This window comes from Curtobacterium sp. MMLR14_002, from assembly GCF_001864975.1.
Classification (GTDB): Bacteria; Actinomycetota; Actinomycetes; order Actinomycetales; family Microbacteriaceae; genus Curtobacterium; species Curtobacterium flaccumfaciens.
This window is the reverse complement of the sequence record NZ_MJGT01000094.1, coordinates 1-112,672: the sequence shown is the minus strand read 5'-3', so window position 1 is coordinate 112,672 and position 112,672 is coordinate 1. Positions and strand designations below refer to the sequence as shown.

The window sequence follows — 112,672 nt, the reverse complement described above, 5'->3', positions numbered from 1 at the left end:
GGTGGGCGCGTCCACGGCGCCTCGGCGGCCGGTCAGGACACCCCGGCCGGCCTGCGCCGAGTGGTCAGGAACCGTCGGCTGCGCCGCCGCCAGGCGACACTTCGTGACCGCCCGGCGGACGTGAGCGGGGTGTTGCGACCGCCCGAGTGGACCCCCGAGCCGCCCCTGGAGGCCTGCCCAGCCGACCCCGACGACCCTCGGGTGTGCGGCCGGAACGACCGGGCCGCGGAAGGAGCGATCATGGCAACCCTCGACGGCAAGAAGGTCCTCGTCATCACGACGAACTACGGCGTGGAGCAGGACGAGATCGTCGTCCCCACCGAGCAGCTGCGTGAGCGCGGTGCCTCGGTGACCGTGGCGGCGAAGGAGACCGGCACGATCCAGACCCTGGTCGGCGACAAGGACCCGGGGCAGACGCTCGAGCCGGACACCACCATCGCCGGTGTCGACGCGAAGGACTTCGACGCCCTCGTGATCCCCGGCGGCACGATCAACGCCGACACGCTGCGCCAGGAGTCCCGCGCGGCGACGCTCGTGCAGGCCTTCGCCGAGGCGAGCAAGCCGGTCGCGGCGATCTGCCACGGCCCGTGGACCCTCGTCGAGGCGGGCGTGCTGTCCGGCAAGACCGTCACCTCGTTCCCGTCGCTGCAGACCGACCTGCGCAACGCCGGTGCCGAGTGGGTCGACCAGGAGGTCCAGGTCGACGGCGGCTTCATCACCTCCCGCACCCCGGACGACCTGCCGGCGTTCGTCGACGCGATCGAGAGCGCCCTCACCGCCTGAGCACTCTGCCGACGAGCGTCGCCCGGCGACCGCGTCAGCCGAGCGCCACGGGGCGGGCCGTGCGGAGCACCGCGGGTCCGAGGGTGAGCACACCGTCGGACTCCGGGTCGCACCGCACGCCGCCCCGGCCGCGCATCGCCCGGAACGCCCCGGGGGCCACCTCGTGGTCCATCCAGGCGCAGGGGTTCGCCGCCCGGTAGCCACGGAACCGGACAGCACGGCCGAGGGTGCCGCCGCCGTCGTCACCGGAAAGCACGCTCTCCAGCGAGAACGGCTCGCCCCGCAGTGCCTCGACGTCGGCGCCCCGCAGGAACACGTTCCGCCGGGTCGCAGCGGGGTCAACGGTCGCCCCGATCGCCGTGCCGACGGCTTCGAGCCCCTCCAGGCCGATCACCGTGACCGAGGCGTGCACGTGCGCCCGGGCCGCGAAGTACCGGTCACCGACGATGCCCAGCCCGGACCGGAGCTCGATCCGGTCGCGTGACTCGTCCGGATCGTCCGCGCCCACCGGCAGCGCGCCGTCGGCCGGGCGCCCCTCGTACCGGTGCCGCGGCGAGACGAGCAGCAGCGCGACCTCGACCTCGGTCCGGAACGGCAGGTCGTCGAGACCGGCCACGTCGTCTGCGGAAGTCACCCGGCCAACGCTAGCCGGGCCTCCCGGCCGTGCGCTGCTCCGTCCGATTCCCGCCAGTCGACGTCGGCGGCGCATGTCAGGCTAAGTCCATGACCACCCCGGACACCGACGTGCAGCCGGACGCGCTGCACGCCGAACGGCACCGCGCCGTCGCCTCGCGCGACGCGCGCTTCGACGGCCAGTTCGTCACCGCCGTGCACTCCACCGGCATCTACTGCCGGCCCAGCTGTCCGGCCCGCACGCCGAGGGTCTCGGGCGTCACCTTCTACCGCACGAGCGCCGCAGCGCACCTGGCCGGCTTCCGCGCCTGCAAGCGCTGCCTGCCCGAGGCGACCCCCGGCAGCCCCGAGTGGGACCTGCGCGAGGACGTCGCCGGCCGGGCGATGCGACTCGTCCTCGACGGTGTCGTCGAGCGCGACGGCGTCCCCGGGCTCGCCGCGCGCGTGGGCTACTCGGAGCGGCAGCTCAACCGCATCATGACGGCCGAGCTGGGCGCCGGGCCGAAGGCGCTCAGCCGGGCGCACCGGGCGCAGACCGCGCGGACCCTGCTCACCTCGTCCGACCTGCCCATCGCCGACGTCGCGTTCGCCGCGGGGTTCGCCAGCGTCCGACAGTTCAACGACACCGTGCGCGAGGTCTTCGCCGTCACTCCAACGGAGCTCCGCGCACGCCGGTCCGGGCGAGGCGACGGTGCCACGGACGGCGGCGACGGGGCACTGCACGTGCACCTGCCGGCCCGGGCACCCTTCGACGCGCAGGGCCTGCTCGACTGGCACGCGCTGCACGCCCTGCCGGGCACGGAGCAGGTGGACACCGACCCCACCGGTCGGGTCACGTCGTACGGGCGGCTGGTCGCCCTGCCTGGAGGCCCGGGCTGGTTCAGCGCGTCGGCCGCCGTCCCCGACGTGGCCGGTCGGGGCACCGGGATCGACCTGCGCGTGCGGGTCACCGACCTCTCCGACCTGCCCGCGCTCGTGGCGCGGGTGCGTGCACTGTTCGACCTCGACGCCGACCCGGTCGCCGTCGACGCCGTCCTCGGAGCCGTGCCCGAGCTCGCCGGCCCCGTCGCGCGGGTGCCCGGTCTCCGGCTCCCCGGTGCGGTGGACGCGCACGAGATCGTGTTCCGCACCCTGATCGGGCAGCAGGTCTCGGTGGCCGCGGCGCGCACGGCGCAGACCCGGCTCGTGGCCGCACTCGGCGCGACGGCGCCGGACGCCATCCGGCGCGGCGGGCTGCTGTTCCCGTCCGCGGTGGCGATCGCCGAACGCGGGCACGAGGTGCTGCGCGGCCCCGCCGCCCGCGTCGACACGATCCTGCGGGTGGCTGCGGCGCTCGCCGACGGGTCCCTGGTGGTGGACGGTGGGCAGTCCCTCGGTGACCTGCGCGACGGACTCCTCGCGGTGAAGGGCATCGGGCCGTGGACCGCCGACTACGTCGCGCTCCGGGTCCGGCACCACCCCGACATCTTCCTCCACAGCGACCTCGCCGTGCGGAACGGTGCACAGGAACTCGGGCTGCCCGGAACGGCGCGCGAGCTCTCCCTATGGTCGGAGCAGGTGGCCCCCTGGCGGAGCTACCTCACGATGCACTGCTGGCGACCGATCATCGACCGCGCGATGACCGCGACCGCCGGCGCCCGTGCAGCCCGTGCCCCCGAGGACCCCCGGAAGGACGACCGATGACCGACGCAACCATCCAGACCCTGGACACCCCCGACGGGGCGTTCACCGTGCTCGAAGACGCCGAGGGCAGGGTCCTCGCGTCCGGGTGGACCGACTCCGTCGAGCGGATCCTGGCCCGTCTGGCCGACCGCCACCGCCCCGACCGGGTGCTCGACGGCGCGGTCGCCTCGGCCGACGCGGTCGACGCCTTCTACTCGGGCGAGGTCGAGCACGCCATGCAGGTACCGGTCCGGCAGTTCGGCACCGAGCTCTTCACCGAGGGGTGGCGCCAGCTCCGCCGGATCCCGGCCGGCGGCACCCTGACCTACACCGGGTTCGCGGCGGCGATGGGCCGGCCCGACGCGGTGCGGGCGGCAGCGAGCGTGTGTGCCCGGAACGCCCCGGCGCTCTTCGTCCCGTGCCACCGGGTGCTGCGCTCGGACGGAACGCTCGGCGGCTTCGCGTGGGGGCTCGACGTCAAACGGTCTCTGCTCGAACGGGAGTCGGTCGGCACCACGGCACTGGTCTGACTTGTACGAAACGCTCTAGAATGTACAGGTGAGTGAAGTGTCGATCTCCGAAGCCCGTGGCCGTCTGGCGTCGATCATCGACGACGCCCGACACGAACCCGTCTACCTGACCCGGCGCAACAAGCGCGTCGCCGCCGTGGTCGACGCGGCCGTCCTCGACCGGTTGCTCGAGGCGGCCGAGGACCTGGACGACCTGGTCGCCTACGACGAAGCCGTCGCCGAGAGTGCCCGCATCGGTGGCGAGAACGTCAAGTGGGACGACCTCAAGCGCGAACTCGGTCTCGGGTGACGTACTCGGTCGAGGTCATCCCGGCCGCGCAACGCGTCATCCGCAAGCTCCCGCTCGACGGGCGGCGGCGGATCGAGGGGCTCCTCGCGATCCTCGCCGAGCACCCCCGGCCGCCCGCCGCACGCAAGCTCGTGAACCGGCCCGGGTGGCGGGTCCGCTCGGGGGACTACCGGCTGATCTACCGGATCGACGACGGCAAGCTCGTCGTGGTGGTCGTCGACGCCGGGCACCGGCGCGAGGTCTACCGGGACCGCTGACGGTCCGGCGCCCGAGCGGCGGGGTTCTGCCCCTGGAAGCGGGGGGAGACACGGACTCCCACGCCTGCGACACTCGGAGGACCGGTAATCCGCACGGTCCCCTCCGAGGCCCGACGCATCGCCGTCGACAGCTCGCAAAGGACCCCATGCTCCCTCCAGTCGACCGAACGGTCGTCTCCTCCGACGGCACCACCATCGCCGTCTCCGAGGCAGGGGACGGGCCGGCGGTCGTCGTCGTGGGCGGTGCCTTCGACCACCGCGGGACCCCGTACCTCGACCGCGTGGTCGCCGAGCTCGGCTCGACCCACCGCGTGGTGACCTACGACCGCCGTGGCCGTGGTGCCAGCGGTGACTCCGCGTCGTGGGCGATCGAGCGCGAGGTCGACGACCTGCGTGCCGTCGTCGAGAGCATCGGCGCACCGACCACCGCCGTCGGCATCTGCGTCGGCGCCGGTGTCGTCCTGCACGGGCTCGCCACCGGACTGCCGGTCGACGGCGCCGTCCTGTGGGAACCGCCGTACCGCGCCTCGGTCGACCCGCACGCCGACGACGTCGTGTTCGCCGACCTGCTCGACGAACACGTCGGTGCCGGCCGCCGCGCCCAGGCCGTCCGTGGGTTCCTGACCCAGGTGCTCGGGGTCCCGATGGGCCAGGTCACGGCACTGCGGCTCAAGGGGTCGCTCTGGCGCTCCCTGGTGGTCGACGCCCACGTGCTCAGCCGCGAGGTCCGGGTGCTGAACGGCCTCGCCGTGCCGGAGCGCGTTGCCGCCGCGGTCGGTGTGCCGGTGCTCGTCGGCGCCGGTGGCGACGGACTCGAGTGGATGCGACGTGCGGCCCGCGCCGTCGTCGACGCCGTCCCGGGCTCGGAGTACACCGAGGTCCCCGGGCAGGGACACGTCCCCGCCCCGGCGGCCCTCGGAGCCCTGATCGACCGCGTCCGGAGCCGGATCGTCTCGCCCAGCAGCTGACTGCGAGAGGATGGGCGGGTGAACGCACCCCGCCTCGGTCTCCTGCTCGACGTCGACGGGCCCATCGCCAGCCCGGTCTCCCGCACCATCGCGATCCCGAGCATCGTCGCGGACCTCGTCGCGCTCGCCGCCGAGGGCATCCCGATCGTCTTCAACACCGGCCGCAGCGATGCGTTCATCCGCTCCGAGGTCGTCGGTCCGCTGCTCGCCGGGGGTCTCGCCGAGGGTGGCCGCGTCCACGCCGTCTGCGAGAAGGGCGCCGTGTGGTGCTCGATCGGCCCGCAGTACGACGGCGGCATGGGTGAGCTGACGGTCGCCGAGGACCTCGCGCTGCCGCGGGACTACGCCGACGAGATGCGCGATCTGGTCCGCGACGAGTACGCCGACCTGGTGTTCTTCGACGAGACGAAGCGCGCCATGGTGTCGATCGAGCAGCGCGTCGAGGTGCCGAACGCCACCTACCTGGCCCGCCAGCCGGAGTTCGACGCGAAGGCCATGGCCGCGCTCGAGCGTCGCGGGCTCGGTGTCCGCCGCCTCGACGACGTCCGACCCGACGCCGACGGCGCCGTGCAGTGGCGCATCGACCCGACGATCATCTCGACCGACGTCGAGTCCGACCGCAGCGGCAAGGACCTGGGGGCCGAGCGCTCGCTCGAGCTCCTCGGGCAGGACGGCGAGCTCCCGGTCACCTGGCGCACCGTGGGGGACTCCCGCAGCGACTACGCAATGGCGGACTGGCTGCACGCCCACGGCCACGAGGTCGCCCACGTCGACGTCCGTCCCGCCGACGGGGTGCCGGCCACGCCGTACCCGGTGCTCACCGCGCCCGACGGCGTGATCCACGACGAGGCCGGAGCCCGGTTCCTGGCGGACTGGCGCGCGGGCCGCTGACGCGACCGCGGCCCTGGACGCACCCATCGGCCGGCCGAGCGGTACGCGCCGGACTGCCGCCGCGCCTCCCGGCCGTCGCGGACCGAGCCACCGTCCGGGCGGACGCTTTGCGTGACACAGTGGTACACCAGTACCCTTCCGAGGTCCGCCGCCAGCCGATGACGGGATCCACCCCATGGCAACGAAGCTCCGCATCAAGTCGATCGAGGCCTCCCTGGCCGACTCCGAGGAGCAGGGCAGGTCCCTGAAACGCTCCCTGAAGACGTTCGACATCGCCGCGATGGGGATCGCGGTCGCCGTCGGCGCCGGCATCTTCTCGGTCGGCGCGAACGCCGCCGCGAACTTCGCCGGGCCCGGCGTCATCATCTCCTTCCTGCTCGCCGCCGTCACCTGCGGCCTGGCGATCATGTGCTATGCCGAGTTCGCCTCGACGATCCCCGTCGCCGGCTCCGCGTACACGTTCACCTACGCCACGATGGGTGAGCTGCTCGCCTGGATCGTGGGCTGGGACCTCATCCTCGAGACCCTCACGGCCAGCGCCGTGATCGCGAAGTACTGGGGCATCTACCTCAGCACCGCGTTCGACGTCTTCGGCGTCACCCTGCCGAGCACGATCCAGCTCGGCCCGATCCCCTTCACCTGGGGGCCGGTGCTCATCGTCGGGATCTTCACGGTGCTCCTCGCCTTCGGCACCCGCCTGTCGTCGCGGGTGTCGGCGGTCATCACCGTCATCAAGGTCGCGATCGTCGTGTTCGTCATCGTCGCCGGTGCGTTCTTCGTCAAGGCCGCCAACTTCACCCCGTTCATCCCGCCGGCCGAGCCCGCCAAGGGTGCCGAGGGCAGCGTCTGGACGCAGTCGCTCGTGTCGTGGTTCACCGGTGCCGAGCCCGCCCAGTACGGCGTCTTCGGCCTGCTCGCCGCGGCGTCCCTGGTGTTCTTCGCCTTCATCGGCTTCGACGTCGTCGCCACCAGCGCGGAGGAGACCGAGAACCCGCAGAAGACCCTGCCGCGCGGCATCTTCATCGGCCTCGGCATCGTGACCCTGCTCTACGTCGGCGTCAGCATCGTCATCACCGGCATGGTCTCGTACCAGCGCCTGGCGGAGGAGAAGGCGCCGTCCCTGGCGTCGGCGTTCGACATCGTCGGGCTGCCGTGGGCCGCCGGCATCATCGCCATCGGCTCCCTGATCGGCCTGACCACCGTCGTCATGGTGCTGCTGCTCGGCCTGTCCCGCATCGTCTTCTCGATGAGCCGCGACGGCCTGCTGCCCCGCTGGTTCTCGAAGACCAACCCGAAGACGCAGACGCCGGTGCGCGTGCAGATCGTCGCCGGTGTCGTCGTGGCGCTGCTGGCCGGGTTCACCGCGGTCGACAAGCTCGAGGGCATGATCAACATCGGCACGCTGTCCGCGTTCGTCCTGGTGTCGATCGGCATCGTCGTGCTGCGTCGTTCGCGCCCCGACGCCCCGCGGGCCTTCCGGGTGCCGTGGTCGCCGGTACTGCCGATCATCTCGGCGGTGCTGTGCTTCTGGCTGATGCTGAACCTCGAGGTCGAGACCTGGCTCCGGTTCGTCATCTGGCTGGTCATCGGCTTCGTCATCTACTTCGGCTACAGCCGTCGCCACAGCCGCGTCGGCCAGCGCATGCAGTAGGGCGCTCCGCGGGTCGGCCTGGCCCGCAAAACACCGGTGTTCGCACGTTGCACACCCGCAGACCGCGGCGCGACGTGTGGACACCGGTGTCTTGCATCCACCGCCCGCCCGCCCGGAGCCCGCCGCCGCTACGCGCCGACGAGCAGCAGCACACCGAACGCGAGCATCACGACGGCGACCAGGCCGTCGAACACCCGCCAGGTCAGCGGCTTCTCGAACAGCGGCCGCAGCAGGCGTCCGCCGAACCCGAGCGCACCGAACCACAGGCAGCTCGCTGCGACGGCACCGATCGTCCAGAGCCACCGGTCGTCCGCACCCTGCTGGTTCGCCACCGACCCGAGGAACACCAGCGTGTCCAGGTAGACGTGCGGGTTCGCCCACGTGAAGACGAGCATGGTCAGCACGGCCGTCCGCATGGTCACCACCTGGCCGGGAGGCGCGGTGCGCGTCCGCCGCGCCGCCACCGTCGTGCCGGTGGTCGCGTCCACCCCCGCGCCCGCGTCCGCGCTGGCGCCCACCACACCGTCGTCGGCCGCCTCGTCAGCGACCCGCATCGCGTCCCCCGAGGGCCGCAGCGCACGCCGCGCCGCGAGCACCCCGTACGTGAGCAGGAACGCGGCACCGACGAACCGGACCACCAGGAGCGCCACGGGGAACCGTTCGACCACGGCGCCGACCCCGAGCACCCCGGCGACGATGAGCAGCGCATCCGAGACCGCGCACACCACGACCGCCGAGGCCACCACCCGGAGCCCGGCGCTGACCGCGAGCCGGAGCAGGTACGTGTTCTGCACACCGATCGCGACGATCAGTGCGAGGCCGGTGCCGAGGCCGGAGAGCAGGGGCAGGAGCGAGGTCACGATCTGACGCTAGGGCCGGGTGCTGGTGTAGTACAGCTCACGTTCCTGCACCCACGTAAGCTCAGCTGCATGGCCCGGTTCCAGCGCGAGCACCTCGAGACGCTGCTCGCCGCCGTCGACCACGGCACCCTCGACGCGGCGGCCCGTGCGCTGGCGATCACCCCGTCGGCGGTCTCACAGCGGATCAAGTCGATGGAGCAGCAGGTCGGCCGGGTCCTGCTCCAGCGCACCACCCCGGTGCGCCCGACCGCGGACGGCGCAGTCGTGCTCCGGCACGCACGGCAGGTCCGGCTGCTCGACGAGGAGACCTCCCGAGCCCTCGGCGGTGGATCGTCGGTGGTGCCGTCGATCCCGCTGGCCGTGAACGCCGACTCGCTCGGCACCTGGTTCCTCGACGCCCTCGCCCTCGTGCGGGCCGACACCGAGGTGGTCTTCGACCTGCACCGCGAGGACCAGGACCGCACCGCCGAACTGCTCCGCGCCGGCACGGTGATGGGCGCCGTGACGGCCGAGGCGGATCCGGTGCAGGGCTGCTCGTCGGTGCCACTCGGCATCGACCGGTACCGGGCCGTGGCGTCCCCGGCGTTCGTCGCCCGCTACCTCGGCGACACCGGCACCGAGCGGCGGATGCTCCGGCGGCTCGACGAGGTCCCGCTCGTCGACTACGACCGCGACGACGACCTGCAGCAGGGGTACCTGCGACAGGTCCTCGGCCACGCTCCCGGCGGCCCGCGCCACTTCGTCCCGACCTCCGCCGACTTCGCCCGTGCGGTCACGCTCGGGTTCGGGTGGGGACTGCTGCCCGAGGCGCAGTGCCTCGAGGCGATCGACCGCGGTGTCCTGGTCGAGCTGGCCCCGGGTCGGCACGCCGACGTGGCGCTGTGGTGGCAGCGCTGGAACCTGGCGTCACCCCTGCTCGAACGGGTCACCGACGCCGTCCGTGCGACCGCGTCGTCGCGACTGCACCCCGCGCGTCAGGTCTGACAGCGCGGACACCAGTAGGTGTCGCGCAGGGTGAGTTCCGAGTCACCGAGTTCGCCGTGCCGGATCGGGGTCCCGCACCGCAGACACGGCTTGCCGGCACGGCCGTAGACCCAGAACCGTCGCCCGGGGCGGTCGACGCCGGTGGTGACGCGGGCGCTGCGGTCGCGGTTCGCCAGGATCAGCCGGCTGGCGAGCGTGATCGTCCGCGCCGGGTCCGGCACCTGGCCGACCGGACGCGTCGGCAGCACGCCGCGCAGGAAGCAGAGTTCGTTCCTGTACACGTTGCCGAGCCCGGCGAGCACCCGCTGGTCGAGCAGTGCCAGCCCGACCGGGCGTTCGGGGTCCTCGGTCAGGTTGGCGAGCGCGAGGTCGGCGTCCCAGTTGGGGCCGAGCAGGTCCGGCCCCAGGTGTCCGACGACCTCGGACTCCTGGTCGCGCGGCACGACCTCGAGCACCCCGAGGGCGAAGCCGACGGTGGAGACCCCCTCGGCGTCCAGGATCGCCCGGGCCTGGTGCGCCGGACGTCGCCAGCGGTCACCGGGCGCGTAGACGTCCCACCGGCCCTCCATCTTCAGGTGCGAGTGCACGGTCAGGTCGCCGATGCGGTGCAGCAGGTGCTTGCCGCGGGGGACGACCTCGTCGACGGTGCGGCCGACCAGGTCGAGCGTCGCGAACGCGGGGACGCGGAAGTCGCTCTTCGTCAGGACCTTGCCCGCCAGCGCGGTGTGCAGGCGGCGGGCAGCCCGGTAGACGGTGTCGCCTTCAGGCACGGGTCACCTCCGGCACGTGGTCGCTGCACTGCCGGGAGGCGCGGCTCGCCTCACACACGGAGCCGCAGCCCCTGCGGGGTCGCCGTGAACCCCGCGGCCCGGAGCGCGCCGCCGAGCGGCGTCTCCAGCACGAAGTCCCCGTCGACCCGCTCGACCGAGAGCTTCCGCAGCCCGGTCCGGACGATGCCGGCGATCGAGGCCGCCGCGGCAGCGAGGTCGGCGGCGTCGTCGGTGAAGGTCAGCACCGACTTGCCACCGCGCTCCACGTACACGGTGAGCTTGCCGTCGACGGTCGTGACGAGGGCACCCGCCTTGCGCCCGGGCCGGTGGCCCCGAGCGGTCTTCGCGCCGCTGCCGACCGCGGTCTCAGGCGGGGCGGCTCCGCCGTCGTCGGCTACGAGACCGGCGTCGGCGTCGCCCGTCGGCCACGGCAAAGAGGCCCCGAACGGGTTCGCCGGGTCGGTCGCGGCGAGTGTGAGCGCCTCGCGCTTGCGGTCCGGGTCGTCCCGCTCGTCGTCGCCGAGTTCGCGGGCGTAGGTGCGCAGCCGGTCGACGGTCGGGCCGGTGGCGAACTGAGCCGCGCCGAGCCCCTCGACGAAGTACCCGCGACGAGCCCGGCCGGACTCCTCGAAGCGCGAGAGCACCCGGTACACCCCGGCGAAACCACCCCGGACGCCCTCGACCTGGACTGCACCGCGGGTGACGACGCCGTAGCGTTCGAGCAGCTGTTCGGCGGTCGCGGCGGCCCGCACGGTCGAGTCGGACTCGGCCAGCGGCAGGAGCGACCAGCGACCCCCGACGGACGGCGGCCCGGACTGCGTCGGCATCGTCGGCCGCCGACGGCCGCGGTAGGCCCGAGCCCGCGGAGCACTCGAGCTCTTCGCCTTGCCGCCGAGCATCGAGCGCAGCGGGGCGAACGTGTCGTTCGTGATCTGCCCGGCCCAGACCAGGTCCCACAGCGCGGTGGTGAGCGCCTGGTCGTCGCTGCTGCCCACGGCCTGGCCGAGCTGCCGGAAGAAGTACGCGCCACCGCCGGCCAGGGCGCCGAGCACGTCCCGCTGCAGCTCGGTCGTCTCGTCCCCGGAGGGCTCGGCGAGCGTCGTCGCCGCGGTGTCGGCCAGGTGCAGGCGCACCCAGCCGTCGTTGCCCGGCAGGGTGCCCCCGCCGGACCACAGGACCTCGCCGGTGGCGGTGAGTTCGTCGAGCATGCTCGTCGAGTAGTCGGTGACACGGGACGGCAGCACCAGGGTCTCCCAGGCGCTGGCGGGCAGGGCGACCCCGGCGAGCTGGTCGATCACCTGCAGGACGCCGTCGACGCCACGGAGCCCGCCGCGGGTCCCGGGGGCCTGCACGTGCTGCCACGCGGGCAGGAAGCGGGCGAGGGTGTCCGGCGAGACCGGTTCGACCTCGTGCCGCAGCGCTGCGAGTGACTTCGTGCGGATCCGTCGCAGGACCTCGGCGTCGCACCACTCGGCACCCTGGCGGTCGGGTCGGAACTCGCCCTCCACCACCCGGCGGTCGGCGACGAGTCGGCGCAGGGTGTCCTGCACGACGGCGATGCCCAGCCCGAGGCGACCGGCGGCCTCCTGCGCGGAGAACGGCCCGTGCGACCGGGCGTAGCGGCCGATCAGGTCGCCGAGGGGGTCGGCCACGGGCTCGACGAACGCCGTCGGCACACCGATCGGCAGCGGGACCCCGAGGGCGTCGCGCAGGCGGGCGGCGTCCTCGATCACGGCCCAGCGCGTCGCCCCGGCGTGCGAGAACGACAGCACTCGGCGGTCGCGCTCCAACACCTGGAGCGTGCTCCGCAGTTCGGCGGTGGCCGCTGGACGGTCGGCGGCGTCGGCGAGCCAGCTCCGGTCGACCGCTTCGTCGAGGTCGAGCGCGCCGACGAGCCGCAGCACGTCCACGAGTCCCTCGGCGTCACGGGCACGGCGGTCCGGCGACAGCCGCTGCAGGTCGCGCTCCACCGAGGTGATGACCGCCGGGTCGAGCAGCTCCCGCAGCTCCGCACGGCCGAGCAGTTCGCCGAGCAGGGTCGAGTCGAGCGACAGGGCCGCTGCCCGGCGTTCGGCGAGCGGGGTGTCGCCCTCGTACATGAAGGCCGCGACGTACCCGAACAGGATCGAGCGGGCGAACGGCGACGGCTGCTCGGTCTCCGTCTCGACCAGGCGGATCCGACGTCCGGCGATGTCGTCGGCGATCCCGAGCAGCGCGGGCACGTCGTAGACGTCCTGCAGCACCTCGCGCACGGTCTCGAGCACGATCGGGAACGTCGGGTACTTCTGCGCGACCTCGAGCAGCTGCGAGGCCCGCTGCCGCTGCTGCCAGAGCGGCGAACGCTGCCCGGGGTTCCGTCGGGGCAGCAGCAGGGCGCGCGCCGCACACTCGCGGAACCGCGCGGCGAACAGCGCCGAGCCCCCGACCTCGTCGGTGACCAGGGCCTCGAGGTCGTCGCGCTCGAACACGAACAGGTCGGCACCCGGCGGCTCGGCGTCGGTCTCCGGGATGCGGACGACGATGCCGTCGTCGGCCGCCATCGCGTCACCGTCGATGCCGTGCCGCTCGCGCAGCCGTGCGGCGACGGCCAGGGCCCACGGCGCGTGCACCTGCATGCCGTAGGGCGAGTGCAGGATGAGCCGCCAATCCCCGAGCTCGTCGCGGAACCGCTCGATGACGAGCGTGGTGTCGTTCGGCACGTGACCGGTGGCCGCGCGCTGGTCGCGCAGGAAGGTCAGCAGGTTGGTGATCGCACGTTCGTCCAGTCCACCGGCGGCGACGCGGGCGCGGGCGTCGTCGTCCGAGGCGCCCTCGACCTCGCGCACGAACGCACCGGTCGCACGGCCGAGCTCGGCGGGCCGGCCGATGCCGTCGCCCTTCCAGAACGGCACGCGTCCGGGCTGCCCGAACGCCGGGCTCACGACGACGCGGTCGTGGGTGATCTCCTCGATCCGCCAGCTCGTCGCACCGAGGGCGAAGACGTCGCCCACGCGCGACTCGTAGACCATCTCCTCGTCGAGCTCGCCGACGCGGGACGCCTTCTCGCCGACCATGAAGACGCCGAACATGCCGCGGTCGGGGATCGTCCCGCCGCTCGTCACCGCGAGTCGCTGCGCACCGGGGCGCCCGGTCAGGGTGCCGTGCACGCGGTCCCAGACCAGCCGTGGCCGGAGTTCGGCGAACTCGTCGCTCGGGTACCGGCCCGTGACCAGGTCGAGGGTCGCCTCGAACGCCGACCGGGGCAGGCCGCTGAACGGGGCGCTCCGCCGCACGAGCTCGAACCAGTGCTCGACGTCGAGGGTGTCGATCGCCCCGGCCGCCACGGTGTGCTGCGCCAGGACGTCGAGCGGGTTCGCCGGCACCGAGATCGACTCGATCTGACCCGTGACCATCCGCTCGACCGTGACCGCGCTGTTGACCAGGTCAGCCCGGTGCTTCGGGAACAGCACGCCTCGGGAGATCTCGCCCACCTGGTGTCCGGCACGACCGACGCGCTGCAGGCCGCTCGCGACGGAGGGCGGCGCTTCGACCTGGACGACCAGGTCGACCTCGCCCATGTCGATGCCGAGCTCGAGTGAACTCGTCGCGACGACGCACCGCAGCCGACCGGACTTCAGGTCGTCCTCGATGATCGCGCGCTGGTCCTTCGACACCGAGCCGTGGTGTGCGCGGGCGAGCACCGGGACGGAGGCGTCCGAGCCCCCGCCGCCCGTCTGCCCGGACCCGCCGATCAGCTGCGCCGGCGGGCGCTTGGCCCCCTGGGGTGCGACGGCGTGCGCCGAGGTGCGGGCCGGTGACTGCGGGCGGCCCCGCGCCACCGGGAGGCCGTCGTCGTCCGGTGACGCCCCCGCCGGCACCAGCACGCCGTCACCGGCGGCGGCGAGCACGCGTTCCTCGTGGATCTCGTTGAGCCGCGCCGTGAGCCGTTCGGCCAGCCGTCGCGAGTTCGCGAACACGATGGTCGAGCGGTGTTCCTCGATCAGGTCGACGACACGTTCTTCGACGTGCGGCCAGATCGACCCGTTCGTCGGCGACTCGGACGCGTCCGCACCGACCGGCGGCGCCCCGAGCTCGGTCATGTCGTCGACGGGCACGACGACCCGCAGGTCGAAGGTCTTCTGCGCGGGCGGCGCGATGATCGTCACCGGGGCGCGGCCGCCGAGGAACCGCGCGACCTCTTCCGGCGGGCGGACGGTCGCGGACAACCCGATGCGCTGCACGGGCTTGTCGAGCAGGTCGTCGAGGCGCTCGAGCGACACGGCCAGGTGTGCGCCGCGCTTGGTCGAGGCGACCGCGTGGACCTCGTCCACGATGACGGTGTCGACGTTCACCAGGGTCTCGCGCGCCTGCGAGGTGAGCATCAGGTAGAGCGACTCGGGCGTGGTGATGAGGATGTCCGGCGGCTGGCGCAGGAGCTTCTGGCGGTCGGACGACGGGGTGTCACCGCTGCGCACCCCGACCGTGACGTCGGGCGGTTCGGTGCCGAGGCGGCGTGCGGTCTGGGTGATCCCGACGAGCGGGCTCCGCAGATTGCGCTCGACGTCGACGCCGAGGGCCTTGAGCGGCGAGACGTAGAGCACCCGCGTGCGCTGCTTCGCCGGTGGGCGGTCGGTCGCGCTGATGAGCCGGTCGATCGACCACAGGAACGACGCCAGGGTCTTGCCGGAGCCGGTCGGGGCGATCACGAGTGCGTGCTGCCCGGTCGAGATGGCGTCCCACGCCCCGGCCTGCGCCGGAGTCGGTGCGTCGAAGGCGCCGCGGAACCACTCGGTGGTCGCGGGGGAGAAGCGCTCGAAGACGTCCGTCATGGTCCGTCCCATCCTGCCCGCGACCACCGACAGCAGGCCGAGCGTACGTCCCCCTTGACAGAGCGATAGTTACCGATCTATCGTAAACACATCGCGATACGACGAAGACGATCAGGTCAGACCGGTCGCGAGCCGACTCAGCACGACGAAAGGACTCCTCATGCGCCCCTCGTATGACGACAACAGCAACACGTCCCCCCGCGACCAGCGCGGGTTCGGCCCGCGCGGCCCCCGCTTCGGCGGCGCGCGGCAGCACCACGGCGCCGGCTTCCCCGGCCGTGACCGCGGTGACCACGACCACGGCGGCCGCGGCTTCGGTGGCCGCGGGTTCGGCCCCGGCTTCGGCCCGGGCATGGGCTTCGGCCCCGGTTTCGGCGGACCCGGCTTCGGCCGGGAACGCCGTCGCCGCGGTGACGTCCGTCTCGCGATCCTCGGTCTGCTGGCCGAGGGCCCGCAGAACGGGTACGCCGTGATCAAGACCATCGCCGAGCGCACCGGCGGTGCCTGGAAGCCGAGCCCCGGCTCGGTCTACCCGACGCTCCAGCAGCTCGTCGACGAAGACCTCGTGGTCTCGTCGGGCGACGGTCGCAAGACGCTCTTCGAGCTCACCGACGCCGGCAAAGCCGAGACCGAGGACAAGGCCGACGAGATCGCTGCGGCACTCGACGGGGCCCCGGGCATCCCGGACGCCCAGCGCGAGTTCTTCGAGGCGCTCCGGAAGACCATGGGCGTCCTGCAGATGTACCGCAGCACCGCGACCGAGGAACAGGCCAAGGCCGCCACGGCCAAGGTGGACCAGCTCCGCAAGGACCTGCTCCAGATCCTCGCCGACTGACGGACGTCACCCGTGACGGACAGGAGGCCCGGTGCCAGCTGGCACCGGGCCTCCTGTCCGTCCGCACATCGTGAGCAGCTGTGGTCGGGTCCGCACGTCGGACCCGACCATTCGTGCTCACGAAGCGCGCTCCGCAGCGCTACCCCGCGCCGACGAAGGCGGCCACGTCCGCCAGTTCCGCCGTCGACACGGCGTGCGGCAGGCCCGCGTAGGTGCGGTCGGTCACGTCGGTGTGCGCTGCGGCCCACACCTGCGTCCGGGCGGTGGCCTCGGGCGGGATCACCGGGTCGAGGTCACCGTGCCCGAGGAACACCCGCGGCCGCACGGCCGACACGGCCTCGTCGCGGGAGTCCGTGACGCCCGGCACGACGAAGCCCGACAGCGACACCGCGAACGCGAACGCCGCGGGCCGGGCGCGAAGCAGCTGGAGCGCCATCGAGCCGCCCTGCGAGAACCCGAGCAGCCCGATCCGCGGGTGGTCGGCCGCGACGGAGTCGATCCAGTCGAGCACCTCGACGGTCACGGCGTCCACCGCCTCGGGCGCGGGGGAGCCGGGCGTGCCGAGCGGGTACCAGCTGAAGCCGGGCCCCCACGGCATCGGCGCCCGGAGCGACGCGACCGTCCACGCGGGCGGCAGTGCGGGGGCGAGGCCGAGCAGGTCGTGCTCGTTCGACCCGACCCCGTGCATCGCCACGAGCAGGGGTGTGCTCCGCCGGTCCGAGGTACTCCGGGTCCACTGCACCAGGTCCGCATCGATCATGTGGACAACGCTAACCATCCCCAACTCCCGCGCCTTCCGCCGAACTCGCCGCCGTCCCTGGTAGACACGGTGCATGTCCTCGCTGCGCACCCCCGATCCCGACTCCGGCTGGCTGTCCGACGAGGAGCTCGCGAACGTCCGCCGTCGTCTGCCGATCTGCTACGTCGAGGCGGTCCCCGTCCGCACCGACGGCCTCGGCGTCGTGACCGAGGTCGGCGTGCTGCTGCGTGTCTCCCCGAGCGGTTCGATCGCCCGCACCCTGGTGTCCGGTCGTGTGATGTTCGGCGAGTCGATCCGCACCGCGCTGTTCCGCCACCTCGAGAAGGACCTCGGGCCGATGGCGTTCCCGCAGCTGCCCTCGAGTCCGACGCCGTTCACCGTGGCCGAGTACTTCCCGCTGCCCGGCGCCTCGGTGTACACCGACGAGCGGCAGCACGCGATCTCGCTGGCGTACGTCGTCCCCGTCACGGGGACGTGCGAGCCCCGGCAGGACGCCCTCGAGCTCACGTGGATGACCCCGATGGAAGCCGCGTCCGACGCCGTCGCCGACGAGATGGAAGGCGGACGCGGGGCACTGCTCCGCGCCGGTCTGGCATCGGTCGGCGCCCTCCACTAGCCCGACCGGGGCGTCCGCGCCCCGCACACGACGAAGCCCCCGGATCCGATCGGATCCGGGGGCTTCGCAGCGCGGTTGCGAACCGGCTTCAGTGCTTGTCGTCCTTGAAGCTGTCGGCGACGCCGTGCGCGGCGTCCTTGACGTCGGTGACGCCCTGCTTCGCCGAGGCCTTGCCCTGGTCGGTCTGGCCTTCGGCCTTCAAGCGGTCGTTACCGGTCGCGTTGCCGGCGGCTTCCTTGACCTTGCCTGCCGCCTTCTCAGCGGCGTTCTTGATGTCATCGATGCCAGCCATAGGCACTCCTTCCAGAAGCGGACGTGTTCCCCGTCAGCCGCTTGCGCGGCATCCGGTGAAGCAGACCGTACGCCCGGTGGAGTACCCCACCCCCAGCCCCCGCCAAGGTTCGCCAGCGCAGTCACGCAAAACACCGGTGTTCACGGATCACACCCCGGGATGCGGGGGTTCGAAACGTGAACACCGGTGTCGTGCGGGCATCGACGCGCTCAGGCCGACGGGGTCAGGCCGAGCGGGTAGACCGCGTGGGTCAAGCGCGCAGGTCAGTGGCGGTCGGCAGCGCCGGCCGGACGGGAGGCGCGGCGCGAGCCACCACGACGGTTGCCGCCCGACTCGTTGCCGGACCGACCCGCGGCGTAGCCGCCCTCGGACGACCAGACGGCCGACGAGCCGCCGCGCACGACGTCGCTGCTGCCCGAGCGGCGGTTGCCGCCGCTGCGGCGGCCACCGGTCGAACCGGCGGCCGCGGCACCGGAGCGCCCGGCGCCCTCGGAACGTGCGCCACGGGCCGGACGGCCCTGACGGCCCCCGGCCGAACCGGCGGACTCGCCAGCCGAGCCGGAGCGCGCGGGCTGCGCCGCGCCTCCCGACCGACCGCCGCGACCACGGCGACGACCGCCGCCGTCACCGGCGGACTCGGCCGAGCGCTGCTTGGGCTGACGCTGCTGGGTGGGCTGCTCCTCGGCCACGTGGCGGATCGGAGCGACCTCGCCGACGAGCGCGGTGACGGCCGGGGAGGTCGCCGAGACGTGCTGCGGCGTGACCTTGATCGCGGCTGCACGCATCATCTGCGCGACGTCGCGACGCTCGGCGGGCATCGTCACCGTGACGACGTCACCGGACGAACCGGCACGCGCCGTGCGGCCCGAGCGGTGCAGGTACGCCTTGTGCTCGGTGGGCGGGTCGACGTGCACGACGAGCTCGACGTTGTCGACGTGCACACCGCGGGCGGCGACGTCGGTGGCGACGAGCACGAGGGCCTCACCGGAGGAGAACTTCGCGAGGTTGCGCTCACGGGCGCCCTGCGACAGGTTGCCCTGCAGGTCGACGGCCGGGATCCCCTGGCTGCTGAGCTGCTTGGCGAGGCGCTTGGCGTGGTGCTTCGTGCGCATGAAGAGGATGCGGCGACCGTTGCCCGAGGCGAGGGTGCTCACGAGGTGCTTCTTCGCGTCGGCGTCGGCGACCTCGAACAGGTGGTGGGTCATCGCCTCGACGGGGCTGTTCGCCTCGTCGACGGAGTGCATCACCGGGTTGTGCAGGAACTTCTTGACGAGCTTGTCCACGCCGTTGTCGAGCGTGGCGGAGAACAGCAGTCGCTGCCCGTTCTCGGGCGTCGCCTGCATGATCTTGGTCACGCCGGGCAGGAAGCCCATGTCGGCCATGTGGTCGGCCTCGTCGAGGACGGTGACCTCGATGTCGCCCAGGTTCACGTGGCCCTGCTGCATGAGGTCGGCGAGGCGACCCGGGCAGGCGACCACGACGTCGACGCCGCCGCGGAGGGCGTCGACCTGACGACCCTGACCGACGCCACCGAAGATGGTCGTGGTGTTGAGGCCCATGGCCTTGGCGAGCGGGGCGAGGGCGACGTCGATCTGCGTCGCGAGCTCACGCGTCGGTGCGAGCACCAGGGCGCGAGGGCGGCCGGCGCGGCGCTTGCGGCCGCTGGCGGCGAGGCGGGCGACGAGCGGGATCGCGAAGGCGATGGTCTTGCCGGAGCCGGTGCGGCCGCGGCCGAGGACGTCCTTGCCCTGCAGGGAGTCCGGGAGGGTGTCCGCCTGGATGGGGAACGCCATGTCCTTGCCCTGGTCGGCGAGGACGGAGACCATCGGCGCGGGGACGCTGAGGTCGGAGAAACGGATGTCTTCGGTGGTCATGGTGACCTTTCGAGCCGGAGCAGTCCGGCTGTGGGCGCGCTCTGAGGCAGCGCGCGGGCGGGATGCGCGCCAACGGATGTGGCTGGCGCAGTCGCCGCAGCAGAGAAGCCTGGGCACCTTCGTGAGGTGCTCGATCATCGACCAGAGTCCGGGGACAGGTGGTCGGGAGTTCGGGGCGTCCGTACGACGCACGAGGCGATCGGCGCCTCGAGTACGACCAGCATAGCGTGCACATCCCCGGAACAGCGAGGGCGGGGTCGTTCGCCCTGCGCGTGCGAGGATTCCGGGGTGCGCATGCGATCCGTCCTGTTGACCACCGCGATGGCCCTGGTGGCCGTCCTCGGCACGGCCGGCTGCGCCGAGGCCGCCACGACCAGCGCGGCCGCGAGCTACCGCAACCTGCCGACCTCGGGCCGGGTGGACTACCAGCTCGGCGGCGGGTACACCCCGCCCTCCGGCGTGACGATCGTCGAGCGCGACAGCACTGACCGCCCGGCGAAGGGCAAGTACAACATCTGCTACGTCAACGGGTTCCAGACGCAGCCCGAGGCCGCCCGCACGTGGAAGAAGTCGTACCCGTCGGCGATCCTCCGCGACCGCGCGGGCAAGCCGGTCTCGGACCCGGGGTGGCCGGACGAGATGCTCCTCGACACCCGGACCGCGGCCAAGCGTGCCCTGATCACGAAGGTGCTCGCGAAGACCGTCGCCCGCTGCGGTGACCGCGGGTTCGACGCGGTGGAGTTCGACAACCTCGACTCGTGGACCCGGAGCGGCAAGCGGCTCACCCGTGCCGGCAACCTGGCGCTCGCGAAGTCGCTCGTCGCCAAGGGGCACCGGCACGGCTTGGCCGTCGGGCAGAAGAACACGCCGCAGCTCGGGGCATCCGGCCGGAAGCAGACCGGGTTCGACTTCGTCGTCGCCGAGGAGTGCGTGCAGTACCGGGAGTGCGCTGCGTACACGAAGGCCTACGGCAAGCGGGTCATCGACGTGGAGTACTCGGACACCCTCGAGCGCTCGTGGGGTTCGGTGTGCGGGCTGAAGAGCCGTCCGGCCATGACGATCCTGCGCGACCGCGACCTGGTGACCCCGAAGGACGACGCGTACGTGTACGAGCACTGCTGAGCGCTCGGGACGTTCCTTCCCAGAACGCCTGCGATGCCTGGTCGGATCGGGCGTACCGGGTCAGAACTTCCGACCGGGTACGCCCGGAACGACCAGGTACGCCCGGAAGCGCCAGCCCCGCCAGCGCAGCCACCCGCGCCCGCTACGCCGGCCAGGCCTCGCGCAACGCGGTGGCCGCCTGGTCCGCCGACAGCCCCGCCGAGCGCGACGCAGCGGCCAGGGCACGAGCGGCCTCGGCCACGGCGTCCGGCACCGCCGCCGGCCGCACCACCCGGGTACCGGCGCCCCGTGCGGTGTGCACGAGCCCGGCCTCCTCGAGCAGCTGGTAGGCCTTCGCGACGGTGCCGGCGGCGAGCCCGAGCTCGTCCGCCAGCCCACGGACGCTCGGCAGCCGTTCGCCGTCCACCAGGTACCCGGCGGTGATCTGCGCGGCGATCTGCGATCGGACCTGCTCGAACGGCGGCACGCGGCCACCGACGTCGAGGGCGATGAGTCCTGTCATGCGTTCCACCCTAGAAGTCGTACTGCTCGCCGACGGGGATCGGGACCGGCACGGTGTTGCCCGGAGGCGCGAGCGGGCACGCCCACGCCGGGTCGTACGCGCACGACGGGTTGTAGGCGAAGTTGAAGTCGAGCACGAGCGACCCGAGGTCGTCGCCGCCCAGGTCCGAGCCCTTGATGGTGTCGAGCAGGTAGCGTCCGCCACCGTACGTGCCGCGGGCCTTGCCGGCGCTGGCGTCCTTGACCGGGACGAACACCCCGCCCGCGTAGCCGCCGTGCTTCCAGACGTCGAGGGTGCCGACACCGGGGACCCGCACGAGTCCGAGCCGGTCGAAGTGGACGACACCGTCGGTGCCGGTCTCGAAGTCGAACTCGGCGGGCTCCGTGGCCTCGATGCGGACCTGGAACCGCCACGCCGGGTCGTAGTCCGGCACCGGCAGGGACTCGAAGTCGCGGGCGTCCTCGTCGAGCAGCGGCGACGCCGGGTGCTCCGCGAACATCGCATCCCGGGTCTCGCGCCAGAGCGCGTGTGCCGTCTGGGGGTCCGGGGTGGCGCGGACGCGGCGGTACAGGTCGAACGTCATCCGCCGCCAATCCGTCGTCGCCAGCGTGCTGCGCACGCGGTCGTCGGTCGTCGGCTCCTGGGGGCGCGTCTGGCTCACGTGGTCGAGGCTACGCCCGCTCCGCGGTGGACGGGAGGCCCGACCCGCGTCGCGTCACTCGCCGTCGGTCCGCCAGGTGGGCGCGAGGGCGCGCATCCGGAACGCCCGCCACTGCCAGATGACCCACATGCCGGGCCACAGGGCGAGCCCGAGGACGGCCGGTCGCATCCGGTAGGTCAGGCGGTCGAGCAGCAGGGTCCGGCCACCCGGTGCGGGGACGACGGCCATCCGGTGCGACATCGTCATCCGCCCGAACAACCCGGACGTGCCGCCGCCGTTGTCGCGCTGCACGGGGACTCCCCGGACCTCGTACAGGTCGAGGTCGACGTGCGTGTCGCCGCTCGGCACCAGTCCGAAGGCGTCCGCGGTGATCGGGTGCGGGTGCCCCGGCTCCCAGCGCTCCGGGAACCCCTGGGGATCGCGCGAGCGGTACGCCAGGAACGGCTTCGTCACCGCCACCATCACGGAGGGGGACAGCAGGGCATCGCGCACGGCGTCGACCGGCGCGTCGAGGACGATCCGGAGGCCGACGTGCATGGCGGTGACGCTACGCCCGCGGGCTGGACGGTGCGCCGTGGCGCGCTGGGCGACGACGCAGGCGCGACGACGCAAGCGCGACGCCTCAGGCGTGCCGGGCCGACCGACGGCGGGACCCCTCGGCGCGGTCGTGCCGCCGGAGCCGCTCGGCCAGCGAGAGCCGCACGGCCGGCCACTCCGACGCGATCACCGAGAACACCACGGTGTCGCGCAGCGTGCCGTCACGGCCGATCGCGTGGTTCCGGAGCACGCCGTCCTGCTTGGCGCCGAGGCCCGCGATGGCCGCCCGGGACTGCAGGTTGTGCCAGTGGGTGCGGAACTCGACCGCGATGCACTGCCAGGCCTCGAACGCGTGCGACAGCATGAGCAGCTTCGACTCGGTGTTGATCCCCGAGCGCTGCGCGGACCGGGCCAGGAACGTGCTGCCGATCTCGACGTGGCGGTTGCCCGGGTCGATGTTCATGAAGGTCGTCGCCCCCACCACCCGGCCGGTCGGGCGGTCCCGCACCGCGAACGGCACCATGCGTCCGGCCTCGTGCTCGGCGAGCCGCCGGTCGATCTCGGCCTCGACCTGTGCCGGGGCGGGCACGGAGGTGTACCAGGTGCGCCACAGATCGCCGTCCGCGACCGCCGCCCGCAGGTCTTCCGCGTGCTCCTGCCCGAGGGGCTCGAGCGTCACACGGTCGCCGGTCAGGGTGGGTACGGGGGCGATCTCCATGACCATGCATCCTAGGGTTGGCGACCCTGGTGGAACCCGGTCGGACGGCGACCCTGTGGAGAAGGACAGCATCGCCCGGGCGGCTATCGTGACGGACGTGGCAGAACGCACCCAGGAGAAGTACCAGGTCCGGTTCGCGTGGGGTCCCGGAGGTGCGGCACGGATCGCCCACGGCACCCACCTGCTCGTCTGGGTCGACGCCCTGCCGCCGACCCCCGACGCCGCAGCACAGCGGCGCGCGCTGCGGAACGTGACCGCCCAGCTGCCGCAGGGTCCGGAGGTCGTGCTCGGCCACCTCGGCAACACGGCGGCGGTCGCGGAACGCGTGACGGGCCTCCAGGCCGCACGCGGTGACCGGTGCGTCGTCGCGATCGTGGCCGCCGGGCTGCACCACTCCGCAGTCCTCGACGACGCGGCCGAGGCGGCGGGGGAGTCCGTCGACGTGGCCGACGCACCCGACTTCGCCGTCGAGGACCTGCTCGCCGCCGGAGCCGTCGTCGACGCGCTCACCGAGGTCGGCATCGACCACACCTCACCCGAAGCCGCTGCGGCCTGCGCGGCGTACACGGGGCTGCGCCGTGCTGTGAAGCACCTGGTCAGCGCGTCCGAGGGAGCCGCCGTCCTGAGCCGTGACGACGTGCATGCGGCGCTCGCCGCGGGGCCGGACCTGCCCGTCCTGCGGGAATCGGGGGAGCGCGCGTAGCGTTCGCCCCGTCACGGAACCAGCGAGCGAAGGAGCAACGCCATGAAGGCAGTCGTCGGCGACACGGTGATCGCGGAGGCCCCCGAAGAGGACCTCATCAAGATCGAGGGCAACTGGTACTTCCCGCCGTCGAGCGTGAAGACCGAGCTCTTCACCGAGAGCCCCACCCAGTACCACTGCCCGTGGAAGGGCGACACCCAGTACTTCACGGTGAACGTCGACGGGCAGGCGCTGCAGGACCGCGCGTGGTCGTACCCGACGCCGATCCCGTCGTCGTTCGACCGCGTCGGCAAGGACTACTCGGGCTACGTCGCGTTCTGGAAGGACGTCCAGGTCGTCGAGTGACGACCGCCCGTCACCCTGACCGGCTGCGACTCAGCCGGTCAGGGTGAGCACGACCAGCGCGACGTTGAGCGCCACGATGACCGCCGCGATCACCCACGCCACCACGCGGGTGGTCGCGGCGTTCACGTCGGTCCCCATCACGCTCCGTCGCGACGTGTAGACCACCAGGGGCACGATCGCGAAGGCGATCCCGAAGCTCAGCACCACCTGGCTGACGACGAGCAGCATCGTCGCGTCGATGTTCAGTGCGAGCAGCACGATCGCCGGCACCAGGGTGATCGCGCGCCGGGCCACGAGCGGGATCCGCACGTGCAGCAGGCCCTTCATGATCTCCGCGCCGGCCATGCAGCCCACCGAGGTCGAGGCCAGGCCGGACGCGAGCAGGCCCACGGCGAAGAGCACCCCGACGACCGGGCCGACGTTCTCGGCGATGGCGCGCTGCGCACCGGGGATGGAGTCGGTGCCCTCGACTCCCGGCAGGGTGGCCGCGGCGAGGACGAGCATCGCGATGTTCACCCCACCCGCGACGATCAGCGCGAGCCCGACGTCCCACCGGGTCGCGACGAGCACCCGGCGACGCTCCGGCCCGGCGGGGACGTCCCCGTGGCGGTCCCGGGCGAGCGCCGAGTGCAGGTACACCGCGTGCGGCATCACGGTCGCGCCGAGCATCGAGGCCGCCAGCAGCACCGACCCGGAGCCCTCGAACCGCGGCACGAGCCCGGCGACCAGGTCGGCCGGGGACACCCGGGCGAACAGCAGCCCGGCACAGAAGCCCACCGTCAGGATCGCGAGCATCACCGTCACCACGGTCTCGAACAGTCGCGTGCCACGGCGGCTGTGCAGGGTCAGCAGGAGCATCGAGACGAGCCCGGTGATGATCCCGCCGACCACGAGCGGCAGGCCGAAGAGCAGGGAGAGCGCCAGCGCGCCGCCGATGACCTCGGCGATGTCGGTCGCGGCGGCGACGATCTCGGCCTGACCCCAGAACAGCAGGCGCGGGGTGCGCCGCATCCGCAGGCCGAGGTGCTCGGGCAACGACTTGCCCGTCACCACCCCGAGCTTGGCGGACAGGTACTGCACCACCACGGCGCTGGCGTTCGCGGCCACGAGCACCCAGAGCAGCAGGTACCCGTACTCGGCTCCGGCGGTCAGGTTGGCGGCGACGTTGCCCGGGTCGACGTACGCGATGGCCGCGACGAAGGCCGGTCCGAGCAGGGTGAGCCCGACTGCACGACGACGCGGGGCACCGGATGGGTGCTCGTCGAGCCGGGGGCTGGCAGTGTCGGTCATACACCGATCCTGCCAGAGAATTCGGCATGCCGAATCTTTTTATTCGACGTGTTGTTGCGCTGGCCGGTCGCCGCTCGAGCGTGCGTGTGTCGGGTGGTCACGACCTGTCGGCTGAGGCGCCGCCAGCCGACGGTTGGTGACCGCTCGGCGGAGGTGCGCGAGGTGTCGTGACCGCTCGCGGAACGCGGACGGGAGGCCCGTGGCGGCACCGTCACGCGCCTCCTGGCCGCTCGGTTGGTCGCGACTCGTCGCTTGCGTTGCGTCGGGTGGTCACGACCTGTCGGCTGCGCCGCTGCCAGCCGACGGTTGGTGACCGCTCGGCGGAGGTGAGCGGGGTGTCCTGACCGCTCGTGCTCAGCTCGTGGTCACTCCGCGGCGCGGCGGGCGCGGTGCGCCCGGACCTTCGCCCGGTTGCCGCACCGCTGCATCGAGCACCAGCGTCGGGTCCCACCGCGCGACGAGTCGTAGAACACCAGGCCGCAGTCCTCGGCCGAGCACCGGCTCAGCCGCGTCGGCCGGCCGTCGGCCTCGACGTCGTCGAAGCCGACCTCGGTGAAGAGCGCGACGGCGTCGCGCGCGACGCTCGACAGGGCCTGCGCCAGGCGGACCCGGTTGGCTCCGGCACGGCGTCGGCCACCCGGGAGGCTCGGGGGCACGTCCGGCAGGGCGGCGAACAGGTTGACGGTGTCGATGTCGTCGGGCGCGGGGCGCGTGCGGCCGGCCCCGGCACGCAGGCCCGCCGCCACGGCGGTGCGTTCCGCGGCGGTGCTCGCCGGCGCGGGGGCGGCGGCCACGGCGAGCCGGGCGATCGCGGCACGCAGGGCCCGGGCGTCCTGCAGCTCGCGGGCGCTGGCACCGACGTCGATCGGCTCGGTGTGCTCGCTCAGCCACTCGTCCAGGTCGGCCGGGCTCGCGAGCAGCTCCCCGAGCTGCGACCGCGGTCGGCGTCCGGTGGGGTCGTCGGCGAAGCCACCCGTGTGCGCGAAGTCGAGCGCGATCCGTCCGGCGTCGAAGAACCAGGAGGAACCGGCGTCCGTGCGGATGTGCTGCCCCGTGTGCATCCGCCCAGGCTAACGGGTTACCGGCGCGCCTCCGTGCGTCGGGACCCTCATGCGGTAGTCGACGCCATCGTGGCCGCGTCGTCGTCCGCGGTCCGGCGCCGCCACGTGATGACGTTCCGGGCATCGAAGCGCCGGGAACAACGGGCACAGGCCAGGGGACGGGTGGGCGTGCGGTACCGGAAGTGCTCGTGCCCCGCGGGGCAGGTGCCGATCCAGGGGGCGAGTTCGCTTGCGATCGGCCCGTCGTGCAGCCGGGAGCCGGTGTACCCGATCGCCGCGGCCGTGCGCTTCCACTTCGGTCCGTGTGCCGCCCGGGCGCCGGCGAGTGCGTGCGCGACCTCGTGCAGCAGGACCTGCTCGACGTCGTCGTCGGAGAACCGGGCGGCCAGGTGACGGCTCACCGTGATCCGCTTCCGCGCGAAGTCGCACTGCCCGGCGCGGGTCTTGGCGTGGTCGAAGCCGAACGCCCACGTGCCGGCACCGAGGTGTTCGGCGATGAGCGCTTCGGCACGGAGCCGGACGGTCTCGAGCGCGGTCACTGCTCGGCGCGCGGGTCGGCCTGGCCCTTCTTCGCTGCCCGGGCCGCGATCCGGCCCCAGATGTCGTCGGCCTCGGTCCGTGCGGCGTCGGGCGCACCGAGCACGCGGCGGCGGATCGGCGGGACCTGCTTCACCGGCTCGGCGACGCGGGTGGTGGGTTCCTCGTCCTCTGCACGGCGGGCGGCGACCTCGCGGGCGGTCCGTGGCTTGTCGGACGGTTCCGCCGGGTTGGTGATCGAGGCCCGCATGGCGGCCTCGACCGCGGTGCGCAGCGCGTCGGTGCGCTCGGACGGCGCCCCCGCCTGCCGGAAGGCCTGGTACGCCCGCGACAGTGCGGCGCGGGCCTCGTCGAAGCGGTCGTTCTCGAACAGCGACCAGCCCTCGATCTCGGCTGCGGCGCCCTCGAGTTCGGGCCACTCCTCGGTGGCGGCGGTGTCGCGGGCCATGGCGGCCTCGGTGGCGGCGCGGTCGTGCCGCCCGAGGTCGTGCAGCACGTGCGCACGACGGATCCGCGCGGCGACCTTGTCCTGGCGCTCCCCGGTGAACATGGCGAGGCGGAACACCTCTTCCGCGATGACGAGCGACTCGTCCAGACGACCGAGCAGGCGGAGGAGCTCGGCCCGTTCGGCGAGGGCGTCGGTGCTGCGGCTCTGACCGAGGTCACGGAGCCGCTGGTGCACGGCGTCGACGTCGACCGCGGGTCGCAGGCTGATGGGCGCGAAGGTGCTGCCCGGGCTGACTCCGGCCGTCACGGGAGCCGCGTGGCGCGGTTCACGGGAACGGTCGGACAGGTCGGGCTGCTGGCGGTCGTCGGGCGGGAGGGACATCGGTTCGAGGGTAGCCGCGGTCTCCCGGGAGCGGTCGGTGCGACGCGCTCAGGTTGCGCGGGTGCGGCCGTGCACGCGTGCCCCCGGGACGACGAACGGCCCGCCGTGCCGGAGCACGACGGGCCGTTCCGAGTGGTCGATCAGGAGTTGGCGGCCACCGCGGCGGCTGCGGCCACGCCGACGTAGGTGACCAGCGTCGCGATCGTGGCCACGACGGCCAGGATGATCGCGAAGATGCCCCAGCCGCGACCACGCTTCGTCACGGCGGCGATGATGCCCTGCACGAGCGCCCAGAGCCCGAGGATCGCGGCGACGCCGGCGATCACCGCACCGACACCGATCTGCGAGATGACGGCCGGGTCGTTCATGAGCTGACGCTGCAGCTCCTGCTGGTCCGGGGTGGCACCGCTGCTCGGTACGAGGTTGTTGATCGCGTCGCTGTTGGCGAGCGCCGACCCCATCACGTACCCGCCGATGACGCCGATGACGAGCGCGGCGAGTCCGAGGAAGAACGCCACGACACCGAGGGTCTTCTTCTTGGGCTTCGGCTCGTCGTGGCTCTGCCAGGCCGGGGCACCGGCGTGCGCGGGCGCGGCGGCGTACGGCTGCTGGTCGTGGCGCTGCTGGTCGTTCCAGCTCGGCGTGCTCGACGGCTGGCCGTACTGCTGCTCGCCGTTCGGCTGGCCGTACTGCTGCTGGCCCTGCCCGGACTGCCGCCCGTACTGCTGCTGCTGGCCCTGCCCGTACTGCTCGCCGTACTGCGGGGTCGAGGTCGGCGCCGGGTCCACCCGCTCGCCGTACCGCGGGGCCTCGGCGTCGGGCTGCTGCTGCGGGGCGTCGCCCCAGCGCGGCGCCTGGCCGTCGCCCGTCCGGTCCTGGTCGTTCCGGTCGTCGTTCGTCATCAGGGTTCCCATCGCTCGGTCGCGCACCTGCGCGGTCGTTCAGACCATCCTGACAGCCGGACCCGCCGAGTGCCCGAAGTCCGTCCCCGGCGGTGCCGCGCGGGCATCAGCCCCCGAACACGCTCCGGTTCGGCTCCGGCGACGCGACCGCCGTCTGGTCGATGACGATCGGCGCCCCGGCGATGAACGCCTTGAGCTCCGCACCGTGCACGACCTTCGCCGGCATCGGGTCGGACGAGTACCGCCTCGGCATGTCCGCCACCGGCAGGTCGGTCGGCGACCCGAGCAGCACGATGTTCCCGAACCGCCGGCCCTTGAGCATGCCGGTGTCCGCGACCGCGGCGACCGACGGCAGCACCGACTGCAGCGTCGACGCCTGCCCGCGGGCGAAGGCCAACCCGGCACCGTCGGCCACGTTCACCGCGACGATGCCCGTCGGCGACAGGAACGCTGCGACCTCACGGTAGAACTCGACACTCGTCACGTGGGCGGGGATCTGCGAACCACCGAAGACGTCCACCACCGCCAGGTCCACGGTGCCGCGGAGTCCGGCGGGCAGCTTGCCGAGGACCTCCCGGGCGTCGCCGTACCGCACCCGGATCGAGGCGCCGCGGGGGAACGGCAGGGCCTCGCGCACGTGCTCGACCAGGTCGCGCTCGAGCTCGATCACCTGCTGCCGCGAACCCGGACGGGTCACCGCGACGTAGCGGGGCAGGGTGAGGGCGCCGGCGCCCAGGTGCAGTGCCGTGATCGGGCCGTCCGGCAGCAGGTCGATCGCGTGCCCGATCCGCCGGATGTACTCGAACGCCAGGTGGGTCGGGTCCTCGAGGTCCACGTGCGACTGCGGGGTGCCGTCCACCACCAGGGTGAAGGACCCCGGTCGGTGCCGGTCCGGCTCCACCACCGAGTACCCCGCACCGATCCGGAACCCGTCGAACGCATCAGCCATGCCGTCAATGGAACACCACCGCGATCACCACCCGCGTCCCCACCCCTGGTTGGTGTGCCCGCGGAGCACCTGGAACGAGGCTGATGTCACCGGTCGGAACACTCCGCCGGACCACCTCGAAAGGCTCACCATGTCGGTCCAGCTCCTCGCGAACGTGCTCATCGGCCTCGCCCTCGTCGGCCTCCTGGCGTACCGGCAGGCGACCTGGCGGTCCCTCGACCCGGCGCGCATCTGGCGGGGACCGCTCGTGATGGCGATCGTCGGCGTGGTCGTCCTCGCACAGACCACGGCGACCGTCACCACCACCGACGTCGTGTTCCTCGGCCTCGAGGCCCTGCTCACCGTCGGCGTCGGCCTCGCGATGGGGGCCATGACCCGGTTCCGCACCGTCACGACGCCGGACGCCAAGGGCCGCACCCTGCAGTCCCGCACCGGGTGGCTCGGCGCCGCGCTCTGGATCGTCCTGATCGCCGCCCGCGTCGGGCTCGACGTCCTCGGCGGCCACCTCGGTGCGCACCTGCTCACCTCGACCGGCACGATCCTGCTCGTGCTCGCCCTGAACCGTGCAGCCCGTGCCCTGGTCGTCGACCAGCGCATCCCCCGCGGCGGCGACCGCTCGGAGGCCGCCCGCCGCGGCATGATGGTGCGGTGAGCCTGCCGACCGACCCGGACCGGACCGACCCCGCCGGGGTCCGGTCCGCCTCGGTGCTCTCCTGGGGACTCAACGCCGTCGGGATCGCCGTGGTCGCCTTCTGGTTCGTGCGGAACGGCCTCCTGCTCCACCACCCCGCGTGGGTCTGGGCCGTCGGGGCCGTGGCGCTCGCCGCCTGGGCCGTCCGCGAAGCGGCACGCACGCCCCGCGTCCTCGTCGCCGCAGCCGGCGTGATGATCGCCGCCGGATCGCTCACCGTGGTGCCGACCGACTCGCTGCTGGTGGTCCCGGTGATCGTCGGGCTCGTCATCCTCGGAGCAGACCTGCGTCTGCCGGTCTGGACGGCCGCGGTCGCCGCGCTCGCCGCCGTCGTGGTGGTGGCCGTCACCGCGACGCTCGAGCAGACGTCGGTGCAGTTCGTCCTCGGCGTGAGCGGCGGGCTGCTGCTCGGCGTGCTCGTCGGCTTCAGTCGTCGGCAGGTCCGGATCACGACGGCGCAGGCTCGCGAGACCGAGCGGCAGCAGCAGCGCGCACGGCTCCTCGCCGACCGGTCGCGGGCGTCCCGGGACATCCACGACGTCCTCGCCCACTCGCTCGGCGGTCTGGTGCTGCAGCTCGACGCGGTCGAGGCCCTGCTCGAGGCCGGCCGCGTCGACGAGGCCACCCGCCGAGCCGGCGAGGCTCGCGCGCTGGCCGCGGACGGCCTGGCCGAGGCACGGCGTGCGGTGCACGCGCTCCGCGACGAACCGCAGCCCGGCCAGCCGGAGCCGACCCGTGCCTCCAGTCCGTCCGCCGACCACGCGTCGGGCCTGACGGCCCTGCTCGACGCGCACCGCTCGTTCGGCGGCGAGGTCGTCGTGCAGGGAGACGCGACCCTCGCGGTCCTCGACGACGCCCACCGTGCCGCCGTGGTCCAGGTCGTCCGGGAGGCCCTCAGCAACGCCCGCAGGCACGCTCCCGGCCGCCCCGTGTCCCTGTCCGTGATCCGGGACGGCGACGCCGTGGACGTCGTCGTGGCCAACCCGCTGCCGAGCGGCGGGCAGGGGGTGCTCGGGATGCGCGAACGGTTCGCGGAACTCGGCAGCGAGGCCACGGTGGAGGCCGAGCGTTCCGACGACGAGTTCGTCGTCGCCATGCACCTGCCCGTCGACGGCACGCGCGACGCGGACACTGCGGACGCTGCGGTCGCCGCTGAGGACGACCGCTCGTGACCATCCGGGTGCTCGTGGTCGACGACCAGGCCATCGTCCGCGACGGCCTGGTGACGGTGCTGTCGCTCGTGCCCGACCTGCAGGTCGTCGGGCAGGCGGCCGACGGTGCCGAGGCGATCGCCGCCGTCGACCGGCACGTGCCCGACGTCGTCCTGATGGACCTGCGGATGCCGGGGGTCGACGGGCCGACCGCCACCGCGCGGATCGTCGCTGAGCACCCCGGGGTCGCGGTCCTGGTGCTGACGACCTACGCCGACGACGACTCCATCGTCACCGCGCTGCGGGCGGGGGCCCGCGGCTACCTGACGAAGGACGCCGGACGCGCGGAGATCGCGACCGCGGTGCGTGCGGTGGCCGCCGGGCAGTCGACATTCGACGCGACCGTGGGGGCGCGGCTGGTGGCGCGCCTCGCCGGTGGTGCCGGTGCCGGTGTCGCTGCTGGTTCCGCGGCGCCTGCGTCACCCGATCCCGATCCCGTTCCGTCGCTCGGTGCTCGGTTCCCGGACCTCACCCCGCGCGAAGTGGACGTCCTCGAGCGGATCGCGGACGGCCGGACGAACCCGCAGATCGCCGCCGAGCTGTTCCTGACGGTGCCCACCGTGAAGTCGTACGTGAACCAGGTGTTCGCGAAGCTCGGGGTCCGGACCCGGGCCGAGGCCGTCGCCCGCGTCCTGCGCTGACCACCCGCAGCACCCCGTCGTCCCCGGGCGACGCACTGCGGACACGTGAATGCGTACACATGGACGACCAGCGGACGCCAAGACTCGTTGCGTACCGTTGACGCCTGTCGTCACGACGCCAGAGCGTCGATGCGTGTGTGCCCCACACTCCACGCGTCCGCCCGGACACCGTGACCACGACGTGCCCGTGAGCGCCCCCACCGCTCGAGCGTGCGCGCCGTCGGCGTGCTGCTGCGCGCCACCCCTCCGGCCACCCGCGCGCGCTGGCCGTCGAACGCACCGCACCCGATGACGAGTGCACCACTGCTGATCCGCCGCAGGAGACCTCCGTCATGACCGCCGACACCATGAGCGTGCCCACCGCACGCCTCACCACCCCGGACACCCACCGGTCCGGGACCCGACCCACCCGGGTGATCCGGGCCTCTCGGTCGTCCCGTGCCACCCACCCGTCCCGCGCCGCCCTGCCGTTCCACGCCGACCGCGAGACGGCACCGACCTGGATGCGCGTCGTCGGCACGGCGCTGCTCCTCGGCGGCGCCGGACTGTCCGCCGCCGTGCTCGGCTGGCCCGGGGACGCGCCGGAGGTCGCCCTGCTGGTGCCGGCCCTGCTCGCCGTCGCCCTCGGATCGCTGCTCCTGCTCGCCCGGGCCGGGTTCACCGTCACCGAGCGGTACGTGACCCTGCACTTCCGTCCGCTCCCGCCGCGGCGCATCCCGCGCCGGCGGATCACCGACGTGCGCCTGGTCGAGGCGGACGCGGCCACCTACGGCGGTGTCGGCCTGCGGATCCGTCGCGGCGTGCGTGCGCTCATCCTCACGCCGGGACTCGGGATCGAGCTCACGGACGACCGGGGCCGGGTCACGTTCGTCCGCACGCGTCGACCGGAGGACGCGTTCCGTGCGCTGGCCGGACGGCCGGGCGGGCCGGGAGGCGCGGATCGCGTCGAGCGCGAGCGTCTGGGCTGAGCAGGGACCCGGCTGAGCAGGGTGCCGGCTGAGCCCGTACCTCGGCTGAGCGGGACCCGGCTGAGCCCGGGAATGGAAGCGGCGTGTGGCGGCTTATACACGCCACTGCCGAATCCGGTCAAGCCGGGACTGGACAGCGCGCCACGGAGCGAACTATGATGACAGTTCGCGCTCCCTGGCATCCGTGTCGTCATATTGCGGTCGACGCAGAGTTCTGAGACAGAAACTCATCTCGCCCTGGTGCAGCCGGACCCGTATATGGCGGCGGGTACCGCTCACGGAGATCATCCCACACGTGCACCGACGTTCCGCGTCAGGCACGCGTCGGCGTGGTCGCAGGGCTTGCATCTCAGGGTTCGCCGAGCGATCAATCCACTCACCTACACACTGCTCGTCAGTGTCGGCCCGACGGGGCCTACCGGAGGTCACACCCTTGGCTGCTGCGCCCAACGCATCCACCAACCCCAAGAACGGTCGCAACCACTCGCGACTCTCGTTCGCCAAGATCACGGACACCCTCACGGTTCCTGATCTGCTCGCACTCCAGACGGAGAGCTTCGACTGGCTCGTCGGCAACGACGTCTGGAAGGCCCGCCTCGCCGAAGGGCAGGAGCAGGGTCGTACCGACCTCGCGCTGCACTCGGGGCTCGAGGAGATCTTCGAGGAGATCTCCCCGATCGAGGACCTCGGCGAGACCATGCAGCTCTCGTTCACCGCGCCGGAGCTCGAAGACCCGAAGTACTCGATCGACGACTGCAAGGAGCGCGGCAAGACCTACGCCGCTCCGCTGTACGTCAACGCCGAGTTCATGAACCACATGACGGGTGAGATCAAGACGCAGACGGTCTTCATGGGCGACTTCCCGCTCATGACCGAACGCGGCACGTTCATCATCAACGGCACCGAGCGCGTCGTCGTGTCGCAGCTCGTCCGTTCGCCCGGCGTGTACTTCGAGCGCCAGCAGGAGAAGACCTCCGACAAGGACATCTACTCGGCGCGGATCATCCCGTCGCGTGGTGCCTGGCTCGAGTTCGAGATCGACAAGCGCGACCAGGTGGGCGTGCGCATCGACCGCAAGCGCAAGCAGTCCGTGACCGTCTTCCTCAAGGCCCTCGGCCTGACGAGCGAAGAGATCATGGACGAGTTCCAGGGCTTCGCGTCGATCGAGTCGACCCTCGAGAAGGACGCCGTCCTCACGAAGGAAGAGGCGCTCAAGGACATCTACCGCAAGCTCCGTCCCGGCGAGCAGGTCGCTGCCGAGGCCGCGCGTGCGCTCCTCGACAACTTCTACTTCAACCCGAAGCGCTACGACCTGGCGAAGGTCGGCCGCTACAAGGTCAACCGCAAGCTCGGCATGGACGCCCCGCTGTCCGACTCGGTGCTCACCGTCAAGGACATCGTCGCGACGATCAAGTACCTGGTGTCGCTGCACGCTGAGCGCACCACGATCGACGGCGTCCGTGACGGCGAGCCGGTGCAGCTGCGCCTCGACGTGGACGACATCGACCACTTCGGCAACCGTCGCATCCGCGCCGTCGGCGAGCTCATCCAGAACCAGGTCCGCACGGGTCTGTCCCGCATGGAGCGCGTCGTCCGCGAGCGCATGACCACGCAGGACATCGAGGCGATCACGCCCCAGACGCTCATCAACGTGCGTCCGGTCGTCGCCGCGATCAAGGAGTTCTTCGGAACGTCCCAGCTGTCGCAGTTCATGGACCAGAACAACCCGCTCGCGGGCCTGACGCACAAGCGTCGTCTCTCGGCCCTCGGCCCGGGTGGTCTGTCCCGTGAGCGTGCCGGCGTCGAGGTCCGTGACGTCCACCCGTCGCACTACGGCCGCATGTGCCCGATCGAGACCCCGGAAGGCCCGAACATCGGCCTGATCGGTTCGCTCGCGTCCTTCGGTCGGATCAACTCCTTCGGCTTCATCGAGACCCCGTACCGTCGCGTCGTCAACGGCGAGGTCACGAAGACCATCGACTACCTCACCGCTTCGGAAGAGGACGACTTCGTCGTCGCGCAGGCCAACGCCCCGCTGACGAACGACTTCCACTTCGCCGATGACAAGGTGCTCGTCCGCAAGAAGGGTGGCGAGGTCGAACTCGTCGCCAAGGACGAGGTCGACTACATGGACGTCTCCCCGCGCCAGATGGTGTCGGTCGCGACGTCGCTCATCCCGTTCCTCGAGCACGACGACGCGAACCGCGCCCTCATGGGTGCGAACATGCAGCGTCAGGCCGTCCCGCTGCTCCGTTCCGAGTCGCCGCTCGTCGGCACCGGTATGGAGGGCTACACGGCCATCGACGCCGGCGACGTCGTCACCGCCGACAAGGCCGGTGTCGTCTCCGAGGTCTCGGCCGACGCCGTCACCCTGCAGCTCGACGAGGGCGGCACGCAGACCTACTACCTGCGCAAGTTCGACCGCTCCAACCAGGGCACGAGCTACAACCACCGCGTCATCGTCTCCGCAGGCGAGCGCGTGGAGCAGGGCGAGGTCATCGCCGACGGTCCCGCGACGGAGAACGGCGAGCTCGCGCTCGGCAAGAACCTCCTCGTTGCGTTCATGCCGTGGGAGGGCTACAACTACGAGGACGCGATGATCCTGTCGCAGAACCTCATCAAGGACGACACGCTCTCCTCGATCCACATCGAGGAGTACGAGGTCGACGCCCGCGACACCAAGCTCGGCAAGGAGGAGATCACCCGTGACCTCCCCAACGTCAGCCCGGACCTGCTGGCCGACCTCGACGAGCGCGGCATCATCCGCATCGGTGCCGAGGTCCGCCCCGGCGACATCCTCGTCGGCAAGGTCACGCCGAAGGGCGAGACCGAGCTGAGCGCCGAGGAGCGTCTGCTCCGTGCCATCTTCAACGAGAAGTCGCGCGAAGTCCGCGACACCTCGCTCAAGGTGCCCCACGGTGAAGAGGGCACGATCATCGGCGTCAAGGTGTTCGACTCGCAGGACGGTGACGACGAACTCGGCTCTGGTGTCAACCAGCGCGTGGTCGTCTACATCGCCCAGAAGCGCAAGATCACCGCGGGTGACAAGCTCGCCGGTCGTCACGGCAACAAGGGCGTCATCTCGACCATCCTCCCGGTCGAGGACATGCCGTTCCTCGCCGACGGCACCCCCGTCGACATCGTCCTCAACCCGCTCGGCGTCCCCGGCCGCATGAACTTCGGCCAGGTGCTCGAGATCCACCTCGGGTGGCTCGCCAAGCAGGGCTGGAACGTCGAGGGCATCCAGGACTGGGCCGAGAACCTGCCGGAGGCAGCGCACAGCGCCGAGCCCGGCACCAAGGTCGCCACCCCGGTGTTCGACGGTGCGTACGAGCGCGAGATCGAGGGCCTCCTCGACTCGACCCTCCCGAACCGCGACGGCGAGCGACTGATCGGCTCGTCCGGCAAGGCGCAGCTCTTCGACGGCCGCTCCGGCGAGCCGTTCCCGGAGCCCGTCTCGGTCGGCTACATGTACATCCTCAAGCTGCACCACCTGGTCGACGACAAGATCCACGCGCGTTCGACCGGTCCGTACTCGATGATCACGCAGCAGCCGCTGGGTGGTAAGGCGCAGTTCGGTGGACAGCGATTCGGTGAGATGGAGGTGTGGGCGCTCGAAGCGTACGGCGCCGCCTACGCCCTCCAGGAGCTCCTGACGATCAAGTCCGACGACATCCTCGGCCGCGTGAAGGTCTACGAGGCGATCGTCAAGGGCGAGAACATCCAGGAACCCGGCATCCCCGAGTCCTTCAAGGTCCTCATGAAGGAGATGCAGTCGCTCTGCCTGAACGTCGAGGTCCTCTCGGCCGACGGCCAGGCGGTCAGCCTGCGCGACAACGATGACGAGGTCTTCCGCGCTGCGGAGGAGCTGGGCATCAACATCTCCTCGCGGTTCGAGTCGTCCTCCGTCGACGACATCTGATCCCGCCCGTACATCGAAGCCTGAATCAGCAAGAGAGAAGAACATTGCTCGAAGCAACTTCCTTTGACGCCATTCGGATCGGCCTCGCGACCGCCGAGGACATCCGTCAGTGGTCGTACGGCGAGGTCAAGAAGCCGGAGACCATCAACTACCGCACCCTGAAGCCCGAGAAGGACGGTCTGTTCGGCGAGCAGATCTTCGGTCCTTCCCGCGACTGGGAGTGCGCCTGTGGCAAGTACAAGCGTGTCCGGTTCAAGGGCATCGTCTGCGAGCGCTGCGGCGTCGAGGTCACCAAGTCCTCGGTCCGTCGTGAGCGCATGGGCCACATCGAGCTCGCTGCCCCCGTCACGCACATCTGGTACTTCAAGGGCGTCCCGTCGCGCCTCGGATACCTCCTCGACATGGCGCCGAAGGACCTCGAGAAGGTCATCTACTTCGCGGCGTACATGATCATCGACATCGATGAAGAGGGCCGTCACGCGGACATGCCGGGTCTCGAGAACGAGATGCGCCTCGAGATCAAGACCCTCGAGGGCCAGCGCGACTCGATCATCGCCGACCGCCTCAAGAAGCTCGAGGACGACCTCGCAGCCCTTGAGGAAGAGGGTGCGAAGGCCGACGTCAAGCGCCGCACCAAGGACACCGCCGAGAAGGAGATGTCCCAGGTCCGCAAGTCGTTCGACGAGGACATCACCCGTCTCGAGCGTGTGTGGGAGGACTTCCGCAACCTCAAGGTGGGCGACCTCAAGCCCGAGGACGCCGTCTTCCACGAGCTCCAGGACCGGTTCGGGATCTACTTCGACGCCTACATGGGCGCCGAGGCGATCAAGCTCCGGCTCGAGGCGTTCGACCTGGCCGCCGAGGCCGAGGCACTGCGTCTGCAGATCGCCGAGGGCAAGGGCCAGAGGAAGATCCGCGCGATCAAGCGTCTGCGCGTCGTCAGCTCCTTCCTCGCCACCGGCAACTCGCCGGCAGCGATGGTGCTCGGCGTCGTGCCGGTCATCCCGCCGGAGCTGCGCCCGATGGTGCAGCTCGACGGTGGCCGTTTCGCCACGTCGGACCTCAACGACCTCTACCGTCGTGTGATCAACCGCAACAACCGTCTCCGCCGCCTGCTCGACCTCGGTGCCCCCGAGATCATCGTGAACAACGAGAAGCGCATGCTGCAGGAAGCCGTTGACGCGCTGTTCGACAACGGTCGTCGTGGTCGTCCGGTCACGGGTACCGGCAACCGCGCCCTGAAGTCCCTGAGCGACATGCTCAAGGGCAAGCAGGGTCGTTTCCGCCAGAACCTGCTCGGCAAGCGCGTCGACTACTCGGGCCGTTCGGTCATCATCGTCGGCCCGCAGCTGAAGCTGCACCAGTGCGGTCTGCCCAAGCAGATGGCGCTCGAGCTCTTCAAGCCGTTCGTGATCAAGCGCCTCATCGACCTGTCGCACGCGCAGAACATCAAGTCGGCCAAGCGCATGGTCGAGCGTTCGCGTCCGCAGGTGTGGGACGTGCTCGAGGAGATCATCCGCGAGCGCCCCGTCCTGCTGAACCGTGCGCCGACGCTGCACCGTCTGGGCATCCAGGCGTTCGAGCCGCAGCTCGTCGAGGGCAAGGCCATCCAGCTCCACCCGCTCGTGTGTGCTGCGTTCAACGCGGACTTCGACGGTGACCAGATGGCCGTGCACCTGCCGCTGTCGGTCGAGGCCCAGGCCGAGGCCCGCATCCTGATGCTCGCCTCGAACAACATCCTGAAGCCGTCCGACGGCCGTCCGGTGACCCTGCCCGCACAGGACATGATCATCGGTCTGCACCACCTGACGACCGTCCGCGAGGGCGCCGTCGGTGAAGGCCGTGCGTTCTCCTCGGTCGCCGAGGCGATCCTGGCCAACGACCAGCACACGCTGCACCTCAACGCGATGGCGAAGATCCGCATGACGGGTGTCCACTTCGCCGAGGGTGAAGCTCCCGAGGGCTACGAGCAGGGCGACACCGTGCTGCTCGAGACGACCCTGGGCCGTGCGCTCTTCAACGAGACCCTCCCGGCGAACTACCCGTTCGTCCAGAAGGTCACCGACAAGGGCGTGCTCTCCGCGATCGTCAACGACCTCGCCGAGCGCTACTCCAAGACCGAGACGGCCGCTGCGCTGGACCGGATCAAGGACGCCGGCTTCTACTGGGGCACCCGCTCCGGTGTGACCGTCGCCCTGTCGGACGTCGTGACGCCTCCTCGCAAGAAGGAGATCATCGCGGGCTACGAGATCCAGGCCGCCAAGGTGCAGGGCGAGTTCGACAAGGGTCTGATCACCGACTCCGAGCGTCGCGCCGACCTCATCAAGATCTGGACCGAGGCCACGAACGAGATCGCGCAGGAGATGCGCGACAACTTCCCGGTCGACAACACCATCAACCGCATGGTGTCGTCCGGTGCTCGTGGTAACTGGCTCCAGGTCCGCAACATCGCCGGTATGCGTGGTCTGGTGAACAACCCGAAGGGCGAGATCATCGCCCGCCCGATCATCAACTCGTACCGCGAGGGCCTGACCGTGGCGGAGTACTTCATCGCCACCCACGGTGCTCGTAAGGGTCTTGCCGACACCGCGCTCCGTACCGCGGACTCCGGGTACCTCACCCGTCGTCTCGTGGACGTCTCGCAGGACGTCATCATCCGCGAGGACGACTGCGGTACGACGCGTGGCCTCGAGCTGCCGATCGCGACCGTGGACGCCGACGGCAAGCTCGTCCGCGACCCGCGCGTCGAGAACACCGTGTACTCCCGCACCCTGGCCACCGAGGCCGTGGACGCACAGGGCACGGTTGTGGCAGAGGCTCGCGAGGACGTCGGTGACGTGCTCCTCGAGAAGCTGCTGGCAGCCGGTGTCGAGAGCATCAAGGTGCGCTCGGTCCTGACCTGCGAGTCGGCCGTCGGTGTCTGCGCGAAGTGCTACGGCCGTTCGCTCGCCACCGGCAACCTGGTCGACATCGGTGAGGCAGTCGGCATCATCGCCGCGCAGTCCATCGGTGAGCCCGGTACCCAGCTGACGATGCGTACCTTCCACACGGGTGGTTCGGCCTCGGCCGACGACATCACCCAGGGTCTGCCGCGTGTCACGGAGCTCTTCGAGGCGCGTACCCCCAAGGGCGCGTCCCCGATCGCCGAGGCCCCCGGCCGCGTCGTGGTCGAGGACACGGACAAGGGTCGTCGGATCATCCTCACGCCGGACAACGGCGACGAGCCGTTCATCTACCCGGTGCTCAAGCGTGCGACGCTCCTCATCGAGGACAACCAGCACGTCGAGCTCGGCGAGCAGTTCATCGCCGGCACCGTCGACCCGAAGGAAGTCCTCCGGGTCAAGGGTGTCCGAGAGGTCCAGAAGCACCTGGTCAACGGTGTGCAGGACGTCTACGGCTCGCAGGGTGTGCCGATCCACGACAAGCACATCGAGGTCATCGTCCGCCAGATGCTCCGCAAGGTCACCGTCGTCGACCACGGCGACACCGACCTGCTGCCGGGTGAGCTCGTCGACCGGTCGCGCTACAACGCGCTGAACCGTGCGGCGCTGCAGGAGGGTCGCAAGACCGCCTCGGCTCGCCAGGAGGTCATGGGCATCACGAAGGCGTCCCTCGCGACCGAGTCGTGGCTGTCCGCCGCTTCCTTCCAGGAGACCACCCGCGTGCTCACGCAGGCGGCCATGGAGGGCAAGCAGGACCACCTCGTCGGCCTCAAGGAGAACGTCATCATCGGTAAGCTCATCCCCGCCGGGACGGGCCTCAGCCGGTACCGTGACGTGGACGTGAACGCGACCGAAGAGGCGAAGGCGGAGCGGTACCCCAACCGCATCTTCGCTGACGACTCGTCGTTCTCGGACGCCGACCTGAGCTTCGTCGACTTCGACAGCTTCTCGTCGGACGACTTCACGCCGGGCACGTACAACTGAGCCTGATGTGATCCCACGAAGGCCCCGTCTCCGCAAGGAGGCGGGGCCTTCGTCGTGTCGTCACCACGTGACGGCCTGGAGGCGCGGTGCGGGGCCGCCACGGGCCTCCCGTCCGCCGTGGGGTCGCGGCTAGAGCGCGCGGCCCGCGCCGTTGTCGCGGCCGGAACCGCGTCCGGTCTCGTCGACCAGCGAGAACAGGCTCAGCACGTTGCCGTCGGGGTCGCGGACGTCGAACCAGTCGACCGCCCCGTCGACGCACTCGACGGGGCCGATGTCGATGCCGAGCGCGCCGATGCGTGCGTGCTGCGCGGCGACGTCGTCGACGCCGAAGCGGACGCTGACCGGGTTCTCCTCGGCCTGTTCGTCGACGTAGAGCTGGATCCAGATGCCGCCGACCTCGTACTCGGCGACGCCGTCCTCGGGCTCGAGGTCCGGCTCGGTGCGCTCGAAGACCGCGCCGTACCAGAGGCAGGACGCCTCGATGTCGCTGACGGGCAACCCCACGGTCACGCTCGTGATGTCCATGACTCATCATGTGCCCGGGTGGGGGCGCGCGTCGAGAGGGATTCCGCGGTGCCGCGCTGTCCGGCCCGCGTCGGACGGCGTTCCCGTTCCTCCACACTCCCGTGTGACGCCGACGTTCTCCACGGACCGCTCGCCAGGACTCCGGCAGCCGTGCGGGGTCCGGGAGGCTGGCGGACATGCACCCTCCGACGACCACCGCGAACCGGCCGAGGCGTCCCCCGGACCGGGGCCGAACCGGTCGTGGACCCCAGTTCTGGGTGCAGCCGGACCCCCTCCGCCCCCTCTTTCTGGGACTGCGGTCGGCGAGGGCCCCAGAAGTAGCGTGGTCGGGCGCCACATCCCTGGTGGCGCATCACCCGACGACGTCTCGCCGTGCGCGAGTCCAAGGAGGCACGGGACTCATGGCGACCCTGTCCGAGATCCTCATCCTGAACGGCGCCCTGCCCATCGAGCACCTCGATGCGATGACGGGTGACGAGGACCTCGACGAGCGCGCCATCCGCGGCCTGGTCGACCAGGGCGTCGTGAGCGAGGCCCAGTTCATCACCGCCCGGGCCGCGTCGAACAACTCCCGCACCGTCCCGCTGAGCGACTACCCCGTCGACGGCACCGCGGTGTCGATCCTGCCGGCGGCCCTGTGCCGGCGCCACGGTGTGCTCGGCGTCGGGTTCGAGGGCGACCTGCTCATCCTCGCGATGGTGAACCCCACGAACGTGCTCGCCATCGACGACGCCCGGACGGCGTCCGGTCGCGCGATCAAGCCGCTGCAGGTCGAGGAGCGTGACCTCGTCGCTGCCCTCGACCGGTACCTGCGCGCCGACGACGAGCTGAACGACCTGACGTCGTCGCTGGAAGAAGAAGCATCGACGACCTCGAAGGCGCAGGTCGACATCGCCGACGGTGCCCTCGACGACGTCCCGATCGTCCGGTTCGTGAACCTGCTCGTGTCGCAGGCCATCCAGGACCACGCGTCCGACATCCACATCGAGCCCGGCGAGCACGAGGTCCGGATCCGGTACCGCATCGACGGCGTGCTGCACGAGATGGCGCCGGCGCCGAAGAACATCCAGAACGGCGTGATCAGCCGCCTGAAGATCATGAGTGACATCGACATCGCCGAGCGTCGCAAGCCGCAGGACGGCCGCATGTCCGTGCGGCACGGCGGCCGGCAGATCGACCTCCGCGTCGCGACGCTGCCCACCGTGTGGGGCGAGAAGGTCGTCATGCGGATCCTCGACAACACGAACACCTCGCTGACCCTCAAGGACCTCAACCTCCTCGAGCAGAACTTCCAGGCGTACCAGCGGTCCTACTCGAAGCCGTACGGCATGATCCTGGTCACCGGTCCCACCGGTTCGGGCAAGTCGACGACGCTGTACACGACCCTCAACGCCGTGGCGAAGCCCGAGATCAACGTCATCACGGTCGAGGACCCGGTCGAGTACCGGATGGCCGGCATCAACCAGGTGCAGGTCAACCCGAAGGCCGGCCTGACGTTCGCTTCCGCGCTCCGCTCGATCCTCCGCTCCGACCCCGACGTCGTGCTGCTCGGTGAGATCCGCGACCACGAGACCGCCCAGATCGCGATCGAGGCGTCGCTGACCGGGCACCTCGTCCTCTCGACCCTGCACACCAACGACGCCCCGTCGGCCGTGACCCGCCTGACCGAGATGGACATCGAACCGTTCCTGGTCGGGTCCGCCCTCGACTCCGTCGTCGCCCAGCGACTCGCCCGCCGGCTGTGCGACCGGTGCAAGGCGCCCGCCGTGTACGAGATCGAGCAGCTCCGGGCGCTCGGGTTCCTGGCCCCCGGCGACGAGATGCCCGCTTTCTTCGCCCCGGTCGGCTGCGCCGTCTGCTCGAACACCGGCTACCGCGGCCGCATCGCCCTGCACGAGGTCATGACCGTGACCGAGGAGATCGAGCGGCTCGCCGTCGGTCGTGCCTCGAGCGCGGAGATCAGCCGCGTCGCCCAGCAGCAGGGCATGCTCACGCTCCGCCAGGACGGCTTCGAGAAGGTCAAGCTCGGCATGACGAGCGTCGACGAGATCCTGCGCGTCGTCGCATGACCGGAGAACAGGACGAGCAGATGACCGACTCCGTGTACGACATCACCATGCCCGGCGACGAGCCCGTCGCCGGATGGCACCCCGGCACCCCCGGTGCCGAGGTCGGCTCCCGCCGTGCCGCGCGGCTGGCCGCGGCCGCTGCCGCCCCGCCCGAGCAGGTCTACGACCTGACGAACGACTCGGCGGTGTGGCCCGCGCCCACCGGCACGCCGGTGGCCAGCCCGGTCGCCGGGCCCGTGGGTGGTCCGGTCGCTGCGCCCGTGGCACAGTCCGCCACCGCTCCGGCGACGCCGCCCGCCGCGGTGCCGTCCTCGACCGCCACCTACGGGTACGCCGAGCCGGCGACCCAGCAGCTGCCGGCCATCGCCTACAGCGGCGCCCACCACGCCGCACCGGCGGCACCCGCTCCGGTTCCCGCCCCCGCCGCGGCATCGGCCGGTGACATCGACTTCGCCCGGCACGCGCGCGAGGTCGCCGACCCCGACCTCATCACCGCACTGGCGCAGGTCGTCTACCAGGGGGCGTCCGACCTGCACGTCACGGCCGACGCCCCGCCCACCGTCCGCGTCGACGGCTCGCTCCGGCCGGCCGTGCCCGGAGGCGCGTGGTCGCGTGGCAAGGTCATCGCGGCACTCAAGACGCTGCTGTCCGTCGAACAGGCCGGGCAGTTCGACCACGACCAGGAGCTCGACTTCGCGTACTCGCTGTCGCCGGAGTACCGCTTCCGCGTGAACTACTACCAGCAGCGCGGCAACTGGGGTGCGGCGTTCCGCATCATCCCCACCAGGATCAAGACGCTCAAGCAGCTCGGCATCCCCGCGCACGTCGGCGACTTCGCCGGCCTGCCCCGTGGCCTGGTCCTCGTCACCGGCCCGACCGGCTCGGGCAAGTCGACCACCCTCGCGGCGCTCATCGACCTGGTCAACGAGAGCCGTGCCGACCACATCGTCACGGTCGAGGACCCGATCGAGTTCATGCACGACCACAAGCGGTCGATCATCAACCAGCGCGAGGTCGGCGCCGACACCCACTCCTTCGCCTCCGCGCTCAAGCACGTGCTGCGGCAGGACCCCGACGTCATCCTGATCGGTGAGCTCCGCGACCTCGAGACCATCTCCGTCGCGCTCACCGCCGCCGAGACCGGCCACCTGGTGTTCGCCACCCTGCACACGCAGAGCGCACCCGGCACGATCGACCGCGTCATCGACGTCTTCCCGCCGCACCAGCAGGGGCAGATCCGCACCCAGCTCGCGGCCACCCTGCAGGGTGTCGTCTGCCAGACCCTCGTGCCGAAGGCCAACGGCGTCGGCCGCGTCGTCGCCACCGAGATCATGACGATCACCCCGGCCATCGGCAACCTCATCCGCGAGGGCAAGACGTACCAGATCACCTCCGCCATGCAGGCCGGCCGTGACCTCGGCATGCACACCATGGACCAGGACCTCGCCGAACTGGTCAACGTCGGCACGATCTCGCGCAAGGCCGCGATGGAGAAGGTGCACGACGAAGAGGGCTTCGACCGGCTCGTCCAGCGCGTCGAGTCCCCGTCCGACTCCTCGGCCGCCGCGATCGCCGCCAGCGGCATCGACTTCGGCGACAAGTTCTCCGGAGGCTACTGATGTCACTCGCGTTCGACTACCGCGGGCGTGACGGCGCCGGCAAGCTCGTCAAGGGCCGCCTCGACGCCGCGTCCGAGGGAGCCGTCGTCCAGCGCCTCCGGGGGATGGGCGTCTCACCGATCGCCATCACCGAGGCCAAGGCCGGCACCGGACTCCAGACCGAGATCAAGATCCCCGGGTTCGAGAAGGGCGTCGGCCTCAAGGACCTCGCGATCATGTCGCGGCAGGCCTCGACGATGCTCACCTCGGGCCTCTCGCTCCTGCGGACCCTGACGATCCTGTCCGACCAGACCGAGAACAAGAAGCTCAAGGACATCCTCGGCAAGGTCCGCGACGACGTCGAGCGCGGCGTCTCGTTCTCCGACGCCGTCGCGAAGTACCCGGTCGACTTCCCGCCGATCATGATCAACATGATCCGTGCGGGGGAGACCGGCGGCTTCCTCGACCAGGCCATGGACTCCATCGCGACGAACTTCGAGAAGGAGCACAAGCTCCGCTCGACGATCAAGTCGGCGATGACCTACCCGGTGGTCGTGCTCGTGATGTCGCTGGTGGCGGTCGTCATCATGCTCATCTTCATCGTCCCGATCTTCCAGGACATGTTCTCGTCGCTCGGTGGGCAGCTCCCGTTGCCGACGCAGGTCCTGGTGACCCTGTCACACGCGATGCGTTGGCTCGCGCCGGTCCTCGCGGTCGCCGTGATCGTCGGCTGGCTGTGGTTCCGGGCGAACAAGAACACCGATCGCTTCCGGAGCTTCCGGGACCCGATCATGCTCCGCCTGCCGGTGTTCGGCGGACTGACCCGCAAGATCGTCATCGCGCGGTTCGCGCGGAACTTCTCGAACATGATCGGCGCTGGCGTGCCGATTCTGCAGGCATTGTCGATCGTCGGTCAAGTGTCGAACAACTTCGTCGTCCAGAAAGCACTCGAACGGGTTGCGGAAGACGTCCGGAAAGGCGAATCAATTGCGGCGCCGTTGGCCCGGGAAAGCATTTTCCCGGCAATGGTCTCGCAAATGGTCGCCGTCGGCGAGGACGCCGGTTCGCTGGAGATCATGCTCGAGAAGATCGCGGTCTTCTACGACTCTGAAGTCGAGTCGACGACCGAGTCGCTGACTGCCCTGATCGAGCCGCTCCTCATCGCATTCCTCGGTGTCGTCGTGGGCGGCATGATCATCGCGCTCTACCTGCCGATCTTCCAGATCACGTCGTTGGTGAAGTAAGGGTCGCCCCTCATGTGGGGGGTGAAGCGCGAGGGAAGACCCCCGTTACTGGGGGCAATTCGGAGGGCTCGGACCCCCCGTTCTCGGGATTCCACACCGAATCGCCGCTGAATACTCTTGTCAGCGGCGGCGGAGCACTCCCCGGCACATTCTCCCATCGCATTCCCCCAAGAACGGAACCACCATGTACTTCGCTCTCATGGGCAAGCTCGACGCTCGCCGCAAGGGTCTCCTCGAGGACAAGGAGAAGGGCTTCACGCTCATCGAGCTCCTCGTCGTCGTCATCATCATCGGCATCCTCGCCGCCATCGCCATCCCGGTGTACCTGAACGTGCAGAACAACGCGAAGGACGCCTCGGTCAAGTCGGACCTCGCGAACGCCAAGACCGCGGTCATCGCTTACCAGACGGACAACAACGGCAAGCTGCCCGCCGCCACCGACTTCACGCAAGCGACGCTCGGGCAGTACGGCTACACCAGCAGCCAGGACAACACGCTGACTTACAAGGCGACCTCCACGACGGCGTTCTGCATCCAGGGCACCGGCGCAACGAAGACCGACTTCAAGATCACCGACACCCTGGCTGCCGCCAAGGGCACCTGCTGATCCTGATCTGTTCCTGAGGGCGGCCCGTCGGACGACGGGCCGCCCTTCTGCTCCGACGCTGCACGAGGAGGTGACCATGTTCCAGCGACTGCACGACCGGCTGTACCGGCACGACGCCGAAGCCGGCTTCTCGATCATCGAGGTGATGGTCGCCATGATGGTGTTCGCGGTCATGTCGATCGGGATCGCCTACGGCATCGCGAACAGCCTCCAGCTCACGCAGACCAACCGCGGACGCGAGACCGCGGTCGCCCTCGCCTCGCAGGACATCGACACCCTCCGCCAGACCGCGGCTGCTTCCACCGGGGGGATCTTCCGGGTCCTCAGCAAGTCCGGTCCGGACAACACGAAGACCATCGGCGGCGTCGAGTACGCGATCGACCGGAAGGTCAGTTGGGTGCAGAGCGACGGCGCGACCGGCGCGTGCGGGACCTCGAACGGCAAGCTCGCCTACAAGAGCGTCGTCGAGACCGTGACCTGGCCGAACCCGCGCGGCGGTTCCAGCACCACGTCGGTTTCGTCAGCGATCGCGCCGAGCGACGCGGTCACCGACCCCGGGTACGGCACCGTGATCATCTCGGTCACCACCGCTTCAGGTGCGCCCTACGAGGGTGTCGGGATCACCATCACCCCCGTCGGTGGCGGTGGCGGTGCAGCGCTGACGGCAGCGGTCCTCCCGACCGACGCGCAGGGCTGCTCGTACGCGGTGAACGTGTCGCAGGGCGACTACGCGGTCTCTGCGCGCGTCGACGGCGGCATCGACACGAACCAGCAGCAGCCGTCCGTGCAGTCGCCGATCTCGGTGACCGCCGGCGCGAGCTCGCCCGTCCCGTTCGTGTACGACCAGTCGAGCCAGCTGACCCTGCAGTACGCAGCCGGCTCCAAGGCGATGATCCCGACCAACATGCCCACGACGCTGTCGAGTACGGCCGGCGGGCTGGACGTCGTCAAGCCGTGGGACCTGGCCAGCACCTCGCTCACCATCACCTCGAGTTCACAGCCGTCGGTGCCGGTGTTCCCGTTCGCCTCGGGCTACACCGTCTACGCCGGCCCGTACTCCAACAGCACCGGGAGTGCGACCAGCTGCCTCAGTCCCAACCCCTCGTCCTGGTCGACACCGAATGCCGCCAACGCGATCGGTGTGAGCCCGCCGTCGGTCGCCACTGCTCCCGGGAAGCCTTCGTCGGCCTCCGTGATGATGGGCGTCGCGACCGTCACCGGTGTGAAGGACCGCTACGTCACTGCCGTCTCGTCGGCGAACCCGGCCGCCGGCGACCCCGGCTGCGCCGCCGGCATGACGATGAGGTTCCCGGTCTCGACCGGGGACACCGCGACCATCGCCCTGCCCTTCGGCACGTGGACGCTCTACTCCGGGACGACGTTCGGGTCGACGACGAAGAACGAGATCGCGTCGAAGGCTTCGAACGTGAAACCCGTGACCAACGGCATGGTGAACCAGAAGACCGCGCTGGTGCTCATCAACTACGACAACACCCTGACCCTCGACCCCCGCGGGCAGACGTCGTGATGCGGGCCCTCCGACGCCTCCATCGCGAGCAGGCGGGGATCTCGCTGTCCGAACTGCTCGTCGCGGTCAGCGTGTCGATGATCATCCTCGTCGCGGCGGGCGGGTTCTTCACTGCCACCCTGCGCGCGGGCGTGACGAACACGTCCTCCGACCAGAACGCTCGGACGGCGTCGATCGCGATGAACTCCATCACCCGCTACGTGCACGCCGCGAGTCTGTTGCCGAAGTCGGACGGCACGTACGCCGCTGCGGTCACCCGGGCGGCCCCGACGCAGGTGGTGTTCTACGCGTACATCAACCTCGACGGCAACAGCACCGACAAACCCGTGCAGATCCGCTACTCGCTGAACGACGCGAAACGCCTCGTCGTGGACCAGTGGGACGGCACGGCGACGAACGGCTTCTACTCCTTTCCTGCGACGACCCAGACCCCGGCGCGGAGCCTGGTGGTGGGTGGTCCGATCGCCTCGCCGACGAGCGACGGTGTCGCGCTGTTCTCGTACCTCGGCGCCGACGGCAAGACACTCGCGACCCAGCCGGACGGAACACTGGCGACCGCGCAGTTGGGCAACGTGCGAGCCGTCCGCGTGAACCTGGAACTCGGTTCCACCGCCGCCGGTGCGAGCGGCAACACCCACGTGCAGAACACCCTGTACCTCTTCAACGTCGTCTACGGCACCAGCATCGGAGCGGGTTCATCATGATCCGTCGCATCAGCGCGGTCCTCGCGCGCGCCCAGCGCGACGAGCGCGGCATGGTCCTCGGCAACGTGCTCATCTTCGGCACCGTCATGATGCTGCTCGTCGCGACGATGATCGCCGTCTCGACCTCGGGCGCGGTCAAGGCCGCTTCGGACCGCAACTTCCAGAACGCGATGGCAGCTGCGTACGCGGGGCTCGCCGACTACCAGTCGAAGCTCTCGAACGACAACGGCTACGCGCTCTACGGCAACGCGAACGCCCAGTTCAGCAAGTCGAGCGGCTCGACCTTCGTCAACGCCGACAGGAACATCGCGTTCACCAACTCCGGCTCGGACTGGGCACCGGTCGTCGGCTCGAGCGACCAGTGGTTCCGCTACGAGGTCGACAACTCCGACTACTCCGGCAAGGGCGTCCTGCGGGTCCGTGTCACCGGCAAGGCCGGGGGAAGCGTCCGGTCGCTCGTGGCCAACCTCAAGGGCGACGGGTTCATCAACTACCTCTACTTCACCAACTACGAGTCCTCGAACCCCGCGCTCACCGGGGCCAACTGCACGACCGCCTACCAGTGGCAATCGGTCGCCGGGAAGTGCGCGGCGGTGCAGTTCGCCGGCACCGACACCCTGAACGGGCCGATCCGGACCAACGACGTCTTCACCTCGGCGTGCTCGACGGTGTTCAACGGGTCGGTCGAACAGCACGACACGACCGTGAAACCGTCGAGCGGCACCTGCGCGGGGACGTTCAACGGCGGTGCGGCGACCGCGGTTCCGTACCTCGGTCTGCCTGCGCTGAACACGAACATGTCGCAGGAGACGCGGACCGACCTGCCCACGACGGTTCCGCGGCCAGGCTGCATGTACACCGGACCGACCCGCGTGAAGTTCCTCGGGAACGGCAGGATGACTGTGTGGTCGCCGTGGTCCCGGGCCACCCAGATCAAGGTCAACAGTTCGAGCGGGGCGGTCCTCGGCGCGGACGACCCGGCAAAGGCCGCAGCGCTGTGCGGGGCGGTCTCGGATCTGCAAGGTTCCGCCGGTGCCACCATCCCGACCCTCCCCTCGAACCTGATGTACGTGCAGGACATCCCGTCCGCGTCGAACAACGTGAACGCGTGGGGTGCGGCCTTCCCGTCGAAGTACACGAACACGTACTGCACCACCACGGTCACCGTGCGGTCGAACGGTTCGGCGACCAACACGAGCAACCAGCCGTTCAGCAACGGGCAGGGGTTCCCGGTCGCGGGCGAGTGGATCAACGGGGGATCGTCGGGTTCCTCGTACCAGACGGGTTCGGCGTCCGACACGTACAGCTGCACGGCGGGCGACGTCTTCGTCAGCGGTGCGTTCAGCGGGTCGATGACGATCGCTGCATCCGGCACCGTGTGGGTCACCGACGACATCACCTACGTCAGCGCCACGAACGACGTGCTCGGGCTCGTCGGCCAGAACGCCGTCGAGATCTCCAACCCCGCCCGCTGCACCTCGTACCCGACCACCTACCAGTGGGGTGTCGGGTACGTGGCGGACACCTCACGCTGCAACAGCTCGGGCGTGGGCCTGCTGAGCCGGTCTCCGGGTGAGTCGATCACCGTGTCGGCGGCGATCGCGAGCAACGCGGGCACGTTCTGGAACCAGAACTACGACATCGGCTCGAAGCTCGGCACTCTCAAGGTCATCGGTTCGATCGCGCAGAACTGGCGCGGGGCCGTCGCGACGACCGGCAACACCGGGTTCTCGAAGAACTACGTCTACGACCAGCGGCTCCTGACGACGGCGCCCCCGAAGTTCCTGCAGCCGGTGTCGACCTCGTACGGGGTCACGACGCAGGTCGAGGTCCAGGCCGCTTACACCGCCGGCGGCTCGTGCGCGACCACGACCGGTGGTGCGTGCCGATGACCGGTCTCCAGGTGCTCGGGCCCGTCCTCCCCGGACTCGCCGCGGTGTTCGGACTGCTCATCGGCTCGTTCCTCAACGTCGTGGTGCACCGCGTGCCGGCGGGCCAGTCCGTGGTCTCACCACCGAGCGCCTGTCCGACGTGCGGGCACACGATCCGACGCCGCGACAACGTCCCGGTGCTCTCCTGGCTGGTCCTGCGCGGACGCTGCCGTGACTGTTCCGCGCCGATCTCCGCGCGGTACCCAGCCGTCGAGCTCACCACCGCGGTCCTGTTCGGGCTCACCGCCTTCGTGGTCGCGGGCCGCTCGCCTGCGGAGACGACCCAGGACACCGTGACGCAGGTCGTGGTCCTCGTCGCGTTGCTGTACCTGATGGCGATCAGCGTCGCACTCACCCTGATCGACGTCGCCACCCGCACGCTCCCGAACGCGATCGTCTACCCGTCCGGGATCGTCCTCGCGGTGCTCCTCGTCGTCGCGAGTGCTGCCGACGGCGACTGGTCCGCTCTCGGTCGTGCTGCGATCGGTGCCCTCGGGTCCGGTGTCCTCTACCTCGGTCTCGCGCTGGCGGTCCCCGGCGGCATGGGTCTCGGTGACGTCAAACTGGCCGTGGTCCTCGGCCTCGTCCTCGCGTACCTCGGATGGGGACCCCTCGCAGTGGGTGCTTTCGGTGCGTTCCTGGTGGGCGGTACCGTCGCGATCGCGCTCCTCCTCGCCGGCCGTGCACGTTGGCGCGGCGGGCTGCCGTTCGGGCCGTCGATGCTGGTGGGGGCATGGCTCGGGATCGTCTTCGGGGACGTCCTCTGGACCGGGTACCTCCAGGTCCTCGGGGTCGCTTGAGCGACCACCACTCCACCTCCAACGAAAGCAGCATCATGGGCAAGAGCATCGTGGGCCTCGACATCGCGGGGTCGTCGATCCGCGCGGTCGAGGTCGTCGACGCCGACAAGGCACAACCGACGGTGGTGCGCTTCGCGGAGGTCCCCACTCCGCAGGACGCGGTGAGCCGAGGCGAGGTCCTCGAACCGAACACCGTCGCGGCCACCCTCCGCGAGCTGTGGTCGACGGGACGGTTCCGCTCGAAGGACGTCGTCCTGGGGATGGGGAACCAACGGGTGCTCTCCCGCGACCTCACGGTGCCACTCGCCCCGATGGCGCAGATCCGCGAGAGCCTCCCGTTCCAGGTGCAGGAGATGCTCCCAGTGCCGGTCGGCGACGCGATCCTCGACTTCTACCCGGTGTCCGAGGGGGAGAGCGAGAACGGCCCCGTCGTCCACGGACTCCTGATCGCAGCCATCAAGGACGCCGTGCTCGCGAACGTCAAGGCGGTGCAGCTCGCCGGACTCAACCCGATCGGGGTCGACATGATCCCGTTCGCGCTCACCCGTGTCCTGCTCGGGCGCCAGGGGGTCTCGGGGACCGCGGCGGTGGTGCAGCTCGGCGCGGACACCACGAGTGTGGTCATCGCGACCGACGGGATCCCGCAGTTCGTCCGGATCATCCCGATGGGGGGCAACGACATCTCCCGCGCGCTGGTCGGGGCCCTCGACATCACCTTCGACGAGGCCGAGGCAGTGAAGCGCCACCTCGGGCTCGGTGGATCGGCACGGACTCCGGACGACGCCCGTGCCGTCGCGGTGATCACGGCCTCGGTCCACGAACTCACGTCGAGCTTGCGGAACACGATCAACTACTTCGTCAACACCCGGCCGTCGGAACCCGTGACCCGGGTCGTGCTGACCGGTGGCGGGACCCGGCTGCAGGGCATGCGCGAGGCGCTCGCGGAGCAGACGCGCCTGCCGGTCACGATTGGCGCCGCGTTCGACGGTGTCGGACTCGCACGATCGATCCCGGCCGGCGATGTCGCCGACCACGTCGATGCGATCACGGTCGCCTTCGGGTTGGCAGTAGGGAACAGAGCAGCATGACCGTCACAGAAGCGCGACCCGTCGATGCGGTCGGTGCGGCACGACCGGAGCGTCCCCGGCGGAGTGCTCGCGGCGCGCAGGTGTCGATCGCCGGTCGTGAACCCCGCGTCGATCTCCTGCCCTCCGAGGTCCACGTCGACCGTCGGGAGCGGGGCGTCGCGCGTCGTGCGTGGCTCGGTGTCCTCATCACGGCGGCCGTCGCGGCACTCGGCGTCGGCGCAGCGGCGGTCCACCAGCTGGACGCCGCATCTTCACTGACCGCCGCGCAGGCCGAGACGGCGTCGTTGCTGCAGCAGCAGCAACGTTTCTCCGACGTCCGGCAGGTCGAACAGGACAGCCAGCTCCTGGAGGCGGCACGAACCGTCGGAGGGTCGACGGAGATCGACTGGAACGGCACGCTGTCGCAGCTCAAGAACGTGCTGCCGGCCGGCGTCACCATCACCTCGATGACCATCGACTCCGCTGACGTCACCACGGCGTTCGCGCAGTCGGCGGTCCCGCTCGAGAAGGCCCGTGTCGCATCGATGCAGCTGACCGTGTCGAGTCCGACCATCCCCTCGGTGCCCGACTGGACCGCCCGTCTGTCCCAGCTCGAGGGCTACGCGGACTCGACCATCACGTCGGTCGCGTTGCAGGAGGACTCCGGCGGGTACACCGCGACGGTCCAGGTCCACCTCGGGGAACGGGCGTTCGACGGCAAGTACACCCAGGAGCAGTCGAAGTGAACCGCAACCGACTCTCGTTCGTCGTCGCGCTCGTCGCGATCGGAGCCGTGCTCGCCGGAGCGTGGTTCCTCGGGGTGCAGCCGCAGCTCGCCCAGGCGGCGGACAACTCCTCGCAGCAGACGGACATCGACGCCACGAACGCCCGGAACCAGGCCGAGCTCGCTCGGCTCCAGAAGGCGAGCGACGCACTCGCCGAGACGAAGACGAAGCTGGACGCGCTCCGCGCCTCGGTACCGTCGACGCCGTCGACGGAGGACCTCCTCCGAGAACTGAACGGTGCAGCGACCACCGCTGGCGTCACGGTGACCTCGATCACCGTCGGAGACGCGAAGGCCTACGAGCCGGCAGCCGGCCAGCCCTCCGACGAGCCTGCCGCTTCGGCGAGTGCCACGCCGAGCGCCGCGCCGACCCCGACGGCGCCGACCGCGCTGAGCGACGCTGCGATCAACGGATTGAACTTCGTCGTCATCCCGGTGACCGTGGCGGTGCAGGGCTCGTACGACCAGGCGCTCGCCTTCACGAAGGCGGTGCAGTCCGGGCAGCGGTTGTTCCTGGTGACCGGCATCGCCTCGACGAGTTCGGACTCGGGAGCGAGCCCGATGGACGCGCAGGCCTGGTCGCTCTCCGGTTCGGTCTACGTCCTCGCCGAGTCGGACACCGCGAAGGGCTGACCCGACCCCCACGGACTGGGGTCGGCCGCGCCACGCCGACCCCACTTCCGCGACACCCGTCGTTGTGATTACGATGCACCAGACGCCGTGATCGCGGCTGCTCATCCCCGCTCGAACGGTCGGCTCGAACCGGCCGTTCCTCGTCGTGCCCGGAGTCGCGCGTGTTGGTCGGAATCGTGGAATTCCTGGGTTGGTTCGGCGCAGTAACCGTTCTAGCTGGTTACATCTTGTTCTCCACCGGCAAGATCCCGAACGGCCCGCTCTACCAGCTGTTCAACCTCGTCGGCGGCCTCGCGGTGGCCATCAACGTCGCTGCGCACCACGCCGTCCCCTCGACCATCGTCAACGGGATCTGGGCGATCGTCGCCGTCGTCGTCCTGGTGAAGATGGGCCGAGCGCGCCGCGCGGCGAAGCGCGACGGATCCGTGTCCACCGAGCCGCCGGTCCTGCACGCTGAACCGGCCGCGACCACGGGGGTGCTGCCGGTCATCGGCCCGGCGCTGCGTGACCACGAGCCGGAGGGCAGCGCCGAGGCGGACGCCGCCACGGGCCTCCAGTCCGACGTCCCGACCGACGCGACGGACGAGACGGCCGCGACGATGCCGGATTCCGCGCCCGCCCCCATGACGGAGACCGTCCCGATCATCACGGCGACGATCGCGCTCGCCCTGGTCGCCGCAGCGCAGGAGCAGTCCGACCGGGCGGACCGTCGCGAGCACGCGGGCGACACGGACCACGCCGAACCCGCTCGCTGACCAGCCGGTCGGCGATACGATCGGCCCATGTCCCGGTGGTTGATCGCGACGATGACGTCCGTCCTCTTCATCGCGCTCGTGATCGCCGTCACGGGCTTCGAAGCCCTGCTCGCCGACGTCGAGGTCATCTCGCAGCCCGACGCCACCCCGTACCTCGGGCCCGCGATGGTGGTCGGTGGCGCGGTGGTGGTCTTCCTCGCGTCCGCGGCCGGCGTGCGCGACGGCAACCCCGGGGTCACCGCGCTGGTGGCCGCGGCGACGGTCTACCTGGTCATGCTCGGCGTCGGAGCCGTGGGCTACGCGCTCGTCCGCTCGGACGCGACGGAGCTCCTCGTCTTCCCCGCGGGGTACGCCCTCGGGCCGTTCGTGGTCGGGTCCGTCGTGGTGGCGCTCCTGTCGGTGCTCGGCGGGATCACGATGGCTCGCCACCAGGCACGGACCGATGGCGGCTCGGGCGCGGCCGGGACGGCACGTCTGGACGGGCCTGACGAGCGCTCCGGGCCCGACCGGACGAACGCGGGCGAGGAACCCGCCGGACGGTAGTGTTCGCAGGGCACGACGCACACGCAACGGGGGAACGATGAGCGACCAGCACGCGCAGGATCCGGACCAGCAGGGCGGCTGGGGTGCCGTCCCGCCGGTGGCCTCGATCCGTGGGACCGACGGAACGTCCGGGGCAACGGCCCAGGGGTTCGGTCCGGGTCCCGGCGCAGGAGCCCCCGGATTCCCCGGGTTGCCCGGGGTGCCCGGACCGGTCCCGCAGCGTCCTCGCCGGAAGCTCCGTCGCGGCCAGCTCATCGGCATCATCTCGGGCGGCACAGCGGTCGTCCTGCTGCTCGTCGCCGGTGTCGTCGGCTACTCGGTCGGTTCCTCCTCGCACTCGGCGGACCGCCCGGTGCGGGCGTTCCTCGACGACCTGACGGCCGGACGCGTGGCCGACGCCCTCGACGACGCGGGCATCGAACGCGAGAAGACCGACGTGCTGCTCGGCGAAGCCGCCTACGCGAAGGCATCGGACAAGGTCACCGGCTACCGCGTCGCCGCGACGCGGACGGACGGCGACACCGCGACGGTCCGCGCGTACCTGCGCCAGGGCGGGCAGGACGTCGCTGCGACCTTCACGCTGGACAAGACCGGGTCGGACTGGGGTGTGTTCCCCATCTGGGAGCTGCAGGCCCCCGAGCTCGGATCGGTCGCCGTCGCCGTGCGGGGGCCGTCCGGTGCGGCGGTCACCGTCGCCGGCCGGAACGTGAAGACCGCGAAGGACGGCACGGTGAGCCTCCGCGCGCTGCCCGGCACGTACGACGTCGCCTTCGACGGCGGCAAGTGGACCACGGCCCGAGGGGGATCGGCGATCGTCAGCGGGTTCGGTCGGTCGACCTCGACCCCGGTCCAGATGACCACGACCCTGACCACCGCCGGGCAGCAGGCCGCCAAGCGGGCGGTGGACGACTGGGTGGACGGCTGCATCGCCTCCACCGACGCAGCACCCGCCGGGTGCAGCTTCTACGCGTACGGGCAGAACCCCGCGTACACGTACTCGAACCAGAAGTGGACGCTCGAGACGCGGCCGACGGTCCGGGTCGGTAGCTGGACGACGAACGGCTGGTTGATCACGACGACGGCGCCCGGCCGGGCGAAGTACACGGCCGACATCTCGGGTGCTGCCGGCACCGGAACGGCCTCAGCGGGGCCGCTCAACGTGAACGCGAGCGGGTACGTCACGGGCTTCTCGAGCGACGGCGCCACGTTCCGCTCGGCGGTGGGCAACGGGTCGTCCGACACCGGCTCATGACGGTGTCCGTGCCCGGGGTGACCCGGATTGATTTCGTCCCGTTACGCGGGTAGTCTCTACCGGGTGTGCGCCCTCGGGCGCGCCCGAAAAGTCCGGCGAGCGGGATCGCCCAGCCGGACCACTCCGTCCCCCACTCGAACACCCGCCGTCCGGCGGTGCTCAGCGTGGGACGAGGAAGCCGGCGGAACGCGCCGGCCAGAGAGCACGAGCGAAGAACCAGGAGAACAGTTGCCTACTATTCAGCAGCTGGTTCGCAAGGGTCGTACGCCGAAGGTCACCAAGACCAAGGCGCCCGCCCTGAAGGCGAACCCCCAGCAGCGTGGTGTGTGCACCCGCGTCTACACCACCACCCCCAAGAAGCCGAACTCGGCACTGCGCAAGGTCGCTCGTGTCAAGCTCTCGAACGGCACCGAGGTCACGGCCTACATCCCCGGTGAGGGCCACAACCTCCAGGAGCACTCGATGGTGCTCGTCCGCGGCGGTCGTGTGAAGGACCTCCCGGGTGTGCGGTACAAGATCATCCGTGGTGCCCTGGACACCCAGGCAGTCAAGAACCGTAAGCAGGCTCGTAGCCGCTACGGCGCGAAGAAGGGTTGAGTTAGATGCCTCGTAAGGGTCCCGCCCCCAAGCGTCCCGTCGTCGCCGACCCGGTCTACGGTGCGCCGATCGTCAGCCAGCTCGTCAACAAGATCCTGCTCGACGGCAAGAAGGGCCTCGCCGAGCGCATCGTCTACGGTGCACTCGAGGGCGTTTCCGCCAAGAACCAGCAGGATGCCGTCGTGACGCTGAAGAAGGCGCTCGACAACGTCCGTCCGACCCTCGAGGTCCGTAGCCGCCGTGTCGGTGGCTCGACCTACCAGGTCCCGGTCGAGGTCAAGCCGCACCGCGCGAACACCCTCGCGCTCCGTTGGCTCACCTCGTACGCCAAGGCCCGTCGCGAGAAGACGATGACCGAGCGTCTCATGAACGAGATCCTCGACGCGTCGAACGGTCTCGGTGCCGCGGTCAAGCGCCGCGAGGACACGCACAAGATGGCCGAGTCGAACAAGGCCTTCGCCCACTACCGCTGGTAGTCCCGGCACCGTCCGGGTGCCGGTGGTCAAGAACCCCGGCGCCCGGACGGCCGCCAACCTCTCCTACAACTCTTCCGGAGGAACCCTGTGGCACAGGACGTGCTCACCGACCTGAACAAGGTCCGCAACATCGGCATCATGGCGCACATCGATGCCGGCAAGACCACGACGACCGAGCGCATCCTGTTCTACACGGGCATCACGCACAAGATCGGTGAGGTCCACGACGGCGCTGCCACGATGGACTGGATGGCGCAGGAGCAGGAGCGCGGCATCACGATCACGTCGGCCGCGACGACCTGCTTCTGGGACAACAACCAGATCAACATCATCGACACCCCCGGTCACGTGGACTTCACGGTCGAGGTGGAGCGTTCGCTCCGCGTCCTCGACGGTGCGGTCGCCGTCTTCGACGGCAAGGAGGGCGTCGAGCCCCAGTCCGAGACCGTCTGGCGTCAGGCCGACAAGTACGACGTCCCGCGCATCTGCTTCGTCAACAAGATGGACAAGCTGGGCGCCGACTTCTACTACACCGTCGACACCATCGTGAACCGCCTCGGCGCGGAGCCCCTCGTGCTCCAGCTGCCGATCGGTTCCGAGAGCTCGTTCGAAGGTGTCGTCGACCTCGTCCAGATGCGTGCACTCACCTGGCGCGGCGACGCCAAGGGTGACGTCGCGATGGGCGCGAAGTACGAGATCGAAGAGATCCCGGCCGACCTGCAGGACCGCGCCGCCGAGTACCGCGAGAAGCTCATCGAGCGCGTGGCCGAGGCGGACGACGTCCTCATGGAGCGCTACCTCGAGGGCGACACGGACTTCTCGGTCGCCGAGATCAAGGCAGCCATCCGTGCCCTCACGGTGAGCAGCACGCTCTACCCGGTCCTCTGCGGTTCCGCGTTCAAGAACCGTGGTGTCCAGCCGATGCTCGACGCCGTCATCGACTACCTCCCGTCCCCGCTCGACGTGCCGCCGATGATCGGCCACGACGTCAAGGACGAGGAGAAGGAGATCATCCGCAAGCCCGACGCGTCGGAGCCGTTCTCGGCCCTTGCGTTCAAGGTCGCGGTGCACCCGTTCTTCGGTCGTCTGACCTACGTGCGCGTCTACTCCGGCTCGATCGAGTCCGGTGCCCAGGTCATCAACTCGACCAAGGGCAAGAAGGAGCGCATCGGCAAGATCTTCCAGATGCACTCCAACAAGGAGAACCCGGTCGCCAACGTGACCGCTGGCCACATCTACGCGGTCATCGGCCTCAAGGACACCACCACCGGTGACACCCTGTGCGACCCGACCAACCAGGTCGTCCTCGAGTCGATGACGTTCCCGGAGCCGGTCATCGAGGTCGCCATCGAGCCGAACACGAAGGCCGACCAGGAGAAGCTCTCCACGGCCATCCAGAAGCTCGCCGAAGAGGACCCGACGTTCCGCGTCGAGCTCAACGCCGAGACCGGTCAGACGACGATCAAGGGCATGGGCGAGCTCCACCTCGACATCCTCGTCGACCGCATGAAGCGCGAGTTCCACGTCGAGGCGAGTGTCGGTAAGCCCCAGGTGGCCTACCGCGAGACGCTCACCAAGATCGTCGAGCGCTACGACTACACCCACAAGAAGCAGACCGGTGGTTCCGGCCAGTTCGCGAAGGTGCAGATCGCGCTCGAGCCGATGGAGGTCACGAGCGAGAAGGTCTACGAGTTCGTCAACGCGACCTCCGGTGGCCGTGTCCCGCGCGAGTACATCCCGTCGGTCGACGCCGGTATCCAGGACGCCATGCAGGTCGGCATCCTCGCGGGCTACCCGACGGTCGGCGTGAAGGCCATCCTCAAGGACGGCGCGGCGCACGACGTCGACTCGTCCGAGATGGCGTTCAAGATCGCCGGCTCGATCGCCTACAAGGAAGCGGCTCGCAAGGCCGGTCCGGCGATCCTCGAGCCGATCATGGCCGTCGAGGTCCGTACTCCTGAGGAGTACATGGGCGACGTCATCGGTGACCTGAACTCCCGTCGTGGCCAGATCGCCTCGATGGAGGACGCCTCGGGCGTCAAGGTGGTCCGCGCGAGCGTGCCGCTGTCCGAGATGTTCGGCTACGTCGGCGACCTGCGGTCGAAGACCTCTGGTCGTGCGGTCTACTCGATGACCTTCGAGACCTACAGCCAGGTCCCGGCCAAGGTCGCCGAGGAGATCATCGCGAAGAACGCGGGGGAGTAGCGCTCAGCGCTTCTCCACAGGCGGGGGCGCCCGGCGACGGGCCCCTCGCCACCAAGTAAAGTACAGACACACACCGCGCACCAACGGTCCCGAGCCCATCCAGGGCCGGCCGGGGGTGACGCTTCCGAGTCCTGAGGAGGACCCACAGTGGCCAAGGCCAAGTTCGAGCGCACCAAGCCGCACGTCAACATCGGAACCATCGGTCACGTCGACCACGGCAAGACCACGCTCACGGCGGCGATCACCAAGGTTCTGCACGACCAGTACCCGGACCTCAACGAGGCCCGCGACTTCGCGCAGATCGACAACGCTCCCGAGGAGCGCCAGCGCGGCATCACGATCAACATCTCGCACGTCGAGTACCAGACCGAGAAGCGTCACTACGCGCACGTCGACGCCCCCGGTCACGCCGACTACGTGAAGAACATGATCACGGGTGCGGCACAGATGGACGGCGCGATCCTCGTGGTCGCCGCCACCGACGGCCCGATGCCCCAGACGCGTGAGCACGTCCTGCTCGCCCGCCAGGTCGGCGTCCCCTACATCGTCGTCGCACTGAACAAGTCCGACATGGTGGACGACGAGGAGATCCTGGAGCTCGTCGAGCTCGAGGTCCGCGAGCTCCTCGGCTCGCAGCAGTTCGACGAGGACGCCCCCGTCGTGCAGGTCTCGGCGCTCAAGGCGCTCGAGGGCGACGAGAAGTGGGTCAAGTCGGTCCAGGACCTCATGGCCCAGGTCGACGAGCACGTGCCGGACCCGGTGCGCGCCACCGACCAGCCGTTCCTGATGCCGATCGAGGACGTCTTCACGATCACCGGTCGTGGCACGGTCGTCACCGGTCGCGTTGAGCGTGGCACGCTCAACCTGAACGCCGAGGTCGAGATCGTCGGCATCCGCGCGACGCAGAAGACCACGGTCACGGGCATCGAGATGTTCCGCAAGCTGCTCGACCAGGCGGTCGCCGGTGACAACACCGGTCTGCTCATCCGTGGCCTCAAGCGCGAGGACGTGGAGCGCGGCCAGGTCGTCGTGAAGCCGGGTTCGGTCACGCCGCACACCGAGTTCCAGGCGAACGCGTACATCCTGACCAAGGACGAGGGTGGGCGTCACAACCCGTTCTACGCGAACTACCGCCCGCAGTTCTACTTCCGCACCACGGACGTCACCGGCGTCATCACGCTGCCCGAGGGCACCGAGATGGTCATGCCCGGCGACACCGTCGCCATGACGGTCGAGCTGATTCAGCCGATCGCCATGGAAGAGGGCCTCCGTTTCGCCATCCGTGAGGGTGGTCGTACGGTCGGTGCCGGTACGGTCGAGAAGATCATCAAGTAACTCCGGTTCCTTGCGACAGCGGGGTCGGGCCTTCGGGCCCGGCCCCGCTTCGTCGTACGCGGCCACTGGCGGGCCGTACAGGGCGCCGGACAGGAGGCCCGGGGTAGCGCCCGCCACGGGCCTCCTGTCCGCCCCGTGACCCGTCACAGGCGTCACGGAGTTGGCTCGACGTCGTGACCCGCCTCCGCAGATCCGCGACCTCCGGTCGCGGCTACCACCGCGTCCGTTCCGGACGCGGTTTCTCGTTCCGCGACCCCGACGGCAACACCGTGACGGACCCGGACGAGCGCCGTCGACTCGAGGAGTTCGTGATCCCGCCGGCGTGGAACGACGTCTGGATCTCCCCGTACGAGAACGGCCACATCCTGGCGACGGGCACGGACGGTGCGGGGCGCCGCCAGTACATGTACCACCCGTCATGGCGTGAACGGATGGACCGGATCAAGTACGACCGTGCGCTGGCACTGGCGGAGTCCCTGCCGGTCGCCCGCCGCGGTGTCACGCAGGACCTCCGTCGCCCCGAGCCGGACCGCCGCCGTGCGCTGGCCGCAGCGTTCCGCATGCTCGACCAGGGGTCCCTCCGGGTCGGGTCCGAGCGGTACGCCACCGAGCACGGCAGTCGGGGGCTGTCCACGCTGCTGTGCGCGCACGCCCACGTGTCGGGTGACGACATCGAACTCGACTTCCCCGGCAAGAGCGGGCAGGAGTGGTCGTCGTCGATCCACGACCACGACCTGGCGCGGGTCATCGCCGGCATGAAGCGTCGCGGGCCCAACGCGCGGTTGCTCTCGTTCCGCGAGCGTCGCGGTGCGGAGTGGGAGCCGCTCTCCGCCGAGGACATCAACGCCTACGTGAAGGAACGTGCGGGCGACGAGTTCACCGCGAAGGACTTCCGGACCCTGCACGGGACGGTCGCGGCCGCGGTCGACCTGGCGAAGACCGGACCGCAGTCGTCCCAGGCCAAGCGGAAGAAGGCCGTCTCGCACGCGGTGAAGGCCGCCAGCGACGAGCTCGGCAACACCCCGACGGTGTGCCGACAGAGCTACATCGACCCCCGGTTGCTCGACGCGTACGACCACGGGGAGACCATCGATCCGAACCGCCTGGCGTCCGCCGAGGCCGAGGTCCGGGCACTGCTCTACCGACAATGACCCGGGGGCCGTCCGGATGACGTAGCGTTGGTCGACGTGCCGGACCACCCCCACACGGCACGGAAGGACCCACAACAGTCGTGACCGACGAGTGCATCCACGGATTCCCCACCGAGCTCTGCGACATCTGCGCACCCCGGCAGCGCGAGGCGTCGGAGATCCCAGCCACCCCGGCACCCCGCCGGACCCGCATCACCACCAACCTGCGCGTCGACCCGCCGGCCTCCGGGCCCGGGACGTCGCTCCGGTCGCCGACGTCGCTCCGTTCGTCGTCCGCCGACCTGCCCGAAGCACGTGAGTTCGCAGCGCTCCGCGCCCACCACGTCACCCACATCGACAACCTCGACGGCATCGTCGGCGCCGGCGCGATCCTGGCGTCCGACCAGGCCGAGCCGGTCGTGGACGTCAGTTCCGCCGACACCCGCGCCGCCCGCGCCGAGGCCGAGGCGCCCGACGGCTCCTCGATCGCCGGTCACGTGCCGTTCACGCTGTCGCCCGACGCCACCCGCTGGGACGAGCTCCGCACGGGCGCCGAGGGTGAACGCTGGTCGGACGCCGCCCGCCGCACCCGGGCGATCGACTACGTCGTGCTCGTCGTACCGGTCTCCGCGTTCGGTGCATCCGTGATCGTCGCCGACCAGGACGCCGACGCCGACGACGTCCGGTTCGCCGTCGGTCCCGACGCCGGCACGAACCTGATCCGTCGCACCGACTTCACGGACCCGGAGATGCACGGCCTCGAGCTGCTCGCCGGACCGAGCGTGCCGTTCACGTCCGTCGCGGTCATCGGCGTCCCGAACGACAAGGCCCGGCAGACCGTCCGCGCCGTGCTCGCTGACCACGGTGGACACGCTCCGCGAGTGGCCGTGTTCCCGCCGTGGTTCGTGCCCCCGGTGACCGCCGAGTGACGGTCTCCTGACCCGTGTCGACGCACCCTCCGGACCCCGTCCGGAGGGTGCTCCGCGTTGCGGGGCCGAGCCGGGCCTCCAGGCCGTCCGATCCGCGTGGATCCGGGCAAGCGAGCCGGCGGGACACGCCCGGCAATTCGCGACACGCCCGGGTTGCACGTGGGCCAGGGCTATGCGAGACTTGTCCGGTTCCGAATTCCCCGTGGGTGTACGCCCACAGGATCACTGCTCTGGCAGTGCACAACCCCCTTGTTCAGCAGGGCTGGGTTGGGCCGCAGGCAGCAGAACACGACTCCCCGAAGGGTGACGGACGCGGTGTACCACTGCTGCGCCCGGAGCACGAGGCAGTCGATTGCCCACGCTGGACGGCCACGGTCGCCCGCGAGGTTGACAGGTGAACAGCGGTCATCCCCAGTGGATGCGGCCGGTTGGTTCAGGAAAACAGCACGGTCCGCAGGAATGCGGAACCGAGCGGCGTCAGGCGGCCAGAGGGTGCGCGGCGCAGAGAGGACAAGAGACACATGGCGGGACAGAAGATCCGCATCCGGCTCAAGTCGTATGACCACGAGGTCATCGACACGTCGGCCCGGAAGATCGTCGACACGGTGACCCGTGCCGGTGCAACCGTGGTCGGCCCGGTGCCGCTCCCCACCGAGAAGAACGTGATCGCAGTGATCCGTTCCCCTCACAAGTACAAGGACTCGCGCGAGCACTTCGAGAAGCGCACGCACAAGCGGGTCATCGACATCGTCGACCCGACGCCGAAGGCCGTGGACTCGCTCATGCGACTCGACCTGCCGGCAGACGTCAACATCGAGATCAAGCTGTAAGGGGGCTGACCAATGGCGAACTCAACCAAGACCGTCAAGGGCCTCCTCGGCAAGAAGCTCGGGATGACCCAGGTGTGGGACGAGAACAACAAGTTCATCCCCGTCACCGTCATCGAGGTCGGCCCGAACGTGGTCACCCAGATCCGCAACGCTGAGCGCGACGGCTACGAGGCGATCCAGATCGCCGCCGGTGCCATCGACCCGCGCAAGGTCAACAAGCCGGCCGCTGGCCACTTCGAGGCCGCTGGCGTGACCCCGCGTCGCACCCTCACCGAGATCCGTACCAACGACTCCGCTGAGTACACGCTCGGCCAGGAGCTCACCGTGGACGGCACGTTCACGGCGGGCCAGAAGGTCGACGTCGTCGGTACCTCCAAGGGCAAGGGCTTCGCCGGTGTCATGAAGCGCCACGGCTTCCACGGCGTCGGCGCCTCGCACGGTGCGCACCGCAACCACCGCAAGCCCGGCTCGATCGGTGCTTCCTCGACCCCGTCGCGCGTCTTCAAGGGCATGCGCATGGCTGGTCGTATGGGTGGCGACCGCGTGACCGTCCTCAACCTCACGGTGCACGCCGTCGACGCCGAGAAGGGTCTGCTGCTCGTCAAGGGCGCCGTCCCCGGTGCTCGTGGCCGCTCCGTCTTCGTCCGCACCGCCGTGAAGGGTAAGTGATCATGGCCACCACGACCGCAACCACGATCGACGTCCTCGACGCATCGGGTGCCAAGTCCGGCACCGTCGAGCTCCCCGCAGCTCTCTTCGACGTCGAGACCAACGTCCCGCTGATCCACCAGGTCGTCACCGCGCAGCTCGCAGCCGCGCGTCAGGGCACCCACAAGACCAAGAACCGTGGCGAAGTCCGCGGTGCCGGTCGCAAGCCGTTCAAGCAGAAGGGCACCGGCCGCGCCCGTCAGGGTTCCGTCCGTGCTCCGGAGCACACCGGCGGTGGCGTCGTCCACGGACCGACCCCGCGCGACTACTCGCAGCGCACCCCGAAGAAGATGATCGCCGCTGCTCTGCTCGGCTCGCTCTCGGACCGCGCCCGCGGTGGCCGCATCTCCGCTGTGGAGGGCTTCGTCGCGGCTGAACTGCCGTCGACCAAGACCGCCCGCACGCTCCTCGAGAAGGTCGCGCCCGTCAAGAACGTGCTCGTCGTGCTCGAGACGGACGACGAGCTGACGCTCAAGTCGATCCGCAACCTGTCGAACGTCCACGCGCTCTCGTACGGCCAGCTCAACGCCTACGACGTGCTGCGTTCGGACGCCGTCGTCTTCAGCAAGAGCGCCCTCGACGCCTTCATCGCGTCGAAGACCGCGAAGGAGATCACCGCATGAGCGGCTTCAACAAGGACCCGCGCGACGTCATCATCTCGCCGGTCGTCTCGGAGAAGAGCTACGCGCTCATCGACCAGGGCAAGTACACGTTCATCGTGGACCCCCGCTCGAACAAGACCGAGATCAAGCTCGCCATCGAGAAGATCTTCGACGTCAAGGTCGCGAGCATCAACACGCTGAACCGCCCGGGCAAGACCCGTCGCACCAAGTTCGGTCTCGGCAAGCGCAAGGACACCAAGCGCGCCATCGTGACGCTCAAGTCCGGTTCGATCGACATCTTCACGGCTGTCGGCTGAGGACCAGAGGGATAAATCATGGCTATTCGTAACTACAAGCCGACGACCCCCGGTCGTCGCGGCTCGTCGGTCGCCGACTTCGCTGAGATCACCCGTTCGACTCCGGAGAAGTCACTGCTTCGTCCGCTGCCGAAGACCGGTGGTCGCAACAGCTCCGGCCGTATCACCACGCGTCACATCGGTGGTGGCCACAAGCGCCAGTACCGCGTGATCGACTTCCGTCGCTCCGACAAGGACGGCGTCGACGCCAAGGTCGCGCACATCGAGTACGACCCCAACCGCACTGCGCGCATCGCGCTCCTGCACTACGTGGACGGCACGAAGCGGTACATCATCGCGCCGAACAAGCTGAAGCAGGGCGACGTCATCGAGCAGGGCCCCGGCGCCGACATCAAGCCCGGCAACAACCTGCCGCTGCGCAACATCCCCGTGGGTACCGTCGTGCACGCCATCGAGCTCCGCCCCGGTGGCGGCGCCAAGATGGCTCGCTCCGCCGGCGCCTCGGTGCGTCTCGTCGCCAAGGACGGCCCCTACGCGCAGCTCCGTCTGCCGTCGGGCGAGGTCCGCAACGTCGACGCACGCTGCCGCGCCACCATCGGCGAGGTCGGCAACGCCGAGCAGTCGAACATCAACTGGGGCAAGGCCGGCCGCATGCGCTGGAAGGGCGTCCGCCCGACCGTCCGTGGTGTCGCCATGAACCCGGTCGACCACCCGCACGGTGGTGGTGAGGGCAAGACGTCCGGTGGTCGTCACCCGGTCAGCCCCTGGGGCCAGTCCGAGGGCCGTACGCGCAAGCCGAACAAGCCGAGCGACAAGCTCATCGTCCGTCGCCGTAACGCCGGCAAGAAGCGCAAGTAGGAGTTCAGAAGATGCCACGCAGTCTGAAGAAGGGCCCCTTCGTCGACGAGCACCTGCTCCGCAAGGTCGTCACGCAGAACGAGGCCAACACCAAGAACGTGATCCGTACGTGGTCGCGTCGGTCGATGATCGTCCCGAACATGCTCGGGCACACGATCGCCGTCCACGACGGCCGCAAGCACATCCCGGTGTTCGTCACCGAGTCGATGGTCGGTCACAAGCTCGGCGAGTTCGCGCCGACCCGCACCTTCCGTGGTCACGTGAAGGACGACAAGAAGGGCCGTCGCCGCTGAGGCGGCGACGCAGAGGAGGAACGAAATGGTGGAGTCGATCGCACGCGTGCGACACATCCGCGTCACGCCTCAGAAGGCCCGTCGCGTCATCGAGCTGATCCGCGGCAAGCAGGCCCACGAGGCCCTCGCCATCCTGAAGTTCGCCCCCCAGGGCGCTTCGGAGCCCGTGTACAAGCTGGTCGCCTCGGCGATCGCGAACGCACGGGTCAAGGCGGACTCGACGAACAGCTTCCTCGACGAGCGCGACCTCTACGTGAGCCGCGTCTTCGTCGACGAGGGCACGACCCTGAAGCGGTTCCAGCCGCGCGCCCAGGGCCGCGCCTTCCGCATCAACAAGCGCACCAGCCACATCACGGTCGTCCTCGCGACGCCCGACGAGGCCGAGGTTGCCGCGACGAGCAAGAAGGCGAGCAAGTAATGGGCCAGAAGGTCAACCCGTACGGCTTCCGTCTCGGGATCACGACGGACCACGTCTCGCACTGGTTCACCGACAGCAAGAAGGCCGGTCAGCGTTACGCCGACTACGTGGCCGAGGACATCAAGGTGCGCGAGTACCTGAAGAAGACCCTCGACCGCGCCGGCGTCGCACGCATCGAGCTCGAGCGCACCCGTGACCGTGTCCGCGTGGACATCCACACGGCTCGTCCGGGCATCGTCATCGGCCGCCGCGGCGCCGAGGCGGAGCGCGTTCGCGGTGAGCTCGAGAAGCTCACCAAGAAGCAGATCCAGCTGAACATCCTCGAGGTCAAGAACCCCGAGACCGAGGCCCAGCTCGTCGCGCAGGGCATCGCCGAGCAGCTCTCCGCTCGTGTCGCGTTCCGTCGCGCCATGCGCAAGGGCCTGCAGGGTGCACAGCGCGCCGGCGCCAAGGGTGTCCGCATCCAGGTGTCGGGTCGTCTCGGCGGCGCCGAGATGTCGCGTTCGGAGTTCTACCGCGAAGGCCGTGTGCCGCTGCACACCCTCCGCGCGAACATCGACTACGGCTTCTACGAGGCTCGGACCACGTTCGGCCGCATCGGCGTGAAGGTCTGGATCTACAAGGGCGACATCACGAACAAGGAGCTCGCTCGCGAGCAGGCGAACCAGCGTTCGTCGCGCCCGGAGCGTCGTGGCGGCCCGCGCGGTGAGCGTGGCGACCGTGGCGGCGACCGTCGTGGCGGCGACCGCGGTGACCGTCGTCCGCAGCAGGCCCCGCAGGACGCGCCGGCCGGCGCAGGAGTTGAGGCGTAACCATGCTTATTCCCCGTCGAGTCAAGCACCGCAAGCAGCACCACCCGAAGCGTTCGGGTCAGGCCACCGGTGGTACCAAGGTCAGCTTCGGCGACTACGGCATCCAGGCCCTCACCCCGGCGTACGTGACCAACCGTCAGATCGAGTCCGCTCGTATCGCCATGACGCGTCACATCAAGCGTGGTGGCAAGGTCTGGATCAACATCTACCCGGACCGTCCGCTGACCAAGAAGCCCGCCGAGACCCGCATGGGTTCCGGTAAGGGTTCGCCCGAGTGGTGGGTCGCGAACGTGAAGCCGGGCCGGGTGCTCTTCGAGCTCTCCGGCGTCAGCGAGGAGATCGCCCGTGAGGCGTTGACTCGTGCAATCCACAAGCTGCCCCTCAAGGCACGCATCATCAAGCGCGAGGAGGGCGACGCATAATGGCGATCGGTTCCAAGGAGCTCCGTCCGACGGAGCTCGACACGTTCGAGAACGAGCGTCTCGCTGACGAGCTGAAGAAGGCCAAGGAGGAACTCTTCAACCTCCGCTTCCAGTCGGCCACCGGCCAGCTGGAGAGCCACGGTCGTCTCCGTGCCGTCAAGCGCGACATCGCCCGCATCTACACCGTCCTCCGCGAGCGCGAGCTCGGCATCCGTGCCACTCCCGCGCCCGTCGAGACCGCCCCCAAGGCCAAGAAGACGACGAAGAAGGCTGACAAGCCGGCCGAGTCGACCGAGGCCGAGACCGCCGAGGAGAAGTAATGGCGAACGAAGAGAAGAACTCCGCCGCCCTCACTCGCGGCTACCGCAAGACGCGTCGCGGCTACGTGACGAGCGACAAGATGGACAAGACCATCGTGGTCGAGGTCGAGGACCGCGTGAAGCACGCGCTCTACGGCAAGATCATCCGTCGTACGTCCAAGGTGAAGGCCCACGACGAGCTCGGCACCGCTGGTGTCGGCGACCTCGTCGTGATCAGCGAGACCCGTCCCCTCAGCGCCTCCAAGCGCTGGCGCCTGGTCGAGATCCTCGAGAAGGCCAAGTAGGCCTCGGCCTGCTTCGGAATAGGAGACAGCAGTGATTCAGCAGGAATCCCGCCTGAAGGTCGCCGACAACACGGGTGCCAAGGAGATCTTGACCATCCGCGTGCTCGGTGGCTCGGGTCGTCGCTACGCCGGCCTCGGTGACGTCATCGTCGCCACGGTGAAGGACGCCATCCCCGGCGGCAACGTGAAGAAGGGTGACGTCGTCAAGGCGGTCATCGTTCGCACCAAGAAGGAGACCCGTCGTCAGGACGGCTCCTACATCAAGTTCGACGAGAACGCGGCAGTGATCCTCAAGGCCGACGGCGACCCGCGCGGTACGCGCATCTTCGGTCCGGTCGGTCGCGAGCTCCGTGACAAGAAGTTCATGAAGATCATCTCGCTCGCGCCGGAGGTGCTGTAAGCCATGGCGAACATCAAGAAGGGTGACCTCGTCCAGGTCATCACGGGCGCGACGCAGGAGCGTGGCGGCGACCGTGGCAAGCAGGGCAAGGTCATCGAGGTCCTCAAGGACAAGAACCGCGTCGTCGTCGAGGGCGTGAACTTCGTCACGAAGCACGTCCGCGTCGGTCAGACGCAGCGTGGTTCGAAGACGGGTGGCATCGAGCAGCACGAAGCCTCGATCCACGTCTCGAACGTCGCACTCGTCGACCCGAAGACGAAGAAGCCGACGCGTGTCGGCTTCCGCACCGAAGAGGTGGAGAAGGACGGCGTCAAGAAGACCGTCCGTGTCCGCTACGCGAAGAAGTCTGGTGAGAAGCTCTGATGACTGACACGACTGCTGCGCCCGCTGGCAAGATCCAGCCGCGCCTCAAGCAGAAGTACCTGGCCGAGATCAAGACGGCCCTCACCGAGCAGTTCGGTTACGCGAACGTCAACCAGGTCCCCGGCCTGGTCAAGGTCGTCGTGAACACCGGTGTCGGCGAGGCCGCTCGTGACTCCAAGATCATCGAGGGGGCCATCAAGGACCTCACGGCGATCACGGGTCAGAAGCCCCAGGTCAACATCGCCCGCAAGTCCATCGCACAGTTCAAGCTGCGCGAGGGTCAGGCCATCGGCGCGCACGTCACCCTCCGTGGTGACCGCGCGTGGGAGTTCCTGGACCGCCTGGTGACGCTCGCACTGCCCCGCATCCGCGACTTCCGCGGTCTCAGCGACAAGCAGTTCGACGGCAACGGCAACTACACGTTCGGTCTCACGGAGCAGTCCGTGTTCCACGAGATCGACCAGGACCGCATCGACCGTGTCCGCGGCTTCGACATCACTGTCGTCACCACCGCGAAGACGGACGACGAGGGACGCGCGCTGCTCCGCCAGCTCGGCTTCCCGTTCCGCTCCAACGAGCAGACGGTCTAAACTACTTCGGGCGGTGCGGGCCGGAGGATTCACGTCCTCCGGCCCGCACGCACGAACACACCGATCTCGGGGAACCGCCCCGGGATCACTCGATCGCTCAGGTCGGCATTCGTGGAACGGGTGTCGAAACCAGGCGAGAAATGGACGAACATCATGACGATGACCGATCCGGTCGCAGACATGCTGACCAGATTGCGGAACGCGAACTCCGCGCACCACGACGCAGTCGCGCTCCCGAGCTCCAAGCTCAAGAAGAACATCGCCGACATCCTCAAGCGTGAGGGCTACATCAGCGAGTGGAAGGTGGAGGACGCCCGAGTCGGGCAGACCCTCACCATCGACCTGAAGTACGGCCCCGAGCGCGAGCGTTCGATCGCCGGCATCAAGCGCGTCTCGAAGCCGGGCCTCCGGGTCTACGCGAAGTCGACGGAGATCCCCCAGGTCCTCGGTGGCCTCGGCGTGGCGATCCTCTCGACCTCCTCCGGCCTCCTGACCGACCGCGAAGCCGAGCAGAAGGGCGTGGGTGGGGAAGTCCTCGCCTACGTGTGGTGATCGACAATGTCACGAATCGGACGTCTCCCCATCGACATCCCCGCCGGCGTCACCGTCTCCGTTGACGGTCAGAACGTGGCGGTCAAGGGCCCGAAGGGCGAGCTCGCGCTCGTCATCGCGGAGCCCATCCAGGCCAAGGTCGAGGAGAACCAGGTCCTCGTCACCCGTCCGGACGACGAGCGCGAGTCGCGTTCGCTCCACGGACTGACCCGGACCCTCATCGCCAACAACATCATCGGCGTGACCCAGGGCTACACCAAGGGCCTCGAGGTCGTCGGCACCGGTTACCGTGTCGCGGCCAAGGGCTCGAACCTCGAGTTCGCCCTCGGGTACTCCCACTCGATCACGGTCGAGCCGCCGGCGGGCATCAGCTTCGCGGTGGAGGGCAACAACAAGGTCACCGTCGCCGGTATCGACAAGCAGGCTGTCGGCGAGGTCGCCGCGAACATCCGGAAGCTCCGGAAGCCCGAGCCCTACAAGGGCAAGGGTGTCCGTTACGCCGGCGAGAACGTGCGCCGCAAGGCCGGAAAGTCAGGTAAGTGATCATGGGACTCCTCAAGACACGAGGCAAGAGCAAGGCGGCCGCCAAGGCGCGTCGTCACAACCGTCTCCGCAAGAAGATCACCGGCACCGAGGCTCGTCCCCGTCTCGCCGTCACCCGCTCGTCGCGTCACGTGTTCGTGCAGGTCATCGACGACTCGAAGGGTCACACCCTCGCAAGCGCCTCGACGATGGAGGCAGACCTCCGCTCGTTCGACGGCGACAAGACCGCCAAGGCCCGTCGCGTCGGTGAGCTCCTCGCCGAGCGCGCGAAGTCGGCTGGCGTCGAGGCCGTGGTCTTCGACCGCGGTGGCAGCAAGTACGCCGGTCGCGTCGCCGCGATCGCCGATGGTGCCCGTGAAGGAGGGCTGAACCTGTGAGCGACAACGCGAACACCAACGAAGACGCCAAGACCGAGGCCGTCGAGGCCACGGAGACTGAGGCTGTCGAGACCACGGAGACCACCGAGGCGAGCACGGAGGCCACGGCCACCGACGCAACCGCCGAGGCGACCACCGAGGGTGCCAAGACCGGCAAGGAGGCGGAGGCACCTGCCGTCGCCGAGCGTCCGGTCGAGACCGCCGCGGGCTCCGCGTCCAACAACCGCGACTCCGCCGACAACCGTGGCCGTCGTGGTGGCGGTCGTGACCGTCAGCAGGGCCGCGACCGCAACAACCGCGGTGGCGACAGCCAGTTCCTCGAGCGCGTGGTGACCATCAACCGCGTCTCGAAGGTCGTCAAGGGTGGTCGTCGCTTCAGCTTCACGGCGCTCGTCGTCGTCGGTGACGGCAACGGCCTCGTGGGCGTCGGCTACGGCAAGGCCAAGGAGGTCCCCACGGCGATCTCCAAGGGTGTCGAAGAGGCGAAGAAGAACTTCTTCCGCGTCCCCCGCGTCGGCAACACGATCCCGCACCCGGTGCAGGGTGAAGCCGCCGCTGGCGTCGTCCTCCTGCGTCCGGCTGGCCCCGGTACCGGTGTCATCGCCGGTGGTCCGGTCCGCGCCGTGCTCGAGTGCGCCGGCATCCACGACGTCCTGAGCAAGTCGCTCGGCTCGTCGAACACCATCAACATCGTGCACGCGACCGTCGAGGCCCTGAAGCAGCTCGAGGAGCCCCGCGCCGTCGCGAGCCGTCGTGGCCTCGACGTCGAGCGGGTCGTCCCGGCCCGTCTGCTCCAGGCCGAGGCCGCAGCCCTGCGTGCCGCGACCGAGAAGGCAGGTGCGTGATGGCGATGCTGAAGATCACGCAGATCAAGTCCGTTATCAGCGAGAAGCAGTACCAGCGCGACACCCTGCGCAGCCTGGGCCTCAAGCGCATCGGCCGTTCGGTCGAGCGTGAGGACAACTCCCAGAACCGCGGGTACATCGCGACGGTGGCGCACCTCGTGAAGGTCGAGGAGGTCGACGCATGAGCGACGAGAAGAACGAGCGCGTGCAGGTGCTGAAGCTGCACCACCTCCGTCCTGCAGAGGGCGCCAAGAAGGACCGCACCCGTGTTGGTCGCGGTGAGGGCTCGAAGGGCAAGACCGCTGGGCGTGGTACCAAGGGCACGAAGGCCCGTTACCAGGTCCGGGTCGGCTTCGAGGGTGGGCAGATGCCGCTGCACATGCGCACCCCGAAGCTCCGCGGGTTCAAGAACCCGTTCCGGGTCGAGTACCAGGTCGTGAACCTGGACAAGATCTCGGAGCTCTACCCCGATGGTGGCGACGTCACCGTTGCGGGCCTGGTCGCCAAGGGCGCCGTCCGCAAGAACGAGAAGGTCAAGGTTCTCGGTCAGGGTGACATCACCGTGAAGATCACGGTCACGGTCGACAAGGTCTCGGCGTCCGCCGCCGAGAAGATCGTGGCTGCTGGCGGCACCGTCTCCCAGTAACCCCCGTCGGCGGCCCGTGCGTTTGCGCACGGGCCGCCGTTACGGTTTCCTTGACAGTGGCCGGCATCCGCCAGCCGGGTCGGCCCTGCCGACCGAAACCGGTCCGGCCGCGATCGACGGCCCCGGTCCCACAAGTTCGGAGTCATCGTGTTCAGAGCGGTCGCGCGCATCATGCGCACCCCTGATCTTCGCAAGAAGATCGGCTTCACCCTCGCGATCATCGCGCTGTTCCGTCTCGGGTCGTACATCCCGGCACCGTTCGTCGACTACGCCGCCGTGCAGAGCTGTCTCGCCAGCGCGTCGTCCTCCGGCGGTCTCTACGACCTCATCAACCTCTTCTCCGGCGGCGCGCTGCTGAAGCTCTCGGTCTTCGCGCTCGGCATCATGCCGTACATCACGTCGTCGATCATCGTGCAGCTCCTGCGTGTGGTCATCCCGCACTTCGACACCCTCTACAAGGAGGGCCAGTCGGGCCAGGCGAAGCTGACGCAGTACACGCGCTACCTCACGATCGCGCTCGGTGTCCTGCAGTCCACGACCCTGATCACGGTCGCCCGCTCCGGCGCCCTGTTCGGCACCAACGCCTCCGCGTCCTGCACGTCGATCATCTCGAACGACAGCTGGTACGCCATCATGCTGATGGTCGTCACGCTGACCGCCGGTACCGGCCTCATCATGTGGATGGGCGAGCTCGTCACCGAGCGCGGCATCGGCAACGGCATGTCGCTCCTGATCTTCACGTCGATCGCGGCGCAGTTCCCGTCGGCGCTCTGGGCGATCGAGCAGTCGCAGTCGTTCGAGCTCTTCCTGTTCGTGATCCTGGTCGGACTCGTGATCATGATGGCCGTCGTGTTCGTCGAGCAGTCACAGCGGCGGATCCCCGTGCAGTACGCCAAGCGCATGGTCGGGCGGCGGACGTACGGCGGCAACAACACCTACATCCCGATCAAGGTGAACATGGCCGGCGTCGTGCCCGTCATCTTCGCCTCGTCGCTGCTGTACCTGCCGGCCCTGATCGCGCAGTTCAACCAGCCCTCGGACGGCTCCGAGCCGGCCGCGTGGGTGACCTGGATCCAGAACAACCTGACCTCGGGTGACAACTGGTTCTACATGGTCCTGTACTTCCTGCTCATCGTCGGGTTCACGTACTTCTACGTGGCGATCACCTTCAACCCCGAAGAGGTCGCCGACAACATGAAGAAGTACGGCGGGTTCATCCCCGGCATCCGTGCCGGTCGTCCGACCGCCGAGTACCTCGACTACGTCCTCACCCGGGTGACGCTGCCCGGTTCGCTCTACCTCGGTCTCATCGCGCTCATCCCGCTGGCAGCACTGGCGCTGTTCGGCGCGAACCAGAACTTCCCGTTCGGTGGCGCGAGCATCCTCATCATCGTGGGTGTCGGTCTCGAGACCGTGAAGCAGATCGACTCGCAGCTGCAGCAGCGTCACTACGAAGGGCTTCTCCGTTGAGCGCACGTCTCATCATCGTCGGACCTCCCGGAGCCGGGAAGGGCACCCAGGCCGGCCGCATCGCCGACTCCTTCGGGATCCCCGCGATCTCGACCGGGGACATCTTCCGCAAGAACGTGGCAGAGGGCACGCCCCTCGGTGTGCAGGCGAAGGCGATCATGGACGCCGGCGACTACGTGCCGGACTCCCTGACGAACGAGCTCGTGAAGTCCCGCCTGCAGGAGCCCGACGCCGAGCACGGCTTCCTGCTGGACGGCTACCCGCGCACGGTCGGTCAGGTCGAGTACCTCGACGCGCTGCTTGCTGAGCAGGGCACCGGGATCGACGCCGTCGTGCAGCTCGTCGCCGACCAGGACGAGCTCGTCGGTCGCCTGCTCAAGCGGGCCGAGGACCAGGGCCGCAGCGACGACAACGAGGAGACGGTCCGTCGTCGCCAGCAGGTCTACGCCGAGCAGACGGCGCCCATCGTGGCGGCGTACGGCGAGCGTGGCCTCGTCGTCGACGTCGACGGCCTCGGCGCCATCGACGAGGTCGGCGACCGCATCCAGACGGCACTGGCGGGCCGCGGGCTCTCCGCGACCGTCTGACCAGCGTGGTGCGGTTCAAGAAGCCCTCGATCTACAAGACCCCGGACGAGCTCCGGGCGATGGTCCGGCCGGGCCTGCTGACCGCCGAGGCGCTCGACGCCGTCCGTGCAGCGATCCGTCCGGGGATCACCACCGGTGAACTCGATGCGATCGCCGAGCGCACCATCCGTGACGGCGGGGGAGTCCCGAACTTCCAGCTCGTGCCCGGCTACCGCCACACGCTGTGCGTGTCGGTGAACGACGAGATCGTGCACGGGATCCCCGGTGAGCGCGTCCTCGCGCCCGGCGACATCGTGTCGGTGGACGCCGGCGCCGAGGTCGACGGCTGGAACGGCGACAGCGCGTTCACGACCGTCGTGCCCGGCGGCGACGCAGCGGTCGCCGCAGCCCGTCAGACGCTCTGCGACACGACCGAGCGGTCGCTCTGGCACGGCATCGCCGCGCTCGCCCACGCGAAGAACCTGCACGAGGTCGGCTCGGCCGTGGAGGACGCGATCGACGAGACCGGCGCGTGGGGCATCGTCGAGGACTACACCGGCCACGGCATCGGCCGGTCGATGCACGAGGAACCGCCGGTCTTCAACTACCGCGTGCGCGGTGCCGGACCTGCCGTCAAGCCGGGGCTGGTGGTCGCCATCGAGCCCATGGTCACGGCCGGCGCGATCGACAGCTCGACGGACGACGACGAGTGGACGGTCCGGACACTCGACGGCTCCGACGCCGCGCACTGGGAGCACAGCGTCGCGGTGCACGCGGCCGGCATCTGGGTGCTCACGGCCGCCGACGGCGGCGCTCGGGGCCTGGCCCCGCTGGGTGTGACGCCCGTCCCGATCCCGTAGGACGGGCCTCCAGTCCGCACGCGGTGCCCACGCTGGGCGTCTCCGCACGATGCGACGGCCAGGAGGCCCGGCTGGCGTCCGCCGCGTCGACGACGTCGCGTGGACCCGCCCGACCACCGCCGGGCGCACGCGCCGTGGCGTCCCGTCAGTTGCCGACGGAGCAGGTCTCCTCGGAGGCGCTCTGCCCGGTGATCGACGAGGGCAGCGGCGTCGCCGACGCGGTCGGCGTCCGCGTGGCGGTCGGGCTCGACGTCGCCGACGGTGTGCCGGCGGACGAGGTCCCGGACGAACCCGAGGTGCCGGACGGCCCCGAGGAGCCGGACGACCCGGTGCTGCTCGACGTCCCGCCGCTCGACGGCGACTCCTCGGAGGCGCGACCGGTGCTCGAGTCGCTCAGCGACGACCGGACGTCGTTCTGCAGCGCCACGTTCAGGGTGTGGGCCGTCTCCTGGTCGACGATCACGCGGGCGCTGTCGGCGGGGTCGTCGGCCACCGGGTACTGCACGAAGAGCATGTTGGCCGTGCTCATCCCGCGCAGCGCCGCGGCGAGCTTGACCAGGGTGCCCGTCTGGGCCAGGCCGTCGGACAGCGTCATGTTGGACAGGGCGGCGCCGGCCAGCTTGTAGAGCGTGATCGGGTTCGAGAGCGTGCCGTCCGAGGTGACCTTGCGGAGGAGCGCCGACAGGAACACCTGCTGCGAGCTGATGCGGGCGAGGTCGCTGCCGTCGCCGACCCCGTGGCGGGTGCGCAGGAAGGCCAGGGCGTCCGAGCCCTCGAGGGAGTGCGAGCCCGTCGTGAGGTGCAGGCCGGTGAACGTGTCGTCGATCGGCTCGGCGACGCAGACGTCCACGCCGCCTAGGGCGTTCGACATCTCGATCACGCCGTCGAAGGTGATGAGCCCGGCGTAGGGGATGCTCAGGCCGGTCAGGTTCTCGACCGTGTCCACGACGCAGGAGACACCGCCGTTGCCGAGCGCGGTGTTGAACATCGCCGAGGTGGACGCCGGGTAGGTCGTGCCGGTCGCGGGGTTCGTGCAGGCCGGGATGGGGACCATCAGGTCACGAGGGAAGCTGACCGCGGTGAGCTGCTGGTGGTCCGCCGAGATGTGGATGAGCATCGTGACGTCGTTGCGGGCGCCCTCGACGTCCTCGTCGGAGTCGAACTGGCCGACCCGGGTGTCGCTCCCGATGAGCAGGATGTTCGCTCCGCCCTTGATCGCCGAGATGTCGGCGGTCTTCGCGGTGCTCTGGTCGTCGGTGCTCAGCGCGACGGTCTGCGGCGCGGTGGCGAGCTGTGCCCCGGCGATCGCGGCGACGCTCGTGCCGCTGACGAGCAGGACGGCGACGGCGGACGCGACGACGGTGACGAGCGTGCCCCAACCCCGGCGACGGGCCTGCTTGCCGTGGCTGGCGAAGGGGCGTCGGGTGGCGTCGGGCACGTGTTCTCCGTTCGGTGGTCCGGCGCGATCTGCTGGTGCGACGGACGTGGCTGCGGAGCAAAACTACGGTTCGCGCGCATGTGTGCGCCCGGAGCGCGCCGTCAAACCACTGTGCAACGCTCAGGCACGGCCCCGGAAGCCCCAGACGTGGGGTGTTCCGCGTCCCCACTTGGCAATTGCGGGTTTACCACATAAGATCGATCTTTGGTGTGTCATGCCCTCTCGGGTGTGGCGACCGACCCGCAGACCGGTTCGGGGATCACACCTGTTCCACAACCAAGCGACAGTGAGGCTATGGCCAAGAAAGACGGCGTCATCGAGATCGAAGGCTCGGTGCTCGAAGCTCTGCCCAACGCGATGTTCCGCGTTGAGCTGACGAACGGACACAAGGTCCTCGCGCACATCTCCGGGAAGATGCGCCAGCACTACATCCGCATCCTCCCCGAGGACCGCGTGATCGTGGAGCTGAGCCCGTACGACCTGACCCGCGGCCGGATCGTCTACCGCTACAAGTGATCCGCGAGCTGGAAAGGAACGGCACGGCAATCCTGCCGAGCACGAAGCCAGCGAGCACGAGGAAAGAACCATGAAGGTCAACCCCAGCGTCAAGCCCATCTGCGAACACTGCCGTGTGATTCGCCGCAAGGGCCGCGTCATGGTGATCTGCAAGAGCAACCCGCGTCACAAGCAGCGCCAGGGCTAGTCCCGGGCGCGTGACCGGCGCTGACGGTGTCCATCGGACACCAGGCTGCTCGAGCACGACCCACAACTGAAGATCGACAACGCAGTACCAGAACCCGGTCGCACGACGACCGGGGGACACCTCGGGGCGGAGGCCCGAGCACCGGTACTGCGCCACACCTCCATCGACAACAGGAGCAGCCATCACATGGCACGTCTAGCAGGCGTCGACATCCCGCGCGAGAAGCGCGTGGAGATCGCACTCACGTACATCTACGGCGTCGGCCGTACCCGCGCCGTCCAGGCACTGACGGAGACCGGTATCTCCGGTGACATCCGCGTCAAGGACCTGACCGACGACCAGCTCGTCGCCCTCCGTGACTTCATCGAGGGCAACTTCAAGGTCGAGGGTGACCTCCGCCGTGAGGTCGCCGCCGACATCCGCCGCAAGGTCGAGATCGGCAGCTACGAGGGTCTTCGCCACCGTCGTGGTCTCCCGGTGCGCGGTCAGCGCACCAAGACCAACGCTCGTACCCGCAAGGGACCGAAGCGCACCGTGGCAGGCAAGAAGAAGGCTCGATAGGAGACCCCGATGGCTACCCCCAAGACTGCCGCGCGCAAGCCGCGCCGCAAGGAGAAGAAGAACGTCGCTGTGGGCCAGGCCCACATCAAGAGCACGTTCAACAACACGATCGTCAGCATCACCGACCCGTCGGGTGCCGTCCTCAGCTGGGCGTCCTCGGGTGCCGTGGGCTTCAAGGGTTCGCGCAAGTCGACGCCGTTCGCGGCGCAGCTCGCCGCCGAGTCCGCTGCGCGTCAGGCGCAGGAGCACGGCGTCAAGAAGGTCGACGTCTTCGTGAAGGGCCCGGGTTCGGGTCGCGAGACCGCGATCCGTTCCCTCCAGGCCGCTGGCCTCGAGGTCGGCTCGATCAACGACGTCACGCCGCAGGCGCACAACGGGTGCCGCCCGCCCAAGCGCCGTCGCGTCTGACGCGAGGAGCAACCGGCCGCGCCCTGCTCGTCCCCTGACCGGATCCGTTCCGGCGAGGGCGGGCAGGGCCCGCGGCCATTCCTGGTCGTTCGATCGCGCACGTGTGTGCGCGTGATCACAACTCAACAGACCCGTCGGGGCCCATGCGGCCCCGTCGTACCGCCAAGTGTCATATAGCGGACACTTCGCCGAAAGGAATCCCACAGTGCTCATTGCACAGCGCCCCACCCTGACCGAGGAGCCGATCTCCGAGCACCGCTCGCGCTTCGTCATCGAGCCGCTCGAGCCGGGCTTCGGTTACACCCTCGGCAACTCGCTGCGCCGCACGCTCCTCTCCTCGATCCCCGGCGCGGCTGTCACCAGCATCCGCATCGACGGCGTCCTCCACGAGTTCAGCACCGTTCCCGGTGTCAAGGAAGACGTCACCGAGATCATCCTCAACATCAAGAGCCTGGTCGTCTCCAGCGAGCACGACGAGCCCATCACGGCGTACCTGCGCAAGCAGGGTGCCGGTCAGGTCACCGCAGCGGACATCTCCGCTCCGGCCGGCGTCGAGATCCACAACCCGGAACTCGTCATCGCGACCCTGAACGACACCGCGCGCTTCGAGCTCGAGCTCACGATCGAGCGTGGCCGTGGCTACGTCTCGGCGACGCAGAACCGTTCCGAGTTCAGCGAAGCCGGTCAGATCCCGATCGACTCGATCTACTCGCCCGTCCTGAAGGTCACCTACCGCGTCGAGGCGACGCGTGCCGGTGAGCGCACGGACTTCGACCGCCTGGTCGTCGACGTCGAAGCGAAGCCGGCCATCACGCCGCGCGACGCCATCGCGTCGGCTGGTCGCACGCTGGTCGAGCTGTTCGGGCTCGCTCGCGAGCTCAACACGGCGGCAGAGGGCATCGAGATCGGCCCCGCGCCGGTCGACGCCGTGCTCTCGAACGAACTGCAGACCCCGATCGAGGACCTCGACCTGTCGGTCCGCAGCTACAACTGCCTGAAGCGGGAGGGCATCAACACGGTGTCCGAGCTCGTCGCCCTGTCGGAGACGCAGCTCATGAACATCCGCAACTTCGGTCAGAAGTCGGTGGACGAGGTCAAGGACAAGCTCACCGAGCTCGGCCTGTCCCTCAAGGACACCGTCCCCGGATTCGACGGCGCCCACTTCTACAGCGGGTACGACGAGGACGAGTCCAACAACTGACCTCGCGCTCACGCGCAAGCGCGCTGACACCGCGCGCACCACTTTCACCACTGGAGAACTGACATGCCGAAGCCCACCAAGGGCCCCCGCCTCGGTGGCGGTCCCGCCCACGAGCGCCTGCTCCTGAGCAACCTCGCCAACGCCCTCTTCACGCACGGTCGCATCACGACCACCGAGACGAAGGCCAAGCGCCTCCGCCCGGTCGCCGAGCGTCTCATCACGTTCGCGAAGCGCGGCGACCTGCACGCGCGTCGTCGTGTGATCAGCATCCTGCGCGACAAGTCCGTCGTGCACACGCTGTTCACCGAGATCGCCCCCCAGGTCGAGGACCGCCAGGGCGGTTACACCCGCATCACGAAGCTCGGCTTCCGCAAGGGCGACAACGCCCCGCTGGCGTCGATCGAGCTCGTCCTCGAGCCCGTCTCGAGCACGCCCGCTCCGGTCAAGCGCAACTCGGCTCCGGCCGCTGCTGCCGCCCCGGTCGACGAGCCCGCCGCTGACGAGACCACCGAGGAGGCCCCGGTCGAGGAGACCGAGACCACCGAGGAGTCCGCCCCGGTCGAGACCGAGTCCGAGACCGAGGCTGCTGCCGAGGTCGAGGCCGACGCCGCCGAGAAGTCGGACGACGCCGACACCAAGTAGTCCGGTGCCCTCCGGGGCGCTGCACCACCACGAGGAAGCCCCCGCGACCCAGGTCGCGGGGGCTTCCTCGCGTCCGAGGCTGGTCGTGCACACCGACTGCTCGGCGTACCGTCACGGGCCGGGTGCGACGGAAGGAAGTCATGGCGTTCCAGCACGTTGCGGGTCTGGGGACGAGGGTCTGGCGGTGGAGCCGGACCTCGGGCACACAGCCGCGCCTGCTGCACGCCGGCAAGGCCGCCGCTGCTGCAGTCATCGCCTGGCTCGTGGCGCAGCACATCCCGGGCGTCGCGGCCGAGTACCCGTACTACGCACCACTCGGCGCCGTCGTCGCGATGCAGACCACGGTGTTCGCGGGCATCCGGAGCGGCGTGCAGACCCTGGTCGGGATCGCCCTCGGCATCCTCATCGCCGCGTTCACGATGTGGGTCGGCGACCCCGGCTTCCTCGCGATCGCGCTGGCGGTCGGCGTCGGGGTGCTCGTCGGCGGGTTCCGCGTGCTGGGCGAGGGCAGCTCGTGGGTGTCCACCGCGGCGCTCTTCGTCCTGCTGGTCGGCGGCGCGCACGCCGAGGGCTACTCGCTCGGGTACCTCGTGCAGATGGCCGTGGGCGTCGTGGTCGGGCTGCTGGTCAACTTCCTGGTGTTCCCGCCGCTGCACTTCTGGGACGCCGAACACCGCATCGACGCGGTGAACGGCGTGCTGGCGGACCACCTCGACGGGCTGGCAGCCGTGCTCGAGGAGGGCAAGCGCGACGAGAAGGCGTGGGACCACCAGCAGGACCGCCTGGACCGTGCGATCGCGGACGTCCGGTCACGGGTGGCGATTGCGCACGAGAGCCGTCGGCTCAACCCCCGCGGTGCCCTGCGCGGGTCGCGAGCACGGCTCCAGAAGGACGGCGGACGCTTCCGCGCACTGGAGCGGGTCGCCTGGTACACGACCGACCTGACCGAGCTCGTCGCACGCTCCGGCCCGGTGTCCGAGGGCGTCGGGCGTCCGGACCCCGCGTTCGCCACCCCCATCGCCGAGGCACTGCGGAAGATCGCGAGCACGATCCGCGGCGACTCCCCGGAGGACCAGGCCGAAGAGGCCATCGCACGACTCGAGAGCGCGCTCGACGCATCGCGCGAGAACCCCTCGCACGTCGCGGTCACCTCGGCCGCGCTCGTCGCCCTGCGCGGGATCGTCGAGTCCGAGCGACGCGCCACCGACGACCTCGACACCCGGACCGGTCCGTCGGCGTTCGGCCGTCCGCGCGGCTGAGCGGCCGGCCCGTCCGTGGTCGTCCGTAGACTCGCCCCGTGACCGACCGCCCCCGCATCGCCGTCCTCGGTCCGATCACGGTGGACGACGCCCACGGCGCTCCGACCGCGGTGCCGGGGGCCCTCGCCCGGGCGTTCCTGACCGCGCTCGTGCTCGCACGCGGCAACGCGCTGACGAGCGAGTCCCTGATCGAGGACCTGTGGCCGGACGAACGACCGCGCGGTGCGCGAGCTGCACTGCAGGCGCTCGTCTCGCGGCTGCGTCGGGGAGTCGCGGACGGCATCGTCGTGTCCACGAGCACCGGGTACGCGCTCGGTGGCGGTCCGGACGACGTCGACCTGCTCCGAGCCGAACGAGCACTCGGCAACGGTGACCGGGCGGCCGTGTCCGCCGCACTCGATCTCTGGCGCGGTGACCCCGGGGCGGACGTCGACGGCGAGTCGGGCACGGCGCTGGCCGACCGGGCGAACGCCGCCCGCCGCGGGCTCCGACGGGCACTCGGCACCGCCCTGTCCGACGACGGACACGCGGACGAGGCGGCCGAGGTGTGGGCAGCCGAGTCGCTCGCGAATCCCTTCGACGAGGTCGCAGCAGCCGGGGCGATGCGCTCCCTCGCCGCAGTGGGGCGCACGGCTGAGGCGCTCGCGGTGTTCGCCGCGCACCGGGACCGTCTCGCCGACGAACTCGGCGCCGACCCGTCGGCGGACCTCGTCCGCCTGAACGCCGACCTGCTCCGCCGGTCCGACGTGTCCGTCGGCATCGCGCGCCGCACCGGGCTGCGGGCAGCGCCGAACGCGCTGGTCGGGCGACAGGACGACCTCGCCGTCGTGGGCGACCTGCTCTCGAGGAGCCGGCTGGTCACGATCCTCGGTGCAGGCGGACTCGGCAAGACCCGCCTCGCGCAAGCGGTCGCAGCTGCCCTTCCGCCGACGACCGGGGTCGTGGTCTTCGAGCTCGCGCCGCTCACCACGGCGGAGGACATCGTCCCCGCCCTCGCCGCGCTGCTCGGGATCGCGGAGTTCCGATCGGCACGGTCGCTCCGGGACGCGGTCGCCGCGGACCTCGGATCGCGCGTCGCCCACGCCTTGGCCGACGGTCCCACCGTGCTCGTCCTCGACAACTGCGAGCACCTGGTCGCCGAGGTCGCGACCTTCGCAGCAGACCTGCTCGCGACGGTGCCGCAGCTCCGGATCCTCACGACCTCGCGGGCACCGCTGGCGATCGCCGGTGAGGTCGTGGCCCCGCTGGCACCCTTGCCGGTCGCCGCGGACGGTGCCGCCGTGCGCCTGTTCACCGAGCGGGCGCGGGCGGCGCGTCCGGGTGCCGTACTGCCCGTGGACGCCGTCCGCCGGATCTGCACGCGGCTGGACGGATCACCCCTGGCGATCGAACTCGCGGCCGCACGGATCCGCGGCATGAGCACCGACGAGATCGAGCGTCGGCTCGACGACCGGTTCGCGCTGCTCCGCGGCGGTGACCGGAGTGCTCCCGAGCGGCACCGCACGCTGCTCGCGGTGATCGAGTGGAGCTGGCGGTTGCTGAACGACGGTGCGCAGGACCTGCTGACCCGTCTCGCGCTGTTCCCGGACGGGCTGGCGGTCGACGCCGTCGAGTCGGTGACGCTGCCCGAACGTCGCGGAGCGACGCTCGACGACCTCGCCGAGCTGGTCGAGCAGTCCCTCGTGCAACTGGTCGAGCACGAGGGCGAACCGGTGCGGTACCGCCTGCTCGAGACGGTCCGCGAGTTCGGTGCCGCACGGCTCCGGGATGCCGGCGCCACCGAGGACGTGCGGTCCGCCATGATCCGATGGGGTCGCGGTTTCACCGCCGCCCGCAACCTGCTGACCATCACGGGTGAGCCGCAGCTCGAGTGCTTCCGGCAGGTCGGACGCGAGGCGGACAACCTCATCACGCTGTTGCGCTGGAGCCTGGGCGCCGGTGACGCGTCCGCGGTCGCGCACCTCTTCGCCGCGCTCGCCGGGTACTGGTCGCTCCGAGGCGCGCACGGCGAGGTCGTCGCCCTCGGTCCGGACGTCGTGCCGCTGCTGGGCGGCACCGTCCCAGCGCCGGAGGACCGCACCGCCGTTGTGGTGGGCCTCGTCGTCGCCGGGGCGTCTGCTGCGTTCGGCGACCGGCGGACGGCCGCCCTCGCAGTGTCGGCCCTGCGGCGGGTGTTCGCCGGCGGCAGCACCGGGTACGCGGTCCTCGACGCGCAGGCCGCGCTGGTGCTGACCCTCGGCCGGCCTGCCGACGGCAGTGCCCTGCTGGCCCGCCTGCGCGAGGACCCGGAGCCCGGGGTGGCGTGCCTGGCGAACATGCTCAGTGCGCCGTTGGCCGAGAACGACGGCGACACGGCCGTCGCCCTGCGGTACGCCCACCGCGCCGAGGCACTCGCACGGATCAGCAACGACGCGTGGACCTCGGGCTCGATCGCCGTCACCGTCACGCAGCTGCTCGCGCAGACCGGACGCCACTCCGAGGCGTTGGCAGCCGCCGAGGCCGCGCGGGAGCAGCTCGAACGGTTCGGTGCCGACGACGACCTGTACGAGATCGGGTGGACGGTCGGGCTCTGCGCGGCGACGACCGGCGACGTGGTACGCGCCCGGGCCGTCGCCGACGACCTGCGGCAGCGACCGGTGGAGGGACGTGGCGGGTTCGACGGCGACCGGATGCAGATCGGGGTCCTCGCGACGGCGATCGCCGCGGAGTGCGCCCGGTACGAGGGCGACCTCGACGCGGCCGCGGTCGCGTACGCCGCCGCCTGGGACGCGATCGCCCCGATCCGGAAGGAGACGCCGCACTGGAGCCTGATGGCGGGCGTGGCGCGGATCGCGGCTGCTGACGAGGCGGCGGTGCGCCGGACCGGCGGGGCCGCACCGGGCCTCCCGGCCACGGATGTGGCGGTCGCGAGACGCCTGCGGGTCGGTGCGCTCGTGATGCTGCGCCTGCACCCGTGGTGGCTCGACCTGCCGGTCATCGGGACCACCCTGCTCGGGCTGGCGCTCGCCGCGGTCCGGACCGGTCAGCCGGAGTTCGCCGCGCAGGCGTGGGGGATGACTGCTCGACTCGGGTCACGGCAGGACTTCGGGGTGCTCGCGCACACCCGCATGCGGCCGTTGCTGGTGACCGCGCTCGGCGACCCGGCCGTGACGGATGCCGAGAAGGCCTCGGCCGGTTGGGACCGGGCCGAGGCCGTCTCGCGGGCACGGACGCTGCTCGAGCGGATGCGCTTCAGCGACCACTGATCGTGCGGTTCAGGCCTTCCGCATGTAGGCGCGGACCGTCAGGGGCGCGAACACCGCGACGATCACCGCCGCACCGAGCAGGCTGATCCACAGGTCGACGCCCACCGTGCCCTGGTTGACCAGGTCACGGACGGCGGTGATCAGGTGCGAGATCGGGTTGACCTCGGAGAACCAGCGCAACCAGTCCGGCAGGGTGTCGGCCGGCACGAACGCGTTCGACAGGAACGTCAGCGGGAACAGCACCATGTTCGAGATGCCGGAGACACTCGACGCCGTCCGGGCGACCACACCGAAGTAGGCGAAGATCCAGCTGATCGCCCAGGCGACCACGATCACGAGCAGCCCGGCGAGGACCACCGCGCCGAAGCCTCCGGCCGGACGGAGTCCCATGATGATCCCGACCGTGAAGGTGATGGCGGTCGCGATCGCGTACCGAACGGTGTCGGCCAGCAGCGCGCCGGCGAGCGGGGCGATCCGTGCGATCGGCAGGGACTTGAAGCGGTCGAACACTCCCTTGTCCATGTCCTCGCGGAGCTGCACGCCCGTCACGATCGACGACGTGATGTTCGTCTGCACGAGGATGCCGGGGATGATGATCGGCAGGTAGCTCGCCACGTCGCCCGCGATCGCTCCCCCGAAGATGTAGGTGAACATCACGGTGAAGATGATCGGCATCAGGGTGACGTCGAACAGCTGCTCAGGGGTACGCCGGACCTTGATCAGCCCCCGGTAGGCCATCGTGAGCGACTGACGGACCGTGGCCCCGAGCCCGGTCGAGCCGACGCCGGGGCGGGGGGTGACCCGCGGACCTGAGGTCCCCGTGGTGGTGATGGTGGTCATGCGATGCTCCCTTCGAGCTCGTGGTGGGCGTCGTCATCGGTGTGTGCGGGTGCGCCGGTGATGGTCAGGAAGACCTCGTCGAGCGTCGGCTTCTGCACGCTCATCTCGGCGAGCGAGACACCGGCCTGCCGGAACGACACGAGCAGGTCGGTCACCCGGTCGGGGTCCGCCATCGGAGCGGTGAGGCGCGACCCCTCAGGGCTGACGACCGCGTCGACGCCGAGCGTGTTCCGGACGATGCCCCGCGCCGTGTCGAGGAGGAGCGTGTCGGCCAGGCGGAGCTGCAACGACGCCGTGCCGATGCTCGACTTCAGCTCGTCGCTCGTACCCTCGGCGACGACCCTGCCGTGGTCGATCACGGCGATGCGGTCGGCGAGCTGGTCGGCCTCGTCGAGGTACTGCGTCGTGAGCAGGACGGTCGAACCGGTCGCCACGAGTTCGCGGATCGTGTCCCACATCTGTGCCCTAGTGCGGGGGTCGAGGCCCGTCGTCGGCTCGTCGAGGAAGATCAGGGGCGGTTGTGCGATCAGGCTCGCGGCGAGGTCCAGTCGACGACGCATGCCGCCGGAGAACCCCTTGAGCGGACGGGACGCGGCCTCGGTCAGCCCGAAGCGCTCCAGCAGCTCGACGGCCTTCCGCTTCGAATCCGCGCGGGAGAATCCGAGCAAGCGGGCGAAGACCACCAGGTTCTCGGTCGCGCTGAGCGTCTCGTCGACGCTGGCGTACTGCCCCGTCACGCCGATCAGGGTGCGGACCGTCTGGGCCTCCCGGCGGACGTCATGGCCGAAGATCCGGGCCTCGCCACCGTCCGCCCGCAGCAGGGTGGCGAGCATGGAGATGGTGGTGGTCTTGCCGGCGCCGTTCGGACCGAGCACGCCGTAGACCGTGCCGGCCTCCACACGGAGGTCGACACCGTCCACGGCCCGGTTCGAGCCGAACGTCTTCACGAGGCCGGTGGCCTCCACCGCGAGCGGTGTCGTGGTCATCGCGGGTTCCTTTCGTCGATGTCGGGGACGATGCTGCCGCGGGGCGCTCACGCGGCACTGACGTGGCGCTGACATCGCTACCGTGGTCGTGTGAGTGAGACGGTGCGGCTGCGACTGGACATCGCCTACGACGGGGCGGCGTTCTCCGGGTGGGCCCGGCAGCCCGGGCTCCGGACCGTGCAGGGCGCCCTCGAGGCCGCACTCGCCACCGTGTTCACCCGTTGGGGCGAACCACCGTTGCTCACCGTCGCCGGACGCACCGACGCCGGGGTGCACGCCACCGGGCAGGTCGCGCACCTGGACCTGTCGGCGGAGCAGTGGGCAGCGCTGACCGCCAAGCGCGGGTCGGGCCGGTCACCGCTCGACGGGTTGCTCAAGCGGGTCAACGGCATCGCGGCACCCGAGGGGGACGTCGTCGTCACCGGAGCTTCGGTGGCGCCCGACGGGTTCGACGCCCGGTTCTCCCCGCTCTGGCGCCGGTACGAGTACCGGATCGCGGACGCCGACGCCCCGCGCGATCCACGTCGACGCGGGCACACGGTCTGGCAGGCGGCGCGGCTCGATCCGGCAGCGATGGAGCGCGGTGCGCTGACGTTGCTCGGGCTGCACGACTTCGCGACGTTCTGCAAGCCGCGCGAGGGGGCGACGACCATCCGGACGTTGCAGCAGTTCCGCTGGGACCGCGAGCCGGACGGCGTGCTGGTGGCGCGCCTCCAGGCCGACGCCTTCTGCCACTCGATGGTGCGGGCCATGGTCGGCGCGACCATCGCCGTGGGCGAGGGCCGCTTCGGCCCGGACCGCCTCGAGGAACTGCGCGTCGCCGAGGAGCGCACGAGCGCCTTCAAGACGGCGCCGGCGAAGGGACTGACCCTGACCGAGGTGGGCTACCCGGCGGACGCGGAGCTCGCGGAGCGCGCGGAGCAGACCCGGGCCCGACGGTCGGTGGACGGTACCGTCGAGGGATGAGCCCGCGCGAACCCCGTTCCGTCGTGTCCGTCGCCCCCGGAGTCGTCTTCGTCGAGGGCCCCGTGTCCAACTGGGTGGTGCTGGCGGAGGAGGACGGTGTCGCGCTGATCGACGCCGGCTACCCGGCCGACACCGACCTCGTGCTCGACACCGTGCACGCCGCCGGACACGACCCCGCCGACCTCCGACGCGTCTACGTCACGCACGGACACGTCGACCACGTCGGCGGCATCCCCGGGATCCTCGAGCGGTACCCCGACGTCGAGGTGCTCGCCCACGCCGACGAGCTCGCCAACGTGCGCGGACCGGAACGGCAGCAGGTCACCCCGGCGGAGATCGGCGGCCGGCTCGCCAGCCCCCGTGTGCTCGCCTGGCTGGCGCGGGCGATCCGCTCCGACGCCCTCCGACCCACCACCGTCCCGTCCGCTCGGGCGTTCACCGGTGCGGACTTCGCGGGCCGGGCGATCGCACCGTTCCCGGCCGTCGGCCACACCGACGGCTCGACGGCCTACCTGCTGCCCGCGGCGGACGCGATCGTCACGGGCGACGCGGTCGTCAGCCGGCACGACACCCAGCCCGGGTCGTGGGCCCCGCGGCCGCGGATGATCACGCCGTTCTTCACCGCCGACCAGGACCGCGCACTCGAGTCGGCACGGGCGCTGCCGTTCCCGGCGCTCGTGCTGCCGGGACACGGACCGGCCGTCCGACGCGTGGGCGGGACGTGGCTGCCGATCGGCTGATGCCGCCGAACGGCTGATGCCGCCGCGTCGCTGATGTTGTCGAACGCAATCATTTACCTCGACGCAACCTGAATGTCCCCGCAGGTCGGTAGCGTGCGGGCATGGCCAACACCCTCGGGCGCACTCTGCTGTGCGCCACGGCGGCCGCGACGCTCCTCGCGGCCCCACTCGTCACCGTCACCGCAGCGACCGCGAACCCCGAGGGGACCGACCTCGTCATCGAGGAGGCCTACCTGAAGGCGGGGAGCAAGGGCGCGTTCTACAACGAGAAGTTCGTCGAGATCGGCAACCCGACCGACGCCGCCGTGTCGCTCGACGGGTGGTCGTTGCAGTACCGGTCCGCCACGGGTACCGGCACGTTCTCGGCCAGTGCGCTCCAGGGCACCGTGCCGGCGAAGGGCACGTTCCTGGTGTCGATGGCGGGCAACGGCGGGGCCACCCCGGCCGGCGAGGACCTGCCCGCCGCCGACGACACCGCGACGCTCAACCCCTCGGGCACCACCGGCACGCTCGTGCTGTCCGACGCCACGGCACCCCTGGCGCTCGCCGCCGGACCCGTCGCCACCGGCACCGACGGCGTGGTCGACCTGCTCGGCTACGGCGCCTCCAACACGTTCGAGTCGGCCGTGCGCACCGTGACCGGGGACAACTCCGTCCCGAACGGCCTGGTCCGCCAGGGCACCACGGACACCGACGTCAACGGTGCGGACTTCTCCGTGACGACGACGCTCACCCCACGGAACGCCGCGGGCGAGACGACGGCACCGACCGAGCCCACGGAACCGACCGACCCGGGTGACGGCGGGACCCCCGCGCCCGGCACGCCCGCCGAGACGGTGACCATCGCCCAGCTGCAGGGCACCACGGACACCTCGCCGTACGCCGGCAAGAACGTCACGACCGACGGCGTCGTCACCGCGGTGTACGGCACCGGCGGCTTCAACGGCTACACGATCCAGACCCCCGGCACCGGCGGTGCCATCGACCTCGGCGCCCACACCGCGTCCGACGCCGTGTTCGTCTTCTCGTCGGCCACCGCCGGCCTGGTGCACGAGGGCGACCACGTCCGGGTCACCGGCGCCGTGTCCGAGTACTTCGGCCTGACCGAGCTCACGGTGCCCGGCGCCTCGTCGCTGCAGCAGCTCGACGACACCGTCGCGGCACCACAGCCGGCCGCGGTCGCGTTCCCGTCGTCCGACGCCCAGCGCGAGTCGCTCGAGAGCATGCTCGTCGCTCCCCAGGGCGCGTACACCGTCGCCGACAACTACACGACGAACCAGTACGGCGAGGTCGTGCTCGCCAGCGGCACGAAGCGCCTGGTCCAGCCGACGGAGGTCGGCCGACCGGGCAGCGCCGAGGCGAAGGCCGTCGAGGCCGACAACGCCGCGCGCAAGGTCACGCTCGACGACGGTGCGAGCACCAACTTCCTGACCCAGGCGAACCAGGGCATCCCGGTGTCGTGGCTCACCCAGGGCCCGGTCACGGTCGGGGCCGCGGCCACCTTCACCGAGCCGGTCGTCCTCGACTACCGCAACAACGGGTGGAAGTTCCAGCCGACCGCCCCGATCACGGGTGCCACCCCGGCCGCCGAGCTGCCGGCGTCGTTCTCGAAGGTGCGCCAGCCGGCACCGCAGGACGTCGGCGGCGACCTGAAGCTCGCCGGCTTCAACGTGCTCAACTACTTCCCGACCACGGGCGACGAGCTCACCGGCTGCAAGTACTACACGGACCGCGCCGGTGACCCCGTCACGGTGAACTCGGGCTGCGACGCCCGCGGCGCCGCAGAGCAGGAGGACTTCCTGCGCCAGCAGGTCAAGATCGTCAAGGCCATCAACGGCCTGGACGCCGACGTCGTCTCGCTGGAGGAGATCGAGAACTCGGTCCGCTTCGGTCAGGACCGCGACGCCGCCGTGGCCACCCTGGTCGACGCGCTCAACGCCGCCACCGGCCAGGACACCTGGGCCTACGCGAAGTCCCCGGCCGTCGTGCCCGCGAGCGAGGACGTCATCCGCCTCGCCCTCATCTACAAGAAGGACCGCGTCGAGCCCGTCGGCGAGTCGACGATCCTGCTCGACGACGCGTTCACGAACGCCCGCCAGCCCGTCGCGGACGCGTTCCGCCCGGTCGGCGGCACCGCGGACGACGACTTCCTGGTGATCGCGAACCACTTCAAGTCCAAGGGCTCCGGCACCGGCGAGAACGCCGACCAGGGTGACGGGCAGGGAGCGTCGAACGCCGACCGCGTCGAGCAGGCGAAGGCCCTCGTGACCTTCTCCACCGACATGCAGGAGCAGTACGGCACCGACAAGGTGTTCATGCTCGGCGACTTCAACGCGTACAGCAAGGAGGACCCGGTGGTGGTCCTCGACGAGGCCGGCTACACCGACCTCGGCCCGGCGCTCGACAGCACGGAGTACTCGTACGTGTTCTCCGGCCTGAGCGGCTCGCTCGACCACGTGTTCGCGTCGAAGGCCGCGCTCGAGACGGTCACGGGCGTGGACATCTGGAACATCAACTCGGTCGAGTCGGTGGGCCTGGAGTACAGCCGCTACAACTACAACGCGACGAACCTGTACACCGACGACGTGTACCGGGCGAGCGACCACGACCCGATCCTGGTCGGGTTCGACCTGGACGCCGCGGGCACCGACCCGGGCACGGACCCGACGCCGGTGCCGACGCCGACCCCGGTGCCGACCCCGGTGCCGAACCCGACGCCGACCCCGACCCCGACTCCGGTGCCGCCGGTCGACGGGATCACCCCGCCGGTGGCTCCGGTTGTTCCGGTGGCGCCGTCGGAGTCGCTGTTGACGGAGGCGAACCGTGGTGGCGTGTCTGCTCCGGCGACCGCTCGTGCGGGGGAGACGATCACGGTGACGGTCGGTACTGCTTCTGCCGGTGACACGGTGAACGTGTGGTTGTTCTCGGAGCCGACGCTGATCGGCACGGCTGTGGTCGCTGCTGACGGGACGGTTCGGGTGACGATCCCGGCGGACACCGCGGCTGGTACGCACCGCCTGGCGGTGACCGCTGCGGACGGGAGCCTGATCGGGTGGACCCCGATCACGATCACCGTGGATGGGCAGCTGGCGTTCACGGGTGCTGCGGGCCTCGGTGCCGGTGCGTTGGTGGCGTTCCTGCTGCTCGCGGCGGGTGCGGGCGTGCTGGTCGTGCGTCGCCGACGTCGGGCTGCGGCTGCGGAGTAGTCCCCACGCCCCACGGGCGCACTTGGTGAGCAGGAATGGTCGGGTTCGCACAGCGGACCCGACCATTGCTGCTCACCATGCGCGGTAAGCGCGACCGCGCGGCGGACGGGAGGCGCGGTGCGGGGCCGCCCCGCGCCTCCAGGCCGGCAGGCAGTCGCGTTTGACCGACGTACCCCGCGTCGGCTAGGCTCTCACCTTGGTCTGTGCGCCCCGCGCGCGGACAGTCAGATGAGCCCTCCAACCGAGGTGTTCCCCGTGCTTCTGCCCGTGGAACTCCCGACCGGAGTGGGATTCACGGACTCCTCACCTCGACACGAAAGCAGCACTCCTGTGACTCGCACGTTCTCACCGAAGCCGGCAGACGTCCAGCACGACTGGATCGTCATCGACGCCACCGACGTCGTCCTCGGCCGTCTCGCCACCCACGCCGCGGCGCTCCTGCGCGGCAAGCACAAGGCCACCTTCGCCCAGCACATGGACATGGGTGACTTCGTCATCATCGTGAACGCCGACAAGGTCGCCCTGACCGGTTCGAAGCTCGCGAAGAAGGTCTACTACCGTCACTCGGGTTACCCGGGCGGCCTGACGGCGACCTCCTACCCGGAGATGCTCGAGAAGCACCCCACCCGCGCCGTCGAGAAGGCGATCCGCGGCATGCTGCCGAAGAACACCCTCGGCCGCGAGCAGCTCAAGAAGCTGAAGGTCTACGCCGGCGCGGAGCACCCGCACGCCGCGCAGCAGCCCAAGCCGTACATCTTCGACCAGGTCGCACAGTAGTTCCGGCCACGACGACTTCAAGGACACAGAAAACTCATGGCTCAGATCGCTGATTCCCTCGACCAGACCCCGGAGAGCTTCACCACGGAGAGCGCACCCGCCGCTGCCGAGGCCGCTCCCCGTCAGATCCTCAACGTCTCCGGCGGTGCCGTCGGGCGCCGCAAGGAGGCCATCGCGCGCGTCCGGCTCGTCCCGGGCTCCGGCACGTTCGTCGTGAACGGCCGCACGCTCGAGGACTACTTCCCGAACAAGCTGCACCAGCAGCTCATCAACGACCCCTTCAAGGTGCTCGAGCTCCTCGGCTCGTACGACGTCGTCGCCCGCATCACCGGTGGCGGCCCCTCGGGTCAGGCCGGCGCACTCCGCCTCGCCATCGCCCGCACCCTGAACGAGATCGACCGCGAGAACAACCGCGCGACCCTCAAGAAGGCCGGCTTCCTCACCCGTGACGCCCGCGTCATCGAGCGCAAGAAGGCCGGTCTCAAGAAGGCCCGCAAGGCTTCGCAGTTCTCGAAGCGCTAGTCGTCACCGGCTGAAGATCGCAATGCCGCGTCTGTTCGGTACCGACGGGGTTCGTGGTCTCGCCAACGGCGAGCTGACGGCCGCGCTCGCACTGGGTCTTGCCCAGGCGAGCGCGGCCGTTCTCACACACGGACACCATGCCGACGCCCGCCGGGCGTCAGGTCGACCGCGCCCGCGCGCGGTCCTCGCGCGTGACCCGCGCGTCTCCGGCGAGTTCCTCGGTGCCGCCGTCGCGGCCGGGCTCGCCTCGGCCGGCGTCGACGTGCTCGACGCCGGGGTCATCCCCACCCCCGCCGCGGCGTTCCTCGTCGCGGACATCGACGCCGACTTCGGCGTGATGATCTCCGCATCGCACAACCCCGCTCCCGACAACGGGATCAAGTTCTTCGCCACGGGTGGCCGCAAGCTGCCGGACGAGGTCGAGGACCGCATCGAAGCGGCCATGCACGACCACTCCGCACCCACCCCCACCGGCATCGACGTAGGGCGCATCTCGCGGTTCGCCGACGCCGAGGACCGCTACGTGGTTCACCTGCTCGGCACGCTGCCGCACCGGCTCGACGGCATCCACGTGGTGCTCGACTGCGCCAACGGTGCTGCCGCCGGCGTCTCGCCCGAGGTCTTCGTCAACGCGGGTGCCCGCGTGACGCTCATCGGCGCCGACCCCGACGGCTGGAACATCAACGACGGCGTCGGTTCGACCCACATCGACAACCTCGCCCGCGCGGTGCTCGAGCACGGTGCCGACGTCGGCATCGCGCACGACGGCGACGCGGACCGCTGCCTGGCGGTCGACGCCGCGGGCAACGCGATCGACGGCGACCAGATCATGGCGATCCTCGCGCTGTCCCTGCAGGAGCGCGGACGACTGAAGGACGACACCCTCGTCGCGACGGTCATGTCGAACCTCGGGCTGAAGCGCGCCATGGCCGACGCGGGCATCACCGTGATCGAGGCCGGTGTCGGCGACCGCTACGTGCTCGAGAAGATGACCGAGGGCGACTACTCCATCGGTGGCGAGCAGTCCGGCCACATCATCTTCAACGAGTTCGCCACCACGGGTGACGGAATCCTGACCGGGCTGCACCTCGTCGCCGAGATGGCGCGCACGGGCAAGACCCTGCAGGAGCTCGCCTCGTGCATGACCGTGTTCCCGCAGGTGCTGCTCAACGTCCGGGGCGTCGATCGTCACGGGCTCGCCGATCAGGGCGTGCAGGACGCCATCGCCGCCGCCAGCGAGGCGCTCGGGGACAGCGGTCGTGTGCTGCTCCGTCCGTCGGGCACCGAGCCGGTCGTTCGCGTCATGGTCGAGGCCGCCTCGCAGGACGATGCCCAGCGCATCGCCGAGGAGCTCGCCGCCGTCGTGCAGGACCGCCTGGCGCTCGACGCCGCGTAAGGTCCCCTCCGCAAGACACCGGTGTTCGCCGGTTGAACACGCGCAGAACGCGGTTCAGCTCGCGAACACCGGTGTTTTGCTGTCCCCGTCCGCTCAGATCTTGCGGAGCAGGACCGAGTTCACCTTGTGGTTCGCGCCCTTCTTGAGCACCAGGGTGGCGCGGGAGCGCGTGGGCAGCACGTTCTCGATCAGGTTCGGCTCGTTGATCGCCCGCCAGACCTCGGTCGCCGTCCGGACCGCGTCCTCACGCGAGAGCGAGGCGAACCGGTGGAAGAACGAGTCGGGGCTCGAGAACGCCTCTTCCTGCAGGGCGAGGAACCGGTCGACGTACCAGGACTCGATGTCCTTCGTCTTCGCGTCCACGTAGATCGTGAAGTCGAACAGGTCGGAGAGCGCGAGCCGCCCGTGCACCGGGGGCGCCAGCACGTTGAGGCCCTCGACGATGAGCACGTCGGGCTGCCGGACGACGATCTCGGCATCGGGCACGATGTCGTAGACCAGGTGCGAGTAGTACGGCGCACGGACCTCGGTCGCCCCGCTCTTCACCTGGCTCACGAAGCGCAGCAGGGAGCGGCGGTCGTACGACTCCGGGAAGCCCTTGCGGTCCATGATCCCGCGGCGCTCGAGCTCGGCGTTCGGGTACAGGAAGCCGTCGGTCGTCACGAGCTCGACCCGAGGGGTGTCCGGCCAGCGCTTCGTCAGCTCGCGCAGCAGACGGGCGACGGTGGACTTGCCGACCGCGACGGAACCCGCGACGCCGATGACGAACGGCGTGCGCCCGGCGCGCTCCCCGAGGAACCGGCTCGTCTCGGCGTGCAGGTTCCGCGCGCCGGCGGCGTAGAGCGTGAGCAGGCGGGACAGCGGCAGGTAGACCTCCTGCACCTCCTGCATGTCCAACCGGTCGCCGAGACCGCGCAGCTGCACGATCTCGGTCTCGGTGAGCGACAGGTGCTCCTTCGGGGCGAGCTGGGACCACTCGGCACGCGGGATCTCCACGAACGGGGTCGGGTGCGCGACGGCGGTCTCCGAGAACGGCATGGGATCGAGCGTACAGACGGGAGGCCCTGGGCACGTGAGCCGACCGGCTCACGCGCCCCGGGCCTCCAGTCCATTGCTCGGTGCGCGTCCGCAGGACGCGATGCGTCAGGCGGGGAGGGCCGCCTCGATGGCGGCGACGACCTCGGGGGCGTCCGGCTTCGTGGTGGGGCGGAAGCGCGTGACGGTGCCGTCGGGGGCGACGAGGAACTTCTCGAAGTTCCAGGCGACCCGGCCGGCCTTGCCGTCGGCGTCCGGGGTCTCCTTGAGGGCCTGGTAGAGCGGGTGAGCGCTCTTGCCGTTGACCTTGACCTTCTCGGACATCGGGAACGTGACGCCCCAGGTGGTGGAGCAGTACTCGTCGATCGCCTCGGACGAGCCGAGCTCCTGCAGGAACTGGTTGCTCGGGAAGCCCAGCACCGTGAACCCGCGGGGGCCGTACTGCTTCTGCAGGGCCTCGAGCTGCTCGTACTGCGGGGCGAGGCCGCACCGGGAGGCGACGTTCACGACCAGTACGGCCTTGTCGGCGTAGGCGCCGAACGTGGTGTCCTCGCCGTGCAGCGTGGTGATGGCGATGTCGTCGAAGCGTCCCATGGCCCGGACGCTAGTCCACGATGTCGAGATCGGCCTGACGGCGGACGAACTCGCCCATGTTCGGCACCGTGAACGCCACCTTGCCGCGCTCGGGCGCGTAGATGATGCCCTTCTCGATCAGTCCCTGTCGTGCCGGGCTGGTCCCCTTCGGTTCCGCACCGAGGCGCGATGCCACGACGGCAGTCCCGGAGACGCCGGCCGGATCCTCCGACATCGCCACGAGGTACTGCCGCTCCGCAGGTGTGGCACGGTCCCAGCGGGCCGGGAAGAAACCGCTGTCGAGTTCTGCGTTGCCGCGGTCGACGGCAGCTGCTGCGTCATCGTGGGTGATCCGTCGGTCGGCCGCGAGGTCCCACGCCGCCGCCCCGTAGGTCTGGAGGTAGTACGGGTACCCGCCCGAGGCATCGATGAGGAGATCGAGCGCCGCGGCATCGAAAGTCACCCCGGAACGGGCGGCCGGAACCGTGAGCGCGTCAGCGGCTGCTCCCGACGGCAGCGAGCCGATCTCCCGGTAGTCGAAGAGGCGCTCGGCGTAGGACCGGGCCGCCGTCAGCTTGGCCGGTACGTTCGGCAGACCGGCCCCGACCATCACGAACGGCCAGCCACGTTGTCCGGCCCGGTGCTGGACGGACAGCAGCGCGGACAGCAACTCGAGGTCGAGGTCCTGGACCTCGTCGATGAAGAGTGCGAGCGCGCGGTTCTGCTCCCGCAGCGCGGGGGCGAGGTCCTCGACGAGTTCCTCGAGGTCGATCTCGATGACGCCGGAGTCCGCGCGACCCTCGACGGCGGAGAACCCCAGGTCGAAGCCGATGTTCCCGAAGTGCACACCGAACGACGTGACCGTGCCGAGCGCGCGCTGCACGGCTGCGCTGACCGAGCGGCCGCGGGCAAGACGACGTGCTGCGAGCGCGATCTCTCGCGCCAGCCTCCGTCGAGCACCCTCTCGGCCGGACACGCTCGTCTGCCCTTCGACGTCGACCACCAACCACTCCGCGGCGTCAGCCTGCATGCGGAACTGGTTCAGGAGGACGGTCTTCCCGACCCCACGCAGCCCGTGGAGGATCATGCTGCGCGTTCCGAGCGCGCGCCGCGACCGTGCCACGACGAGGTCGAACGCCTCGATCTCGGCGTCGCGCCCGACCAGCTCCGGGGGGCGCAGGCCGGCGCCTGGCGAGTACGGGTTCAGTGCGGCGTGCATCGAGGAGACTCTACGCTTGTCTAACGGATTCCGCAGAATACTCCCGATTGTGCTCGATTCGCTCCCCTCGGTCGCTTCGCAGGGTGGGCGTCCAGGCAGACCGTAGGATCGGTCCCATGTGTGGAATCGTCGGCTACGTCGGCAGCAACAGCAGCCAGGACGTCCTCCTCGGTGGCCTCCGTCGCCTCGAGTACCGCGGCTACGACTCGGCGGGCATCGCCGTCGTCGACCCAGCCGGAGACCTCGTGTCGGCCAAGAAGGCCGGCAAGCTCCAGGCCCTGGTCGACGAGCTCGAGTCGTCGCCGATCCCGGACGGCACGACGGGCATCGGGCACACCCGCTGGGCGACCCACGGTGGCCCGACCGACGGCAACGCCCACCCGCACCTGGCCGACGGCGACAAGCTCGCCCTGATCCACAACGGCATCATCGAGAACTTCTCCGAGCTCCGCGCCGAACTGCAGGCCGAGGGCATCGAGTTCCGCAGCGAGACCGACTCCGAGGTCGCCGCGCACCTGGTCGGGCGAGCCTTCCGCAACACCGGCGACCTGACCGCCGCCATGCAGCAGGCCGTGCAGCGGCTCGAAGGGGCCTTCACGCTCCTCGTCGTGCACGCCGACCAGCCCGGCGTCGTCGTCGGTGCCCGTCGCAACTCGCCCCTGGTGGTCGGGCTCGGCGACGGTGAGAACTTCATGGGCTCGGACGTCGCCGCGTTCGTCGCCTACACGCAGCGCGCGCTGTCGATCGGGCAGGACGAGATCGCCACGATCCGCCCCGACGGCGTGGACGTCATCCACTTCGACGGCACCCCGGCCACGCCGAGCGAGTTCGAGGTCAACTGGGACGCCTCCGCCGCCGACAAGGGCGGCTGGAGCTCGTTCATGGCGAAGGAGATCAGCGAGGAGCCCGAGGCCGTCGCGAAGACGATCCTCGGTCGCGTCCACGACGGCGCCGTCACGCTGACCGACCTCGACCCGATCGCCGAGCGCCTGGCGACCGTCGACCGCGTCATCGTGATCGCCTGCGGCACCGCCGCCTACGCCGGCATCCTCGGCAAGTACGCCATCGAGCAGTGGGCCCGCATCCCGGTCGAGGTCGAGCTCGCGCACGAGTTCCGCTACCGCGACCCGGTGCTGAACGAGCGCACCCTGGTCGTCTCGATCAGCCAGTCCGGCGAGACCATGGACACGCTCATGGCCGTCAAGTACGCCCGTGAGCAGGGCGCGCAGGTCCTGTCGATCTGCAACACCCAGGGCGCCACGATCCCGCGTGAGTCCGACGCCGTGATCTACACGCACGCCGGGCCCGAGGTCGCCGTCGCGTCGACCAAGGCCTTCATCGCCCAGGGCGTCGCGCTCTACCTGCTCGGGCTGCACCTGGCGACGCTGCGCGGCACGCTCACCACCGAGCAGATCGCCGAGCAGGTCGCCGAGCTCGAGGGGCTCGCGCCGAAGCTGCAGCAGACCATCGAGGACGCCGCCGGCATCAAGGACCTGGCCCGTTGGATGGCGGACACCCGGAGCGTGCTGTTCCTCGGCCGCCACGTCGGCTACCCGATCGCGCTCGAGGGCGCCCTCAAGCTCAAGGAGCTCGCGTACATCCACGCCGAGGGCTTCGCGGCCGGTGAGCTCAAGCACGGCCCGATCGCCCTGATCGAGCCGGGCCAGATCGTCTTCGTCATCGTGCCCTCGCCGCGCGACCCCCGATCGCTGCACCCGAAGGTCGTCTCGAACATCCAGGAGATCCGCGCCCGCGGTGCCCGGGTGATCGCGATCGCCGAAGAGGGCGACGCAGCGGTGCTGCCGTTCGCCGACGAGGTCCTGCGGATCCCGCTGGCGACCCCGCTGTTCGAGCCGCTGCTCGCCGTGGCACCGCTGCACATGTTCGGCATGGAGCTCGCCGCCGCCAAGGGCCTCGACGTCGACCAGCCACGCAACCTCGCGAAGTCGGTCACCGTCGAGTAGTCGCGACGGTGATCATCGGGATCGGGGTCGACGTGGTCGACCTGGAGCGGTTCGAACGGGTGCTGGAGCGCACACCGGCGATGCGGGCGCGGCTGTTCACGCCGTCCGAGCAGGTCCGTGACGGTGAACCCCGGCCGATCGCGTCCCTCGCTGCACGGTTCGCTGCCAAGGAAGCCCTGATCAAGGCCTTCGGGTCGAGTGCCGGGCTCAGCTGGCAGGACCTCGAGGTCGTGTCCGACGACCAGCGGAACCCGTCGCTCACCCTGCACCAGGGCGCCCGGCACGTGGCGGACGCGCGTGGCGTGAAGAGCGTGCACCTGTCGCTCTCGCATGATGGAGGGATCGCGACCGCGTTCGTGGTCCTGGAAGGAACAGACGTGGTCCTGGAAGGAACGGTCCGGTGAGTGCGTTCACCGGCATCACCGTCGATCGCGGAGCCCTGATCGAGAACTACGCGACGATCGCCGACCGGGTCGCACCGGCCGGGGTCATCGCCGTCGTCAAGGCGAACGCCTACGGCCACGGGGCCCTCGACGCCGCGCAGGCCTTCGTGGACGCCGGTGCCGAGTGGCTCGGGGTCGCCGACATCGACGAGGCCGTCGCGCTCCGTCAGGGCGGCATCGACGAGGGGGTCCGGATCCTCGCGTGGCTGCACGCCCCCGACGAGGACTTCCGTCGCGCCGCGCAGTTCGACGTCACGCCCGCGGTGTCGAGCGTCGAGCAGCTCTCCGCAGCAGCCGACTCCGACGTCCGCGCCGTGCACCTGTGCGTCGACACCGGCCTCAGCCGCAACGGAGCGGTCGAGTCCGAGTGGGCCGAGCTCTTCGCGACCGCCGGCGCCCTGGCCCGCGGCGGCAACCGCACCCGGGTCGAGGGGCTCATGTCCCACCTGTCGAACGCGTCGCGCACCGACGACCTCGACCAGGACGCCGCACTGCAGCGGGCGCTGGACGGCCTCGCCGCGAACGGCATCGTGCCGGACGTGGTGCACCTCGCCGCGAGTGCCGCGAGCATCGCCGTGCCGGAGACCCGCCACGACCTGTCCCGCGTCGGACTCGCCCTGTACGGGCTGAGCCCCTTCGACGGTCGCACCTCGGCCGACCTGGGGCTGCGCCCGGCGATGCGGGTCACCGCCGCCGTGCTCCGCACCGTGCCGGTCGCTGCGGGCGACGGTGTCTCCTACGGCTACACCTGGCGCGCCGAGACGGACACCCGTCTCGCCGTGATCGGCCTCGGCTACGCGGACGGCTTCGACCGCGACTTCGGCAACCGGGTCTCGGTGCGGATCGGAGACCGGACGTTCCCGGTGGTCGGACGCGTCGCGATGAACGCCATGCACGTCGACATCGGCGACGCCGACGTGCAGGTCGGCGACGAGGCGGTGCTGTGGGGCGACCCCGCGAACGGCGACCCCGCCGTCGAGGACTGGGCCGACGCCATCGGCACGATCAACTACGAGGTGGTCGCCCGGATCGGCCGCAGCGTGGAACGGAGGACGACGTGAGCTCCGCACCGCTGCGTCAGGCCCGCATCGACCTCGACGCCTACCGTGCCAACCTCGACCGTGTCCGGGAGCGGATGGACCCGGTCGCCGTGATGGCGATCATGAAGGCCGACGCGTACGGGCACGGCCTCGAGCCGATCGCGCTCGCCGCCGTCGACGCCGGCATCCGCTGGATCGGTGTGCTGACGGTGCCCGCGGCCCTGCGCCTGCGCTCGATCGGCGTCGGCGAGGACGTCCACCTGTTCACCTGGCAGCACGACCCCGACCTGGACTTCCGTGACGCCATCGACTCGGCCGTCGACCTCGGCGTCTCGAACGTCGCCGAGCTGCAGCGCATCATCGACGCCGTCGACCAGCGACCGGCCCGGGTGCACCTCGGCGTCGACTCCGGCCTGCACCGCGACGGCGCGACCCCGGCGGACTGGCCGGCGCTCGTCGAGCTCGCCCGGGACGCCCAGCGGAACGGCCGCATCGAGGTCGTCGCCGCGTACACGCACCTGGCCGAGGCGTCCGACCACGAGGACAGCGCCGCGGTCGCCGTGTTCGACGCCGCGATCGAGATCGCCGAGGACCTCGGGCTCGACGTCCCGATGGAGCACGTCGCCGCGTCGCTCGCGGGGCTGGAGCGCAAGGAGTTCCGCAAGGACATGGTCCGGATGGGCGCGAACCTGTTCGGCATCCCCGGAGCCGACGGCGTCTCGGCGGCCGACCTCGGACTCGAGCCGGTGATGACCCTGACCGCGTCGGTCGCGAAGACGAAGCGCGTCCCCGTCGACACCGGCGTCTCCTACGACTACACGTACCGCACGGCGACCGAGACGACCCTGGCCCTCGTGCCCGTCGGGTACGCCGACGGGGTCCCGCGTCTGGCGCAGGGACGCATCCAGGTCGCGATCGGCGGCAAGCGCTACCCGATCGCCGGCCGCGTCGCGATGGACCAGTTCCTGGTGGACGTCGGCGAGGACGACGTGCAGACCGGCGACACCGTCGTGCTGTTCGGCACCGGCGAGCACGACGAGATGACCGTGCTCGAGTGGGGCGCGGCGCTCGAGACCATCGGAGAAGAGATCGTCTGCCGCATCGGCAGCCGCGTGCCCCGGTCCTACGAGGGCCACGACATCGAGGGACGGGTCGGGGAGTACCTGCGGGGCGAGCGGCCGTGACCGAGTCGGACGTCCTGCTCGACACCACCGTCGACGGCACCGAGGCGATGGGGCAGCTCGGCGCCCGGTTGGCCGCGGTGCTGCGTGCGGGGGACCTCGTCGTGCTGACCGGGCCGCTCGGTGCCGGCAAGACGACCCTGACGCGCGGGCTCGGCGCCGCACTCGGCGCGCGCGGCCAGGTGTCCAGCCCGACCTTCGTCCTCGCCCGGACGCACCCGACGACCGCTGGCCCCGACCTGGTGCACGTCGACGCCTACCGTCTGTCCGACCCGGTCGAGCTCGACGACCTCGACCTCGACTGGGACGCCGCCATCGTGGTCGTCGAGTGGGGTCGCGGCATGGTCGAGGGCATCAGCGACAGCGTGCTCGACGTCGAGATCACGCGGGAGACCGGCGCGGACGCGGCCGACCACGGTGTCGACGACGACCTCGATCCGGACGACGTGCCCGACGAGCCGCGCCGGGTCGTCGTCACCGCGACGGGGCCGCGCTGGACGGGCGTCGACCTCTGACCCTGCAGCGCGTGGACACCGGTGCGGTCGACGACCTCCGCACCTTCCTCGTCGGTGCCGACCTGACCGTCGCCGGGCTCGACCGTGCTGGCCACGACCGTGCCGGTCTCGAGCCGACCGTCCGGCTGTGGGTCGACCGTGCCGAGGACGGCCGCGTGGTCGGCAGCACCGGGTACGAGACGAGCGCCGACGGCGTCCACGTGCTCGTCCGCAGCGTGGCGGTCGCGCCGCAGCTCCGGGGGCTCGGCCACGGCACCCGGCTCGCGCGCTTCGCCGTCGACCACGCCGCGGCCACGGGCGCGCGACGGGCGTGGCTGTTCTCGCGGCGCTCCGGTCCGTTCTGGCAGTCGCTCGGGTTCGCCCTCGCCGACCGCGACGACCTGGCGGCCGCCCTGGCCGCCACCCACCAGGTCCGGTCGTTCCGGCGGACCGGGCAGCTCGCGCGCGAGGTCGCCTGGTCCCTCGACCTGACCGCGGTGTGAGCCGGCGCGGCCGGGCGACAGCGGGTGTCCCGGTACCACCCAGCCGGCTCCGGGAGGATGCGGTGTGCCGACGCTCATCGTGACCGCCCACCCGGACCCCGATTCCCTCACCCACCACCTCGCGGCTCGCCTGCGGGACGCCCTGCCCGCGGGGACGGTCGAGACCGCCGACCTGGCGGCCGAGGGGTTCGACCCGCGCTTCACCCTCGCCGACCGGCAGACCTACCGGACCGGCACGGACGCGCTGGCCGACGTCGTCGCCGAGCAGCAGCGCATCGACCGCGCCACCGACCTCGTCCTCGTGTTCCCGGTCTGGTGGTGGTCCGTGCCCGCGGTGCTCAAGGGGTGGATCGACCGCGTGTTCGTGAACGGCTGGGCGTTCGACGTCGACCCGGACGGCGGCATCCGTCGGGCGCTCGAACGGCTCACTGTCCACCTGGTGCCGATCGCGGGCGACGACGCCGGCGTGTACGAACGGCACGGGTACGCCGAGGCGCTCCGGACGCAGGTCGAGCACGGCATCGTCGACTTCTGCGGTGCCCGGCGGGGCGCCACCGTGTTCGTGCACGACTCCGAGACCGAGGACGCCGAGGCCCGCGAGCGCGCGGTCGCCGCGGCGGTGGAGGGTGTCCGTCGGGCGGTCGTCGACCGTGCCCCGGCCGGCGACCGGTAGCCTCGCAGCAGATCTGGTCAGCGCGAACGGGGGAACCATGCGCATCGTCCTCGACACCGGCGGCTTCAGCGACGTGGAGGTCGGCACGGTGGACCGTGACGACACCGAGTTGGTGTTCCGGTCGCCCGCAGGAGCGGTCGTGGCACGCCATCCGGTGACCGCCGTCGCCTGCCTGGACGTCCGGGCGACCGGCCCGCGGTCAGCGTCGGCGCCGGCGCCGGCCGTCGCCACGACGTCCGGAGCGGACGACCCGTCGTCCCCGCTGGTGGTCCGGGCTGCACCGACCGGCAACCCGCAGGTCGACGCTGCTCGGCTCGACCGGCCCGCCGCCTACGCGCCGTGGACGCAGCAGGAGGACACCGGACTCGAGGCAATGACGGCCGCGGGGATGTCCGTGGCGGACGTCGCGATCGTCCTGCGTCGCCAGGACGGCGGTGTGCGGTCCCGGCTGCGGCACCTTCAAGGAGCAGCGGACGAGGCCGCGACCGGTACGGGCGCGACGTCGCCCACCAGCACGGTCCGTTTCGACTAGCCGCGGCCCCCTGACTTGCATGACGGATCGAACGTCCCCGCGTCCCGACGTGCAGGTGCTTGGAAGTTCGACCTGAAGTTATAGGGCAGAGGGCACTTTGCTTATGATGAGGAGATGCGCCGAGAAGACTTCCGTTCAGATCGTTTCGGCACGCTCACGACGCGTCCGTTGTCCGAGTGGCCGCACGCCTACTTCTTGCCCGCGCCGCTACCACGTGAGCTTGTCCTCGAGCCGATGACGAACGCCGCAGTGTCCCGCGCGGACATCGCGATCGGTCGGTTGGCCGGACTCGGGCAGCTCGTACAGGAGCCGGAACTGCTGCTCGGCCCGTCCATGGCGCAGGAAGCCCTCGCGAGCTCGCGGATCGAGGGCACGCAGGCGTCGCTGAGCGATGTGCTCAGCGTCGAGAACGACGACGAGATCCTCGACGAGGATCTCCGCGAGGTGGACAACTACCTCCGGGCCGCCCGCGAGGGAGTGGCGCTCCTCGCAGATCTCCCCATCACCCAACGGTTCATCTGTTCGCTCCACGAGACCCTGATGCGGGAGGTCCGTGGGGACGAGAAGTCGCCCGGTGAGCTTCGTCGCTCACCAGTGTGGATCGGATCTCCGAACGCTCGACCGGAGACTGCCCGGTTCATCCCGCCGCACCAGGACCACCTTCCCGAGACCCTTGACGACTGGGAGCGTTTCGTCAACGCACCACTGGAATCGATGTCGGTCACGGTGAAGTGCGCCCTGATGCACTACCAGTTCGAGACGATCCACCCGTTCCTCGACGGCAACGGTCGGATCGGGCGCCTCCTGATCGGGTTCTCGCTGATCGCAGACGGCATCCTGCCCGCGCCGATCTTGCACATCTCGGGGTACTTCGAACAACACCGAACCGAGTACTACGAGCGGTTGCAGGCCGTTCGGGAGCGCGGAGAGGTCAACGAGTGGATCCAGTTCTTCGCCGAGGCGGTGACCGTCCGAGCGAATGACAGCGCCGAGCGGATCCGCAAGCTCGTGGAGATTCGCGAGCGGTACCGCCTCGCTGCGCGGACGGAGCGTTCGGCGCTCCCCGGGCTCGTCGACGTGATCTTCAAGAACCCCGTCCTCACGGTGGCGTCGGTCCGGAGGGCGCTCGCCGTGTCACAGCCGACGGCATCCGCGTTGCTCCGTCGAGCCGAGGAGTACGGCTGGCTCCGGTCACTCGGGCGAGCGGGCAGAGGCGGTCGCGAGCGCTGGCGTGCCGACGAGATCTGGAACGCGGTCGCTGGCAGCCTCGACGAGGACTGACCCCTTGCCCCGCCCCGCCTACGATGGACGGGTGCTCCTCGCCATCGACACCTCCGCCGGGACCTCCGTCGCCGTCGTCGACCCGGCCACCGGCCAGGCCCTCGCGACCCGCGACACCGAGGACAGCCGCCGGCACGCCGAGGTGATCGGCCCGTTCCTCGCCGAGACCCTCACCGAGGCCGGCATCACCGGCGCCGACGTCACCGGGGTCGTCGCCGGCATGGGCCCCGGCCCCTTCACCGGCCTGCGCGTCGGCATCGCTGCCGCTCGCACCTTCGCCGCAGCCCGCGGCGTCCCCGTCCTGCCCCTCGTCAGCCACGACGCCGTCGCCCTCGACCAGCGCGATTCGGGCGCCGCCGGTCCGTTCGTCGTCCTCACGGACGCCCGCCGCCGCGAGGTCTACTGGAGCGCCTACGACGCCGACGGCGTCCGCGTGGCCGGCCCCGGACTCGCCAAGCCCGCCGATCTCGACGACGCGATCCGCGCCTCCCGGCCCGCAGCGGTGGGCTGGGACCGCGTGACGGTCGCGTCCATCCCGGCCTGGAGGCTCGGCTCGCTCGCCGCGGACCGGCTCGCGTCCGGTGCGGCGTTCGACCAGGACACGCCCCTGTACCTGCGCGACCCCGACGTCACGGTGCCGGGCGCGCCCAAGCGGGTGAAGCAGTGACCCTGCCGGACGGGCTCCGCCTGCGGCGAGCACACCCGCAGGACCTCGACGACATCATGTGGCTCGAGCACGTCTCGTTCCCGACGGACGCCTGGTCGGCGTCGCAGATGTCCGGCGAGCTGTACTCACCGCACGGGTACTACGTCGTGATCGAGACGGCCGACGACACGTCCGCGCCGCTGGTCGTCGGGTACGCCGGGCTCTCGTCGCTCGCAGGCAACCCGGTCGCCGACGTGCAGACCATCGCCGTCGCCGCGGACCAGCGCGGCAAGGGGCTCGGGAGGGTCCTGTTCACGGAACTGCTCGACGAAGCGCAGCGCCGCGGTGTGCGCGAGGTGTTCCTCGAGGTGCGCGCGGACAACCCCGTGGCACAGGCGATGTACACGGCGTTCGGGTTCGAGCACATCGCGACCCGGCCGCGCTACTACCAACCGGACGGCGTCGACGCGTGGGTGATGCGGACGGAACTGCCCGGCCCGGACGCCGAGCGGTCGTCCGTCGTCGGACCCATCGGACAGGAGGCCCTCGGTGAGCGCGACTGAACCACTGGTGCTCGGCATCGAGACGAGCTGCGACGAGACGGGCGTCGGCATCGTGCGGGGGAACACCCTGCTGGCGAACGTGATCGCCTCGAGCATGGACGAGCACGCGCGCTACGGCGGGGTCGTGCCCGAGGTCGCCGCACGGGCCCACCTGGAGGCGATGACCCCGACGCTGCACGAGGCGCTCGAGCGTGCCGGCGTCACCCTCGACGAACTCGACGCCGTCGCGGTGACCGCCGGGCCGGGCCTGGCGGGGGCGCTCATGGTCGGGGTGGGAGCCGCGAAGGCGCTCGCCGTGGCCACGGGCAAGCCCCTGTACGGCGTGAACCACCTGGTCGGGCACGTCGGCGCCGACGTGCTGCGCGAGGACGGCAGCGAGATCGAGCTGCCGACGATCGCGCTGCTGGTCTCCGGTGGCCACACGTCGCTGCTGCTGGTTCGGGACCTGGTCGGCGACGTCGAACTGCTCGGCGAGACGATCGACGACGCGGCGGGCGAGGCGTTCGACAAGGTCGCGCGGCTGCTCGGGCTGCCCTACCCCGGCGGCCCGCAGATCGACCGTGCGGCGGCCGACGGCGACCCGACGGCGATCCGGTTCCCCCGGGGACTGACGCTGCCGAAGGACATGGCCGCGCACCGGTACGACTTCTCGTTCTCGGGGCTCAAGACCGCCGTCGCACGGTGGGTCGAGCGCTGCCGTGACGAGGGCCGCGAGGTGCCGGTGGCCGACGTCGCCGCGAGCTTCCGCGAAGCCGTCGTCGACGTCCTGCTGACCAAGGCCCTGAACGCGTGCCGTGACACCGGCGTCGACCGGCTGCTGCTCGGTGGCGGGGTCGTCGCGAACGCCCGACTGCGACAGGTCGCCGAGGAGCGCTGCGCGGCCGCGGGCGTGCGGCTCCGGATCCCGCCGTTCGACCTGTGCACGGACAACGGCGCGATGATCGCCGCCGTCGGCGCCCGACTCGTGGCCGAGGGGCACGCGCCGAGCGACCTCGGCATCGCGGCGGACTCGACCCTGCCGGTGACGACCGTCCAGGTCTGACCAGTTCGGCCCCGGTCCTTCTTCGGGAGCCTGTGGGAGGATTCACACGGGCGTCGGAGAGACCGGACGCCCGAGAGGGGTGGACGGTGTCCGATCAGAACGAGTGGCCGAAGCCGGGCGAGACGCCGAACGGCCCGGCGAACGGACAGCCCGACGGCACGCCCGCCCCGGACGCCCCGCAGGCTCCTGACGCACCGCAGGCGCCGTCGGCCCCGGAAGCGCCCCAGAACCCGTACGGCCAGCAGCAGGACCCGTACGCGGCCCCACAGCAGCAGAACCCGTACGGCGCTCCGCAGCAGCCGCAGAACCCGTACGGTCAGCAGCAGCAGCAGCAGCAGCAGTCGAACCCGTACGGGCAGCAGCAGAACCCCTACGCGGCACCGCAGGCCTCGTCGAACCCGTACGGGCAGCAGCAGCAGCAGCAGCAGAACGCGTACGGCGCCCCGCAGAACCCGTACGGCCAGCAGCAGAACCCGTACGCGCAGCAGCAGAACCCGTACGCGCAGCAGCAGCAGCCCTACGCGTCGAACCCGTACACGTACCAGCCCTACGCGCAGCGCCCGAAGACGAACGTCCTGTCGATCCTGTCGATCGTCTTCGCGTTCGGCGGCATCATCATCTGGCCGATCATCATCCTGACGAGCCCGGCCGGCGCGATCATGGGCCACATCGCCCTCGGCAAGATCAAGCAGACCGGTGAGGGTGGCCGCGGCCTGGCGCTCGCCGGCATCATCGGTGGCTGGATCCTGACGGGCCTGTTCATCCTGATCGTCGCCCTGGTGTGGATCTCGATCGCGAACGCGTCGGACTACTCGGACTACTCCGACTACAGCTCGAACTCCGGCGCCTTCGTCAGCTGACGCAGCCGCTGACGCAGCCGCTGACGCTGACGCCGACGCCGACGCGCGCGCAGCACCGCACGCGGCCCCCGGCCGTCAGCCGACCGTGTCGGTGAGCCGCTCGCACAGGATCGCCGTGTGGCGTCCCTCCAGGCGGGTGAGCACGAGCGTGACGCGACCCGATCCGCGCAACCGCAGCCGTTTGCGGAACTGCGCCGGGTCGACGTCGACGCCGCGCTTCTTGATCTCGACGGTGCCGATGCCGTCGGCGGCGAGCCGTGCGGCCAGTCGCTTGACGTCGAGCGGCATCGTGTCGAGCACCCGGAAACCCTGCGCGAAGGGGGTCGTGACGGCGCGGTCGGACGTGACGTAGGCGATGCCATCGGACAGCATGTGCCCGTCGAGGCCTCGTGCCAGGTCGCCGATCAGCCGTGCGCGGATCACGGCGCCGTCGGGCTCGTACAGGTAGGCACCGAGCGGTCCGACCTCGGCGTCGTCGGCGTCGGCCGCTCCGGTCATCTCGGCGATGCCGTGCGCGCCGATGACGGTCGCAGCGCGGCGGATCCCGGGGCGGGCGAGGGGGCCGAACCACAGGGCGAGCTCGACGACCTCGCGGTCGACGGAGGTCCACTGCGCCTCGGCGGTGTCCGGGATCAGGTCGCGGTCGATGCCCGGTCCGAGCTTCACGCCGGTCGGCGTCGTCGTCGCCGCGGCGAACACGGTGTCGAGCGAGGGGGACCAGTCGTCGGGGTCGGCGAGGCGGCGGGTGTCCGAGTGCCCGGAGGTGCGGCGTGCGGGGTCCATCCACACGCCGTCCACCGCGGACAGGTCGAAGGACGCGGCATCGCCGAGCTCCACCCGCGCGTTCGGCCACACCGCGAGGTTGTGGGTCGCGACGGCCGCCGTCACCTCGTCACGGTCGACGGCGGTGACGTCGAGGTCGAGCGCCGCCATCGCCATGGCGTCCCCGCCGATGCCGCAGCCGAGGTCGGCGACCCGGGTCAGGCCGGCCGCCGCGAAGCGTCCAGCGTGCTGGGCCGCGACCTGCAGCCGGGTGGCCTGCTCGAGCCCGGCCTCGGTGAAGAGCATGCGGGAGGCGAAGTCGCCGAACTTGCCGCGGGCCTTCAGCCGCAGTTTCGCCTGGGTCAGCACCGCGGCGACCAGTCGGGGATCGTGTCCCTCGGCGCGCAGCCGGGACACCACGCGGACGATCTCGCCACCGTCGGAGACGCCCGGGGTACGGTCGAGCAGGGCCATCCCGTCGGGGGTCAGCAGTGCGGTGAGTTCGGCGGCGTCCATGCGTCGATCCTCGCAGGTGCTGCGTGTTCTCCGGATGTGCTGGCACTCGGATTGACCGAGTGCCAGAGGCCCCCTAGAGTTGGCGTTGGCACTCTCCTGTGCGAAGTGCCAACCCGGTTTTCATCTGTACCGAGTCCGTACCGAGAAAGAAGAGGTCACCGTGGCCGTCAGCATCAAGCCGCTCGAGGATCGCATCGTCATCCGCCAGGTCGAGGCGGAGCAGACCACCGCTTCCGGTCTGGTCATCCCCGACACCGCGAAGGAGAAGCCCCAGGAGGGCGAGGTCGTCGCCGTGGGTCCGGGTCGCATCGACGACAACGGCAACCGCGTCCCGCTCGACGTCGCCGTGGGTGACAAGGTCATCTACTCCAAGTACGGCGGAACCGAGGTCAAGTACTCGGGCGAGGACCTGCTGGTCCTGTCGGCCCGCGATGTCCTCGCGGTCATCGTTCACTGAGTCGAGTACTCACCACGGACGCCCCGTCCGGCCTTCGGGCCGACGGGGCGTTCGTGCGTCCGGGGCCGGTCACCCGGGTGCGCCGGTCCTGATCAGCCCGCTCACCCCGCCTGGAGGCCCGGTGCGCGTCCCACGGGTCGGTGGTCGTTCCTAGGATGGTTCCGTGAGTGAACCGAGTCCGGCGCGACCCGTCCGCAGCGAGGCATCCGTCGGCGTGGTGCAGGCCATCGTGGCCTACGGGCTCTGGGGGCTGATGCCCCTGCTCTTCGCGGCCATGGCCCCCGCCGCAGCGTTCGAGATCGTGTCGTGGCGGATCGTCTTCGGCCTGGTGTTCTGCGCGGTGGCGATCGCCGTGACCCGGTCGTGGCTCCGCACCCGCACCCTGATGGCCCAGCGCCGCGTGATGCTCGTGATGGGGCTCGCCGCCGTCCTGATCCTGGTCAACTGGACCGTCTACGTCCTCGCGACGACCACCGGCCACACCGTCGAGGCCGCGCTCGGCTACTTCATCAACCCGCTCGTCACCATCGCGCTCGGCGTCGTGGTCCTGCGCGAACGCCTGCGTCCGGCGCAGTGGGCGGCCGTCGGGCTGAGCGTCGTGGCGGTCGTCGTCATCGCGATCGGCTACGGGCAGATGCCGTGGATCTCGCTGGCCCTGGCGTTCTCGTTCGGACTGTACGGCCTGGTGAAGAAGCGGGTCGGCGGCACCGTGGACGCCCTGAGCGGCCTGACGATCGAGACCGTGTGGCTGCTGCCGATCGCGGTCGTGGCGCTGGTGGTGCTCGGTGTGACCGGGCTCGGTGGCGGCGTGACGTTCACGAGCGAGGGCTGGGGGCACGCGGTCATCACGGTGCTGACCGGGCCGGCGACCGCGGTGCCGCTGCTGCTCTTCGCGTCGTCGGCACGGCGGGTGAGCCTGTCGACGCTCGGGCTGACCCAGTACCTGGCGCCCGTGATGCAGCTGCTCGTCGGGGTGCTCGTGCAGCACGAGGAGATGTCGGCCGGGCGCTGGTTCGGCTTCGGCATCGTGTGGCTCGCGCTCGTGGTGCTGACGGCGGACTCGTTCGCCGCCGCGCGGGCCTCCCGTCGCCGGGCGCTCGCACCCACCCAGGCCGAGCCGGTCTGACGGACGCACCACGGGCCTCCAGGCCGCCCGTCGGTCCGTCCTGCTGCGGCGACGGACCCTGCCCTGCCGCGCATCCCGGTCACCGACGCGAAAGCGACAGGCCCCC

At 70.3% G+C, this 112,672-nt stretch carries 117 protein-coding genes; 92 read left to right on the top strand and 25 right to left on the bottom strand.

From position 1 onward, the window contains the following. The first annotated feature begins 240 nt into the window (after positions 1 to 240). Positions 241 to 783: a type 1 glutamine amidotransferase domain-containing protein gene (locus BIU91_RS15700; RefSeq protein ID WP_027466778.1), complete on the top strand. Its 543-nt coding sequence runs from the start codon at positions 241 to 243 to the stop codon at positions 781 to 783. Between the two features lie 34 nt (positions 784 to 817). Here BIU91_RS15700 and BIU91_RS15695 read toward each other — a convergent pair whose 3' ends face one another. Then, the gene (locus tag BIU91_RS15695) at positions 818 to 1,417 is read right to left on the bottom strand and encodes a molybdenum cofactor biosysynthesis protein (RefSeq protein ID WP_253183780.1); all 600 of its coding nucleotides are present in this window, start codon (positions 1,415 to 1,417) and stop codon (positions 818 to 820) included. Between the two features lie 89 nt (positions 1,418 to 1,506). Here BIU91_RS15695 and BIU91_RS15690 point away from each other — a divergent pair, with 89 nt between their 5' ends. The 7 genes from BIU91_RS15690 to BIU91_RS15660 all read left to right on the top strand — a co-directional run bounded on the left by BIU91_RS15690 (position 1,507) and on the right by BIU91_RS15660 (position 7,664). Then, complete coding sequence (locus BIU91_RS15690; protein WP_071406199.1) at positions 1,507 to 3,099, top strand: AlkA N-terminal domain-containing protein; 1,593 nt, start codon at positions 1,507 to 1,509, stop codon at positions 3,097 to 3,099. After that, on the top strand, positions 3,096 to 3,608 hold the full coding sequence (locus tag BIU91_RS15685; RefSeq protein WP_071406198.1) for a methylated-DNA--[protein]-cysteine S-methyltransferase: 513 nt from the start codon (positions 3,096 to 3,098) through the stop codon (positions 3,606 to 3,608). The genes BIU91_RS15690 and BIU91_RS15685 overlap by 4 nt, the downstream gene beginning before the upstream one ends. Positions 3,609 to 3,636: 28 nt before the next feature. Continuing rightward, positions 3,637 to 3,897, top strand: a complete 261-nt coding sequence (locus tag BIU91_RS15680) for a type II toxin-antitoxin system Phd/YefM family antitoxin (RefSeq protein ID WP_027466775.1) — start codon at positions 3,637 to 3,639, stop codon at positions 3,895 to 3,897. After that, a complete protein-coding gene (locus BIU91_RS15675; protein WP_017885834.1) occupies positions 3,894 to 4,154 on the top strand; it encodes a type II toxin-antitoxin system RelE/ParE family toxin in 261 nt (86 codons plus the stop codon). Before BIU91_RS15680 ends, BIU91_RS15675 begins: the two co-directional genes overlap by 4 nt. 146 nt (positions 4,155 to 4,300) lie before the next feature. Further along, entirely contained in the window at positions 4,301 to 5,122 is an 822-nt protein-coding gene (locus BIU91_RS15670; protein ID WP_071406197.1) for an alpha/beta hydrolase, read from the top strand. An 18-nt stretch (positions 5,123 to 5,140) separates the two neighbouring features. Continuing rightward, a complete protein-coding gene (locus BIU91_RS15665; RefSeq protein WP_084741350.1) occupies positions 5,141 to 6,013 on the top strand; it encodes a hypothetical protein in 873 nt (290 codons plus the stop codon). Positions 6,014 to 6,188: 175 nt separating this feature from the next. Beyond that, positions 6,189 to 7,664: an amino acid permease gene (locus BIU91_RS15660; protein ID WP_071406195.1), complete on the top strand. Its 1,476-nt coding sequence runs from the start codon at positions 6,189 to 6,191 to the stop codon at positions 7,662 to 7,664. Between the two features lie 128 nt (positions 7,665 to 7,792). Here BIU91_RS15660 and BIU91_RS15655 read toward each other — a convergent pair whose 3' ends face one another. Beyond that, entirely contained in the window at positions 7,793 to 8,524 is a 732-nt protein-coding gene (locus BIU91_RS15655) for a LysE family transporter (RefSeq protein ID WP_071406194.1), read from the bottom strand. 69 nt (positions 8,525 to 8,593) lie between these two features. Between BIU91_RS15655 and BIU91_RS15650 the strand changes: the two genes are divergently transcribed. Beyond that, on the top strand, positions 8,594 to 9,508 hold the full coding sequence (locus BIU91_RS15650) for a LysR family transcriptional regulator ArgP (RefSeq protein ID WP_071406193.1): 915 nt from the start codon (positions 8,594 to 8,596) through the stop codon (positions 9,506 to 9,508). Here BIU91_RS15650 and BIU91_RS15645 read toward each other — a convergent pair. Both BIU91_RS15645 and BIU91_RS15640 read right to left on the bottom strand, forming a co-directional pair. Further along, positions 9,499 to 10,278, bottom strand: coding sequence for a DNA-formamidopyrimidine glycosylase family protein (locus tag BIU91_RS15645; protein WP_071406192.1), 780 nt, complete (start codon positions 10,276 to 10,278; stop codon positions 9,499 to 9,501). The genes BIU91_RS15650 and BIU91_RS15645 overlap by 10 nt on opposite strands. Positions 10,279 to 10,328: 50 nt before the next feature. Then, entirely contained in the window at positions 10,329 to 15,086 is a 4,758-nt protein-coding gene (locus BIU91_RS15640; RefSeq protein WP_071406191.1) for a DEAD/DEAH box helicase, read from the bottom strand. Positions 15,087 to 15,246: 160 nt separating this feature from the next. Between BIU91_RS15640 and BIU91_RS15635 the strand changes: the two genes are divergently transcribed. Next, positions 15,247 to 15,921, top strand: a complete 675-nt coding sequence (locus BIU91_RS15635) for a PadR family transcriptional regulator (protein WP_071406190.1) — start codon at positions 15,247 to 15,249, stop codon at positions 15,919 to 15,921. A gap of 139 nt (positions 15,922 to 16,060) precedes the next feature. On the opposite strand, the gene BIU91_RS15630 is transcribed toward BIU91_RS15635, so the two are convergent. Next, positions 16,061 to 16,681 (bottom strand): alpha/beta hydrolase-fold protein, encoded by a 621-nt coding sequence (locus BIU91_RS15630; RefSeq protein ID WP_084741348.1) that lies wholly within the window; start codon positions 16,679 to 16,681, stop codon positions 16,061 to 16,063. Positions 16,682 to 16,754: 73 nt separating this feature from the next. Here BIU91_RS15630 and BIU91_RS15625 point away from each other — a divergent pair, with 73 nt between their 5' ends. Beyond that, the gene (locus BIU91_RS15625; protein WP_071406188.1) at positions 16,755 to 17,297 is read left to right on the top strand and encodes an NUDIX hydrolase family protein; all 543 of its coding nucleotides are present in this window, start codon (positions 16,755 to 16,757) and stop codon (positions 17,295 to 17,297) included. 88 nt (positions 17,298 to 17,385) lie between these two features. Here the strand turns inward: BIU91_RS15625 and BIU91_RS15620 are convergent, their stop codons facing one another. Next, complete coding sequence (locus BIU91_RS15620) at positions 17,386 to 17,589, bottom strand: CsbD family protein (protein ID WP_027466762.1); 204 nt, start codon at positions 17,587 to 17,589, stop codon at positions 17,386 to 17,388. A gap of 263 nt (positions 17,590 to 17,852) precedes the next feature. Beyond that, positions 17,853 to 19,463: a DEAD/DEAH box helicase gene (locus BIU91_RS15615; protein ID WP_071406187.1), complete on the bottom strand. Its 1,611-nt coding sequence runs from the start codon at positions 19,461 to 19,463 to the stop codon at positions 17,853 to 17,855. 294 nt (positions 19,464 to 19,757) lie between these two features. Between BIU91_RS15615 and BIU91_RS15610 the strand changes: the two genes are divergently transcribed. Beyond that, entirely contained in the window at positions 19,758 to 20,585 is an 828-nt protein-coding gene (locus tag BIU91_RS15610; RefSeq protein ID WP_253183785.1) for an endo alpha-1,4 polygalactosaminidase, read from the top strand. Between the two features lie 142 nt (positions 20,586 to 20,727). On the opposite strand, the gene BIU91_RS15605 is transcribed toward BIU91_RS15610, so the two are convergent. The 4 genes from BIU91_RS15605 to BIU91_RS15590 form a co-directional block, all read right to left on the bottom strand. Beyond that, positions 20,728 to 21,087 (bottom strand): GntR family transcriptional regulator, encoded by a 360-nt coding sequence (locus BIU91_RS15605; RefSeq protein WP_071406273.1) that lies wholly within the window; start codon positions 21,085 to 21,087, stop codon positions 20,728 to 20,730. Between the two features lie 10 nt (positions 21,088 to 21,097). Then, the gene (locus BIU91_RS15600) at positions 21,098 to 21,670 is read right to left on the bottom strand and encodes a DUF1684 domain-containing protein (RefSeq protein ID WP_051597091.1); all 573 of its coding nucleotides are present in this window, start codon (positions 21,668 to 21,670) and stop codon (positions 21,098 to 21,100) included. A gap of 132 nt (positions 21,671 to 21,802) precedes the next feature. Then, the gene (locus BIU91_RS15595; RefSeq protein ID WP_071406185.1) at positions 21,803 to 22,285 is read right to left on the bottom strand and encodes a hypothetical protein; all 483 of its coding nucleotides are present in this window, start codon (positions 22,283 to 22,285) and stop codon (positions 21,803 to 21,805) included. An 85-nt stretch (positions 22,286 to 22,370) separates the two neighbouring features. Next, the gene (locus tag BIU91_RS15590; RefSeq protein ID WP_071406184.1) at positions 22,371 to 23,009 is read right to left on the bottom strand and encodes a GNAT family protein; all 639 of its coding nucleotides are present in this window, start codon (positions 23,007 to 23,009) and stop codon (positions 22,371 to 22,373) included. Between the two features lie 91 nt (positions 23,010 to 23,100). On the opposite strand from BIU91_RS15590, the gene BIU91_RS15585 reads away from it, so the two are divergent. Beyond that, a complete protein-coding gene (locus tag BIU91_RS15585; protein ID WP_071406272.1) occupies positions 23,101 to 23,706 on the top strand; it encodes a hypothetical protein in 606 nt (201 codons plus the stop codon). A 42-nt stretch (positions 23,707 to 23,748) separates the two neighbouring features. Then, positions 23,749 to 24,051: a DUF427 domain-containing protein gene (locus BIU91_RS15580; protein ID WP_027466755.1), complete on the top strand. Its 303-nt coding sequence runs from the start codon at positions 23,749 to 23,751 to the stop codon at positions 24,049 to 24,051. A 30-nt stretch (positions 24,052 to 24,081) separates the two neighbouring features. On the opposite strand, the gene BIU91_RS15575 is transcribed toward BIU91_RS15580, so the two are convergent. The 6 genes from BIU91_RS15575 to BIU91_RS15550 form a co-directional block, all read right to left on the bottom strand. After that, the gene (locus tag BIU91_RS15575; protein WP_071406183.1) at positions 24,082 to 25,341 is read right to left on the bottom strand and encodes an Nramp family divalent metal transporter; all 1,260 of its coding nucleotides are present in this window, start codon (positions 25,339 to 25,341) and stop codon (positions 24,082 to 24,084) included. 365 nt (positions 25,342 to 25,706) lie between these two features. Then, a complete protein-coding gene (locus BIU91_RS15570; protein ID WP_027466753.1) occupies positions 25,707 to 26,402 on the bottom strand; it encodes a CGNR zinc finger domain-containing protein in 696 nt (231 codons plus the stop codon). Positions 26,403 to 26,449: 47 nt separating this feature from the next. Next, the gene (locus tag BIU91_RS15565) at positions 26,450 to 26,941 is read right to left on the bottom strand and encodes a SprT-like domain-containing protein (protein WP_071406182.1); all 492 of its coding nucleotides are present in this window, start codon (positions 26,939 to 26,941) and stop codon (positions 26,450 to 26,452) included. Continuing rightward, the gene (locus BIU91_RS15560) at positions 26,938 to 27,768 is read right to left on the bottom strand and encodes a hypothetical protein (protein ID WP_071406181.1); all 831 of its coding nucleotides are present in this window, start codon (positions 27,766 to 27,768) and stop codon (positions 26,938 to 26,940) included. The genes BIU91_RS15565 and BIU91_RS15560 overlap by 4 nt, the downstream gene beginning before the upstream one ends. Positions 27,769 to 27,908: 140 nt before the next feature. Continuing rightward, entirely contained in the window at positions 27,909 to 28,670 is a 762-nt protein-coding gene (locus tag BIU91_RS15555; protein ID WP_071406180.1) for a DUF4064 domain-containing protein, read from the bottom strand. 106 nt (positions 28,671 to 28,776) lie between these two features. Continuing rightward, the gene (locus tag BIU91_RS15550; protein ID WP_071406179.1) at positions 28,777 to 29,619 is read right to left on the bottom strand and encodes a spermidine synthase; all 843 of its coding nucleotides are present in this window, start codon (positions 29,617 to 29,619) and stop codon (positions 28,777 to 28,779) included. A gap of 130 nt (positions 29,620 to 29,749) precedes the next feature. Here BIU91_RS15550 and BIU91_RS15545 point away from each other — a divergent pair, with 130 nt between their 5' ends. The 6 genes from BIU91_RS15545 (at position 29,750) to rpoC (ending at position 40,978) form a co-directional block, all read left to right on the top strand. After that, positions 29,750 to 30,271 carry a hypothetical protein gene (locus BIU91_RS15545; RefSeq protein ID WP_071406178.1) on the top strand — a complete coding sequence of 174 codons (522 nt, stop codon included), beginning with the start codon at positions 29,750 to 29,752 and terminating at the stop codon, positions 30,269 to 30,271. After that, positions 30,268 to 31,482: a histidine kinase gene (locus BIU91_RS15540; RefSeq protein WP_071406177.1), complete on the top strand. Its 1,215-nt coding sequence runs from the start codon at positions 30,268 to 30,270 to the stop codon at positions 31,480 to 31,482. Before BIU91_RS15545 ends, BIU91_RS15540 begins: the two co-directional genes overlap by 4 nt. After that, the gene (locus BIU91_RS15535) at positions 31,479 to 32,162 is read left to right on the top strand and encodes a response regulator transcription factor (RefSeq protein WP_071406176.1); all 684 of its coding nucleotides are present in this window, start codon (positions 31,479 to 31,481) and stop codon (positions 32,160 to 32,162) included. The genes BIU91_RS15540 and BIU91_RS15535 overlap by 4 nt, the downstream gene beginning before the upstream one ends. Positions 32,163 to 32,494: 332 nt before the next feature. Then, positions 32,495 to 33,130 carry a hypothetical protein gene (locus tag BIU91_RS15530; protein WP_071406175.1) on the top strand — a complete coding sequence of 212 codons (636 nt, stop codon included), beginning with the start codon at positions 32,495 to 32,497 and terminating at the stop codon, positions 33,128 to 33,130. 433 nt (positions 33,131 to 33,563) lie between these two features. Continuing rightward, complete coding sequence (gene rpoB, locus BIU91_RS15525) at positions 33,564 to 37,052, top strand: DNA-directed RNA polymerase subunit beta (protein ID WP_071406174.1); 3,489 nt, start codon at positions 33,564 to 33,566, stop codon at positions 37,050 to 37,052. Between the two features lie 44 nt (positions 37,053 to 37,096). Beyond that, on the top strand, positions 37,097 to 40,978 hold the full coding sequence (gene rpoC / locus BIU91_RS15520) for a DNA-directed RNA polymerase subunit beta' (protein ID WP_071406173.1): 3,882 nt from the start codon (positions 37,097 to 37,099) through the stop codon (positions 40,976 to 40,978). A gap of 129 nt (positions 40,979 to 41,107) precedes the next feature. On the opposite strand, the gene BIU91_RS15515 is transcribed toward rpoC, so the two are convergent. Continuing rightward, on the bottom strand, positions 41,108 to 41,503 hold the full coding sequence (locus tag BIU91_RS15515) for a VOC family protein (protein WP_071245506.1): 396 nt from the start codon (positions 41,501 to 41,503) through the stop codon (positions 41,108 to 41,110). Positions 41,504 to 41,904: 401 nt separating this feature from the next. Here BIU91_RS15515 and BIU91_RS15510 point away from each other — a divergent pair, with 401 nt between their 5' ends. From BIU91_RS15510 to map, 43 genes are all read left to right on the top strand, one after another. Next, entirely contained in the window at positions 41,905 to 43,572 is a 1,668-nt protein-coding gene (locus BIU91_RS15510; RefSeq protein ID WP_027466747.1) for an ATPase, T2SS/T4P/T4SS family, read from the top strand. Beyond that, positions 43,569 to 45,191 (top strand): type IV pilus twitching motility protein PilT, encoded by a 1,623-nt coding sequence (locus tag BIU91_RS18270; protein WP_290439510.1) that lies wholly within the window; start codon positions 43,569 to 43,571, stop codon positions 45,189 to 45,191. The genes BIU91_RS15510 and BIU91_RS18270 overlap by 4 nt, the downstream gene beginning before the upstream one ends. Beyond that, the gene (locus BIU91_RS15500; RefSeq protein WP_084741340.1) at positions 45,191 to 46,414 is read left to right on the top strand and encodes a type II secretion system F family protein; all 1,224 of its coding nucleotides are present in this window, start codon (positions 45,191 to 45,193) and stop codon (positions 46,412 to 46,414) included. The genes BIU91_RS18270 and BIU91_RS15500 overlap by 1 nt, the downstream gene beginning before the upstream one ends. A 184-nt stretch (positions 46,415 to 46,598) precedes the next feature. Then, entirely contained in the window at positions 46,599 to 47,021 is a 423-nt protein-coding gene (locus BIU91_RS19540) for a prepilin-type N-terminal cleavage/methylation domain-containing protein (protein ID WP_071406172.1), read from the top strand. A 76-nt stretch (positions 47,022 to 47,097) separates the two neighbouring features. After that, on the top strand, positions 47,098 to 48,549 hold the full coding sequence (locus BIU91_RS15490) for a prepilin-type N-terminal cleavage/methylation domain-containing protein (protein ID WP_139196612.1): 1,452 nt from the start codon (positions 47,098 to 47,100) through the stop codon (positions 48,547 to 48,549). Beyond that, positions 48,549 to 49,253 carry a PilW family protein gene (locus BIU91_RS15485; RefSeq protein ID WP_071406170.1) on the top strand — a complete coding sequence of 235 codons (705 nt, stop codon included), beginning with the start codon at positions 48,549 to 48,551 and terminating at the stop codon, positions 49,251 to 49,253. Before BIU91_RS15490 ends, BIU91_RS15485 begins: the two co-directional genes overlap by 1 nt. After that, the gene (locus BIU91_RS15480; RefSeq protein WP_071406169.1) at positions 49,250 to 51,145 is read left to right on the top strand and encodes a hypothetical protein; all 1,896 of its coding nucleotides are present in this window, start codon (positions 49,250 to 49,252) and stop codon (positions 51,143 to 51,145) included. Before BIU91_RS15485 ends, BIU91_RS15480 begins: the two co-directional genes overlap by 4 nt. Then, complete coding sequence (locus BIU91_RS15475) at positions 51,142 to 51,984, top strand: A24 family peptidase (RefSeq protein ID WP_071406270.1); 843 nt, start codon at positions 51,142 to 51,144, stop codon at positions 51,982 to 51,984. Before BIU91_RS15480 ends, BIU91_RS15475 begins: the two co-directional genes overlap by 4 nt. A 35-nt stretch (positions 51,985 to 52,019) precedes the next feature. Beyond that, positions 52,020 to 53,072 carry a type IV pilus assembly protein PilM gene (pilM, locus tag BIU91_RS15470; RefSeq protein ID WP_071406168.1) on the top strand — a complete coding sequence of 351 codons (1,053 nt, stop codon included), beginning with the start codon at positions 52,020 to 52,022 and terminating at the stop codon, positions 53,070 to 53,072. Next, positions 53,069 to 53,797, top strand: coding sequence for a hypothetical protein (locus tag BIU91_RS19020; RefSeq protein WP_071406167.1), 729 nt, complete (start codon positions 53,069 to 53,071; stop codon positions 53,795 to 53,797). The genes pilM and BIU91_RS19020 overlap by 4 nt, the downstream gene beginning before the upstream one ends. Next, a complete protein-coding gene (gene pilO / locus BIU91_RS15460; RefSeq protein ID WP_071406166.1) occupies positions 53,794 to 54,468 on the top strand; it encodes a type 4a pilus biogenesis protein PilO in 675 nt (224 codons plus the stop codon). Before BIU91_RS19020 ends, pilO begins: the two co-directional genes overlap by 4 nt. Positions 54,469 to 54,695: 227 nt before the next feature. After that, positions 54,696 to 55,223 carry a hypothetical protein gene (locus tag BIU91_RS15455; RefSeq protein ID WP_071406165.1) on the top strand — a complete coding sequence of 176 codons (528 nt, stop codon included), beginning with the start codon at positions 54,696 to 54,698 and terminating at the stop codon, positions 55,221 to 55,223. A 27-nt stretch (positions 55,224 to 55,250) separates the two neighbouring features. Further along, positions 55,251 to 55,766, top strand: coding sequence for a DUF6121 family protein (locus BIU91_RS15450; RefSeq protein ID WP_071406164.1), 516 nt, complete (start codon positions 55,251 to 55,253; stop codon positions 55,764 to 55,766). A 37-nt stretch (positions 55,767 to 55,803) separates the two neighbouring features. Continuing rightward, positions 55,804 to 57,018, top strand: coding sequence for a hypothetical protein (locus BIU91_RS15445; RefSeq protein WP_071406163.1), 1,215 nt, complete (start codon positions 55,804 to 55,806; stop codon positions 57,016 to 57,018). Positions 57,019 to 57,246: 228 nt separating this feature from the next. Next, positions 57,247 to 57,615, top strand: a complete 369-nt coding sequence (gene rpsL / locus BIU91_RS15440) for a 30S ribosomal protein S12 (RefSeq protein ID WP_017885540.1) — start codon at positions 57,247 to 57,249, stop codon at positions 57,613 to 57,615. Between the two features lie 5 nt (positions 57,616 to 57,620). Next, a complete protein-coding gene (gene rpsG / locus BIU91_RS15435; RefSeq protein ID WP_017885539.1) occupies positions 57,621 to 58,091 on the top strand; it encodes a 30S ribosomal protein S7 in 471 nt (156 codons plus the stop codon). An 87-nt stretch (positions 58,092 to 58,178) separates the two neighbouring features. Further along, complete coding sequence (gene fusA / locus BIU91_RS15430; RefSeq protein WP_027466735.1) at positions 58,179 to 60,296, top strand: elongation factor G; 2,118 nt, start codon at positions 58,179 to 58,181, stop codon at positions 60,294 to 60,296. A gap of 147 nt (positions 60,297 to 60,443) precedes the next feature. After that, positions 60,444 to 61,631, top strand: a complete 1,188-nt coding sequence (tuf, locus tag BIU91_RS15425; protein WP_027466734.1) for an elongation factor Tu — start codon at positions 60,444 to 60,446, stop codon at positions 61,629 to 61,631. A gap of 173 nt (positions 61,632 to 61,804) precedes the next feature. After that, a complete protein-coding gene (locus BIU91_RS15420) occupies positions 61,805 to 62,782 on the top strand; it encodes a DNA topoisomerase IB (RefSeq protein ID WP_071406162.1) in 978 nt (325 codons plus the stop codon). Positions 62,783 to 62,862: 80 nt separating this feature from the next. Further along, on the top strand, positions 62,863 to 63,690 hold the full coding sequence (locus BIU91_RS15415) for a DarT ssDNA thymidine ADP-ribosyltransferase family protein (RefSeq protein WP_084741336.1): 828 nt from the start codon (positions 62,863 to 62,865) through the stop codon (positions 63,688 to 63,690). Positions 63,691 to 64,211: 521 nt separating this feature from the next. Beyond that, positions 64,212 to 64,520: a 30S ribosomal protein S10 gene (gene rpsJ / locus BIU91_RS15410; protein WP_017885534.1), complete on the top strand. Its 309-nt coding sequence runs from the start codon at positions 64,212 to 64,214 to the stop codon at positions 64,518 to 64,520. 12 nt (positions 64,521 to 64,532) lie between these two features. Beyond that, positions 64,533 to 65,189, top strand: a complete 657-nt coding sequence (gene rplC / locus BIU91_RS15405) for a 50S ribosomal protein L3 (RefSeq protein ID WP_027466731.1) — start codon at positions 64,533 to 64,535, stop codon at positions 65,187 to 65,189. Between the two features lie 2 nt (positions 65,190 to 65,191). Further along, positions 65,192 to 65,851, top strand: coding sequence for a 50S ribosomal protein L4 (rplD, locus tag BIU91_RS15400; RefSeq protein WP_027466730.1), 660 nt, complete (start codon positions 65,192 to 65,194; stop codon positions 65,849 to 65,851). Further along, entirely contained in the window at positions 65,848 to 66,147 is a 300-nt protein-coding gene (gene rplW, locus BIU91_RS15395; protein ID WP_027466729.1) for a 50S ribosomal protein L23, read from the top strand. Before rplD ends, rplW begins: the two co-directional genes overlap by 4 nt. Positions 66,148 to 66,165: 18 nt before the next feature. Further along, positions 66,166 to 67,005, top strand: a complete 840-nt coding sequence (gene rplB / locus BIU91_RS15390) for a 50S ribosomal protein L2 (RefSeq protein ID WP_027466728.1) — start codon at positions 66,166 to 66,168, stop codon at positions 67,003 to 67,005. Positions 67,006 to 67,016: 11 nt separating this feature from the next. Continuing rightward, on the top strand, positions 67,017 to 67,298 hold the full coding sequence (gene rpsS, locus BIU91_RS15385; protein ID WP_017885529.1) for a 30S ribosomal protein S19: 282 nt from the start codon (positions 67,017 to 67,019) through the stop codon (positions 67,296 to 67,298). 25 nt (positions 67,299 to 67,323) lie between these two features. After that, positions 67,324 to 67,716 carry a 50S ribosomal protein L22 gene (rplV, locus tag BIU91_RS15380; protein WP_035809257.1) on the top strand — a complete coding sequence of 131 codons (393 nt, stop codon included), beginning with the start codon at positions 67,324 to 67,326 and terminating at the stop codon, positions 67,714 to 67,716. Then, entirely contained in the window at positions 67,716 to 68,528 is an 813-nt protein-coding gene (gene rpsC / locus BIU91_RS15375) for a 30S ribosomal protein S3 (RefSeq protein ID WP_017885527.1), read from the top strand. Before rplV ends, rpsC begins: the two co-directional genes overlap by 1 nt. A gap of 2 nt (positions 68,529 to 68,530) precedes the next feature. After that, positions 68,531 to 68,950: a 50S ribosomal protein L16 gene (rplP, locus tag BIU91_RS15370; RefSeq protein ID WP_017885526.1), complete on the top strand. Its 420-nt coding sequence runs from the start codon at positions 68,531 to 68,533 to the stop codon at positions 68,948 to 68,950. Continuing rightward, positions 68,950 to 69,270, top strand: coding sequence for a 50S ribosomal protein L29 (rpmC, locus tag BIU91_RS19480; protein WP_017885525.1), 321 nt, complete (start codon positions 68,950 to 68,952; stop codon positions 69,268 to 69,270). The genes rplP and rpmC overlap by 1 nt, the downstream gene beginning before the upstream one ends. Then, entirely contained in the window at positions 69,270 to 69,554 is a 285-nt protein-coding gene (gene rpsQ, locus BIU91_RS15360; RefSeq protein ID WP_017885524.1) for a 30S ribosomal protein S17, read from the top strand. The genes rpmC and rpsQ overlap by 1 nt, the downstream gene beginning before the upstream one ends. 31 nt (positions 69,555 to 69,585) lie before the next feature. Then, positions 69,586 to 69,954 carry a 50S ribosomal protein L14 gene (gene rplN / locus BIU91_RS15355; protein ID WP_017885523.1) on the top strand — a complete coding sequence of 123 codons (369 nt, stop codon included), beginning with the start codon at positions 69,586 to 69,588 and terminating at the stop codon, positions 69,952 to 69,954. A 3-nt stretch (positions 69,955 to 69,957) separates the two neighbouring features. Then, complete coding sequence (gene rplX / locus BIU91_RS15350; protein ID WP_017885522.1) at positions 69,958 to 70,317, top strand: 50S ribosomal protein L24; 360 nt, start codon at positions 69,958 to 69,960, stop codon at positions 70,315 to 70,317. Then, positions 70,317 to 70,907, top strand: a complete 591-nt coding sequence (rplE, locus tag BIU91_RS15345) for a 50S ribosomal protein L5 (protein WP_042537502.1) — start codon at positions 70,317 to 70,319, stop codon at positions 70,905 to 70,907. Before rplX ends, rplE begins: the two co-directional genes overlap by 1 nt. 153 nt (positions 70,908 to 71,060) lie before the next feature. Beyond that, positions 71,061 to 71,459, top strand: a complete 399-nt coding sequence (gene rpsH, locus BIU91_RS15340) for a 30S ribosomal protein S8 (protein WP_017885519.1) — start codon at positions 71,061 to 71,063, stop codon at positions 71,457 to 71,459. 6 nt (positions 71,460 to 71,465) lie between these two features. Then, on the top strand, positions 71,466 to 72,002 hold the full coding sequence (gene rplF / locus BIU91_RS15335; protein WP_017885518.1) for a 50S ribosomal protein L6: 537 nt from the start codon (positions 71,466 to 71,468) through the stop codon (positions 72,000 to 72,002). Positions 72,003 to 72,004: 2 nt separating this feature from the next. Further along, the gene (gene rplR, locus BIU91_RS15330) at positions 72,005 to 72,379 is read left to right on the top strand and encodes a 50S ribosomal protein L18 (protein ID WP_027466725.1); all 375 of its coding nucleotides are present in this window, start codon (positions 72,005 to 72,007) and stop codon (positions 72,377 to 72,379) included. After that, complete coding sequence (gene rpsE / locus BIU91_RS15325; protein WP_071406161.1) at positions 72,376 to 73,224, top strand: 30S ribosomal protein S5; 849 nt, start codon at positions 72,376 to 72,378, stop codon at positions 73,222 to 73,224. The genes rplR and rpsE overlap by 4 nt, the downstream gene beginning before the upstream one ends. Continuing rightward, positions 73,224 to 73,409, top strand: a complete 186-nt coding sequence (gene rpmD, locus BIU91_RS15320) for a 50S ribosomal protein L30 (protein ID WP_017885515.1) — start codon at positions 73,224 to 73,226, stop codon at positions 73,407 to 73,409. The genes rpsE and rpmD overlap by 1 nt, the downstream gene beginning before the upstream one ends. Continuing rightward, entirely contained in the window at positions 73,406 to 73,870 is a 465-nt protein-coding gene (gene rplO, locus BIU91_RS15315; protein WP_027466723.1) for a 50S ribosomal protein L15, read from the top strand. The genes rpmD and rplO overlap by 4 nt, the downstream gene beginning before the upstream one ends. A gap of 147 nt (positions 73,871 to 74,017) precedes the next feature. Further along, positions 74,018 to 75,340 carry a preprotein translocase subunit SecY gene (secY, locus tag BIU91_RS15310; protein WP_027466722.1) on the top strand — a complete coding sequence of 441 codons (1,323 nt, stop codon included), beginning with the start codon at positions 74,018 to 74,020 and terminating at the stop codon, positions 75,338 to 75,340. Beyond that, positions 75,337 to 75,927, top strand: a complete 591-nt coding sequence (locus tag BIU91_RS15305; RefSeq protein ID WP_071406160.1) for an adenylate kinase — start codon at positions 75,337 to 75,339, stop codon at positions 75,925 to 75,927. Before secY ends, BIU91_RS15305 begins: the two co-directional genes overlap by 4 nt. Before the next feature lie 8 nt (positions 75,928 to 75,935). Further along, positions 75,936 to 76,766 (top strand): type I methionyl aminopeptidase, encoded by an 831-nt coding sequence (gene map / locus BIU91_RS15300; protein ID WP_084741366.1) that lies wholly within the window; start codon positions 75,936 to 75,938, stop codon positions 76,764 to 76,766. A gap of 145 nt (positions 76,767 to 76,911) precedes the next feature. Here map and BIU91_RS15295 read toward each other — a convergent pair whose 3' ends face one another. Continuing rightward, complete coding sequence (locus BIU91_RS15295) at positions 76,912 to 78,204, bottom strand: LCP family protein (protein WP_071406159.1); 1,293 nt, start codon at positions 78,202 to 78,204, stop codon at positions 76,912 to 76,914. Positions 78,205 to 78,498: 294 nt separating this feature from the next. Here BIU91_RS15295 and infA point away from each other — a divergent pair, with 294 nt between their 5' ends. The 8 genes from infA (at position 78,499) to BIU91_RS15260 (ending at position 86,223) form a co-directional block, all read left to right on the top strand. Continuing rightward, positions 78,499 to 78,720, top strand: coding sequence for a translation initiation factor IF-1 (gene infA / locus BIU91_RS15290; protein ID WP_017885509.1), 222 nt, complete (start codon positions 78,499 to 78,501; stop codon positions 78,718 to 78,720). A gap of 70 nt (positions 78,721 to 78,790) precedes the next feature. Beyond that, on the top strand, positions 78,791 to 78,907 hold the full coding sequence (rpmJ, locus tag BIU91_RS18265; RefSeq protein ID WP_022903266.1) for a 50S ribosomal protein L36: 117 nt from the start codon (positions 78,791 to 78,793) through the stop codon (positions 78,905 to 78,907). Positions 78,908 to 79,093: 186 nt separating this feature from the next. Next, positions 79,094 to 79,468 (top strand): 30S ribosomal protein S13, encoded by a 375-nt coding sequence (rpsM, locus tag BIU91_RS15285; protein ID WP_017885508.1) that lies wholly within the window; start codon positions 79,094 to 79,096, stop codon positions 79,466 to 79,468. 9 nt (positions 79,469 to 79,477) lie between these two features. Beyond that, positions 79,478 to 79,876 carry a 30S ribosomal protein S11 gene (gene rpsK, locus BIU91_RS15280; protein WP_017885507.1) on the top strand — a complete coding sequence of 133 codons (399 nt, stop codon included), beginning with the start codon at positions 79,478 to 79,480 and terminating at the stop codon, positions 79,874 to 79,876. A 205-nt stretch (positions 79,877 to 80,081) separates the two neighbouring features. Next, positions 80,082 to 81,077, top strand: a complete 996-nt coding sequence (locus BIU91_RS15275; RefSeq protein WP_017885506.1) for a DNA-directed RNA polymerase subunit alpha — start codon at positions 80,082 to 80,084, stop codon at positions 81,075 to 81,077. Positions 81,078 to 81,140: 63 nt separating this feature from the next. Next, positions 81,141 to 81,719 carry a 50S ribosomal protein L17 gene (gene rplQ, locus BIU91_RS15270; protein WP_071245471.1) on the top strand — a complete coding sequence of 193 codons (579 nt, stop codon included), beginning with the start codon at positions 81,141 to 81,143 and terminating at the stop codon, positions 81,717 to 81,719. A gap of 122 nt (positions 81,720 to 81,841) precedes the next feature. Then, complete coding sequence (locus BIU91_RS15265; RefSeq protein ID WP_139196613.1) at positions 81,842 to 82,978, top strand: aromatic acid exporter family protein; 1,137 nt, start codon at positions 81,842 to 81,844, stop codon at positions 82,976 to 82,978. 38 nt (positions 82,979 to 83,016) lie between these two features. Continuing rightward, entirely contained in the window at positions 83,017 to 86,223 is a 3,207-nt protein-coding gene (locus BIU91_RS15260) for a BTAD domain-containing putative transcriptional regulator (protein WP_071406157.1), read from the top strand. 9 nt (positions 86,224 to 86,232) lie between these two features. Here the strand turns inward: BIU91_RS15260 and BIU91_RS15255 are convergent, their stop codons facing one another. Then, positions 86,233 to 87,063 carry an ABC transporter permease gene (locus BIU91_RS15255; protein WP_084741335.1) on the bottom strand — a complete coding sequence of 277 codons (831 nt, stop codon included), beginning with the start codon at positions 87,061 to 87,063 and terminating at the stop codon, positions 86,233 to 86,235. Beyond that, positions 87,060 to 88,049: an ATP-binding cassette domain-containing protein gene (locus tag BIU91_RS15250; protein WP_071406156.1), complete on the bottom strand. Its 990-nt coding sequence runs from the start codon at positions 88,047 to 88,049 to the stop codon at positions 87,060 to 87,062. Before BIU91_RS15250 ends, BIU91_RS15255 begins: the two co-directional genes overlap by 4 nt. A gap of 90 nt (positions 88,050 to 88,139) precedes the next feature. Between BIU91_RS15250 and truA the strand changes: the two genes are divergently transcribed. The 6 genes from truA (at position 88,140) to glmM (ending at position 95,656) form a co-directional block, all read left to right on the top strand. Beyond that, positions 88,140 to 89,015: a tRNA pseudouridine(38-40) synthase TruA gene (truA, locus tag BIU91_RS15245; protein WP_253183779.1), complete on the top strand. Its 876-nt coding sequence runs from the start codon at positions 88,140 to 88,142 to the stop codon at positions 89,013 to 89,015. Continuing rightward, on the top strand, positions 89,012 to 89,755 hold the full coding sequence (locus tag BIU91_RS15240) for an MBL fold metallo-hydrolase (RefSeq protein WP_071406155.1): 744 nt from the start codon (positions 89,012 to 89,014) through the stop codon (positions 89,753 to 89,755). The genes truA and BIU91_RS15240 overlap by 4 nt, the downstream gene beginning before the upstream one ends. 101 nt (positions 89,756 to 89,856) lie before the next feature. Next, positions 89,857 to 92,961 (top strand): ExeM/NucH family extracellular endonuclease, encoded by a 3,105-nt coding sequence (locus tag BIU91_RS15235; protein WP_071406154.1) that lies wholly within the window; start codon positions 89,857 to 89,859, stop codon positions 92,959 to 92,961. Positions 92,962 to 93,291: 330 nt separating this feature from the next. Further along, positions 93,292 to 93,738: a 50S ribosomal protein L13 gene (rplM, locus tag BIU91_RS15230; protein WP_027466717.1), complete on the top strand. Its 447-nt coding sequence runs from the start codon at positions 93,292 to 93,294 to the stop codon at positions 93,736 to 93,738. 36 nt (positions 93,739 to 93,774) lie between these two features. Next, the gene (gene rpsI / locus BIU91_RS15225) at positions 93,775 to 94,260 is read left to right on the top strand and encodes a 30S ribosomal protein S9 (protein WP_027466716.1); all 486 of its coding nucleotides are present in this window, start codon (positions 93,775 to 93,777) and stop codon (positions 94,258 to 94,260) included. Between the two features lie 22 nt (positions 94,261 to 94,282). Continuing rightward, positions 94,283 to 95,656: a phosphoglucosamine mutase gene (gene glmM, locus BIU91_RS15220; RefSeq protein ID WP_071406153.1), complete on the top strand. Its 1,374-nt coding sequence runs from the start codon at positions 94,283 to 94,285 to the stop codon at positions 95,654 to 95,656. A gap of 93 nt (positions 95,657 to 95,749) precedes the next feature. Here the strand turns inward: glmM and coaA are convergent, their stop codons facing one another. From coaA to BIU91_RS15205, 3 genes are all read right to left on the bottom strand, one after another. Further along, positions 95,750 to 96,694 (bottom strand): type I pantothenate kinase, encoded by a 945-nt coding sequence (gene coaA, locus BIU91_RS15215; RefSeq protein ID WP_071406152.1) that lies wholly within the window; start codon positions 96,692 to 96,694, stop codon positions 95,750 to 95,752. A 105-nt stretch (positions 96,695 to 96,799) separates the two neighbouring features. Then, positions 96,800 to 97,285, bottom strand: a complete 486-nt coding sequence (locus BIU91_RS15210) for a glutathione peroxidase (RefSeq protein WP_071245463.1) — start codon at positions 97,283 to 97,285, stop codon at positions 96,800 to 96,802. A 10-nt stretch (positions 97,286 to 97,295) separates the two neighbouring features. Then, positions 97,296 to 98,483 (bottom strand): ATP-binding protein, encoded by a 1,188-nt coding sequence (locus BIU91_RS15205; protein ID WP_071406151.1) that lies wholly within the window; start codon positions 98,481 to 98,483, stop codon positions 97,296 to 97,298. A 116-nt stretch (positions 98,484 to 98,599) separates the two neighbouring features. On the opposite strand from BIU91_RS15205, the gene glmS reads away from it, so the two are divergent. The 13 genes from glmS (at position 98,600) to BIU91_RS15140 (ending at position 109,705) form a co-directional block, all read left to right on the top strand. After that, positions 98,600 to 100,447 carry a glutamine--fructose-6-phosphate transaminase (isomerizing) gene (gene glmS / locus BIU91_RS15200; RefSeq protein ID WP_071406150.1) on the top strand — a complete coding sequence of 616 codons (1,848 nt, stop codon included), beginning with the start codon at positions 98,600 to 98,602 and terminating at the stop codon, positions 100,445 to 100,447. An 8-nt stretch (positions 100,448 to 100,455) separates the two neighbouring features. Then, entirely contained in the window at positions 100,456 to 100,851 is a 396-nt protein-coding gene (locus tag BIU91_RS15195) for a holo-ACP synthase (protein ID WP_071406149.1), read from the top strand. Next, positions 100,848 to 101,951, top strand: a complete 1,104-nt coding sequence (gene alr, locus BIU91_RS15190; protein ID WP_071406148.1) for an alanine racemase — start codon at positions 100,848 to 100,850, stop codon at positions 101,949 to 101,951. The genes BIU91_RS15195 and alr (BIU91_RS15190) overlap by 4 nt, the downstream gene beginning before the upstream one ends. Continuing rightward, positions 101,948 to 103,114 (top strand): alanine racemase, encoded by a 1,167-nt coding sequence (gene alr / locus BIU91_RS15185; RefSeq protein ID WP_071406147.1) that lies wholly within the window; start codon positions 101,948 to 101,950, stop codon positions 103,112 to 103,114. The genes alr (BIU91_RS15190) and alr (BIU91_RS15185) overlap by 4 nt, the downstream gene beginning before the upstream one ends. 47 nt (positions 103,115 to 103,161) lie before the next feature. Then, on the top strand, positions 103,162 to 103,626 hold the full coding sequence (gene tsaE / locus BIU91_RS15180) for a tRNA (adenosine(37)-N6)-threonylcarbamoyltransferase complex ATPase subunit type 1 TsaE (protein WP_071406265.1): 465 nt from the start codon (positions 103,162 to 103,164) through the stop codon (positions 103,624 to 103,626). A gap of 11 nt (positions 103,627 to 103,637) precedes the next feature. Continuing rightward, positions 103,638 to 104,108 (top strand): GNAT family N-acetyltransferase, encoded by a 471-nt coding sequence (locus BIU91_RS15175; RefSeq protein WP_139196614.1) that lies wholly within the window; start codon positions 103,638 to 103,640, stop codon positions 104,106 to 104,108. 64 nt (positions 104,109 to 104,172) lie between these two features. Next, positions 104,173 to 104,781: an NAD(P)H-dependent oxidoreductase gene (locus BIU91_RS15170; RefSeq protein ID WP_071406146.1), complete on the top strand. Its 609-nt coding sequence runs from the start codon at positions 104,173 to 104,175 to the stop codon at positions 104,779 to 104,781. Positions 104,782 to 104,818: 37 nt separating this feature from the next. Further along, positions 104,819 to 105,313: a hypothetical protein gene (locus BIU91_RS15165; RefSeq protein ID WP_139196615.1), complete on the top strand. Its 495-nt coding sequence runs from the start codon at positions 104,819 to 104,821 to the stop codon at positions 105,311 to 105,313. Between the two features lie 114 nt (positions 105,314 to 105,427). Continuing rightward, a complete protein-coding gene (locus tag BIU91_RS15160) occupies positions 105,428 to 106,594 on the top strand; it encodes a Fic/DOC family N-terminal domain-containing protein (RefSeq protein WP_071406144.1) in 1,167 nt (388 codons plus the stop codon). A 31-nt stretch (positions 106,595 to 106,625) separates the two neighbouring features. Next, positions 106,626 to 107,261 (top strand): tRNA (adenosine(37)-N6)-threonylcarbamoyltransferase complex dimerization subunit type 1 TsaB, encoded by a 636-nt coding sequence (gene tsaB, locus BIU91_RS15155; RefSeq protein WP_071406143.1) that lies wholly within the window; start codon positions 106,626 to 106,628, stop codon positions 107,259 to 107,261. Then, positions 107,258 to 107,803 (top strand): ribosomal protein S18-alanine N-acetyltransferase, encoded by a 546-nt coding sequence (gene rimI, locus BIU91_RS15150; protein ID WP_071406142.1) that lies wholly within the window; start codon positions 107,258 to 107,260, stop codon positions 107,801 to 107,803. The genes tsaB and rimI overlap by 4 nt, the downstream gene beginning before the upstream one ends. Then, positions 107,790 to 108,845, top strand: coding sequence for a tRNA (adenosine(37)-N6)-threonylcarbamoyltransferase complex transferase subunit TsaD (tsaD, locus tag BIU91_RS15145; RefSeq protein WP_071406141.1), 1,056 nt, complete (start codon positions 107,790 to 107,792; stop codon positions 108,843 to 108,845). The genes rimI and tsaD overlap by 14 nt, the downstream gene beginning before the upstream one ends. A gap of 86 nt (positions 108,846 to 108,931) precedes the next feature. Further along, positions 108,932 to 109,705, top strand: coding sequence for a DUF4190 domain-containing protein (locus BIU91_RS15140; protein ID WP_071406140.1), 774 nt, complete (start codon positions 108,932 to 108,934; stop codon positions 109,703 to 109,705). Between the two features lie 75 nt (positions 109,706 to 109,780). On the opposite strand, the gene BIU91_RS15135 is transcribed toward BIU91_RS15140, so the two are convergent. Continuing rightward, positions 109,781 to 110,983, bottom strand: coding sequence for a class I SAM-dependent methyltransferase (locus tag BIU91_RS15135; RefSeq protein WP_071406139.1), 1,203 nt, complete (start codon positions 110,981 to 110,983; stop codon positions 109,781 to 109,783). 160 nt (positions 110,984 to 111,143) lie between these two features. Between BIU91_RS15135 and groES the strand changes: the two genes are divergently transcribed. Further along, positions 111,144 to 111,440 (top strand): co-chaperone GroES, encoded by a 297-nt coding sequence (gene groES / locus BIU91_RS15130; RefSeq protein WP_017885484.1) that lies wholly within the window; start codon positions 111,144 to 111,146, stop codon positions 111,438 to 111,440. Positions 111,441 to 111,603: 163 nt separating this feature from the next. Next, on the top strand, positions 111,604 to 112,566 hold the full coding sequence (gene rarD, locus BIU91_RS15125; protein WP_071406138.1) for an EamA family transporter RarD: 963 nt from the start codon (positions 111,604 to 111,606) through the stop codon (positions 112,564 to 112,566). The last annotated feature ends 106 nt before the right edge of the window (positions 112,567 to 112,672 follow it).

What these genes read in the sequence shown, in the direction of transcription:
- BIU91_RS15600 (WP_051597091.1), bottom strand. Translation starts at nt 21,670, where the DNA reads ATGACGTTCGACCTGTACCGCCGCGTCCGCGCCACCCCGGACCCCCAG.
- BIU91_RS15700 (WP_027466778.1), top strand. Translation starts at nt 241, where the DNA reads ATGGCAACCCTCGACGGCAAGAAGGTCCTCGTCATCACGACGAACTAC.
- rplB (WP_027466728.1), top strand. Translation starts at nt 66,166, where the DNA reads ATGGCTATTCGTAACTACAAGCCGACGACCCCCGGTCGTCGCGGCTCG.
- rplC (WP_027466731.1), top strand. Translation starts at nt 64,533, where the DNA reads ATGGCGAACTCAACCAAGACCGTCAAGGGCCTCCTCGGCAAGAAGCTC.
- BIU91_RS15550 (WP_071406179.1), bottom strand. Translation starts at nt 29,619, where the DNA reads ATGGCTGATGCGTTCGACGGGTTCCGGATCGGTGCGGGGTACTCGGTG.
- rpmD (WP_017885515.1), top strand. Translation starts at nt 73,224, where the DNA reads ATGGCGATGCTGAAGATCACGCAGATCAAGTCCGTTATCAGCGAGAAG.
- BIU91_RS15610 (WP_253183785.1), top strand. Translation starts at nt 19,758, where the DNA reads ATGCGATCCGTCCTGTTGACCACCGCGATGGCCCTGGTGGCCGTCCTC.
- pilM (WP_071406168.1), top strand. Translation starts at nt 52,020, where the DNA reads ATGGGCAAGAGCATCGTGGGCCTCGACATCGCGGGGTCGTCGATCCGC.
- rpmJ (WP_022903266.1), top strand. Translation starts at nt 78,791, where the DNA reads ATGAAGGTCAACCCCAGCGTCAAGCCCATCTGCGAACACTGCCGTGTG.
- BIU91_RS15210 (WP_071245463.1), bottom strand. Translation starts at nt 97,285, where the DNA reads ATGGGACGCTTCGACGACATCGCCATCACCACGCTGCACGGCGAGGAC.
- rpsS (WP_017885529.1), top strand. Translation starts at nt 67,017, where the DNA reads ATGCCACGCAGTCTGAAGAAGGGCCCCTTCGTCGACGAGCACCTGCTC.
- BIU91_RS15570 (WP_027466753.1), bottom strand. Translation starts at nt 26,402, where the DNA reads ATGCACACGGGGCAGCACATCCGCACGGACGCCGGTTCCTCCTGGTTC.
- BIU91_RS15480 (WP_071406169.1), top strand. Translation starts at nt 49,250, where the DNA reads ATGATCCGTCGCATCAGCGCGGTCCTCGCGCGCGCCCAGCGCGACGAG.
- BIU91_RS15500 (WP_084741340.1), top strand. Translation starts at nt 45,191, where the DNA reads ATGTCACTCGCGTTCGACTACCGCGGGCGTGACGGCGCCGGCAAGCTC.
- rplR (WP_027466725.1), top strand. Translation starts at nt 72,005, where the DNA reads ATGGGACTCCTCAAGACACGAGGCAAGAGCAAGGCGGCCGCCAAGGCG.
- BIU91_RS15240 (WP_071406155.1), top strand. Translation starts at nt 89,012, where the DNA reads ATGAGCCCGCGCGAACCCCGTTCCGTCGTGTCCGTCGCCCCCGGAGTC.
- BIU91_RS15615 (WP_071406187.1), bottom strand. Translation starts at nt 19,463, where the DNA reads ATGACCACCGAAGACATCCGTTTCTCCGACCTCAGCGTCCCCGCGCCG.
- glmS (WP_071406150.1), top strand. Translation starts at nt 98,600, where the DNA reads ATGTGTGGAATCGTCGGCTACGTCGGCAGCAACAGCAGCCAGGACGTC.
- BIU91_RS15510 (WP_027466747.1), top strand. Translation starts at nt 41,905, where the DNA reads ATGGCGACCCTGTCCGAGATCCTCATCCTGAACGGCGCCCTGCCCATC.
- BIU91_RS15575 (WP_071406183.1), bottom strand. Translation starts at nt 25,341, where the DNA reads ATGACCGACACTGCCAGCCCCCGGCTCGACGAGCACCCATCCGGTGCC.
- BIU91_RS15625 (WP_071406188.1), top strand. Translation starts at nt 16,755, where the DNA reads ATGTCCTCGCTGCGCACCCCCGATCCCGACTCCGGCTGGCTGTCCGAC.
- BIU91_RS15670 (WP_071406197.1), top strand. Translation starts at nt 4,301, where the DNA reads ATGCTCCCTCCAGTCGACCGAACGGTCGTCTCCTCCGACGGCACCACC.
- BIU91_RS15555 (WP_071406180.1), bottom strand. Translation starts at nt 28,670, where the DNA reads ATGACGAACGACGACCGGAACGACCAGGACCGGACGGGCGACGGCCAG.
- rplD (WP_027466730.1), top strand. Translation starts at nt 65,192, where the DNA reads ATGGCCACCACGACCGCAACCACGATCGACGTCCTCGACGCATCGGGT.
- rpsI (WP_027466716.1), top strand. Translation starts at nt 93,775, where the DNA reads ATGGCTCAGATCGCTGATTCCCTCGACCAGACCCCGGAGAGCTTCACC.
- BIU91_RS15475 (WP_071406270.1), top strand. Translation starts at nt 51,142, where the DNA reads ATGACCGGTCTCCAGGTGCTCGGGCCCGTCCTCCCCGGACTCGCCGCG.
- rpsC (WP_017885527.1), top strand. Translation starts at nt 67,716, where the DNA reads ATGGGCCAGAAGGTCAACCCGTACGGCTTCCGTCTCGGGATCACGACG.
- BIU91_RS19540 (WP_071406172.1), top strand. Translation starts at nt 46,599, where the DNA reads ATGTACTTCGCTCTCATGGGCAAGCTCGACGCTCGCCGCAAGGGTCTC.
- BIU91_RS15630 (WP_084741348.1), bottom strand. Translation starts at nt 16,681, where the DNA reads ATGATCGATGCGGACCTGGTGCAGTGGACCCGGAGTACCTCGGACCGG.
- BIU91_RS15605 (WP_071406273.1), bottom strand. Translation starts at nt 21,087, where the DNA reads ATGACAGGACTCATCGCCCTCGACGTCGGTGGCCGCGTGCCGCCGTTC.
- BIU91_RS15490 (WP_139196612.1), top strand. Translation starts at nt 47,098, where the DNA reads ATGTTCCAGCGACTGCACGACCGGCTGTACCGGCACGACGCCGAAGCC.
- BIU91_RS15235 (WP_071406154.1), top strand. Translation starts at nt 89,857, where the DNA reads ATGGCCAACACCCTCGGGCGCACTCTGCTGTGCGCCACGGCGGCCGCG.
- BIU91_RS15165 (WP_139196615.1), top strand. Translation starts at nt 104,819, where the DNA reads ATGCGCATCGTCCTCGACACCGGCGGCTTCAGCGACGTGGAGGTCGGC.
- BIU91_RS15515 (WP_071245506.1), bottom strand. Translation starts at nt 41,503, where the DNA reads ATGGACATCACGAGCGTGACCGTGGGGTTGCCCGTCAGCGACATCGAG.
- rpsG (WP_017885539.1), top strand. Translation starts at nt 57,621, where the DNA reads ATGCCTCGTAAGGGTCCCGCCCCCAAGCGTCCCGTCGTCGCCGACCCG.
- coaA (WP_071406152.1), bottom strand. Translation starts at nt 96,694, where the DNA reads ATGCCGTTCTCGGAGACCGCCGTCGCGCACCCGACCCCGTTCGTGGAG.
- BIU91_RS15255 (WP_084741335.1), bottom strand. Translation starts at nt 87,063, where the DNA reads ATGACCACCATCACCACCACGGGGACCTCAGGTCCGCGGGTCACCCCC.
- BIU91_RS15640 (WP_071406191.1), bottom strand. Translation starts at nt 15,086, where the DNA reads ATGACGGACGTCTTCGAGCGCTTCTCCCCCGCGACCACCGAGTGGTTC.
- rplF (WP_017885518.1), top strand. Translation starts at nt 71,466, where the DNA reads ATGTCACGAATCGGACGTCTCCCCATCGACATCCCCGCCGGCGTCACC.
- BIU91_RS19020 (WP_071406167.1), top strand. Translation starts at nt 53,069, where the DNA reads ATGACCGTCACAGAAGCGCGACCCGTCGATGCGGTCGGTGCGGCACGA.
- rplP (WP_017885526.1), top strand. Translation starts at nt 68,531, where the DNA reads ATGCTTATTCCCCGTCGAGTCAAGCACCGCAAGCAGCACCACCCGAAG.
- rpmC (WP_017885525.1), top strand. Translation starts at nt 68,950, where the DNA reads ATGGCGATCGGTTCCAAGGAGCTCCGTCCGACGGAGCTCGACACGTTC.
- BIU91_RS15450 (WP_071406164.1), top strand. Translation starts at nt 55,251, where the DNA reads ATGTCCCGGTGGTTGATCGCGACGATGACGTCCGTCCTCTTCATCGCG.
- glmM (WP_071406153.1), top strand. Translation starts at nt 94,283, where the DNA reads ATGCCGCGTCTGTTCGGTACCGACGGGGTTCGTGGTCTCGCCAACGGC.
- infA (WP_017885509.1), top strand. Translation starts at nt 78,499, where the DNA reads ATGGCCAAGAAAGACGGCGTCATCGAGATCGAAGGCTCGGTGCTCGAA.
- BIU91_RS15135 (WP_071406139.1), bottom strand. Translation starts at nt 110,983, where the DNA reads ATGGACGCCGCCGAACTCACCGCACTGCTGACCCCCGACGGGATGGCC.
- BIU91_RS15595 (WP_071406185.1), bottom strand. Translation starts at nt 22,285, where the DNA reads ATGCACGTCGGCCTCCGGATCGTCCTCGACGCGCCGGTCGACGCCGTG.
- BIU91_RS15620 (WP_027466762.1), bottom strand. Translation starts at nt 17,589, where the DNA reads ATGGCTGGCATCGATGACATCAAGAACGCCGCTGAGAAGGCGGCAGGC.
- rplQ (WP_071245471.1), top strand. Translation starts at nt 81,141, where the DNA reads ATGCCGAAGCCCACCAAGGGCCCCCGCCTCGGTGGCGGTCCCGCCCAC.
- BIU91_RS15580 (WP_027466755.1), top strand. Translation starts at nt 23,749, where the DNA reads ATGAAGGCAGTCGTCGGCGACACGGTGATCGCGGAGGCCCCCGAAGAG.
- rplO (WP_027466723.1), top strand. Translation starts at nt 73,406, where the DNA reads ATGAGCGACGAGAAGAACGAGCGCGTGCAGGTGCTGAAGCTGCACCAC.
- rplW (WP_027466729.1), top strand. Translation starts at nt 65,848, where the DNA reads ATGAGCGGCTTCAACAAGGACCCGCGCGACGTCATCATCTCGCCGGTC.
- BIU91_RS15685 (WP_071406198.1), top strand. Translation starts at nt 3,096, where the DNA reads ATGACCGACGCAACCATCCAGACCCTGGACACCCCCGACGGGGCGTTC.
- BIU91_RS15250 (WP_071406156.1), bottom strand. Translation starts at nt 88,049, where the DNA reads ATGACCACGACACCGCTCGCGGTGGAGGCCACCGGCCTCGTGAAGACG.
- BIU91_RS15545 (WP_071406178.1), top strand. Translation starts at nt 29,750, where the DNA reads ATGTCGGTCCAGCTCCTCGCGAACGTGCTCATCGGCCTCGCCCTCGTC.
- BIU91_RS15690 (WP_071406199.1), top strand. Translation starts at nt 1,507, where the DNA reads ATGACCACCCCGGACACCGACGTGCAGCCGGACGCGCTGCACGCCGAA.
- rpsM (WP_017885508.1), top strand. Translation starts at nt 79,094, where the DNA reads ATGGCACGTCTAGCAGGCGTCGACATCCCGCGCGAGAAGCGCGTGGAG.
- BIU91_RS15660 (WP_071406195.1), top strand. Translation starts at nt 6,189, where the DNA reads ATGGCAACGAAGCTCCGCATCAAGTCGATCGAGGCCTCCCTGGCCGAC.
- BIU91_RS15205 (WP_071406151.1), bottom strand. Translation starts at nt 98,483, where the DNA reads ATGCACGCCGCACTGAACCCGTACTCGCCAGGCGCCGGCCTGCGCCCC.
- rplX (WP_017885522.1), top strand. Translation starts at nt 69,958, where the DNA reads ATGGCGAACATCAAGAAGGGTGACCTCGTCCAGGTCATCACGGGCGCG.
- rpsQ (WP_017885524.1), top strand. Translation starts at nt 69,270, where the DNA reads ATGGCGAACGAAGAGAAGAACTCCGCCGCCCTCACTCGCGGCTACCGC.
- rplE (WP_042537502.1), top strand. Translation starts at nt 70,317, where the DNA reads ATGACTGACACGACTGCTGCGCCCGCTGGCAAGATCCAGCCGCGCCTC.
- BIU91_RS18270 (WP_290439510.1), top strand. Translation starts at nt 43,569, where the DNA reads ATGACCGGAGAACAGGACGAGCAGATGACCGACTCCGTGTACGACATC.
- BIU91_RS15635 (WP_071406190.1), top strand. Translation starts at nt 15,247, where the DNA reads ATGCGCCCCTCGTATGACGACAACAGCAACACGTCCCCCCGCGACCAG.
- rpsJ (WP_017885534.1), top strand. Translation starts at nt 64,212, where the DNA reads ATGGCGGGACAGAAGATCCGCATCCGGCTCAAGTCGTATGACCACGAG.
- tsaE (WP_071406265.1), top strand. Translation starts at nt 103,162, where the DNA reads ATGGGGCAGCTCGGCGCCCGGTTGGCCGCGGTGCTGCGTGCGGGGGAC.
- rpsK (WP_017885507.1), top strand. Translation starts at nt 79,478, where the DNA reads ATGGCTACCCCCAAGACTGCCGCGCGCAAGCCGCGCCGCAAGGAGAAG.
- rplV (WP_035809257.1), top strand. Translation starts at nt 67,324, where the DNA reads ATGGTGGAGTCGATCGCACGCGTGCGACACATCCGCGTCACGCCTCAG.
- BIU91_RS15445 (WP_071406163.1), top strand. Translation starts at nt 55,804, where the DNA reads ATGAGCGACCAGCACGCGCAGGATCCGGACCAGCAGGGCGGCTGGGGT.
- BIU91_RS15530 (WP_071406175.1), top strand. Translation starts at nt 32,495, where the DNA reads ATGACCGCCGACACCATGAGCGTGCCCACCGCACGCCTCACCACCCCG.
- BIU91_RS15485 (WP_071406170.1), top strand. Translation starts at nt 48,549, where the DNA reads ATGCGGGCCCTCCGACGCCTCCATCGCGAGCAGGCGGGGATCTCGCTG.
- BIU91_RS15590 (WP_071406184.1), bottom strand. Translation starts at nt 23,009, where the DNA reads ATGGTCATGGAGATCGCCCCCGTACCCACCCTGACCGGCGACCGTGTG.
- BIU91_RS15160 (WP_071406144.1), top strand. Translation starts at nt 105,428, where the DNA reads ATGCGCCGAGAAGACTTCCGTTCAGATCGTTTCGGCACGCTCACGACG.
- rpsH (WP_017885519.1), top strand. Translation starts at nt 71,061, where the DNA reads ATGACGATGACCGATCCGGTCGCAGACATGCTGACCAGATTGCGGAAC.
- BIU91_RS15560 (WP_071406181.1), bottom strand. Translation starts at nt 27,768, where the DNA reads ATGTCCCTCCCGCCCGACGACCGCCAGCAGCCCGACCTGTCCGACCGT.
- BIU91_RS15650 (WP_071406193.1), top strand. Translation starts at nt 8,594, where the DNA reads ATGGCCCGGTTCCAGCGCGAGCACCTCGAGACGCTGCTCGCCGCCGTC.